The sequence below is a fragment of the Mucilaginibacter sp. CAU 1740 genome, from assembly GCF_039839285.1.
Classification (GTDB): Bacteria; Bacteroidota; Bacteroidia; order Sphingobacteriales; family Sphingobacteriaceae; genus Mucilaginibacter.
In genome coordinates this window covers 346,029-461,371 of sequence record NZ_JBDOQS010000004.1, presented here as the reverse complement: position 1 = coordinate 461,371, position 115,343 = coordinate 346,029, and the positions used below count along the sequence as shown (strand labels likewise).

Sequence of the window (115,343 nt, the reverse complement as noted above, 5' to 3'; positions counted from 1 at the left end):
TCCATTTAGCCATACGGCCGCGCGATAGTTAATGCCTTTAAATATCAGCTGAAACCTGCGGCCTTTATCACCGGCAGGCACTCTAAATGTAGTGCGGTACCAGTACGGTTTTTTCCAGGGATTGGGATTATTAGGCAAGTAGCTGTATTGCTCCAGGTTGTATTCTTTATTAAACTGATCGGAGGCATCAGGGATCAGCATGTTATTTAATCCCTGGTAAGGATCGGGATAGATATGATTCGCTACCAATCCCGTTAATACCGTTGAAGGTACTTTAACCGGGAACCAATAAACCGGCGAATGATAGTTTGTTCCCGACAATTCAGTGCCAGAAGCACTAATTAGGGAAGAAGATTGCAAATCGAAATTAACGAGTTTAACCTGTTTCACTGCGCCCGCCTGTGCCTGCGCCGAAGCAGGTAAAAGGCATGCCGCCAAAACACTTAAAACCGAATAAATACTTTTTTTCATTGAGTATATGGATAAATAGGTTCGGTAAAACTACTTAACCTACAGCCAGATACAGATGTACTTATTTATCAATTTATTGTACAAATGAAACGTTTTACTACTGTCTGAATCAGAATTTACAGGATTTTAGAATTTACAGAATGAATAATTAAAATATGTTGTCATCCTGAGCGGTAGCGAAGGATCCTCCAATTCTTGCGCTCGTTTGTAACGAGCGCTTAAGCTGGGTTTGCGTTTATAACGCAAACCGCGCGATACAATCGCGAAACCATGTTAAGCGCTCGTTACAAACGAGCGCAAGATTATGATACAAGTTTTACTTATTGACCGTTTTATTCCTCAACAAAATAACCGGCTCATACATATCCCAATCAGGTTTATAATCCTTTTGGTTCATCAAGCCCTGCGCACCTACCGAAAAATTGCCCAGAACAATATCCGTATCCCCATCGCCATCAATATCATTAGCCTCCATCGAGATCCATCGACCTAATTTATTAACGGGCACCTCGTGTACCTTAAATTTGCCGGGGCTTAGCTGTTCATGGTAGGTAAACCCCTCGGTTGGGTGATATTTATAATCGGGGAAGAACGCTATCACGGCCAAATCAAGGTCGCCGTCTTTATCAAAATCCGTGGCGATGGCTTTTGAGCAGCCGTTGATATGGTAAAAGTAAGTTTGCTTAAACTTCCAATCGCCTTGATTGGTGAAAATGTAAACGCCATGGTATGGCTTGAATATGGGCGAGTAATCATTATTATCACCACAAGTGTACAGAATATCTAACTTGCCATCATGATTAAAATCAACCAACTGAAAACTGCTTGAACCGTACACCGGCGGAAAACGCATGATATTTTTGGTGATAAAACCTCCTTTTTTATCATTCAAAAACAGCCAGATCCCTTCATCGCCTTGGGCAAAAAGACAGGCTATATCTGGCCAGCCATCGCCATTATAATCGCCGGTATACACTATTTCAGGGCCGGGGATACCGCGGATTATTTTTCGTTTAAAATTATGGTTGGGCTGTTGCTCAATCAAAAACAAGCCTCCCCTATCCCGACCAAAGCCGCAGGTTACATAATCCATCAGGCCATCTTTATTAAAATCGGCGGCGGTGCTTTTCACCGGTCGTGGCAGGCTATCTTCTAATAGCGTGGTGTCTTTCTTATTTAGGTTGATGTGTACCAATGAGCCTTTCAACTCATCGTTTGGAGGTAGTATGCCTATACAGGTAATAACCGCGGCGTTAGGTTCAGTATCTGTTTGATAAAAAGAGGCATCGGTAATGGGCGAGTGAAAAGTTTTGATCAGGGTTGGCATTAGATCGCTATCCCAGCGGTAAAGTTTATTGCCGGCGTCTCCGGTATAAAAATGCTTATCAATAGGATTAAAAGTAACCATGGTCGTCATGGCTTCGCCGTTTTTGGTATCAACTTTAGTAGGGCGTCTCACACTAAATATAGCTGAATCAATTACCGCGTTTGGTTTTGGGATGATCAGTTTTTTAGGCGATGCATACCTGTAATAAACAACTATTTTATTCCAATCGGCTAATGAGAGTTCGGCATTTGGCCCGGCTATATACTGATCCATAAACGAACGAAGCCCCAGCTTACGGCCCATGGCGGGCAAGATATATTTATTCCAGGTAGCGCTATCCAGCAATGATGCATCCGGAGCTTCGTGGCAGCGGCCACAATGAAGTACGGCCACCTTTTTTGCACCGGCCAAAAGTTCTTCGTCGGAAGGTTCGTTATCACCACAGCCGGCAAGGATAGTTGCTATGGTAAAGATCAGCCCGCTTATCAGCAGCCATAAATCACGTTGCTTTACCCTTCCTCCTACCCTCATTTGCAATTGCGGTTATGCCTACTTTTTAATATGATTTTCAAGAACTACCAGCGGCAGGTGCTTATCCCAATTAGGCTTAAAACCATCCTGAAACATAAACCCATCGGCATAGTTACCCAAAACCAAGTCGGGTTTGCCATCCTTGTTCAGGTCGGTCATTTCCATGCACATCCAGTGCCCGTATTGACTAATTGGTACGGCATGCGGTTTAAAGCTGAATGGCTTATCCTGCTCAAAGTAAATAAACTCTTCGGCAGGGGTGCTTTTCATATCAGCAAAAAAGGCTATGGTGGCAATATCAAGGTCGCCATCCCCATCAAAATCTGCCGCTATGGCTTTGGTGCAGCCATTTACAGGGTAAAACCAGCGTTGCTTGAAGTTCCAATCGCCTGTGTTGGTAAAAATGTATAAGCCGTGGTAAGGCTTCAAGATCCGCGAATCGCGGTAGTTATAGCCGCAGGTTAATACCAGATCAAGCTTACCATCATAGTCAATATCGGTTAACTGAAAACTACTGCAACCATACACCGGTGGAAAACGGAGAAGGTTACGGGTGGTGAAACCACCTTTTTTATCATTAAGCAACAGCCATAAGCCTTCGTCGCCGCTGCCGGTTAGTAACATTACATCGGGCCAGCCATCTTTATTAAAATCGCCAACCTCTGTTTGAACCGATCCTGGTTTACTATAAATAGTTTGCTTATCGTAAGTATGATCTTTATTTTGCTGAAGCAGGTACACGCCGCCTTTAAATTTACCCTGACCGCAAACTATTACATCAGCTAAACCATCCTTGTTAAAATCGGCGGTAGTGGTATTTACCGGGCGGGGCAGATCGGAAGCAATGTAAGTTTGATCCTGGTTGATATGAGCAGCATCAAGGTTTACTTTAACAACTTTACCATTCGGAAAATCTATAGGTGCCATCCGGCCTATGCAGGCAAAAAAGCCTACATTATTACCCGTACTGTCTTTACCAAAGCTAACACCTACAGCCGCCGACGGTAATTTAGCCAGCGAATCCATTTTCAGGTTGCTATCCCAGGCATTCAATTTCTCGTCTACCGCGTCGGCACTGTACATACGGCCTGTAGCCGGATTGGTAGCAACCAGTGTAGTGAACGCAGTGTAGCTAACCGGGGCTGGTTTGCGCAAGGTAAACCCAGCCCAATCATCCACAAGCGGCACAGGTTTTTTAGCTGGCAACAGCGTATCGGGCGCGGCTTTTTTATAGTACGCAATAATGGCGTTCCATTCCTCTATAGTGGCGCCCGCGGTATCCAGTGGGTTATTTTTAAAGTACGATGAACCGCCGTAGGTTGAAATATGCAGCAGCGGTGCCATATTGGCCAGCGTATGATTTAACCAAACATCTTTTGGCAAAGCATCAACAGGTACAAGGGCATGGCAGCTGGTACATTTTAGCTGTACCAGGTTTTTACCGTCAACCATTACATCGCCGGTAAGTTTGTATGGCGTATAGGCAGGTTTACTTTTGCAGCTGTTTAAGAATGTTAAGCCTACCAGTGTTGCAGAAGATAAAAAAAGGCATGATATGGTTAAAACACTTTTTTTTAATCCCATGTAAATAATTAGCGTGTTAGTTTTTAAGTCGTAATTTTTTCCAGATATACTCGCCTACCTGTCGGCCCTGAACTGCGCCCTGATCAACACTATTTTTAAAGTGGATACCTCCATAAAACCTGCTTACTGAAGTTTCGTCGGCAGCCTTTAAAAACGAATCGAAATGGCGTTGCATGCCTATGTAGCGTAAGTCACTGGTATCCTGGTAAGCAAAGTTATCGCCAAACAAATGGGTAAGCACCACTGCCGAAGCTCCGCTGATATCGCTATGCCCGCTCGGATACTCGGGGAACGGTGGGGTTTGCAGCATGGGCAACCAATCATGATCAATTTTATCATTGATGATAGTTACCGGACGGATATAGTTGGTTTCGTATTTCACCTGCCAGCCACAAATAAAGGCGTCGAAAAGCGCTATCGAAGTAAGGGCGTAGGCCTGGGCGGTTTTCACCTCGTCGGCATGGGTTTGCTTACAGGCTATAGCCGTAATGCCTATCCAGTGGCCGCCGGGCGTAATTTTTTTATTGGCAAACATCATGTGCCCGTTATGCTCTATCACAAAAGGATTATCATCCCAAAATTTGGCGATAGTTTTTTGTTCGGGGGTGATGTTTTTGCTTTGGTTATAAACCTCAAGTGTTTGCTTAAAATACTGACTGTTTTTATCCTCACTAAAAGCAGGCGGCGGCGGCAGGGGGAACATGGTTGAGGTATCAACCGCGAAGGTGTGCATAGTGCCCCAGCAAAATTCAACACCATCCAGATAATCGGGCGGGGTTGGGTGCCAGTTACCCGGGTTATCGTTACCTAAAAACCTCGGCTTGCCGCGGGTTTGCGGGTAGTTATCAACCATCGCCCTTTTTAATATGTACTTGCCTATCTTTTCGCCAAAAGCCATTGAACGGGCGTAAGTCGAATCGTCGAGGTTATCTTTATACATGGCGTACACTTTAGCCTCGTACTTTTTAAGCGAATCGATAGAGAAAGTAACCTTGTGCGCTACTGTAAAAAAAGCATTAGTGGCGGCAAGCGTATAGTTATATTTCAACCCTTTTTCGGGTACTGGTGGTTTGCCAAAAGCTTTAAGCTGCGCCGTGATCGAATTATATTCAGGATGCTCGTACCGCAACGCCTCGTAAGCGGCCAGCGTGGTATAACCATAAATACGACTGGCAACCGGCGGCGTAAACACATCATAAATAATTACCTGCGTAAGCTGGTCAACGTTGTTGTGAATCACGTCTACATCCTTTATCAGCGGTACTTTTTTCGGTTTAGTGCCACAGCCTACTAAAAGAGCGAAACCGGCAAGGGCTATAAGTATCTTAAAGCATCTCATTTATAACAGTTTAATTAATTGGAACGGTACGTTGATGACCATAGCTATCAGTTACAGTTACCGATGCCATATTACTTTCAATATTAAAGAATCTGCCCGATTGCGACAAGAACGAATTACCATTATAAAACTCCTGTTTAGCGGTTTTTCCATTCTTGTATTTTATAGTGGCAAACACATCAAGCGGCTGTAAGCTAACGGTTTTAACAGGTCTTTTCAGTTCAAATAGCTTCATGGCCTCCCTGTTTTGGGTAGCCGCCAGCAAGTAGTTGCCCGTTGCGCCCTTTAGTTTTACCAATGCCTTGCCATCACCCGGAATATAAATACCGCTTTGCATAATGCTTTGTGGTTTAAAACCGCCTTTGCCATCGCCTTTTAGTAACAAGCCGTTAAAGGCATCGTACCTGCCGGTTGCCACTTCGGTGCCGTAGTCGTTACCATTCATGGCTACATCCAGGTTACCATCGCCATCAAAGTCATCAACGGTAATGCCGCATAGTTCAGACATCTGGGCTTCTATCGGTAAAGGCAGCGCGGTAAATTTGCCACCGCCATCATTGCGCAAATAAACCGATTGCAGGTAATTTACCTTTAACCTGATAGCCCCTTCGCGCATTTTTGGGGTTATCACCGAATCCATAGTTGCTGTCGCGAATGAGCGATAGTTTTGGAACCGGGTACGCATGCTGATCATCTGTTTAACTACATCATCCCTGCCATAAGCCGGAAACTCCTGCATCTTTCCTTCTTTATCTTTCAGGAAAACAGATGGGAAGGCATCATAGCTACCATTGTTATCAAAATCCTTAGCGGTGATGTATATCGGGTATTGATCCGTAGCTTTATAAAATGTATTCAACCCGGTGTTACCAACAATGTAGTCGGTATCTCCATCATGATCAAAATCGCCTGCGGCAATGGTGTTCCACCAGCCCAGTTTATTTTCAACGCCGGTGCCGGCGGTAACGTTTTTAAATGTGCCGTGATTGTTTTTCAGAAAGGTGATCGGCATCCACTCGCCGGTTAAGATCAGATCGGGCCAGCCGTCGTTATCAAAATCGGTAAAGGTGGCATCGCAAACCAGGCCAATATTATTCAGTTCTTTTGCTGCCGATGCTGATATATCGGTAAATTTGATCACCCCGTTTTTGCTATCGTTACGCAAAATAAAGCTTGATACCGGTTTCGGATAATTCCATGGATCAACACGACCAGATACAAACAGGTCCATTTTACCATCCTTGTTAATATCGGCGGCTTTTACACACAGTTTACTGGTTAGATTTTTAGGCAAGGCATCTGGCTGTAATTTAAAGTTTCCTTTACCATCGTTTACATAAAGCCTATCCTGGTAATTGGTTGATCCCGGTTCGCTTTCGTTACCTCCGCTTGCTACGTACAGGTCAAGATCTCCATCGCCATCGGCATCAAATAATAGCATACCCTCATCCTTAACCTGTACCGGCGATACCATATGGGCCATATCGGTAGTATTTGCAGGCGTTGCTATTTTAACCGGTGGTACCAGATCGCGCTGGGTAAATTTCCCATTGGCTTGCTGCAATAAAAGCTGAGCGGGATATTTTGTTGTACCGCTAACAACCATATCGTCAAAACCATTACCATCAACATCACCTACGGCCACAGCCGGTGTATATTGTGACAATTTATGCGGGATCATTTTTTGAACGTTGAAATCGATATAATCCTCTTCACGGTGTTTATAAGTGATACCTGCCGATTGAGTTACATCTTTAAAAAGCGCAGTGCCATCTATTGATGGATGATGGTTATTATAATCAACATGCGCATCGCTTATTTTAACCTGGAGAGTTTGGTTGGTTTTAACGTTTGTAAGCACCTGCTTTTTGCCATTATCCCAACGGATAACTACCGAATCGAGCTTGCTTATATTGCCCAAACCAAAATGTGCTATATTTTGTATGGTTGATAAGTAACCACGATAAGGCGTATTTTCATAATACTGGCGCTTACCATGATCGTAATAGATATCAACAAAGGCACCCAAACCGTTTATGTTTTTTGGCCCGCCGTGAAATTGTACATGTAAATAATTGTTACTTGTGATAGAGGCTTTACGCGCGGTATTTTTGTAGATGAAAGCCTCATCGTTGATATTGTTGATCACCATATCCATGCTGCCATCGTTATCCAGATCGGCATAGGCGCAACCGTTGGAAAATGATGGTACACCCAGTCCCCAGGTTTTGGTTACATCTTCAAACTGCAAACCATTGGTATTACGGAAAGCATAATTCGGGATCTTAACGATGGGGATCTGCTCCAGTACCTGTTGCGTTGAAGCTACAGAATAAGCCATCTGCCTGAAGGTTATAAAATCATGATCGGTAACATCGCGTGGGTAACCATTGGTAATTACCAGATCGCGATAGCCGTCGTTATCAAAATCAGTCATCATAGGTCCCCAGCTCCAATCCGTTTGGCCTACTCCGCTTAAAAACGCGGCATCGCTAAACGATGGATCGCCGATGGAATCATTACCGGCCACACGCGGACCGTTATTAATTTGCAGGGTATTACGGGTGTATTGATACTGGTACTTATAGCGGTCGAAATTTTGGAAGATCTGGTAGTTGTTTGGCGGCATAAACATCTTTTTGCGGTAGTTATCCTCGGGGTTCATGTCAACCTCAAAAACATCGGCAAGCCCATCGTTATTTACATCCTCAATATCCTGCCCCATCGAACTGAATGCTGTGTGCTTAAAATACTCCTGCACCTTATCAGTAAAAGTGCCGTTGCCGTTGTTAATGTATAGTATGTTATCAGTTAAAAAATCGTTGGTAACATAAATGTCTTTCCAGCCATCGCGGTTAATATCCACAATGGTGGCGGCGTGGCCGTACCCTTCGGTACCTATGCCTGCCTGTTTTGATACATTGGTGTAAACCGGGTGGTTTAGTTTGGCATCCCAATCGCAACGGTAAAGCTGCCCGGTACTGCGGTGGCTGCCATTGGTAATTATCGGCCTGAAGGTGCTTTGGTTATCGCCTGCTACAGCCTCGTTAACGGTGAGATACATATCCAGATCGCCATCGTTATCATAATCAAAAAACGAGGCCATAGTTGAGTGGAGTTTTACGTTGAGGCCGTACTCCTTAGCCATCTCTTTAAAACGAGGAACGCCATCTTTGCCTACACCCTGATTTACATATAAAAGGTTTGTCCGCTTAACCGAGTCATCCAGCAAGGTATAGCATACATAAAGGTCCATAAGGCCATCGTTATTAATATCAACAACCGCAACTCCCCTGCCCCAGCCGCCGCTGCCTTTTACTCCGGCTGCTTCGGTCACATCATCAAACTTCATATCGCCTTTGTTAAGGTATAACTTGTTTGATGTGGTATTGGCAACAAAGTATATATCCTGCAAGCCATCGTTGTTAAAATCGCCAATGCCTACCCCACCACCGTTGTACAAATTGAGCTTGGTAAGCGGGTTGATGGTATCGTTCTCAACAATGGTATTGTTAAAAGTAATGCCCGAATGCGACGAGGGGACCTGCTCAAACAGCGTAGTTTTTTTGCACGCCGTTAATGAAACCAGAAGCAGGCTTACAAAGGGTATTATATACTTCATTACAAATTATTAGGCTATAAAAAAGGTGGAGATAAATATCTCCACCTAAGTTAAATATTTAAAATCAGGGTTTTAATTAATAACCAGGATTTTGTTTAAGTTTTGAAGCACCTGTAGCACCCGAAAGATCGATCTGATTTTGCGGGATAGCATAGTACTCATTTTTGCCTTTGGTGAAATGAGCACCATTCAGTTGCGAGTTAACATTCACATCATAAGCAAAGAAGGCATTGATCTCTGTAGCCATACTGCCTGTACCCTGGTCCCAACGTTGCAAATCGAAGAAACGCTGACCTTCCATCGCCAGCTCTATTTTCCTTTCAAAATGGATGGCGGTACGGGCATAGTCTTTACCTTGAGTGGTAAATGTGCCAGTTGGGTACGGCTTAACCAAATAATTATCAGCCTTAGTTGTTTTATTAGTGTACTCAGATTTTGTCGCATCGTAATCGCTGCCTTTGTAAACCCACCATATAGGGTTTGCTGCACGGTTACGTACCATGTTCACATAATCTTCGGCTTTGGCAAGACTACCAACCTCAACTTCTGCTTCGGCTGCCATTAAAAGTACATCGCTCCAGCGCATTAAGTTAACGTTATTTGATGTAACCTCGTTAGCTGCCCAGTAGTTTTCAGTACTTGAGTTGGTACCTTTTTCACTTTGTGAATAAACGTTTTTCCGTGGGTTAAAAACACCATCCGTAGGGTCACGGATCCATTTTGGCTCTGGATTGCCCCAGTCAAGGTATGGGATACCAGGACGGCCAACAGTGATATCCAAACGTGGATCGACAGTACCTGTATATGGATCTGTTTTTCCGCTTACTTTTTTACCATCGTTAAATGTGGTAAGCAAAGGCAAACCGTCAGCACCTGTTTTAAATGAGTTACCTAACGATTGTGAAGGGTTAAACCAACCGCAGCATGCACCAGGACCGCCGTTGTAAGGGAAGTTCAACTCATCGCCGGTGTTACCGTTGTTACCGCCCGAGTTATCATTAACTGATGCCTGGGCCGCGAATACCGATTCAACACTGTTTTTTTGAGCCGAGTTAGGGCTAAAGTTTTTCTGCATGTTATCGTTCAGCGCAAACTTATCGCCGGTTGGCTTAATACCATTGGCAATCAGGTCATCAAACAACGTTTTTGCTTCTGAAAATTTATGCTGAAACATTTTGGCTTTTGCCAGGTATGCAACGGCTATCCATTTATTAGCACGGCCTTTGTTTGGCTGGGTAGCCGGGATATTATCAATACCTGCCTGCAGATCTTTTTCAATATCAGGCCAGATATCTTTATCATTTGGCTGGTTGCCATCGGTTACAGTTTCATCAACATAAGGGATCATGTTATACATTTTCTTAAGCTCGAAGTAGTAATATCCCCTTAAAAATTTGGCTTCGCCGGTAATCCTTTTAGCCTCAGGTGCAGAAATATCTTTAGCCAAAGGCAGGATCCGTAATACGTCATTTGCACGTACAACACCGCTAAAGCATAAAGTATATTTCGACTGGATATAAGGATTTGAAGTTGTGTAGGTAAAGTTACCTACCGGCAAGGCATCGTTACCACCATCTGATGGCTCCGAACCTTTGTAGGCGTCGCCGGCAGCCACGCTACCAAACAACCAGTTTGAACCGGCGGCATTAATACCACCACCTATACCACCTACACCATCCAACAATGAATAGGTACCGATAAGTAAACTTTCAACCCCTGCTTTGTTTGATAGCAGGTCCTGGTTTAAGCTTTGCAGAATCGGTCTGTCAAGTATATTTTTTCGACACGCGTATATGAGGCACACTGATAATACAACCAGTGGTACGATCAATTTTGCTTGTAATTTTTTCATAACTTTTATTTCTAAAATTTTTACGAATTAAAAAGTGGCACTAACACCAACGTTGTAAATTTTTTGATTAGCAGGGTAGTTACCAAAGTCAATACCGAAACTGGTATTATCACTCAAGTTAGATGGCTGAAGCTCAGGATCCAAACCGCTGTACTTGGTTATAGTAAACAGGTTGTTGGCCAGGAAATAAACGCGCAATCTTTTAATACCTAAGCTTTTTACTGTTGAATTTGGTATAGTATAGCCTAAAGTTAATGATTTTAGTCGTAAATAATTACCGTTTTCAACATACCATGAATTTGGCTCGCCTGTGTTATCGGCATTAGCTGTTCTTGTTAAAACAGGGATAGTTGCTTTTGAGTTATCAGCACCTGGTCTCCAAACTTTAGGGCCTAATATATCAGCACTTACGTTACCGGTAAATACTTGTGGGAAATAAGTCCAGTATTTAACGTAGTTAAAGATCTTAGCACCGAATGATCCGTAAAGGAACGCGTTCAGATCAAAGTTTTTGTAAGTCATATTAAGCGTAAAGCCTGTAGTAAATTTAGGGTTAGGATTGCCGATGAAAGTTTTATCGTTCACGTCAATTTTACCATCGCCATTTACGTCGGCATATTTAAATAAACCTGGTCTCGCGTTGCCATCAGTTGGAGAAGAGGCGATATCGGCAGCATCCCTGTATAAACCAATAACTTTATAACCGTAGAATGCACCTACCGGCTGACCTGGTTGCAAGCGTACAAAGTTTTGGATACGGGTTGAACCGCTACTGTTACGGTTTTGATATTTCAAACCGTTCAAATCAGTTACCTTATTATCATAGTGACTTAAGTTTAACGACAGATCATATTTAAGACCACCGTTTGATCCGCCGTGATAAGCCGCTGTAACCTCAAAGCCGGTGTTTACGATATTACCACCGTTAACATACGGAAGGTTTTCAACCGCAACAGGAGCAAGAGCGATAGAAGGATCGGTTGATACGAATAACAAGCCGGTAACAGATTTACGGAAATATTCGGCCGATAAATCTAACCTGTTGTTAAATAGAGTCGCATCAAAACCGATGTTTTTGATGATGTCGTTTTCCCATGAGGTGCTGATGTTACCTAACTGGTTACGATAAGTACCTGTAACTGTTTTATTACCAGTACCATCAATATCGTAGTTAGCATTGCCGTTTGATGGAATAAACAAAGTATAAGCATTGCTTAACCTGGTTTCAACACCATTTAATGAGCCCAACTTACCGTAGCTGGCACGGATCTTCAAATCATTTAACCAGCTGATATCTTTCATGAAAGATTCTTTAGAGATCCTCCAACCTAAACTTGCTGATGGGAAAGTACCCCAACGATAACCGCTTGCAAAGTATGATGAACCGTCACGACGGATAGTACCGCCAAGGATGTATTTATCATCAAAAGTGTAATCAGCTTTGGCAAAGTATGATAACAGGCCCGAATCAAACAACTGATCAACACCGTTGCTTGGCGCGTTAACACCGTTTGCAACAGTAACGTAGTTTGGCAGGAAAGTAAGGTTATAATTACCACCACCTGCACGGATACCGCGGCGATAAGTAGTAACAGCCTCAGAACCGGCTAAAATTTTAACGTTATGTTTGCCAAATTGCTGGTTGTAGTTTAAAGTATTGGTCCAGGTGTATTGGCTGTTATAACCTGCAACTTCGGTAAAACCGTTTGTTGAAGTGTTACCTTCCGAGTTTTCGTAAGCTGTAGGTGTAAAGTAATAGTAATAGTAGTTATCTACAGTACCACCAAATTGGGTGCGAATAGTGAAGTGTTTAAGGAAATCTGCTTCGGCAAAAATGTTACCTACTATATCCCAGTTGTTGTTACGGTTATTTTTGGTACGCTCCTGAACAGCAACCGGGTTGCTTGAGTTACCTAAACTACCAGACCTTGTACCGGCATAGTTACCTTTAATATCATATACCGGAATTACAGGTGGTTCGCGGTAAATGTATGATATAGCGTTACCTTCGTTTTGGTTATTGCTCAGGTTAGGACTTCTTTTGTAAAAGATATAAGCATTTTCGCCAACACGTACGTGGTCACCAAGCGCGAAAGTTGTATTTGCCCTTACCGAATACCTTTTAAAGTAAGTATCTATCAAAGTACCTTGTTGGTTAAAGTAGTTAACAGACATCAGGTAAGTTGATTTTTCGTTACCACCACTTGCTGTAATGTTATGGCTTTGGATAGGTGCCGGTTTAAACACTTCGTGAAACCAATCGGTACCTTGTTTATTTGCCATGGTAATATTGTTTGCACCTAACAGATCAACACCATTAGGACCAACACGCAATGGATCTAAAGGGTTACCGTTATTAGGGTTAAGGTTGTACCAATCAATAGTAGTACCTGGGTCACCTACGTGCGCACCTGCAGGGGTAAGAAAATCAGGGATGGTCCATTTACCGGTTTTTCCGGGGTCATATTGAGAGTTACCGTCGGCTAAAGGGCTTGTGCCGTCAGCTTTTGGGCTGTTTAAATATGATTCATAAATAGCCTGAACGTAAGTTTTAGAATAGGCAAGTTTAAAACCATCAGCCAAAGGTCTTTGAGTACCGTAGTAGGCATCATAAGTAATGGTTGCTGCACCGGTTTTACCTTTTTTGGTTGTTACCACAACTACACCGTTTGAACCACGCACACCGTATATTGAAGCGGCGCCGTCTTTCAAAACCTGGATAGATTCGATATCATTGGGGTTGATATCATTTAACGAACCCTGAACACCATCGATCATAACTAACGGTGCTGTGCTGAAGATAGATCCCACACCACGCACGTTAACAGTAGCACCACCACCCGGGTTACCCGAGTTGATAACGGTAACACCTGCAGCCTGGCCTTGCAGTAACGATGCAGTATTTGCTGCCGGTACTGTTTTTAAGCTGGCTACGTTAACAACGGCTACCGAACCTGTGATGTCTTTTTTACGCTGGGCGGTGTAACCTGTTACCACAACTTCGTTCAGCGTGCTGCTGCCCGATTGTAAGGTGATCCGCAGGTTAACATCGGCACCTACTTTAACTTCGGTACTTTGGTAGCCAATGTAGGTAACTACCAATGTGTTGCCCTGGCTTAGCGTTAAGGTAAATTCACCATTAACGTCAGTTACGGTGCCGGTACTGGTACCCTTGATGCGTACAGACGCACCAACGATGGGCAGTTTATCGTCGGAGCCGATAACTTTACCCTTGTACTTTGTTTGGGCTGTAACTACCAATGAAGATATCAGGCAGCATAGCAGCAAGCCCAAATACCTCCCTTTGAGGAGTAAACTTTTAAACATGAGATTGAGATTTAGTTGATTAATATATTTGATTAAGCTTTTTGGTCGATAATTGGCGGGTTATGTTTTAAGATAATAGTTTACGCACTTACAAAAAACCTGGTTATACGGGGCAGTTGTGAGATGAGCCCTGTTTAACAGATCTGTGTGAGATGAAGTGCCGGAAAGAAAAAAATGTAAAAGTTTTATCATGTAATCTTCTCTCGTGTAAATTTTAGTTTTTTACCGTTGTATCACATCTTCAGGTTGTTCGTTACCGAAAAACACTAAAAGTTAAAATGTTATAATAATATCAGAATTTGAACGCTTTCTGCTTTTACAGAAATTTATATTGGCTATGGAACTAATGTAAATAGTGTGTACTGTTTACACAAGTAAAAAAAGCAGATTTATAAATTAATTATTTATAGGCTCATTTGTCCGATAAAATCACAAATTGAAAACCTTTTGTTAAGATATTATTAACACACACGGCATTTTGTTAAAATTATCGTATTGCCAAAATGTTGCTATTATCAAACACCCGACATCAAAAAGTTTTTAAAACAATAAATCTTTATGTAACGAGGCTATTACACCACAATTTTAATTGGATTTTAATGTTGCGGGCGGGTGTGACAATAATTCATCAAAGTGTTAAAATATCATCATACCATACATATACCGTCAATACAACAATTAATATTATTGCATGATAATAACTGTTAACCAAACATTTAACTACATAATACTTTTTCAACAATAAATGTTCAATCAACATTTATTACAATCGATTTCAAAGCAGTAAATCGACGATTCAGGTTTTTTCGTTAAAATAAAGCGCCCCGGCAAAATGACTTGCCAGGGCGCTCTATTTTATTTTTTCTGTTAAAAAAATATCTTCCTCATTTTTAACAAAGTGCTAAAAATGTATTATACTCTTTTTAGTTTTATTTAGCCCACCAAACTGATGCATTATGGGTATTTGCCGAGCTTGTACCTATTTGCACTACAAACTCGCCTGGCTCCCAATCATACTTTAATTGGGTGTTATAAAACTTCAATTGCTCAGGGGTAATAGCAAAGCTGATCTTTTTTGATTCGCCTGGTTGCAGGTTAACTTTTTGATAGTTTTTTAACTCCTTTACCGAACGGCTGATGCTTGCAACAGGATCGCTGATGTATAACTGCACAACCTCTTCACCTGCATATTTACCTGTGTTGGTAAGCGTAACCGAAGCGGTTAAAGTTTCATTACCTTTTAGTTTGGTTTTGCTCAAACTAACATCACTATAACTAAAGGTAGTATAGCTCAAACCGTAACCGAATGGGTAAAGCGGATCGTTAGAGATATCCAGATAATTTGATTTGAATTTAGTAGGACCGCTGCTATATGGCCTGCCGGTATTTTTGTGGTTATAATAAATAGGTATCTGCCCTACGCTGCGTGGGAAGGTAGCGGTCAGTTTACCGGCCGGGTTATAATCGCCAAATAAAACATCGGCAATGGCATTACCTGCTTCTGAGCCTGGTGCCCAAACATCCAATATAGCGCTGGCGTTTTTATCTTCCCAGGTTAAAGTAAGCGGGCGACCGTTAAACAACACGATCACCATTGGTTTGCCCAATTTTGAAAGTTCTTTCAGCATGTTTTTCTGGCTCTCAGGAATATCGATATCCGAACGACTTGATGACTCGCCAGACATACTTTGCGATTCGCCAACTACAGCCACGATCACATCCGATTTTTTGGCAACATCAACGGCTTCCTGTAACAGCTGGTCGGCAGGTTTAGCATCAACAGAAACCATACCCGGACCAAAATTCAAACGTTTAATAAATTCAGCGTCTTCAGTAATATTGGCACCTTTAGCATAGTTAACGGCAACATTGTTACCCACTACGTTTTTGATACCTTCCATTACACTTACCGATTTTTCCCATTCGCCGGCAATAACCCAGGTGCCTAACATATCGCGGTGGTTATCGGCCAGTGGGCCAACCAATGCTATGCTGCCAGTTTTTTTCAAAGGCAGGGTTTGGTTATCATTTTTTAATAATACAAACGAGTGTTTGGTAATTTCCCTCGCAGCAGCGCGGTTAGCAGGCGATAATTCTTCTTTAGCCTCTTTATCGGCATCCATTGATTTATATGGATTTTCGAACAGGCCCAATTTGTATTTAGCCTCTAAAACACGCTGACAAGCAAGGTCAATTTCCTGTTGGGTTATTTTCTTTTGTGTAAGAGATTTTTTAAGCGTTTTAACAAAGCCTTCGCCTACCATATCCATATCCAAACCTGCTTTTAGTGCCAGGGCAGATACAGTTTGCAGATCGCCAAGACCGTGAGCGGTCATCTCGTTTACCGCAGTATAATCTGATACTACAAAACCTTTAAAGCCCCATTGTTTACGTAACAGATCGGTAAGTAACCATTGGTTACCTGTTGCAGGTACGCCATCAACCGTATTGAACGAACTCATGAAACTACCGGCACCGGCATCAACTGCAGCTTTGTAAGGTGGCAGGTAATCCTGGTACATTTTAATACGGCTCATATCAACCGTGTTGTATTCGCGACCGGCCTCTGCACCGCCATACAGCGCGAAGTGTTTTACGCAGGCCATCACCGCATCGGCATTTTTCATGCTTGCGCCCTGGTAACCTTGCACCATTGCTTTAGCTACTTGTGAACCATACCATGGGTCTTCACCCGAACCTTCAGAAATGCGGCCCCAGCGTGGGTCGCGGGCAATATCAACCATTGGAGAAAACACCCAGTTCAGGCCTTCGCCGGTTGCTTCTTTAGCTGCAATTTGTGCCGATTGTTTGATCAGGTTCATATCCCAGGTAGCCGATATCCCCAACGGTATTGGGAAAATAGTACGGTGACCGTGGATCACATCCAAACCAAAAATAAGCGGGATGTGCAGCCTTGAGTTTTTTACAGCGATATCCTGGATCTCGCGGGTTTGCTTAGTGCCCCAAACACCAAACACACCACCGATAGCTCCTTTTTTAATATTTTCTTCAACACCTTTATTTACTACCGAACCTGTTGTAGCCGCACCGATGGTTACTAAATTAAGCTGACCGATTTTCTCGTCGACCGTCATTTTGTTCATCAGGCTTTTTACATAGGCGCTCATCTTGGCGTCTTCAGTTTTATTTTGGGCCGATACCTTATTATAAGGCAACAGCACCACGCAAAGCGGCATAACGGCGACGGCCAGCCGGCTTGAAAAATACTTTTTCATTTTTTTTGTTTATTGGGTAGTAAATAATTGGTTAACAAATATGACTAATAATCAGGGCTTTTCAGCGCCTATGTAAATATTTCCGGTAAATTTTAAATGTCGAGATTACAGCTTTTTTCATAGTGTAATAAGTACACAATTGTAAATATTATAATTAAAAAATCAAACTTTATTTGTACAATAGCGCAAATGTTAAGCAAACAGCAACTTATTGAGTACAGCGAGGATGCCCGTAAAAACTACGTGAACCATATTTCTATTGATTGTGTGGTATTTGGTTTTCACGAGGGGCAAATGAAAGTGCTGCTATTAAAAACACACAACGAAGAGAAATGGTACCTGCCCGGTGGCTTTGTATTGAATGAAGAACCAATTGATACAGCAGCCCACCGCATTTTGCAGCAACGTACCGGTTTGGATGAGGTATTTTTACAGCAATTCCGTGTGTTTGGCGATCCCGATCGCTCGAAAGTGCATAATGATATGTATGTAGATATGCTGCCTAAAGATCAAAACTGGTTCTCTGGCCGTTTTATATCGATAGGTTATTATGCCCTGGTTGATTTTTTTGGCGTGATCCCCCACCCCGATCAATTTTCAGAACTATGCGCATGGCGTGATCTGGACGACATTCCCGAATTGGAACTTGACCACGAAAAAATTTACAAAAACGCTTTAGACACTTTACGTCTACAACTTAACTACCAGCCTATAGGATACAACCTGATGCCTAAAGAGTTCACCATGCCCGAACTGCAAAAGCTATACGAAACCATTTTAGGCAAAAAGCTGGACAGACGTAATTTTCAGCGCAGGATATTGGGCTTCGGCATCCTGAACCGATCGGAAGAACCACGCAAAGGCGGCGCACATAAGGCTCCTTATTTATATTCGTTTGATTTGGAGAATTATCAATATGCCTTGACTGAGGGGTTTAAGGGGGGATGGTAGACCCGTTCAAAAATGTCATTGCGAGCGCAGCGTGGCAACCGCATACTATACAGGGCGGCCACGCTTCCGTGCGATTGCTTCGTCGTGCCTCCTCGCAATGACATGCAGTATATTTTATAAACGGCTATACTCCAACTTCACCTGCACATTCAAATCCTCGTGCATGCTGGCAAACTGTTTAGGGTTGCGGGTAAAATCGGCATCGGTATCCATATAAATATTGGTGATCCTCGCCATTTCGGGGTGTTTATCTGTACCTATATTATAGGTAAGTCCTTCGCTGCTTTCTAACTGTTGTTTAAGTTCCAGGTATTGTTTACCTGTTATAATGATCATCTTCTCGGCTGTCATTGGTCTGGTTATTCTAAATGAAAAGCTGTTTGCAGATACAAAATTCCCGCTTACCGGCTTTCCATAATGGTTTGTTATATTTACTTCAAATATAACTCATATACATCCGCATAAATGATCAGGATAAAAAAATTACTGCCGGTATTTTTACTATTGGGCAGCACCGCCGCGTTGGCCCAGCAAACATTACCTATAGCCGTTAACCTGCAAACTACTTATACCAAAGGCACCCGCACACCATCGGGAGAGCCCGGCAAAAACTATTGGCAAAACACTGCCGACTATGCCATCAAAGTAAAATTCGACCCGAAAACCCGCCTGGTAAGTGGTACTGTGGGTGTCGACTATGTTAATAACAGCCCTAATAGTTTAAACAAAGTACAGTTTAAGCTTTATCCAAACCTTTACAAAAAAGGCGTATCCCAGCAATCAAACATATCACCTGCCGATCTTACAGATGGTGTGCATATTTCCGGTTTAAGCATTGATAACCAGGCACAGGATACCGCGAAACTCCATATAATGGGTACCAATATGGTTGTGCCTATTAAAGAAGGTATCGGCTCAAAACAAAAAAAGCATTTTGATATCACCTATTCATACACCCTAAACGAACATTCGCATATCCGTACCGGCCAAATAGATACCGGCGCGTTCTTTATAGCGTACTTTTTTCCGCGCGTAGCTGTTTACGATGATATTGACGGATGGAACACTTACCCATACACAGGTTCGCAGGAGTTTTATAATGATTTTTGCCATTTCAGCGCCGAGATCACTGTGCCCGGCGATTATAAAGTCTGGGCAACAGGCGACCTTAAAAACCCCACCGACGTTTATGATCCCCGCATTATTAAACGTATTGACGAAGCAGGCCTAAGCGATAAGGTTACCGACGTTATTACCGAAGAGGACATCAAAGCAGGTAACATCACCAAAAACGCACCGTCACACACGTGGAAATTTGAAGCCGATAGCGTTACCGATTTTGTATTCGCTACAAGCAACCATTATTTATGGAAAGCATCGAGCCTGGTGGTTGATCCTAAAACCAAACGCCGTACCCGTGTTGATGCCGTGTTTAACCCAAGCCATAAAGATTATTATGCCGTGGTTGACTATGCTCGCAAAACGGTAGAGGTAATGAGCTACAAATTCCCGAAATGGCCTTATCCATATCAGCACGAAACCGTTTTTGACGGCCTCGACCAAATGGAATACCCAATGATGGTTAATGATAACCCGTTGGAGGATAAAACCGATGCCATTACCCTAACCGATCATGAAATTTTCCATACCATGTTCCCTTTTTACATGGGTATCAACGAAACCAAATACGGTTGGATGGACGAAGGCTGGGCTACCATCGGCGAATGGCTGGTAAGCCCGGAGATTGACCATTCGATAGTTGACCCTTATGGCGTTGCTGCCGTTGAACAAACCGCTGGCCAGGAAGTTGATATGCCTATCATGACGCTTACCCCCGCCCTTATCGGCGCGGCAGGTTTTACCGATAGTTATCCAAAACCTGCTATGGCATATTTATATGTTAAAGATATGCTTGGCGATGAGCTGTTTACCAAAGCTCTGCATTATTACATAGCCCAATGGCACGGCAAACACCCCATGCCTTACGATTTCTTTTACTGCATGAACACCGGCTCGGGCCAAAACATGAACTGGTTTTGGAAAGCCTGGTTTTTTGATGGAGGCGTGACCGATCTGGGTATTGGTAAAGTAAGCAATACCGGCAGCAACTATAGCGTTGTGATTAATAAAGTAGGCAGCAAACCAATCCCAGTAAATCTTACAGTTTATTATACCGATGGCACTACGCAGCTTGTTCACAAAAGTATAGCAGTGTGGCAAGCTGGTAACACCTCAACTAAAGTTGATTTTGCAGCGAAGAAAGCAGTTAAAAAATTGATATTGGGTACAACTTACGATCCGGATAGCAATAAGAAGGACAATGTGTGGACAAGCGCTAACTAACAATAGCTAAAATTCCATTTTTATGCAGTTGAGCATGTCTGTATAATTCACGGGCGTGAAGACACGCCCCGCGGGATGGGGAGATATAAACAACTTCACTCTGCCGGGCGTGTCTTCACGCCCGGATGCCAGGAGCAAAGTTTGCGGTCGTGAAGACACGACCCGCCGGAGAAATAAACAAAAAAAGGGGAGCGATTTTGCTCCCCTTTTTTGTTCTCAATCTTGTTACAATTCAAAAAAAATTAAAATGTATATACATACGATCAAATTATGTAAATTTGGATAACGGATTCACCAGTTAACCTAAAATTTTCATTCATGGATTTTCTAAAAGCGATATATGACCATATAACTGGCTTTTTTGGCTTAGGTAATTTATATAACATCATTAAATCGGGCGATTATAGCAAGTTTTTATCATGGGATGGCGTTACGGCTGTTTTAGGGCCGATGCTGCCTGTGCTGCTTGTAGTTGAAATTATCCGCGGTGCTTTTTATAAAAAGTTTAAGGTTATCCATTATAAGATCTCATTTTGGACTTATGTGCTAAATGCTTTTATCGGCACCGTACTATCCATAGCAATGGTAACGCTTTGTATAGGCTTCTTTTCAAAGTTCGCTCTCTTCAAAACTACATTCACCTGGTACTGGTTTATCTACGGGTATATCATTTGGGAGTTCGCCCACTTTTGGTATCACTATTTGGCGCATAAAGTGCGGATATTATGGTGCCTGCATTCCACCCACCATGCGCCGGAGACTATGAACCTCTCAGTAACCTTCGCCCATTTCTTTTTAGAAGGCCCCTATGCCGATCTTATCCGTACCAGCATTTGTATTGTATTGGGTGTAAATCCACCTATGCTGTTCGTGATCATGTTTATAGATGGTTTCTGGGGATCGATGATCCATATTGGCGAAAATTTAATTGAAGATGGCCGGTTAGGTTTTCTGAATAAGATCTTACTTACGCCATCCCACCACCGGGTGCACCACGCGCGTAACCCACTGTACATGGATACCAACTTTTGCAATCTCCTGCCCATATGGGATAAAGTTTTCGGCACTTTTCAAAATGAGGACAGGAAAATTCCGATAGAATATGGCATTAGCCGCCCCATGGTTAAAAACAGTTTTCTGGATGCCTATTTTGGTGAGATCATCGCCTTAGCTAAAGATGTTGCCAGGGCACCAGGGATTAAAAACAAGTTGCTGTACATTGTAATGCCTCCGGGATGGAGCCATACTGGCGATCATAAAATGACTACGGTAGTTAAGAAAGCTTATTTTGAAAGTTTGGAGAGTAAGGAAGAAAGTTCAGCTAATAAAACGGCAAGGCAAAGCGAAAAAGAGCAATTAGCTTAATCACTAATCGTCATTGCGAGGAACGAAGCAATCCCCGACTTACAGAGAGGCTATGCAGGTTGCCCTGTACAGTTTGGGATTGCTTCGTTCCTCGCAATGACGAGATGGTAGAATTTATATAATTTTACGTCAATTCTCCAGCACCGCCCGCCTGCAATACTTATTCCTATAATCCTGCGGCGTTAAACCTGTTATCCGCTTAAATATCTTCCTGAAAGTTTTCAGATCGTTATACCCAACCTTATACATCAGCTCGCTGATATTGAAATTGGTTTTCTCCAGCCCTTTCTTCACCGATTCGATCTTTATCTTTTGAAGATACTCCATCGGTGTATTTTGCGTGGCGCTTTTAAACCTGCGGATAAAATTACGCTTGCTCATATTGGTTTGCCCGGCAATCTCCTCTACAGATATAGGCAGGTGATAATTATTTTCGATAAACAACTGCGACCGCCGGATCTCCTGATCTTCGTGCTGATATTGACCTTCAAATACCTGGAAATGCGCCTGGCTGGTACGGTCGATATCCAACGAGAACATTTTGCTGGCCCAGATGCCAACATCACGTCCGCAATATTTTTCGATAAGGTACAGCACAAGGTTCATGCTCGAGAAAGCGCCGCCGCTGGTATAAGTGCCATCCTTATCGGTGGTCACCATATCGGGCAGTATCTCAACCTTGGGGTATCTGCGTTTCATATCCTCAACGGCTACCCAATGTGTGGTGCAGGGTTTACCATCCAACACGCCTGCCTCGGCCAAAAAATAACTTCCGAAGCAAAGGCTGGCTACTTCAGCACCCTTCTCATACATCTGTTTTATAAAATCTATCAGTTTACGGTTCTTCCGCATCACCAGGTCGGGCGGGCCGTAAAAGGCCGGGGCAATTACCAGGTCGATATTACTGATCTCATCAATAGTTTTGAACCCGGTAAACTGTGCAGGGAAATAAAGCAGGTTGTTATTGATCTTTTCGCCTACCAGCATTACGCTAAAAGCTTCGGCTTTGCCGCTTTCAACCAAAAAACGGTTGGTGTGCCTCACCATATCCAATACGCCCGATATGGTTGAAAGATTGATGTCCTCGTGAATAAGCAGTGCTATTTCCTTCATTTGTATAAAACCAGGTTATATACAAATATATAAAAGCACCCGGCATCACAATGCCTTATCACCCACAAAAAACGTTTGACCGCCGTAAAAACCTATCGCTTAACCAATTTAATATTAGACGTTTAAACATTAACCCAAAATTTCGGCTATCTCTTCAAAGCCCTTTTCGCGGGCCAGATCGGCAGGGAGTTTGCCGCCTTCCATCCGGACAAAAACTTCTGCGCCGCTTTCAAGCAGCAGGATGATCAGATCGAGGTTGCCATTCTGCGCTGCGGAGTGTAAAGGGGTGGCACCGGCTTGTTGTACAACGTTTACTTTGGCACCGTTCTCTATCAGCATCCGGGCTATATCAGTGTAACTACCGGCAGCTGCCGAATGAATAGGAAAAACATTAAAACCATTGTTGGATTGCAGGTTAACATTAGCGCCTTTTAACACCAGGTACCGGGCAACATCAAAACGGCCAAAGTAACAGGCAAGGCCAAGCGCGGTAAAACCGTCTTCCGCATAATCATTAATAGCCTCGGGTTGGGTGTTTACCAGCAAGGCTACATCATCAAACTTACCGGCTGCAGCGGCTTCAAACAGGCTCAGATCTTTAATGTAATTGATCAATAAACCGGTAACCTCCGGCTTTTTATAATAGCACGAAAGCATCAGCGGCGATACACCCAAACTTGTTTTAGTTTTAACCAGCGATGGGTCGCGGCCAAGCAGGGTGTTGATACTATCCAGATCGGCCGAGGCAATGTATTCTTCCAGTCTTTCGATGCTCATTATGTAGTGGTAAGCGTTTTAAGCAACGCGGTTATCATTTTACTTTTTGTTAAAAATATTTTTAGTGTATAGGTATTTGATGTTTCCCAATTATACTAAAAATTTAAAATTATTGTTCAAACCTTCTTTAATCTATTAACTTTATATCACACCGGTCTGTAATTTTTAGTTGGCCGGAACGTCTTAATTATAAAATATTACCTGTTGTTACCACGAGGTTTACATGGGTAAAATTTTATGTAAGTTTGCAATAACGATTGTTACATCAGGATGCCGGCAAAAGGAAATCAGTTTAAATCAAATAGTTTTAGAGGAGAAAATCAGCCACGTGAAGGCGTAAAAGCTGAAAAAGGAAAGGTTACAAGCAAACGGTCATTTAAAATGCCAAGCTTTGACCTTGATGTGGAAAACAGCCGCGCCATCAAAATAGCAGGCCTGTTTTCGCTGTTGCTTTCGGTGTTTTTCCTCATCGCGTTTACATCATATTTGTTTACCTGGCAGGAGGACCAGAGCTACATCTCTAAAACAAACGGAGGTTGGCATAACCTGTCTACGGGCACTACCATTCACGAAATTTCGGACATTAATGATACTACTGTAAGGGCGCAAAACTGGCTCGGTAAACTTGGCGCGTTACTTTCAAACCAGTTTATTTATGAGTGGTTTGGCTTAGCATCCTTCCTGTTCATTTTTATATTTTTTGTGATCGGATACCGCCTGCTGTTTAAAGCGAGGTTGTTTTCTATCCGCAAAACTTTAGCTTACTCAATTTTCAGCATTGTATTTATATCGGTGTCTATCGCCTACCTACACTCATTTGTGATAGATTATCCTCATTATTTTGAAGGCGGCTTCGGCTTTTGGAGCAACCGCCTGCTTAGGGCACAAGTTGGCCCGGCTGGCACAGGTGGCGTGCTGATATTCTTAGCACTAACCGTATTGGTTATTGCCTATAATATCGATTTCAAGATCCCTAAACGTAAAAACCGTCCGGTTGCCGAAATGGAAGTTGACGAGATTGCACCAGAGCCCGTTGAGCTGATTGACGAAGATCCTTCAATGCCTCTGGAATGGCCTCGGGGAAATAATGCTATCCGCCAAACACACGTGAGCACTATCATGCCTGAACCAACTGTGCAAGAGCCGCTGCAACAGGAACCTTTCAGGCCCGATCCTTTAAGAAGGCCGCCTATGGAGCAAACTCCGGAATACCATGAGCCGGTTGTTTTGCGCCCCGAAAATACCATTAAGCACGAGCCTGAAGAAGAAGACGAGATCCCGCTTACTATCGACACCAATAGGCCATTACCTGAGCTAAGCGTTGAGCAAGCCGACAAAGCTGTACAAGATGACCTGCTAAGCAAATTTGGTGTTTACGACCATAAAATGGACCTGCTTGGCTATAAATTGCCTCACCTTGATCTGTTAGAAAACCATGGCTCAAACAAAATTTCGGTTAATGCCGAAGAGCTGGAAGCCAACAAAAACAAAATTGTTGAAACGCTGAACCATTATAATATTGAGATAGATAAGATCAAAGCCACCATTGGGCCAACGGTTACTTTGTATGAGATCATCCCTGCACCCGGCGTGCGGATCAGCAAGATCAAAAATCTGGAAGATGACATCGCTTTGAGCCTTGCCGCTTTAGGTATCCGTATTATTGCCCCTATGCCGGGCAAGGGTACTATCGGCATAGAGGTGCCAAATCAAAACCCCGAAATGGTTTCGATGCGCTCCATCCTATCTACCGAAAAATACCAGAACACTACCATGGATCTGCCCATAGCGTTAGGTAAAACCATATCCAACGAGGTATTTATTGCCGATTTGGCCAAAATGCCCCACTTGCTGGTTGCAGGTGCTACAGGTCAGGGTAAATCGGTTGGTATTAACGCTATCCTCGTATCCTTGCTTTACAAAAAGCACCCGGCCGAGCTGAAGTTTGTATTGGTGGATCCTAAAAAGGTGGAGTTAACGCTGTTCCGTAAGATAGAAAGGCACTTTCTTGCAAAACTACCTGATGATGGTGACGCGATCATTACGGATACAAAAAAGGTAGTAAACACCCTCAACTCGTTATGTATTGAGATGGACCAGCGTTACGACCTGCTGAAAGATGCCCAGGTACGTAACCTGAAAGAATATAACGCCAAGTTTGTTAACCGCAAAATAAGCGACCCGGAAAAACACCGCTACCTGCCATTCATTGTACTGGTGATTGACGAGTTTGCAGATTTGATGATGACCGCCGGTAAAGAGGTAGAAATGCCTATTGCCCGTATAGCTCAGCTTGCCCGTGCAGTGGGGATCCATTTGGTTATCGCTACGCAGCGTCCGTCGGTTAATATTATTACGGGTACTATTAAGGCCAACTTCCCGTCGAGGCTGGCATTCAGGGTGCTCTCAAAAATTGACTCACGTACTATATTGGATGCCGGTGGTGCTGATCAGCTGATCGGTCGCGGGGATATGTTATTCTCTACTGGTAGCGACCTCATCCGTTTGCAGTGCGCCTTTGTGGATACGCCGGAGGTGGAAGCGATATCTGATTTTATCGGTAACCAAAAAGGCTACCCATCTGCCATGTACCTGCCCGAATATGTTGGCGAAGGCGAGGCCAGCAGCAGTGCTAAAGAATACGATCCGGATGATCGCGACCCGATGTTTGAGGATGCCGCCCGATTGATTGTACTGCACCAACAGGGTTCAACCTCGCTTATCCAACGTAAAATGAAACTGGGTTACAATCGTGCAGGCCGTATCATCGATCAGTTGGAAGCCGCCGGTATTGTTGGCCCCTTTGAAGGCAGCAAAGCCCGTGATGTACTTTACCCTGACGAGTATAGCCTTGAGCGCTACCTCGAAACACTGCAAAAACCTGAATAAATTAAACCAACGCATATTTAATTACTCTAACCAATAACTATTAACACCAATAGTTGTTGACGAATAAAAACCGAATGAAAAAGATCATTTTATATACCATTTTAGCATTAAGTACAAGTACCGCGGCATTTGCCCAAAAAGATAGTCAGGCAAAAACCATATTGAGCCAGGTAAGTCAGAAATATAAATCGTATGATGTTATTAAAACCGATTTTACTTTTAGCCTCAACAACCAGCAGGCCGGTATTAAAGAAACACAAAACGGCACACTGATATCAAAAGCCAAAAGCGGCAAATACCGTGTAAGTCTGTACAACTCAGCTGCCAAACCCGAAATTGATAAAGAGATCATGAGCGATGGCAAAACCCAGTGGACTTACCTTAAAAAAGATAAAGAAGTACAGGTTGGCGAGGTAGAAAAAGGCGGCGACGGCTTAGGCAATCCTGCCCAAATTTTTACCATGTACGAGAAAGGTTTTAAATACCTGTACACCGGCGAGCAAAAAATTGCAGGCAAAACTTACCAAAACATTGAGCTTACCCCCGAGGATGAGAAGAAATCAATCTTCAAGGTAAAGCTGACCATCGATAAGGAAAAGAAACAGATCTATAGCGCCTTGTTGTTTGATAAAAACGGCAACCGTTATACCTATACTGTTCGCACCTTTACCCCTAACGTTCCTGCTCCTGATGCTACTTTTACATGGGATGCTAAAGGACATCCGGGTGTTGAAGTGGTGGATTTAAGGTAAACTTAGATGTGAGACGTGAGATTTGAGATATTGTTAGCCGGGATTTTTCCCGGCTTTTTTGTTTATAGCCGAACTATCATATTTCTCAAACTCGTCATTATAAGGTACGAAGCAATCGCGAACTACACAGAGCGGCTCTGCTTCCGTGCGATTGCTTCGTACCTCGTAATGACGTTGTTTTATATTCTTTTATTTGGATTACCTTCTAACTCTTCAATCTTCCTCATCACAGGACCTACTCTTTCCTCAACCGATGTATCGCCCTCAATAACCAGCACCTGCGTTTTCAGATTTTTGATCCAGTTGCGATGCGAATACAAACTGCGACTATTGGTTATCAGTTCATCATAGCCCCGCGCCCAATCAATAAACTCATGATAAAGCCTGTTACGCTCCCTATCGGTATGGATAATATCGCCATAACGCTCTAACTCCCGGTCCTTTAATCGTTGCAGCCTTACATCCTGCGGGATATATAAAAATACCGACAGATCAAACTGCCAGTTATTGTTCCAGTTGATAACAGAACCGCCCACAATCCAATTATCCAAACCTGCTATAGCCTCGTTGATCATGCTATTCCGTTTTTCAGCATCGCGTCTTACTGTAAAGGGAGGATCAGATTTTTCCCAGAAATAATGATCGCTATCAAAATAGGGATAACCGAGCTTTTCGGCAAGGGCATTGCCCAGGGTTGTTACACCCGAACCGGAAGCACCGAAGATATTGATGTGCATGGGATAGATATTTGGCCGGGCAAATAAACAAAAATAATTTACTCAATACGCTGAGTAAAATTACTCAGGGCATTGAGTAAATAGAAATCGGGCTTGATTTCATTGGTCGTAATGTCCATCCGACAAACTCGACTCTGCAAAGTCAATGATATCTTTTTCTTTCAATTCTATCAACTTAGCTTGAACTAAACGATAATCAAGTGCCGCTGGTACATCCATAGCAAGATAGGTTTTACCCATTCCCTCCCAGTTACATCCTAATTGTTCAAATATCTTACCCACATCTTTAATGTCTGCCTCCTTGTCTATTAAAACTACATGAATAGTCGAATGTCCGGAATACTCCCTTGTTTCCCTATAGGTTAACATTTGCTCGTCTGCATCATATTCTGCAAACACAATATCATTTGATGCTATAAGAGGGAGATAAAATGGGATATTTTCAAGTCTGTATAATCCTTCGTCTTCATTAATAATAGTTGCCCACATCGTTTCAACTGTTATTTCTTCAAGAATAGTACTGTATAACCGGAATAGTATTTTCTTATAATCGCTATCTGCCATAAACAAAACTACTCATTTCCCACTTTACCTCTCCGCTCCATCACCTCTCGCCAGGTAGTTAAAATAAAACCTTTCTGTTTCAGGTAAGCCTTAAACCGAGGATCCATCATGGCCAGCAGATCGCCTTTGCGTTTCTGCCCCTCGTTGCAGATATTTTTAAACTGAGATGAAGCGTTGGTACAATGCATCAGCACCATGGTTAAGCCCGGCGAAAAGCGATCAAAGTTTTCGATGTAATGATCAGTGTACCATTTTTGCAGTTCTTTGTCGTTTGCTTTTTCAATATCAGGCATTATCCAATCGTAGCTCGAGTTATCCAGATCATCCAGTACGGGTAAGCCGCCTTTCCAGGCTATATCGCCCATTTCTTTGGCCTTAGCCAATTCAGGAGGATCGGGTATAGTTATACCCTCGGTATATTTACCATCCTTTTTTAGTTGGGCTATAGTAGCATTTTTAGCTTCGGCTTTATAAAACAGGTCATCTCCACCGGGAATCATCACGGGGATTTTCTTTTCAATACCTAGATTAATATATTTTTCAAGATAAGATGGCTTGGCAAACAATGTACCCATGTGCGAATCGAGGTGGGTTGGGGTAAAGCCCATAGCTAAAGCCCTATCTAATTGGGCGCGAATTTCCTTGTCTACTTCATCAGCCGAAGCTTTAAAATATACACCTACCACCGTTGGCCAAAGTGCTCCTTCTTTATCCACCAATCCGGGTACGGCAGCTTTACCGGCCACCGGCCCCCAGCGGTAATTTTCCCACTCCGAGTTTAACGTAAGGTGCAGTCCGGCATCCATCCCCGGATGTTTATCCATGTAATGCTTAAAATCGGCCACCCAGGGGCATGGCATCATTACGCTGGTTGAGGTAGCTACGCCATTACCGATAGCCATTTCGGCCCCCTCATTACTCTCGTGCGACATTCCCGCATCATCAACATGAATAATAACTACCCTTGCACCTTTTGGCCAGCCAAGCTTTTCGGCATAGGTTTTAGTTTGTTGGGCATTGAGGACAACGCTTAAAATAATACCGGAGGCGGTAAGCAGTAAGTTCTTCATAGATAAAACTTTAGCATATAAAAGGTTATTAAAATTAGATAATTAATTACCAAATGTGACACGTAAATGCCAATTTCAACTATTAAATAGCCTCGTTTTTACTATTTTTGAAATTAATGCTTTCCGCAACCAACCATACACTCGAGAAACTGGAAATGCTGTTAAAAACGGCAGGTTACAAGGTGCGTTATGAAAAAGGAAATTTCAAAACAGGGGCCTGCCTGCTGCAAAGCAGTAAAATGATAGTAGTGAACCGTTTCTCAAACCTTGAAAGCAAAATTCTTGCTTTGGTTGAGTTATTGCGCGATCTTGAAGTTGACTACAAACTACTGGACGATAAACAGATAGCTTTTTTACAGGAAATTAAACAAACCAAACTGCAGCTGTGACTATAACATTTTTAGGAACCGGAACATCGCAGGGGGTACCTGTTATAGCTTGTAATTGCGAGGTATGTTTATCAACCGATAAGCGGGATAAAAGGCTCCGCAGTTCAATTTTGGTTGAGGCTGAAGATAAAACCATCGTTATTGATTCGGGTCCCGATTTCAGGTACCAGATGTTGCGGGCAAATGTGCAACACCTTGATGCCATAGTTTTTACCCACGAACATAAAGATCATATTGCCGGCATGGATGATATCCGCGCGTTTAACTACAAGCAAAACGTACCCATGGATATTTATGCCGATGACCGTGTGCAAAAAGCCCTGGCACGTGAGTTTCCTTATGTTTTTGATGGTACGGGCTACCCCGGCATCCCGCAGGTAAAAGTACATAACGTAGGGCTTGAGCCATTCAACATTGGTAGTATAGGCATTACCCCTATCGAGGTATTTCATTACCGCCTGCCCATAAAGGGTTACCGCATAAAGGATTTTACGTATGTAACTGATGCCAAAACCATACAGCCTGCTGAAAAAGAGAAAATAAAAGGGAGCCGCATATTGGTTATTAACGCCCTGCAAAAAGAAACGCATATTTCGCATTTTACCTTAGATGAGGCTATCGCTTTTGCTAATGATATAGGTGCCGAAATCACCTACTTTACGCACATTAGTCATAAACTGGGTAAGCATGCCGATGTATCGAAAGAATTGCCGCCCGGTATTGAACTGGCTTATGATGGCCTTAAACTTGAAATTTAACAATCCATATTAGCAGTTAAATCCGTACCTTAATCAAAATAGCCTATTATTTATGGAATACCTTGTTTACGTTAGCACCGCGAAAAAAACAATGGAGGATGCTGATTTGCTGGAGCTTCTTACCCAATCGCGTGAGCGAAATCTTCAACATAACATTACAGGCATATTACTATACAGTGAAGGCACATTTATGCAGGTTTTAGAGGGCGAAAAAGATGATGTTTATAAAATTTACGCTTCTATCGAACGGGATTTGAGGCATCGCAACATTATTAAATTAGTTACCGGCTTAGCAGATAAACGCGTATTTCCAAACTGGTCGATGGCTTTTTCATCTGTTAATGCCGAAACACTTGAAATGATAGAGGGCTATTTTAATTCCGCAAAAAACAGCTTTGAGCTTGATAAAAAACACGCTACCGTTATCATGCTGAAAACCTTTATCGATGCTAATAAGCTTTCGATATCTTTTTAAAACCCACCTATAGTTCGATAAAGCTCACTCTGTCTAAAGTTGCGCGGTATTGGTTCAGATGCCCTTTATCTTTTATATCAACTATACCGCGAATAGTAACCGGTTGGTTCTTGATCTGCGTAAACTGCCCGTTATTGTAAGTAAACAGTCCGATGTGGGTTCCAGCAATATAAAGCGGGCAATCCTGACTAAAATCTATCCAAAGGGCATTTTGATTAGAGTGATCGGCAAACAGTTTGCCATTGTATAACGCCGATTGCTCAAAACCCTCCTGGTACTTCCCCGAAACTTCGATGTATTGGTGCTGATATTTTTCGATGTGGCTGATCAATTCGGTAAAAGAAACCTTTTTGTAATTGATGCCGATATTGCAATCGCTTTGGAAGGCTTGTTTATGTTTACTACAGGATACAAACAGCAATGGCCAAACATAAGCCAATACCTTTCCGTATTTTTTGATTCCTGCAGCAGCCATTTAAATTAGTTTGGAAGCTTAAGATACTCAAAATAGCTGTAAATAAATTGTATAACGGATATTTTACGGAGTGGGGCGAGCTATGAGAACTGTACAACCATGTCATTGCGAGCGATAGCGTGGCAATCGCACGGAAGCAAAGCCGCCCTATATAGCATGCGATTGCTTCGTCGTTCTTTCTCGCAATGACATTTTTTTACCTTACCCTAAAAATCTACTTATTCAACTCCCGCAATTCATTCCTGATAAAAATACCAGCCGGTGTAAGGTTAGCCTCCGTCCAGCCGCCATAAGCAGGTGCATCTTGCTTCAGTAACGCCGTGGTTTCGTGTTTATCGGTAATGTTCCAGTTTGTCCAGCTTAGTTTGTTGGTTTCAGCCCATTTAAGCCAGGTTTGTGTTTTCTGTAAGTCAAATACGCCATCGCCGCTGGCTTCGCCTACGCCCCACTCGGTAATGATTAGCGGCAAGCCCATGGCTATAGCCTTATCTGCTTTAGCGCGCAGGCCTTCCTGGTGGTACGGGTCGCTGGCATAAAAGTGGAAGGAGTAGGCAATGTTTTCAAAACCTTTTACCGGATCGGCAGCGGCTATATCAACATCCTGATCCCAGTGCGGGCTGCCTACCACTATCAGGTTATCTTTATCGTATTTACGGATGATAGGGATGATCTGCAAAGCGTAATCCTTAACTGTTTTCCACTCTACCTTTTCAGGCTCGTTCCAGATCTCATATATTACGTTGGGCACGCCTGCATACTTTTTAGCCATCTGCTTAAAAAAATTCTTCGCCTGGTTTACATGCTCATTCGAGTGGTGATCGTGCCAATCTATCAGTACGTAGATGCCATCGCGGATAGCTTCATCAATAACTTTCGTCATCAATTCGGTTTGCTCATCAGGTTGTTGCAGATAGCCGCCATCGGGCTGTACCCCCATCGCCGCGCGGATAATAGATACTTTAAAATCATCGGCTATCCAACTTACCACACCTGGGTTATAATATTTGCGTCCCTGCCATAACGACCATGAGAAACTAAGCCCCCGTAGTTGCGGTGCTATGCCTTGCTGGTTCACAATTTTGCCATTGGCTACCTTAAGTTTGCCATTAACAGCAACGGGCGTCTGCGCTTTCAGCACCCCTCCTATCATCATCGCCGCTACCAGCATCAACAGGTTTTTCATATCTTATTTTTAATTAACACGACAGCAATTTATGCCCGCCACATTGCTAATATATCACTATGTAAAAATCCGATTAGATTATGATAAAATCAGCTAAAGTTTACCTCCATTTGTTATTGGCCTAATGTGGTTTTCATAGCTTCGCATTTTATTTATCCCGAGATGAAAAAGTACGTTTATTTGATCGTATGCCTGTTAATGGCAAATGCCACATTTGCGCAGGATACCACCCAAAAAGTTATCCCCGGCAGAAAAAACAGCATCGCTCAGCAAAAAAAGCCCTATGTTATTTTAATTTCTGCCGATGGCTTCAGGTACGATTATGCTAAAAAATATAACGCCCAACATTTACTCGCCCTAAGCGGCGAAGGTGTGCAAGCCGAATCAATGATCCCTTCATATCCCTCGGTAACCTTCCCCAACCACTACGCTTTGGTAAGCGGGCTATACCCATCACACTCCGGATTGGTAAACAACGTTTTTTACGACCGGGTGCGGGGCGATAGCTACTCGATGGGTGATAAGCAAAAAGTAAAGGACAGCAGCTGGTATTTCGGCACACCACTTTGGGTATTAGCCGAACAGCAAAAAATGATTTCGGCAAGTTTTTACTGGGTAGCTTCGGAGGCTGCCATTCAAAGCATCAACCCAACATATTATTACAATTACAACGAGAAAATAGCTATTCATGACCGCATTAGCGCTGTAGTGAACTGGCTCAAACTTCCCGAAGAAAAACGCCCGCATTTCATTACTTTTTACTTTCCGCAGGTTGACCATGCCGGGCATGTGTTTAGTCCGGATGCACCTGAAACCGAACATGAGGTTCATTTTGTTGATTCGGCAGTGAACGAGTTGAACAAGGCGGTTAAAGCAACCGGGCTTGATGTTAATTTTATTTTTGTGGCCGATCATGGCATGACCAAGGTTGATCGTGATCACCCTATCAGCATCCCCGCCGCTATTGACACCAACAAATTCAAAATATCCGGCGATGGTATTTTGGTTGAGTTGTATGCCAAGGATAAATCAGCTATACAACCGGCTTACGAACAATTAAAAGCCGAAGCAAAAGATTATGATGTGTACCTGAAAACCAATATGCCTGCCAACCTGCACTACAGCGCAACCGACGATTGGCATAACCGCATAGGCGATATTTTACTGATACCGCACTACCCTAAAGTATTTAACCTATGGAACAAAAAAACCATTAATATGGGCTGGCATGGCTACGATCCATATAAAGTTAAAGACATGCACGCCACATTTTTAGCTTGGGGACCGGCATTTAAACCGCATACTCAAATCCCTGCTTTTAAAAATGTTGACGTTTTTAATTTAGTAAACCGGATATTAGGCCTCAAATACAGCGGTAAAACCGATGGCACAGATGAACTGGCCAATAAAGTACTTCGCTAAAACAACATCGATATGAAAAAAATATTTGGATTGATACTGATTGGCTTACTGCCTTTAATGCTGCATGCTCAAAACCCAGCGGTGGTAAAGCAGCAAGCTAACGCTATGGCCCAAAGCATGATTAAAGGCGATTATAAAACCATAGTTAATTACACTTATCCTAAAGCTGTACAGCTGGCTGGTGGTAAAGAAAAAATGATAAACCTGATAGCCACCGGTGTACAGCAAATGAAAAATGCAAGCATTACGTTTGAAAGCGTTACCGTTGGCGATCCCGGTAAATTTTATAAAGCCGGTAACGAAATTCACTGCCTGCTGCCCGAAAACCTGATAATGAGCAGCCCTAAAGGCCGCCTTGCCATGCACAGCCACCTGTTGGCCGTTAGCAGTGATGGCGGTAAAAACTGGTCGTTTTTGGATATGAACAATTCGAGCACAGACAAGGTAAGGCAGTTGATTCCCAACTTTAACCCTGAACTAAAAATACCCGCCGCCACTACCGAGCCCTTACAATAACATCGAGATTTGGTTGGTAGGTTTATCCCTGTCAATAAACTGTGGGCGCATCAACTGCGTACCCAGGGTGGCGTTCAGCTTTTCGGTAACATAATCCGCCAATTCGGGCGAGTAGCGTTCATCGTGCTGGTGCATAAAAAACCATACCGATTGCAGGCCTTGCTCTTTCCAATTGGCAATGCGTTCAACCCATTCATCAACACGGGCGTAATCTGTAGGGTGCAGACTGTTGCCTACAAAACGGATAAAAGCATGTGGCGTTGGCAATGCCATATGCACCACATCGCGGCGGCCACTGGCATCAGTAATGATGGAGCCTATATTTAAATCACGGAAAAGGTTAAAAACTCTATCGCGGTTTTCGGCAACCGAAAACCATTCCTTATGGCGTAGCTCTACAAATACAGGAATATCTTTTGGCAGCTGTTCCAGGTAGTCTTTTAACTCAGGAAAACTTTTAGGCGTATAATTATCGCTCAACTGCAAAAACAGCGGACCAAGCTTATCGCCGAAGGCCAAAACACCTTCGTAGTAAGTAGTAGTGATGTCTTCCGCGTTTTTTAACCTGCGGATATGGCTAATGCTTTGAGAAAATTTGGGGCAAAATTTAAAAGCGGGATTACTATCGGCCTTGGCTTTCCATTTACCAATGGTATCCGGCCCATAAACATTATAAAAAGTGGCGTTAAGCTCAATACAATCAAAATGCTTTACGTACTCATCTAAAAAATTAGCGTCTTTAGTTTTAGGCGGATAAATTTTGCCTACCCATTCTTTACGTCCCCATTTAGCACAGCCAACGTGCACCTGTAAAGCACCGGTGCCTTTCGCGGCGGCAAGGGTTTCGATTGTAATTTGAGGATCGGGCGGAAGGGTAAAATCAACGCCTGCTAATTCTTCATCGGTAACGCGGCCAAATTCCATAATGGTTTATTTTGGCGAAAGATAGGAAAATGTCTTAATCAGAATTTAGATATTTTTTGATATAAACCAAAACGTCATTGCGAGGTACGAAGCAATCGCACGTTAGCAAAGCAGCTCTGTATAGTTCGCGATTGCTTCGTACCTCGCAATGACGTATGGAAATATCAACCTACAAAAACATCCCTCCCGAAGCTTCGATACGCTGCGCGGTTATCCAGCGGGCATCTTCAGTACACAGGAATGCGATTACTCCGCCAATATCATCAGGCAAGCCGATCCTGCCTAAAGCGGTTGATTTTGAGAGTATCTCATCCAAACCGGGATGCCCTTCAAGCGCTGCTTTGGTAAAATCTGTACGGATAATGCCTGGTGCTATCACATTGGCAGCTATGCCCCGGCCGCCCAATTCTTTTGCCAGGTATTTGGTGAATACTTCGATAGCGCCTTTCATTGATGCGTAAGCCGCGTAACCCGGAGTAGAGAAACGGGCCAAACCGGTCGACAGGTTGATGATCCTACCGCCATCGGCAATTACAGGCAAACTTTTTTGGGTTAAAAAGTAAACGCCTTTAAAGTGAACGTTAAAGAGGTTATCAAAATCTTCTTCGGTGGTTTGAGCAAATGGTGACGCGGCATCGATACCGGCATTGTTCACCAAAAAATCGAAGGTATCAGCGTCGAACTTCTCTTTTAGTGTTGTTTTAAGGTTGCCGATAAAAGCATCAAAAGTTGATACGATGCCCGTATCCAGTTGCAATGCAGCAGCTTTTTGTCCGACCGATTCGATTTCGGTAACAACAGCTTCTGCTTCTTCTTTTTTGCTGCGATAGGTAATTATAACGTCGAAACCTTTTTTGGCAATGTGCAGGGCGGCGCTTTTGCCAAGGCCGCGGCTACCGCCGGTAACTAATGCAATTTTATTTGTTTTCATTATGTTCTGTTTTAATGTTTTAACAATACAAAGTTGCTATAGTTAGCAGGAAAAATTATGGTGACTACTTCAGATTAAATGGTAATCATTTCAGTTTTTTAAGACGCGAAGTGGGTTAAGCAGGCTAACGCTTTTTCGTGGTGGGTTTGGGATAGGCTCGCAAAGACGCTAAGACGCAAAGTTTTTTGTGGAAACCGGATTTAACCGCAGCAGATGAGTAAACGCACAAAGGCGCTAAGTTTTTCTTATCAATAGTTGTAAAATAAAGACTATATGCAGCAAGCCTATAAAACTATTCACTTAAAAATCTTTGCGTCTTAGCGCCTTTGCGTGCCTAAAATCTCAAATCTTTTCTTTTGCGTTCGTTACAAACAAGTGCAAAATGATTAACCATTAGCAGAATGCACCAGAGGTGCAAAAGCTTTGTAGCTATCAAATAAGTAATTTTTTGTGTGCCAGAGGTACACAACTCTCCGCCATATCCGTTTAATTTCGACCCGGACTACTAACCAAAGGCTTATCAAAAGCAATTTATCACCCTCAAAATCAATTCAAAACAAATAAAAATCAAAATAAACTACTAAAACTATAGGAATTATATAATTTACTCTTATATTTGCATTGTCAATAACGACAGAGCGTTCTTTGTATTGACTTATCAAGAAAGACTGAGGGAAAGGCCCAAAGACGTCTTAGCAACCTGTGCATCCGCAAAATGCAAAAGGTGCTAATTCCTGCTCCTGTGCAAAACGAGGAGAGAGATAATTAATATCTGCCCCACTACCGATCTGATTAAGTGATCATTACAGTTTTCAAGTCGCGTGACCGAGAGGATAGGTGGGGGTCCGCATTACCCTATACGGCAGTTCGAATCTGCCCGCGACATCAAATTTCCCAAACACAATTTCTCGTTATTAATGACCATAGATTTATACTACCAGGATAAACTATATCATGTTATAAGGCCCTTCTATTTAAACATCGGGCTTGCTAAAGCAAAAAGTAAATCCCTATATTTAACCGTGCTTACCTACGCATAACTGTTAAAACCGGTTTAAATCATCGCGATTGCTTTATGAAGATCTTCAACATTGTTTGGGTTGTACTTTTTATCATTTTTGCAGGCCTGCAATATAACGATCCCGATCCTTACCTCTGGATGCCCATTTATCTGTACTGCGCGTGGTTTTGTTACCTCGCCACAAAAAAGGAGTTTTTCCCCATTGGTTATGCTTTTGGTATTGTTGTTTTTGCGGGATATGCCGGCTACAAAATTTTTGACAGCAACGGCTTGATCGATTGGTTTGAAGTTCACCATGCCGAAAGCCTTGTACAAACCATGAAAGCCGAAAAGCCCTGGGTTGAAGAGGTTCGCGAGTTTTTTGGCTTGTTGATCTGTATAGCCGTTTTAGGCGCTAACTGGGTATATGGGGTAAAGGAAAGTAAAAAGTTGGTTGCGATAAAATCTAAAAAGAACAGCAAAAAAACTACAAGTAGGTGATTCCCGTAAAACTATCTTCGTAGTAATAAAAAGGCTCAAAATTATCGTCGGCAAGTTCGCAGCTTACCTGCATGCTGTTAAATATCACATCACCAAAAATATTGGCCACTGCCGAATCCGCGGCATCAAAACCGGTGGCTATTTTAACAAAGCCGTTAAGCGGTACCAGTTGAGTAGCATCAAACAGCACCCATTTTCCATCTAAATAAGCTTCGAAACAGGCATGGAAATCGGCAGGGTAAAGTTGATAGGCGTAGCCTGTAAAATAGCGTGCCGGTATAGTAAGCGCCCTGCAAAGGGCTATCCCTAAATGCGCGAAATCCCTGCACACCCCGGCTTGTTCGGTAACGGTGTTAAACGCCGATGTTTGCGAAGTGGTAGAGCCGCTAAGGTATTGCACATTCTTATTGATCCAACCGGTTAAGGTAAGCACCTGCTGAAATGGGTTGGTAATATGGCCGAACATATTATGCGCCATCCGGTACAACTTGTCCGATTCGCAATACCTGCTGGGATTTAGGTAGGGCAACACCGAACTATCAAGTGCCGATACCTGGGTTTCGGTAGCGTAGCTAAAATCATTGATCTCATAATAGTTATCAACAGTAGCCCGGTAGGTTGCCCTAACGTTAGGCGTATATTCGGTAACGCCAAACTTAACCAATCGCTTTTCGCCTTGCGGCGATTGAAACTCACTGCACGGGATATACGGCTCTAACAAAAACTCCTCGTCAACTACGGTTTGGCCCGGTGTGTTAAGCGCATGGATATTGAGTATTAACGTGCCTTCGGCTTGTACAATATATTCCAGCTCACTAAACACATTAAATTTCATCTTTATATTTTTGCTTTTTGTTAATTGAAAAGAGAGCTATTTAAGCTCATAAAAAACACACTTGCCCACCACCCTATTTTCCCATTGCCGGGTTTAAACAATGGTTAAAGATTCTATTTTTATAGCTGTAAGCCAACAATGCTAAATCTATTTAAATTATCGCACATTATTGATAAAACCATAACAAACTATATTTTTCTATAACATTTCTCTATATTGCCACACCTTTTTAACCTGTATAGCAATGAGTTACAAGCAAACCCTGCTTTTATTGTGCCTATTTACGGTGAATATTGTTTTCGCGCAAAAACCGAAACCCGTGGCTGTTATTTTTGATACAGACATCGCCGGCGATTATGATGATGTTGGTGCCATGGCCCTGCTACATGCTTTTGCCGATAAAGGCGAGGCAAAAATTTTGGCTACCATATCAAGCAACGCTTTTGAAACCACCGCGCCAACCATCAGCGTAATTAACACTTATTTTGGCAGACCAGAGATCCCCATCGGCATAACTAAAAAAGATAAGCCCAATAAAGATTGCGCTCAACAATGGGCGCAGGCAATCATTGCAAAATATCCCCACAACATTAAATCAAACACCCAGGCTATCGAAGCTGTTTCCCTTTACCGAAAAATACTGGCCACACAACCCGACACAAGCGTTACCATCATTTCGGTAGGCTTTTTCACTAACCTGGCCGATCTGCTGGCCTCCCCTGCCGATAAATATAGTAAGCTAAGCGGTATACAACTTGTAAAAAAGAAGGTAAAGAAGCTCGTTTCGATGGCGGCGGGTATAGGCCCCGATGGTAAAACTTTTAGCGAGTACAATGTAAATGTCGACGCGGCATCATCGCAAAAAGTGTTCAGCAACTGGCCTACCCCGGTTATATTAAGCGGTTTTGAAATTGGGGAGAAAATACTGACAGGTATAACGCTCATCAACAATCAATCGATACAAAACAGCCCCGTAAAAGATGCTTTTAAAATTGCTTTAACCAAAGATAAAAATACCGTAGGTCGAAACAGCTGGGATGAAACCGCAGTACTAACTGCTATACGTGGGCCCAAGCCCTACTTTAGCTATCGCAAGCTAAATATGCACATAAAAGACGACGGTACAGATTTAGTGATACCCGGTGAACGTTTTTTATATCTGCAGTTTGTGCGGCAACCCGATGAAATTGCGAAGGCTATTGAAAGCCTTATGATGCATCTCCCCAATAAAAAGCCTTAAATAAACCTATAAAAATACCCACTGGTTGGTATATGTTATTTTATTAAATGATCGCACTTTAGATTGATTTTTAAGTTATGAGCAGATTTATCCAGATCCAGGAATCCATTTTTGTTGAAAAGTGCATCATTTGTGGCGCGCGCCCTGTTATTGAACAAAAAGCGGGAAAATTTATTGTACGTTGCAAAACAAGCGACAGCCATTATCAAACCAAACCAGGGCTGGTTGATATTGACAACTGGAACAAACATAACCACAAACCAGATAGCGACAGCGACAATGTCCGTCACCTGAAGCAGGGCTAAAGCTTTGTTATTTAAACAAAACCGTCACCACATAACCGATACCTTCTTTTATGTAAGTTCCCCAGCCGGCCATAGCACCTGCGTTGGGCAGCAGATCTTCGGCCGAGAACGAGAAATTACGGGTTGAAAAATTGCAGAAGCGACAGCCATTATCAAACCAAACCAGGGCTGTTGATATTGACAATTGGAACAAACATAACCACAAACCAGATAGCGACAGCGACAATGTCCGTCACCTGAAGCAGGGCTAAAGCTTTGTTATTTAAACAAAACCGTCACCACATAACCGATACCTTCTTTTATGTAAGTTCCCCAGCCGGCCATAGCACCTGCGTTGGGCAGCAGATCTTCGGCCGAGAATGAGAAATTGCGGGTTGAAAAATTACAGGGATAAGCAATTACATCGATGCCCTGCTTTTTGAATATCATCATGGAGCGGCGCATATGGAAAGCGGATGTTACCAGCAAGTAAGGGCCTTTTAATTTTTGTGTTTGCAATAGCTGTTTGGTAAAGGCCGCGTTTTCTATCGTATTGCGCGATTTGTTTTCTATCAGCAAACAACTATCCGGCACTTGTAGGTCTTTATACTGCTCCTTTGTCCAATCTGCCTCTCTATAGGCCGAAGGCATCAGCAAGCCGTTACCACCTGTTAGCAGCAGCTTATCAACCCTACCCATTCGCTGTAAGCGTAGCCCCTGGATAAATCTATCGGCGGCCATATTAAAAAAGCCTCCGCCACGGCCATCGTCCGAACTGAAACCACCCAATACAATAGCACAACTGTATTTTTTATTAGGCTGTATATTAGTATCCCGGATATCCCAGGCCCAGCTAACTGCATTGATAAGCACCGAGTTGGAAAAAATATAAAGTAATAGGATGCCCCAAAGCAAAAATTTTTTCTTCCGTTTAACGTTCTTTGAAAATAGCGCTATCAGCAAAAAGGCAAATACCCACAAAAGCAGGTTCATTAAAAACGATAACACTTTTGAAAATATAAAAAACATAGCGGGCAGTTAGGTGCCTCAAATATAGAAGCTTTTGCTAACGATAGTAACAAACTGGCATTATCATTGTCATATAACCAAACAAAAGAAAAAAGAAACATCATGGGATTTATAAAAACCATTGCCATTGGCGCAGCTGTTGCTTACGGTATTAATTACGTAACCAAAAAAGGACCGGACGGTAAATCGATAGTCGATAACCTGGTTGATAACGCCCCGGATTGGGCCGACCGTGCGAAAAAATACGGCGAGCTTACTTTAGAGCAAATTGCCGTTCGCGCGCAAAACTTCAGGGATAATACAAGGGGATAAACATTCCCGATATATATGCACAACATTCTCTTTTTTGGCGATAGCCTCACGGCAGGCTATGGCCTAAAAGATGCCAAATCACAATCATTACCTGCACTTATTCAGCAAAAGCTGGATGGGGAGGGGCTTGCTTATCATGTAATAAACGGAGGCGTTAGCGGTGATACCACATCGGGCGGATTATATCGGCTTGACTATTGGATCAACAGACCGACAGCCATTTTTGTGCTGGAACTCGGGATTAACGATATCATCAGGGGCATTCCTCCCCAAACTACTGCCAATAATTTACAAACGATAATTGACCGGGTAAAACAAAAGCACCCTCATGTAAAGATAGCTGTGATGGGTATGGAGATCCCTGATTTTATTCCGGGTACATTTGCCGCCCAGTTTAAAGCCATCTTCCGCAAAATTGCCGAGGCTAATAACCTGGCCTTTTTACCTTTTTATTTGCAGGGGGTAGCAGGTGTGGCGCATCTTAATTTACCTGATAGGTTACATCCTAACGCTGAAGGGTATAAGGTTATAGCTGAAAATGTTTGGCCGGTGATAAAGGGTTTATTATAGAATAAAAACATGTCATTGCGAGCGATAGCGTGGCAATCGCTTGCTATACAGAGTCGCCCTGCTTCCGTGCGATTGCCACGTCGCACCTTCGCTCTACCCTGGCAGGCTCCTCGCAATGACATATCAGAATATTACAGACCAAGATCTTTCATCAACCATTGCTCCCTATAATGCTTTGGCGTAACGCCTTGAAAACGCTTAAAAAACTTAGTGAAATTTGACGGATCGAAAGTAAGTCGGGTAGCAATTTCGGCCACGCTTGTTTTATTTTCCTGGAGCAGGGCTTTGGCTATTTCCATAATTTTCTCTTCGAAAAAATAACAGGGATGCTGCCCGGTGGTGAGTTTAATGGTATTGCTAAGGTGTGTTGGATGGATGTGCATCGCCTCGGCAAAATCGCGGATCTCGAACATATCCAGCACACGGTTATTCATCACATCATCCAAATGTTTATCAATCGCCTTTAAATAATCGGCAGTGATCTCGTGCTGGCGGGCCAGGATCTTTTTCGGAATGGTGAGCGTTGCTTCCATAACACAAAATTAACTAAACAAATCGGGCTTATACAATGGTGCCACCCGCTTTTTGGAGGCCTGCTCATAAGCATAACCCAGTTTAATGATCTCGCCCTCGCGGTAAGCCGTACTAAAAAACGACAGGCCTACCGGCAGCCCATGTGCCAAACCCATAGGCACTGTAATATGCGGATAGCCCGCCATAGCTGCCGGACCAGAAAAGCCGAAGCCATTATCATAATCGCCATTTACCAAATCGATACATACGGCCGGGCCGTTGGTTGTGCCTATGATAGCATCCAGCTTATACCTGGTCAGTATATCGTCTATAACTTTACGGGTACCCTCATTGGTCTGCTTAACAGCATCAAGGTATTCTTTACTGTTCAGATCTCCTTTGGCCTGCGCCAGTTCCATGGTTTCCTGTTTAAAAAAGGGCATGGCTTTGGCTTCGTTTTGTTTGTTGAAGGCAATCACATCGGCCAATGATTTTATTTTGCTGTTAGCATTGGCGAAATACTGGTTAAGGCCATCTTTAAACTCATACAGCAACACATTAAATTCGTTTTTGCCGATATCTTTCATTTCATGGTAAACTTGTACTTCTACTACTTCGGCACCCTGCTTTTTTATTGTTTCGATAGCTTCTTTTAATAAAGCCACAACTGCAGGGTTACCTTCCAATGCGCCTTTCTCTACACCGAGGCGTTTCCCTTTCAGCCCGTTAACATCTAAAAATTTTGTATAATCGGCTTCAACCTTGCCTTTACTGGTTAATGTAGCCAAATCGGCAGTATCAATACCGGTAAGCAGTCCAAGTAGTATAGCTGCATCCTTAACCGTGCGTGCCATTGGGCCGGCGGTATCCTGAGTTTTGGAGATCGGGATAATCCCCGAACGGCTCCACAACCCTACTGTTGGTTTGATACCAACCAATCCATTTACAGAGGATGGCGACACGATAGAGCCATCTGTTTCGGTACCAATACCTATCACACACAAATTAGCTGCAACCGCCGTACCTGTCCCAGCGCTCGAACCGCTTGGGTTTCTATCTAAAATATAAGGATTTTTGGTTTGCCCTCCCCTGCTGCTCCAGGCACTGGTTGAATGTGTGGAGCGGAAGTTTGCCCACTCGCTTAAATTCGTTTTGCCTAATATTACCGCGCCTGCTTCACGCAGTTTATGCACAATAAATGCATCCTGTTTGGCAAAATTATCGGCCAGGGCCAATGAACCTGCCGTAGTGTGCATATTATCGCCTGTATTGATATTATCTTTTATTAATACCGGGATACCATGCAAAGGGCCACGAACTTTTCCTTTTTCACGTTCCTTATCCATAGCATCGGCCATGTTCAGGGCATCTTTATTTAGTTCGATGACCGAATTTAGCATAATGCCTTTTTTATCTATCTGATCTATGCGTTTTAGGTACAGCTCGGTAATGAGGCGTGAAGTAAACTGCTTAGCCTGCATTTTTTGTTGCAGATCGGTTATCGTTGCTTCGCTTAGCTCAAATATATCATCCTTAGCGTTGGCGACAGCCGTACTGTCCGGATTTTGATTTTCGGGCGATGGCTGGTTGCATGACGCGGCTACAAGCGTTGATATGGTTAACCCGGCTAACGAACCTGTTTTCAAGAAATTTCTTCTGTGCATAAACGTTTAAAATAAAAGGCATTACAAGTAACAAAATATTTAACTGTTTTGGAAACGCAAAGCTTCAGTGCGGTTAATTGTTACAATGTGGAGGATCTGCTTTCTCGCAAAGACGCAAAGGCGCTAAAGTTTTTAGGCGTGGAAAATTTGAGGTTTTAGGCACGCAAAGGCGCTAAGACGCAAAGATTTTTTAAGTGAATAGCTTTGTAAGCTTACCACATGCAAACCTTAATATACAACTCTGTATAAAAAACCTTTGCGTCTTAGCGCCTTTGCGTGCTTAATCTCTGCGATATTCGATCTACAGCTATCTAAAAAACCTTTGCGTGCTTAAAACTTACTTTGATATCATCCCCGATATCACATTAATACTCAAAGCCACAATAGCGGTATTAAATGCGAAAGAAATTAACCCATGCATCCAGGCCAGCCGACGGATAGAGCGTGAGGAGATCTCCACATCAGATACCTGGAAGGTCATACCTATAACGAAGGAGAAATATACAAAATCGAGGTAATCCGGTTCTTTCATATCACCCGGAAAATCGAGGCCGCCCAGGGGTTTAGTTTTGCTATCGTTATCCGGATCGGTAGTGTAATACATATGGGCATACCTTAAAGTAAAAATGGTATGCACCAGCCACCACGATACAATTACTGAAGCCATAGCCAATAAAACGCGGGCGGTTACTACAGCATCCGACTGATTTTTGGTGGAAATTAACAGGAACACTATCGCCAGCAAACTCATCAGCGAGGATACTATTACAAATAAAAATATCAGTGTACGACTTGAATCCTCAATGCTGGCTATCCTGCGGATCTCGGCAGGATTGGCGGTAAGTATAATGATCCAATCCATAATAATGATGGATAAACCAAACGCCAGCCAGGTTGTAAGGGCTACCGTCGGTGCCGAAAAATGCGCCCAGCTAAAAAATAACGTTACAGCAGCCGCGCCCAAAGAAATAAGCAGGCGGTAATGGGCATCAAGACTGAAAAATACTTTTTTGTTCGTTTTGGTTTTGGAAGGCATATCAATTCATCTACACCCTAAATATGAATATGTTTGGTGTAGATTGAATGAAGATACAAAACTTTAATCTTCTTCGTCGATGATCCAGGCTACGCGGCCAACCTGTCCGTCATCTAATTGAACTTTTATTCCACGCGAGTGGTATGCGGCACTGGTGAGCAGGCGTTTTACAAAACCGCGGGTTAGGGTACCTGTGCGCTGGTCTTTTTTTAGGATGATGTCAACCTCAAGGCCGGGGTATATATCGCTTCTGTTTTGTCCGTTCATGTTTTTTGGGATTACACCGATTGAAGGTTGATTACACCGATTTTTTCTACGTCGTGATACTCTCCAACTCGTCATTGCGAGGTACGAAGTAATCGCGAGCTATACAGGGCGGATTTGCATAGCCGCCCGGCTTCCGTGCGATTGCTTCGTACCTTATAATGACGATGGTTTTATATTATCGCTATTCAACCAAACCTTTTACAGCCTGATCAACTTTCCCAAAATCAAAGTTACCAATCAGCTTGTCAAACGCTTCAGCAATCTGCTCGTTACCTAAATTACCGATACTACCCTCGTGAGTATGGTTCACTGTTTTATCTGGGTTAAAGTTTCCGGCTTCAATAGCTAAACCTACTTGCTTGTAAGCATCACGGAATGGAGTCCCACTAAGTGTTAAACGGTTAACTTCTTCAACGCTGAATAAGTAAGCGTATTTGGCATCATCCAGAATATCGGTTTTTACTGTGATATTTTGCAGCATGAAAGTTGCCATTTGCAGGCAGTGTTTCAAATCAGCAAAGGCAGGGAACAGCAGTTCTTTTAATAGTTGAAGCTCGCGGTGATAGCCTGATGGCAGGTTGGTGGTCATCATGGCTACGTCGGTTGGCAGGGCTTGCAGGCGGTTACATTTGCCGCGCATAATTTCCCAAACATCCGGGTTCTTTTTATGCGGCATGATGCTGCTACCTGTTGTTAGCGCATCAGGGTAGCTTACAAATGAGAAGTTCTGGCTCAGGTACAGCGTTTGATCCATAGCCATTTTAGCCAACGTTGCAGCTACTGTGGAGATGGCCTGCGCAATGATACGCTCGGTTTTACCACGGCCCATTTGGGCGTAAACCACATTATAGTTAAGGTTATCAAAACCTAAAAGCTCGGTAGTTAAAGTACGGTTAAGCGGGAACGATGAGCCATAACCAGCCGCCGAACCCAATGGATTTTTATTGGTTATGCGGTAAGCGGCCAAAACCAGTTCCAGGTCATCAACCAAACTTTCGGCATAGGCACCAAACCACAGGCCGAAAGATGATGGCATGGCTACCTGCAGGTGTGTATAACCAGGAAGCAGAACATCTTTATGTTTGTCGCTAAGTTCAATCAATAAGCGAAACAGGGTTTCGGTGCTTTCAACCAATTCCTGCAACTGACTGCGGAAAAACAACTTTAAGTCAACCAAAACCTGGTCGTTACGGGAGCGGCCGCTATGAATTTTTTTGCCGGCATCGCCAATGCGTTGGGTGAGCAGCAGCTCAACCTGCGAGTGCACGTCTTCTACATGCTCATCAATTTTGAAACCGCCTTTAGCAATATCGGCATAAATATTTTTGAGTTCGCCTTGAACAAGTTCCAGATCGGCGGTATCCATCAAGCCTACGCTTTGCAGCATGCGGGTATGTGCTAATGATCCTAAAACATCAAAAGCGGCCATTTGCTCATCAAATTCGCGATCGCGGCCAACAGTAAAATTCTCAACCAGTTCGTTAACGTTGGTAGTTTTTTGCCATAACTTGCTCATGCTGCAAATGTATAAATTATCTGATTTGTCTGAACCGGGATTTGGGGGGATTTAGGGGATCTGCAGGATTTTGTCTGAACCAAGATTTGGGGAGATTTTTTGTCTTAACTCGAATTTATGGAATTTAGAAATTGACAGAATGCTAAGCAAATCCTATAAATCACCTAAATCCCCCCAAATCCCGGTTCAGACAAATTCGGTGCAATCAAAAAAATCCCGGTTAAGACAGTTCAGGATGCCAATCCCAACCCATCCTGTTAACATTGTTAATTGTGACAACATATTACAGCCTTTGGCCAATATTTTATAAACCGCTATCTTAACCCACATGAAACATCCTTTATGTAAGCTATCGCTTTGCATCATTCTGCTATTTTGTTTTTTTTCAACTACCTGGGGCCAAACGCCTGCGGCAACCGGTTTAAAGTGCGAGTACCTAAATAGGCCGATTGGTATCGATGCCGTGCATCCCCGCCTAACATGGTTAATGAATGATAAAGCACAGGGCGCTGCCCAAACCGCTTACCAACTTTTTGTGGGGACTGATTCTACTGGGATAGCGGGAGGTAAAGGCAATATGCTATCTACAACCAAAATCGCTTCATCAAACAACCTGGCTATTTATAATGGTCAGCCGTTAAAACCTTTTACCAAATATTACTGGAAGGTCCAGATCTGGGACAACGCCGGTAAAAAGCTCGCGCCATCTGCTGTAAGCAGCTTTGAAACGGGCATGATGGGTATGCAAAACTGGCAGGGATCGTGGATAAGCGATAACAAAGGTATCGCCGTTAACCCTGCACCATATTTCCGCAGTATATTTAAAGTTGGCAAAACTATTCGCTCGGCGAGGGCTTATATCGCAGTGGCAGGTTTGTACGAACTTTATTTGAATGGCAAAAAAATTGGCAATCACCGCCTGGACCCGATGTACACCCGGTTCGATAGGCGTACGCTTTATGTTTCGTATGATGTTACTTCGCAGCTACAAAGCGGCAAAAACGCTGTTGGCGTATTATTAGGTAACGGCTGGTATAATCACCAGAGCACCGCGGTTTGGTATTTTCACCAGGCTCCGTGGCGCGGTCGCCCGGCTTTTTGTATGGATCTTCGCATCACTTATACCGATGGCTCGGTTGAAACCGTAAAATCGGGCACCGATTGGAAAACCTCACTCAGCCCAGTTGTTTTCAATAGTATTTACACGGCAGAGCATTACGATGGCCGCTTAGAACAGGCTGGCTGGAATACTGCCAATTTTGACGATAGCAAGTGGAAACCGGTAATTAACCGCTCGGCCCCATCTATGAATATTGTTTCGCAGGCCATGCAGCCTATCCGCGCGGTTGATACCATCAGCACCAAAAGCATTACTAAACTCGACAGTGATGTTTGGGTGTTTGATATGGGACGAAATATCTCGGGGGTAAGCCAGATCACCGTTAAAGGCGATTCGGGCACGGTGATCCGCCTGAAGCATGCCGAAAGATTGAATAAAAACGGCCATGTAGATCAATCTAATATCGATCTGCACTATCGCCCAACTGATGATAAGGATCCCTTCCAAACCGATATTTTTATTTTAGGTGGCCGTGGCGAAGAAACATTTTCTCCTCGGTTTAATTACAAAGGATTTCAATACATAGAGGTAAGCAGCAGCAAACCCATCACCATTGGTAAAGAAAACATCAAAGCGTTTTTTATGCATAGCGATGTGGAGCCTATCGGTACAGTTAAAGCCTCTAACGAAACAATTAACCAGATCTGGACGGCCACCAACAATAGCTACCTAAGCAACCTGTTCGGCTACCCTACCGATTGCCCTCAGCGTGAAAAAAATGGCTGGACAGGCGACGCCCACATTGCCAGCGAAACCGGTTTGTATAACTTCGACGGGATTACGGTTTATGAAAAATGGCTGGCCGATCATCGCGACGAGCAACAGCCTAACGGCGTGCTACCATCTATCATCCCAACCGGCGGCTGGGGCTACGAATGGGGCAACGGACCGGATTGGACAAGTACCATCGCCATTATCCCCTACAACATTTATTTATTCTATGGCGATAGCAAACTGCTGGCCGACAGCTACAACGCCATCGAAAAATATGTAAACCATATTGATGAACTATATCCAACCGGCCTAACCACCTGGGGCCTGGGCGATTGGGTGCCTGTAAAATCAGTTTCGCCGGTTGAGCTTACCTCTTCAGTTTATTACTACGCCGATGCCAGCATCCTGGCTAAAGCAGCTAAAATATTAGGCAAACAAGCTGATTATATAAAATACTCGGCCTTGGCTAACAAAATTAAAAATGCCATCAACACCAAATATTTGGATCCTGCTACAGGCATTTATGGCAAGGGTTTACAAACAGAGTTAAGCGTACCTCTTTATTGGGGCGTTACTCCCGATAATATCAAAGCCAAAGTAGCCGACAATCTGGCCAAACGTGTAGCTGCCGATAATTTCCACCTGGATGTGGGAATATTGGGTGCTAAGGCTATTTTGAGCGCTTTGAGCGATAACGGTCATTCGGATGTTGCTTACCGGATAGCCTCGCAGGAAACTTACCCATCATGGGGTTGGTGGATGGTAAACGGCGCTACTACACTTTATGAAAACTGGCAAATAGATGCTAAATCAGATATATCGCTTAACCACATCATGTTTGGCGAAATTGGGGCGTGGCTATACAAAGGCGTCGCCGGTATCCACCCAGATCCGGAACATCCGGGCTTCAAAAATGTAGTGCTACAACCACACTTCGTTCCCGGCTTAAATGGGTTTACCGCTACACACAAAGGACCGTATGGCAACATTGTTTCATCATGGCAACGGAATGGCGATGCGGTGACTTACAAAGTAACTGTACCGGCAAACTCAACGGCAAGTATTAGCTTCCCTGCAGGAAAAGTTTCGCTTAATGGCAAAGCTATTAACAACCCTGCGCTGTATAAAGTAAATGCAGGCAGCTATGTATTCGAAGTAAAATAATACCGCTTTAAATGCCATAACATTTTCATATTTTAATATTCCGTCATATCAAATGACCATTTACTGACAGGCCGGGGCAACCCGGCCTGTTTTTGTATATAAATTTGCCAAACCTTATTTACACATGTTACCACCATGTTCAGAAGAATACTTGCTATCGCGTTTTTAATATTTACGGCCAAATTTGCAGCCGCCACTACTCCTATCGACGAACCATGGGCTTTAAGCACAAATAAAGATGGTATTAAAGTTTATACCCGCCATATCGCCGATTCGAAGATCAAAGCCATTAAGGTTGAATGTACTTTCAATGCTACCGCGGCACAACTGGTAGCTGTGCTGATGGATATTAAAACCTGCAGCGAGTGGGTTTATCATACCAAATCTGCCACAGTTATTAAAGAAGTTTCCCCTTCAGATATTTATTACTACTCGGAAGTAAACATACCATGGCCGGTGCATAACCGCGATTTTGTGGCTCATTTAAAAGTTACGCAGGATCCTAAAACCAAAATTGTAACCATAGATGCGCCTGTGATATCAAACATGATACCTGCAAAAGATGGTATTGTAAGGGTTGAAAACTCGACAGGTAGATGGGTTATCACCCCGGTTGATAGCAGCCATGTGAGTATTGTTTATACGCTACATCTTGATCCCGGCGGCTCGGTACCTGCCTGGCTTATTAATATGTTTGCCGCTCAAGGACCTACCGAAAGTTTTATAGGATTAAAAAAACAACTTACCAAACCTGCTTATAAGGATGTGAAGTTGGATTATATACAAAATTAAATAATCCAGCAATCTTTTTCCCGCTCGTCATTGCAAGGTACGAAGCAATCCCCGATTAGCAGAGTGGCTATACAAATTCGTCCTGTATAGTTGGGGATTGCTTCGTTCCTCGCAATGACAAGTTTAAAATGGGTGTCATGCTGAGCCTGTCGAAGCATGGTGGGTGGGGCCTCTGCGCGCTACTCTTCGACAAGCTCAGAGTGACCGGCCCGCCCGCAAATGTCATATCTCCTTCAGAAGCCTCGGCTTTTACTCACTCGCAATGACGTTTATTGTTAGTTGAATAAACTTCTTGATATATCCCGCCTCTGCCTCCCTCATTCCTGCAAATAAACGTCAACATTTTGCAAATAAAATTGAAAACTGTTAAGCTGCTTAGCTGTACTTTCGATGTTTAGTGTATAACCGTAAAACCGGGTACAGGATACCAAAGGATGGTTGTGCTGATTATAAACGCTATTATTGCTTTAACCAATAAAGTAAACGTGTAAACGATGAGAGTTGCCTTGTTTGTTCCTTGTTATGTAGATCAGTTTTATCCGCAGGCGGCCATTGCCACCCTCGAGTTATTGGAGAAACTGGGCTGCGAAGTGCACTACCCTAAAAATCAAACCTGCTGCGGGCAGCCTATGGCCAATTCGGGCTACGAGCATTTAACCGGTGGCTGCAATAGTTTATTTGTAGATAATTTTTCGGAGTACGATTATATCGTTTGTCCGTCGGGCAGTTGTACCCTGCACATTAAAGAGCATTTACATGCCGAGGGTAAGGAAGATCAGGCTACCGGCATCCGCAAAAAAGTATATGAACTTACCGAGTTTCTGGTTGATATTTTAAGAGTGAAACAACTTGCTGCAAGCTTCCCTTACAAAGTTGGCTTACACCAAAGCTGCCACGGGCTGCGAGGTTTGCGCATAGCCCAGATGAGCGAACTGGTTGCCGAACCTTTCAGCAAACCGGCACAATTATTAAGCTATGTAAAAGGACTGGAACTGGTGCCGCTGAACAGGCAGGACGATTGCTGCGGCTTTGGCGGTACATTTTGCGTTGTTGAGGAAGCGGTTTCGGCCAAGATGGGTAAAGACCGGGTGGCCGATCATACATCTCATAGGGCGCAATATATTACCTCGGCCGATTTGTCTTGCTTGATGCATATGGAGGGGATCCTGCGCCGCCAAAACAGCGATGTTAAAGTAATTCACGTAGCCGAAATTTTAAACAACAGCCTGTAATGAGTACCGCTACCGATAAACATCACCCGCAATTAGCCGCCGACTTTAACCGCGACGAACCACGTGTAAACTGGCACGACGAAACCCTGTGGTGGGTACGCGCCAAACGCGATATTGCAGCACACAAACTGCCCGAATGGGAGCTGCTGCGCGAAACGGCATCGCAAATAAAACTGAACGTACTCTCAAATCTGAGCGCCTACCTGGAGCAGTTTGAGGCCAACGCCACTAAAAACGGCGTAATCGTGCATTGGGCACAGGATGCTGCCGAACATAACCAGATAGTTTACAGCCTGCTCGAGCAGCGCGGCATCAGCAAAATGGTAAAAAGCAAATCGATGCTTACCGAAGAGTGCCACCTGAACGAATACCTGAAAGAGCAGGGCATTGATGTGATTGACTCCGATTTGGGCGAACGGATTGTACAGCTGGCCAACGAACCGCCAAGCCATATCGTACTCCCCTGCATCCACAAAAAAAAGGAAGAGATAGGCGATATTTTTCATGAGCATTTAGGTTCGGCCAAAGGTGAGTCGGATCCGAAAATATTAACCGAAACTGCCCGTCAGCATTTGCGCGAAGTATTTTTAACCCGCCGTGCGGCGCTTACCGGTGTTAACTTCGCTATTGCCGAAACAGGTGAGTTTGTGATCTGTACCAATGAGGGTAATGCGGATATGGGCGCGCACCTGGCCGAGATCCACATCGCATCGATGGGTATAGAAAAGATCATCCCCAAAAGGAAGCACCTCGGTGTGTTTTTGCGTTTGCTTACGCGAAGCGCTACCGGGCAGCCAATTACCACTTATTCGAGCCATTTTAGTAAGCCGCAGGATGGCAGCGAAATTCATATTGTTATTGTTGATAATGGACGTAGCATACAGTTGGGCCGCGAGGAATTTCGCAATTCGCTGAAATGTATCCGTTGTGGGGCTTGTATGAATACTTGTCCGGTTTACCGTAAAAGCGGCGGGCATAGCTACCATACGGCCATTGCCGGGCCAATTGGCTCGATACTCGCTCCTAACCTCGACATGAAAAAATATGCCGATCTGCCTTTTGCTTCTACCTTATGCGGATCGTGCAGTAACGTATGCCCGGTTAAAATAGATATTCACGATCAGTTGTATAAATGGCGTCAGGTGATTGTTAAGTCTGGCTATACACCCACTGCCAAAAGTATGGCCATGAAGGCTATGGCAATAACCTTAGCCTCACCAACTCTGTACAGGATGGGCGGCAAAACAGGTCGGTTGGTATTTAAATACGCCCCGTTTGCCGTAAACAATAAGTTTAACCCCTGGTACAATCAACGCGAAATGCCTAAAGCGCCCGAGCAATCGTTTGGCGAATGGTACGCTAAAAGGAAAGGAGCAAAAAACTGATGAGTCGTGAAAAAATATTAGCCGCTGTAAAATTTAACCAGCCCGGGGCTAATCCGCTACCCGATATGGAAGTGCTGAACGCGCTTACCGATATTAAAACCGATTTGATAAGCAAATACAAAACGGTTGCTACAGCAGGCGGAACTTTTGTGCATGAAGTAAGTGACTTCAATGGAATAAAGGTGATCCTTAAAAACGATTTTAAGCCCGAGGTAAAGATCATATCGGCCCTTGATGAACTGAGCGATTACATTTACACCGATACCGTAAAGTTTGAAGATGGCCATAGTTTTGCCGATGTAGAACTAACCATACTCCGCACCAACCTCGGCGTTGCCGAAAACGGTGCGCTTTGGCTTACCGAAAAGCAAATGGGTAGCCGGGTATTGCCTTTTATTGCCCAACATTTGGCGGTAGTGATTGGCAAAGATGATTTTGTACCTACCATGGCACAGGCTTACGAGGTTATTGGCGATGCTGATTACGGGTATGGTTCATTTATTTCCGGGCCATCAAAAACGGCTGATATTGAGCAATCGTTGGTTATTGGGGCGCATGGGCCGAGGAGTTTATCGGTATTTATACTTTCTTGATATAATTTCCACTCAACGTCATTGCGAGGTACGAAGCAATCGCGAACTATGCAGAGCCGCTCTGTAAGTCGGGGATTGCTTCGTACCTCGCAATGACGTTTTCTTTATCCACTTTATTTCTCTTTAAAAATCAACATTTTATAACAATGACAAAGCCATGATAAAAAATAATACCAATCGGTATATTTTTGTTCTATCAAAATAAAACAACACACAATAACATGAAAACTTCACAAAACACCATATTAATTACCGGCGGGAGTGCTGGTATTGGTTTCGAAATTGCTAAACAACTTTCAGCAAAAAACAACCATGTGATCATCATCGGCAGGAACCAGGAACGTTTGGATAAAGCCGCTGCTCAATTACAAAATGTAACCGCCATTAAAGCCGACGTATCAAACGTGGCAGAGATCGACGCTTTGGTTACCAAACTTCAGAACGATTTCCCGCAATTAAATGTGGTGATCAACAACGCGGGCGCTGTACAATTAAATAATTTAATAAGCGGCGATATTTTTGAAAAAGCCCAGGCCGAAATGTTTACCAACTATCTTGCTATAGTAAAGCTTAACGAAAAACTACTGCCATCACTTCAGCAACAGCCCGAAGCCGCAATTGTAAACGTATCATCAATAGTAGCATTTGCCCCAAGCATTAGCTTAGCTACTTATGCTGCTACCAAAGCCGCTTTACATACCTACAGCCGCGCTTTGCGTTTAGCTTTAAAAGATACCAGCGTTAAAGTATTTGAACTGATGCCGCCGTTGGTTAATACCGAATTTTCGGCCGAGATAGGTGGCGCGGAAAGAGGTATCCCAGCTTCGCAGGTTGCTGATGAATTTATCGCCTCGTTTGAAACCGATAATTACGAGATCAGGGTTGCAGGTACCGAACAGTTTTACCGCTTATACCTGTCAGATCCGGAAGCTGCTTTAAACAGGATTAACTCTATCGAATAATCCATCCTGTAAACCTCTCTAAAGACAACAACATGAAAACTTCAGAAAATACCGTATTGATTACAGGCGGAAGCGCAGGTATCGGTTTCGAAATAGCTAAACAACTCTCTGCAAAAAACAACCATGTAATTATCATTGGTCGCAACCAGGAACGTTTGGATAAAGCCGCTGCTCAATTACAAAACGTAACCGCCATTAAAGCCGATATCTCAAACGGCGATGATGTTGATGCCTTAACAGCCCGCATCGTTAAAGATTTCCCCAAGTTAAACGTGGTGATCAACAACGCCGGGGCTGCCGGACTTAACAACCTGCTTACTACGCCCAACGTTTTTGAAAAGGCCCAGGAAGAAATGTTTACCAACTACATTTCGGTTATCCGCCTAAACGAAAAACTGCTGCCTGTTTTACAGCAACAACCAGAAGCAGCTATTGTAAACGTATCATCGATAGTGGCATTCCTGCCGGGCAAACAAACCGCCACTTACTCGGCTACTAAAGCCGCTTTGCACTCGTACACCATTTCGTTAAGGGCTGCTTTAGAAGGCACCAACGTTAAAGTATTTGAATTGATGCCACCATTGGTTAATACCGAGTTTTCGGCAGAGATAGGTGGACACAACGGGATCCCCGCCTCGCAGGTTGCGGATGAATTTGTTGCCGGTTTCGAGACCGATAACTTGGAGATCCGTGTAGCCGGTACGGAACAATTTTACCACCTGTTTTTATCAAATCCAGCCGAAGCGCTTAAAGCTTTACACCAGAGATAATTCTCTGGCTTTATTTTTTTCACCCTAAAAAATACCTATTGGTATTTTTTAGGGTGATTATTAACCTCACACTTCATACTCCAATGAAAAAAAGCATCCTCATCATTACCGTTATAGCCGCCGCTATTATGGAACTGATAGACACCTCCATAGTAAATGTAGCCCTTTCGCACATGAGCGGTAACCTCGGCGCCACCCTCGAAGATACCTCCTGGGTGATCACCGCCTACGCCATAGCCAATATCATCGTTATTCCCATGACCAGCTTTTTAACAACAAAGCTTGGCCGGCGTAATTACTATATCGGTTCTATCATTGCTTTCACCTTTTTCTCGGCCATGTGTGGATTCGCATCAAACATCTGGACGTTGGTAGCTTTCAGGTTTTTACAAGGCATTGGCGGTGGGGCGCTTTTATCAGTTTCGCAGGCTATTGTGTTTGAGGTTTATGGTAAAGAGCGTGTAGGTATAGCCAGCGCGCTATTTGGTGTAGGTGTATTTTTAGGCCCAACTATCGGCCCTACCCTTGGAGGTTTCATTACCGAAAACTACAGCTGGCCATGGATCTTTTACATCAACATCCCTATCGGCATCGCCGTAACCGTATCAAGCTTACTGCTGGTTACCGAACCGGAGATCAAGGCCAAAGCGAAAAGTGTTGACTGGTGGGGGATTTTGCTCCTGATTATAGGCATCGGCTCGCTCCAAACTGTACTGGAACGTGGCGAAACCGACGATTGGTTTGCGGCGGGATACATCATTGTGTTAACCATTGTGGCTATCATCAGTTTGAGTACTTTCATTTGGTGGGAGCTAACTACGTCTAATCCGGTTATTGATTTAAGAGTATTAAAAAGTAAATCACTTGCCGTAGCGGCTATACTAACTTTCGTAACCGGCTTCGGGCTGTTTACTTCTGTATTCCTAACACCAGTATTGGCGCAAAGGGTATTGTTATTTCCACCTACCATAACCGGTCTTATTTTGTTGCCTGGCGCGGCTTTAGCTATAGTTGGCTTATTGTTTTCGGCAACTTTATTAAAAAAGGGAGTTTCGCCGCTTTACATTATTACTGCGGGCTTTATCATTTTTATGGTGTTCGCCTGGCAAATGTCGCACATGAATTTGGAGGCAGCTCCCGGCGATTTGGTCGGGCCACTTATTTACAGGGCTGTGGGTATCGCGTTGTTGACCGTGCCTCTTACAGCCTTGGCGGTATCTGGCCTCGAACCTAAAGATGTACCGCAAGGTTCGGCTTTAAATAATATGATGAGGCAATTGGGCGGTTCATTTGGTATCGCGGTGATCAATACCTATGTGGCCAAACGCTTCGGTTTACACCGTAACGATTTGCTGAGCAACATCACCGCTTATAATGATCAGGCAACCGCACGATTAAACAAGCTTACCAATTACTTTGGCAGCCGTGGTCTTTCAAACTTCGATGCGCATAAAAAAGCAATTGCCGTAATCGACAGCACCATCAACAGGCAATCCTTTTTATTGAGCTATCTGGATGCTTACCTGTTTACCGGCCTGATATTTTTATTAGCGATGCCTTTGCTATTCCTCGTTATCAACCGAAAAAAACAAGCCGGACCGGTAGTTATTGTAAGCGATCATTAAAAACCAAATACCAGTTGGTATATTTGTATTATGGAAAACGAATTATCAAAAGCCGAGCGTACCCGTCGATTCATAATCGAGCGTACCTCATCTGTTTTTAATAAAAAAGGCTATGCCGGTACTTCCATGTCTGATTTAACCGAGGCTACCGGGCTTACCAAGGGAAGCATTTACGGTAACTTTAAAAATAAAGAGGAAGTAGCCGCCGAGGTGTTTGAATACAACTCGGGCAAAGTACGCAAGCAGATCCTTGAGCGCATTGCACGGGCAACCTCCTATCACGATAAATTATTGGTTTACGCCCAGGTGTACCACAGCTTTACCAGCGGTGAGTTTATTCCCGGGGGATGCCCTATATTAAATACCGCCGTTGACGCGGATGATACCAACCCGATGTTGAAGGATAAGGCCGCCAAAGCTGTTATCCGCTGGAAAAACGGAATCGAAAACCTGATCAAGGCGGGGATCGAAACTGGCGAGTTAAAACCGGATATCAATTCTACAACAACAGCCTTAAGCATGATAGCGCTGATTGAAGGCGGGATCATGATTGCTAAAGTGACCGATTCGCCCGCAAACCTGGATGTTGTTTTAGGTTCAGTCCATCAACTTGTAGATAGTTTAAAACTGTAAATCAACACCTTGCAATTAGAGCCACAGGTTGTTATTTGATTGTTACAATAATTGGACATACCTTTGAAAACAAAAGAAACGTTCCCAGCGTTATCTGCTTTACCAATTATTATTTATGTCGAAAAAGATATTGATCCTTGATGATAGCGAGGATATTTTGGAAGTGATGAAAGATGCCCTTGAAATGGAGGGTTATGAAGTTGAGGTACTAAACTACACCGACGACATATGCAAGGCGGCCCTATCAGCAAAAGCCGATCTTGTGATATTGGATTACATATTGTTTGGTATAAACGGCGGCGAGTTATGCCACTTTCTAAAAACCACACCTGCTACGGCACATATCCCGGTGGTAATGGTATCGGCCTACCCACGCGTACTGGAGTCGTTAGGTAATTATGGTTCGGATGTTTTTATCGCCAAGCCTTTTAACCTGAGCGATATTATCGACGCCGTGAACCATTGCTTTTTGGGCGCGGGAGATGATGTGGCGCACATGGCGTAAGCCTAAAAATTAATTAGTTATTAAAGGAAAACGGAATTTCCGCCTCGTCATTGCGAGGTACGAAGCAATCCCCGATTTGCAGGGTCGCTCTGTATAGTTCGGGATTGCTTCGTGCCTCGCAATGACGATAGTTTGAGATACTTTTCTCTACCTAAACAAATCAAAACTATACTGCGCCATGCTCCAAAACTCATCGAGCGCTATAATGCGGGGTTTAAAAAAGGAGATCAACGCGGGCCAATCCTGCTGATTAAATACACTTATATTGGGCAGGGTTTTGATAATGCGGCTTACTGTTTTACCGTACTCGTCGGTAGTGTGCAACTCCCATTCCCACTCCTCATTAAGCTGGCTATTTAGGATATTTTTCAACTCTATAAACTGATCAAACATCAGGTGCTGGATATCGGCATCGGGATGACTCATTTCAATAGCTATAAAAGCCGACTTTTTATCAGCCTCCATTTTAAAGTAAAGATGCTTAATGCCTGTTTTATAGTTTACCCAATTAATTTTCAATCCATCGGCAGATAGCTGGGGCTTAAGATATTGCCCAAACGCTGTCCAAAATGCTTGCTTAAGTTGAGTTGCCTGTTCTTTTGAATACAAGTTCGCTTTTTTTGATAGATGGCAAAAGTAAAGCTTTTTAAATAAATGCATGTTAAGCCAAGGGAGATCGCTTTTATAAAAGGAGGCACCTACGGAGCCAAAACCGTCTTGTTATTATAGCTACAAACATGGTACTCCTACGGAGTTTTATATAGTTCAATCCCAACTCCGTAGGAGTACCATGTTTGTAGAAAACAGTAAAAAAAATTTGGCTCCGTAGGTGCCTCCTTTTATAAAAGTGATTTCTTTACTGTCAAACCAATCTTAAGCAATAAACTATATCTTTACCAAACACCGCAATCAAAATTATGCCAAGCTACCAGGTAAACTGCATCGATAAACCCAAAGCATCAAGCACTGTTGAACAAATAACCCATATCGGTTATTACGAATCGTTAGACAGGCCCCGTGTGGTGATCTCTGTTGCCGAAGCTATCAATCGTATCGAGGCCAACAACCAGGCTTTTTATGTAAGTACCGAAAGGGGCAAAACGTATCTCACTGTAATAAAACCTGAAGACGGCGGCAAAAAACACCTAAAATCATTAACAGATAAAGCAGGCACTGACAACCTGCTAACGTTAGAAGAGGTTTAAAAACTCTACCTAAATTTCCTGATTGCTGCTCTGTTTATTGAGCCACACGCCAAAGTAATTTTGAGCCACACACCAAACCTTGCTGTTTATTTTAAACCGACCTTTGTTTTGTTGTAAAGCCAAAAGCTTTTCAGCTTAAAGTTTAAAACAATGGATAAGAAAGTAATATTAATAACCGGCGCCTCTGCCGGAATAGGTAAAGCATTTGCCGAAGAATTATTGAAAGATGGACACACCGTTTATGGTGCAGCCCGCCGTGTTGATAAAATGAATGCCATTGCCAAACAAGGTGTTAAAGTGTTGGCGATGGATGTAACCGATGAGGAAACGATGTTGCAAGGCATAGATACCATCATCAAAGCCGAAGGCAGGATCGATGTACTGATCAACAACGCCGGTTTTGGTTTAATGGGAGCCATTGAAGATACACCACTGAGCGACGCCCGTTACCAACTGGAAGTAAACCTGTTTGGCGTAGCGAGGCTCACACAGCTGGTATTACCGCATATGCGTAAGCAGCGTTCGGGCACTGTTATCAATATATCCAGTATTGGCGGCAAATTTTCGATGGCGCTTGGCGGCTGGTACCATGCCAGCAAATTTGCCCTGGAGGCCATGAGTGATGCCTTGCGCAACGAGATTAAACCATTCGGCATTAATGTAGTAGTAATTGAACCGGGCGGCATTCAATCTGAATGGGGCGGCATAGCGGTTGATAACCTGCTAAAAGCTTCGGGCGATGGCCCTTATGCGCCAATAGCTAAAAAATTTGCCACCGCGTTTACTCAAAGCATCGGAGCTAAACTTCCCGGACCAATGGTTATTGTTAACCTTGTGCGCAAAGCTATCGCTGCTAAAAAACCTAAAACCCGTTATCATGGCGGCCACATGGCGGGTTTAGCGCTCTTTATGCGTTGGCTGCTTCCTGATAATACTTTTGATAAGATGATGAGCAGCCAGTTAAAATAAGTTAAGTTATATTAGCGAATGGAAGATAAAAGCCATATCATGTTTAGCAATTTGCTGTACTCTTGCGCCGCCGATAAACAGCGGGGCAATGAGCAGTTTGTGCACGAGCATGTTTTTGGTTATATCATGACCGGCGAAGTACACTCCTTTAACCGCAATGGGGCGCATATTTTTAAGGAAGGCATGATCGGGTTGATACGTCGCAATCAACTTATAAAATCGGTAAAAGTGCCCAGACCAGGCGGCGATTTCAGATCTATCAACATATTTTTAGAGCAGGATTTTTTACGCCGGTATGCTGCCGAAAATAAACTGCCCGCTGAACCCCGCTACACCGGCGATCCGATCATAGAGCTTACCGGCGATCCGTTTATTAAAGGTTACTTTGATTCCCTCCTGCCCTATTTTGATAATACAGCACAAATGAACCCGGCCCTGGCCGAACTAAAAACCCGCGAAGCGGTAGAACTGTTACTTAGGGCCAATCCTCAATTAAAAAACCTGCTGTTTGATTTTAGCGAGCCGCATAAAATTAACCTTGAGGCTTACATGAACCAGCATTACATGTACAACGTATCAACCAGTCAGTTTGCACGCCTCACCGGCCGCAGCCTGGCCGGTTTTAAGCGCGATTTTGAAAAAGTGTTCAGCATGCCACCGGGTAAGTGGCTGCAGCAAAAGCGTCTTCAGGAAGCATATTACCAGATCCATGAAAAAGGCCGCAAACCTTCTGATGTTTACCTGGATGTTGGCTTTGAAAACCTTTCGCACTTTTCGTATTCTTTTAAGAAAACGTTTGGGGTGGCACCGTCGGCATTGTGATTTACATCTTTCAACGTCATTGCGAGGAACGAAGCAATCGCGAACTATACAGGGCCGCCCTGCTTATGTGCGATTGCTTCGTTCCTCGCAATGACGTCGTTGAGTTTACAAATCGCCTTAATGATCTATTTCTTATCAATCACATACGAACTCAACTTTTTCACCTTCCCATCCTCCAGTTCATAAAAATCGGCATAAAACATCTCAAACACTTTTTCATCCTTACCCTTACATTTTACAAGGCCATCCACAGCTGCGGTATCACCCTCAACAATAATATGATCGCGGGTTGATGACACCATCTTTATTTCATCCATACCGCCCAAAAACTGCTCAACTTCGGCCTTGCCGTTCATGATGGTGATCCCGGTACCGGTCATACTCCATACTACATCATTAGCAAAAAGGCTTAGTATCTTTTCAACGTTGTTGTTATCAAAAGCTTCGATAACCTGTGTTACAATCTCTTTGGTTGTCATAATTCATCGGTTTTGTTGATATAAAGTTAGGTGGATAAAATGCTCATCACAGGGTGCAAAAACGACAATATAGGGGTGGTTTAATACTATTTGACATTGATGTATTTTATTACTAAGATTGTGGTACTTAAACCATCTAAATCGCATGAATACTAAACAATCGGATAACATAATTCCAGCCACTTTTGTAAAAACAACTACTATAATACATTTGGCCCTTGTAATGGGACAAGTTTTATTTGCCGCAACCACATTATTAAATTCCAAAAACAGGGTACAACCTCAAAGTGACGATCTGTTTAAATATATGGCACCTGCTTTAGCATTATCAGGTTTTGTTATCGGTCACTTTTTGTTCCTGAAATTCCTTGGGAATATTAAACGAGATAGTCCATTGAAAACTAAATTAGCTGCTTATCAATCGGCAACTATTGTTAGGCTTGCCCTACTCGAAGGCCCATCGTTATTTGCCATTGTTTGTTTTATGCTTACGCGGAATATGATGTTTATTGGTATTTCGGGGGCTATTATTTTATATTTTATTTATCTGCGCCCAACAAGGCAAAAAGTAGAAGATGACTTGGCTTTGGATTATAATGAAAAGGCAGAGTTAAATTAATAAGCTAATCTATCGCTCCTGTTAAATAAAACAGGCTAAAAATTCACACACGTTTTTTGCGGATTAGCGAATTACACGGATATTCTAAGTCATAGTAATTTAGTATTCGTGTAATTCGCTTAATTGTAAAAAGCAGGAAAGTTAATTCGTGTAAAAATTCTTTTCCTCTCTATTTCGCTTTGTAGGGTATTTTGATAAAATTAGCGACATTAGCAAATAGCTCATCCAACCCATGTATCCCGAACTCATCAACCATATTAAACGATATGTGCAATTATCTCCGGCTGATGAGGAATTGATCTGCAGCCATTTTGAGCTAAAGAAATTCAAAAAGAAAGAGCTTCTGTTAGAGCCGGGAAAACTATGCGCCGGTAATTATTTTGTGCTCAAAGGCCTGGTTCGGCAATACTTTGTAAATAATAAATTGAATGAGCAGATCATCCAATTTGGCCTCGAAACCTGGTGGATAGCCGATCAGGACAGCCTGTTGAACCACTGCCCGGCTACCACTTACATCCAAACCATAGAAGCATCCGAACTATTACTGCTTACCGAAAAAAACCGGGTAGCATTATTTGAAGCCGTGCCACAAATGGAAGCCTATTTCCGGGTAATGATGCAAAAGGCCTTTATTGCTGCCCAGCGCCGTATTGGCTATATTTTTAATATGAATGATGAGGAGCGCTACCGACACTTTACAGAACTGTTTCCGGCATTTGTTCAACGCATCCCACAGTATATGCTTGCTTCCTATTTGGGCTTCACCCCACAATTTTTAAGCAGGTTGCGGGCCAAAAAAATTTGATTTTCTTAAACTCAGTTCATTTTTTGAGGGCATGTTTATCCCCAACTTTGTATCAACAAACAAGATAAAAACATGAGCCGTTTAAAAATGAACACTGCCGAACCGGCAGCATACAGAGCGATGATCGCCTTAGAAAAATACGTTGAAAGCACTAATTTAACCACCCGTCATAAAGACCTCATCAAGATCCGTGCTTCACAAATTAATGGTTGTGCATTTTGCGTGGATATGCATACTGCTGATGCCCGCAAAGCCGGCGAAACCGAACGCCGCATTTACAACATCAGCGTTTGGCACGAAGCCCCATTTTTTGATGAGCAGGAACGCGCAATATTGGCCCTTACCGAAGAGGTAACACTAATTACCGGTCGCGTATCTGATGAAACCTACAAAAAAGCCGCCGAATTATTCGACGAGACTTACCTGGCCCAGATAATTATGGCCATCATCACCATAAACGCATGGAACCGCATAGGTGTAACTACCCAATTGCAGCCGCCGCTTAATTAAGCCTTTTAGTTTCTTCAGTTGTTTTGATTTTACAAAGCCGCCCGTACAGTTGGGCGACTTTGTTATTTTAAAGTTCACGCAAAGGCGCGGAGACGCAAAGCTTTGATGCTCCTCCTTTGCATTTGTGTGATAATAATTTTAGCGACTAAATCCCGTTACGGAATAGTTATTGATAGCTGTAAACACATTATAACCTAAAATAACATACCTATGGCAACAGAAGCAGGTGCATCTATTGGCAATGCCAATGATATAGTGCTTTCATTTATAAAAGCATTAAACGACGAAGATTTTGCAGCAGCCCGTAAATTTGCGGCCGACGACCTAAAATTTATAGGCGTATTAGGCGAACGCGACGGTGCCGAAGCCTATTTTACCGATATGGAACGCATGAAACTGAAATATGACATCAAGCGTGTATTTAGTGATGGCGATGATGTGAGTATATTTTATGATATTGATATGGGCGGCAAAACCATATTCAGCAGTGGATGGTACCACGTTGTAGATGGGAAGATCAATTCAATCAGGGTGATATTTGATCCGAGGCCGTTGTTGTAGAGCAAAGCATTTATAAAAAGACGTCATTGCGAGGCACGAAGCAATCGCGAACTATACAGAGCGGATTTGCTTACGTGCGATTGCTTCGTGCCTCGCAATGACGTTTATCGATATTAATTATTTCCCCACCCAATTATCCGTACGGAACGGCGAAGCCGGTAACCCCGCACCATTGTACAAAGTACTAACCGGGTTATTAGCCCAGGCATAGCGTACCGCAGTTGGATTAGCTACATCCGGACTGCTTACAATAACCTTATCTCCTTTAATAACGGCGGTAGCCCAATGAAATTTCATATCCTCGCCGGCAATGGCAAAACCCTGTAAGGTGTCGCCACCCTGTACTTTCAAACCACCATCGGTATTGTTAAAGCTTAACTCAATGTTATCTCCGTTAATTTTAAACGATTTATACATTGGGCCAGAGTATGGCTGCGATTTATGGTAAGTTTTATCCAACGCAGCTAATGCTAACCTGCGGCCAACTTCCTGTTTGTTTTTAGGGTGGATATTGTCCGCGTCGCCCAGATCAACAGCTACGGCCATACCTGTATTTGGCAATTGCAATGCCTGGGTTTGTGCTTCACGCAGTTCAGCCCATGACGATCGGATAGGATCCGCTTCGCGTTTTTGCCAGTTGGCTAACTGTACAAAGTAGAATGGAAAATTGCCTTCGCCCCAGATGTTGCGCCAGCCTTTTATCATTCCATCAAACAGTTCCCTGTATTGACCTGGTCTGCCCGCGTTTGCTTCGCCCTGGTACCAGATAGCTCCGCGGATAGCCATTGGTGTAAGCGGGTTGATCATGGCATTATATAATACCCCTAATTGGTTTGGATTATTAGCTACCGGCATAGCTGGCAGGCTTTTCATGTTGAAACCTATGTGGTAATTCCAATCGCCTGTTAAAGGTATATTCTCGCCGGTTGTCGATACCAATTCCATTTTATCAACACCGTACAAACCGCCGCCGCCACCGCTGTCAAATACACGCACGGTTATCACAGCTTCGCCGGCTTTTACTTTTGCCGCCGGGATGGTGTAATTGCGCGATTGCAGAAAGCCTTCTGTAGCGCCTATTTTTTCACCATTAAAATACGTGATCTCGTTATCGTCAATTTTACCAAGGCTTATCTTTACGTCCTGCCCTGCCCATGATGCCGGAATGGTTACTTTTTTGCGGAACCATACTACACCATCAAAATCGCCAAGGGCGCTTTTTTCAAAAAATAGTGGCAACACCATATTTTTCCAGCCTGCAGTATCCGGGTTGAAGGCGATGTTGTTATTGGATCCCCAATCGGCAGCGTTGGCTTGTTTGTTCCAGGCATCCATTCTTTCGGCAAAGGTTAGCTGGCTTTCGGTTTTGGCGCGCTGTTGCTGTTCCCTGATCTGTGTACTGAAATTTGGGTTCCCGCTTAAAGTATTTTCATCGCTCCAGGCCTCAATCATGGTGCCGCCCCAGTTTGTGCTAACCAGGCCGATAGGCACCCCGGTTTGTTTGCTTACTTCTCTCGCGAAGAAATACGCTACCGACGAAAACTCACCAATAGTTTGCGGCGAACATATCATCCAGCCATTGTTCGCTATTTTAATATCTGTTTTAGGTATTAAGCTGATAGCCTGCGAAACCTGCAATAAACGGATCTGCTGATAATTGGCATTGGCTATCTCTTCTTTGTAATTATTCACCTGTCCCCAACCGGCCACGGGCATTTCCATGTTTGATTGGCCCGAGCAGATCCACACATCGCCTATGATCACATTGTTTAAAACCACCGGTTCGCTGCCATCTGTTATGGTAAGGCTATAAGGGCCGCCGTATGATGGGGTTTTGATCTTTACCTTCCAATTGCCCGAGGCGTCGGCCTGTACAGTATAGGTTTTATTATTCCACGATGAGGTAACGCTTACCGTTTTACCGGCATCGGCAGTGCCCCATACACCTGCCATGGTTTTTTGTTGCAACATCATGTTATCGCTAAATAAACCAGGCAATACCACTTTGGCAAACGCGCCGGTATTGAGCAGTAAACCGCAAAAAATAGCGGCCGAAAGTTTTTTAAAGTTCATTAATATAGGCTTTGTTAAAATTTGGTTTAAGTACAATTTGGTTTGGGTCTAAGTTAAGTGCTGCGGCCCGTATTTTAAAAATGTTTTCCAGACATTTAAAAACGCGGCCATTCCAAACTTAAGCGCACCCAATTTCAGTAAATTATATCAAATTTGTATGCACATTTTGTAACAATATAAAATCATCAATAAATAAAAGCTGCTTCAGCATCACCTAAAACACGTTAAGCAAGAACAATATCTACATAATGTTTAACTCGTTTTTAAAACATTACTTATTTAATGTAACTACATAAATAACATTTAGCTTATATTTACCTTAATCAACCTTAACAAAGTGAAATTATCAATCGATCATAAAAGCCCGATACCCTTACATATCCAGGCCGAACAACTACTGCGCGAGCTGATAAAAGATCCGGCCTACCAGGGCGGCAAACTACTCCCTAACGAAGTTGAACTGGCCAAAAAGCTGGCTATTTCGCGCACTACCCTGCGCCAGGCCATTAACAAATTGGTTTATGATGAATTGCTGGTGCGCAAAAAAGGCTTCGGCACTAAAGTGGCCAGCTCCAAGATCAGCTCGAAGGCCATGAACTGGTTGAGTTTTTCGCAAGAGATGAAGGCCAGGGGCATCACCATTAAAAACTATGAACTTCATGTAAGCTGGGTTTTGCCTGATGAGCATGTGGCAAGTTTTTTTGAAATAAGCACCGAAAAAAAGATCGTAAAAATGGAGCGCCTGCGCGGCAGTGCCGATGAGCCATTTGTATATTTCATCTCCTACTTTCACCCCCGGATAGGCCTTACCGGTGAAGAGGATTTTAAACGCCCCCTGTATGAAATGCTGGAAGAGGAACACCTTACCATCGCCAACCTATCTAAAGAAGAAATAAGTGCGCTTAAAGCCGATAAGTTTGTAGCCAGCAAACTCGAAATTGAAACAGGCAGCCCCGTATTGTTCCGTAAGCGATTTGTGTACGATCAGGGCGACAGACCAATGGAATATAATATCGGTTTTTATAAAGCCGAAAGTTTTGTTTACTCGGTTGAAAGCCGGAGGGTTTAGGGCTTGTTAATAACCTTAAGTTTAAAGTTCCCCTCTTGAGAGGGGGCGCGATAGAAAGGAGCGTGAGCAGGGGTGTGTTATACAAGCGATAGGCACTTCCGCAGTAACACACCCCTCCGCCCCTCTCAAGAGGGGAATCGCACAGGCCCGCCCTTTTTTTAAGAGTTACCCTTTTTCTACTTATGCCGTGTTATCTCACTTCGCCAACGGTTCGCTTTGAATAAGCCTCAGCACATTTAACAACACCGGGTTATGGTCGTCAGTACGCCAGTTAATGTATAGATCGGTTTCAAAAGGCAGCTGGATAAATCTTAATCCCGGACTTTCATGGTACATATATGAATCGGGCAGGATAGCCACGCCAAGCCCCTTCCTTACCAACGCGATAATGGTTGATCCAAACTCAGAATGCAGGTAAACATCCGGCACCACATCCAACGACCGGAACATACCATGGATGATATCGCTATAACTACTACCCTCATCCTTAATAGGCAATATAAATTTTTGCGTCACAAGGCTTTCTTTGCTGAGATCATCAACCGAGCGGTAAGGATGGTTTTCGGGAACCACAATGGCTAAATGATCGGTATAAATTTTTACCGATGCTATGCCATGAACGGTATTCATATCCCTGGTGATCACCATATCAATTTTGTAACTGTTCAAAAATTCGTATTGGTCGTTATACCTTACTTGTACCAATTCAATTTGTAGGTTAGGATATTGGGCAGCTATCCGGGCCACAATTTCCGGCATCAGGGAGGCCGAGATAGAATCGGGATGGGCTATGCGGATGGTTCCGCTTTCGCCCAAATGGATCTGTCGGGCAAACTGGTGCATGTATTCCAGTTCGTTCAGTTCCTTTTCCCATTTCTCTTTCAAAAATTTCCCGGCCGATGTAAGCTTTACGTTCCGCTTGTTACGCTCAAATAGCTGAACGCCCAATTCATTCTCGAGCGATTGGATCTGCCTGCTCAATGCCGACTGGGTGATGTTCATTTTCCCGGCGGTATTCCAAAAATGTAACTCTTTGGCTAAGGCTAAAAAATACCTGATCTGTTGTAAATCCATTAATGCAATATATGCATCAATAAATAATAAAATAGCATTTTTAGGCATTTCTCATTTTGATAAATTTGAGGCATGGAAAATTTCAGCATCAGCAAAATCACTGTTGATCAGGTTGCTAAGCTTCGGCAAATAAGCACACAAACTTTTACCGAAACCTTTGCCGCGGTTAACACGGAAGAGGATATGGCTCAATACGTTGCCGAAAGTTTATCTGTTGATAAACTAACCGCCGAAGTGAGCAATGAACTATCGCAATTTTATTTCGCGGTGATAGCTGGTGAAATTGTTGGCTACCTGAAACTGAACCTCGGCACAGCCCAAACAGAATTAAAAGAAAACACCGGGCTTGAAATTGAACGGATCTACGTATTAAAAGAATTTCATGGCAAACAGGTTGGTCAGCTATTATATAATAAGGCGATTGATGTAGCCAACGAGATCAATGCCGAATATGTATGGCTTGGTGTATGGGAAAAGAATTTCAGAGCGATGAGGTTTTATGAAAAAAATGGCTTTGTTGCTTTCGATAAGCACCCTTTTTGGTTAGGAACTGATGAGCAGATCGATATCATGATGAAGAAAGTTTTACTACCGGAAAATACATCAGCCGATGATAAGCTATTATCGAAGCCAACAACAACGTAACGATCAGAATAGTCATCCAAACAAAAGCGCGGGATAGTGCGATTCCCTCCCCTGGGAGGGTGTAGGGAGGGGTTTCATTACCATGCACATAAATCAAGGCGTACAAACCCCTCCCTCCCACTTCACAATCTACCACCCCCTCCCAAGGGAATTAAAAAATGAGGCATCAACAATTAAAACAATGGAGAAAAAGAAAATATTCCTTATCCTGCTCATATTAGGCACCGCATTTTGGGGCATCTCATTTTCGGTTACTAAATTGGCCATCGGCCATAGCTCATCATCTACCTTTTTGTTCTATCGCTTTTCGGCAGCTACGATGGTGCTTTCGGTGATATTTTTCAAAAGGATAAAAGCGCTTAGCCTGAAGGCAATAAAAACAGGTGTTGAGCTTGCAATCCCGCTTACCGCCGGGATCTATTTACAAACCCTCGGCATTAAATACAGTTCGGCATCGCAATGCGCGTTTGTGGCCGGGATGTGCGTGGTTATTATACCGATGATGAAGATCCTGTTCTACAGGTCATTTCCACCACTAAAGGTATGGATAGCTGCCGCGATAGCACTCGCCGGGCTATTTATTATCTCGATAAAAAACGATTTCACCGTAAACATAGGCGATTTATATACCATTGCCGGATCATTCGCTTTTGCCTTTTATCTTATTAAAGTGGAGAAACATTCTGGCAGGGAAGACATTGTATCAACCGTGGTACCCATGTTTGCAGCCTGCGCGTTGATCACTTTTTGCCTCGCCCTTACAGATAGCAACGCCAACTGGATGCCACAAAATAATGAATTTTGGATAGGGATAGTATTTTGCTCGTTGTTTTCAACAGCCTACATGTACACCATATCAAACGTGGCCCAACGCTATATCAGCGCCGAAAGGGTATCCATCATTTATCTGTTTGAGCCGGTATTTGGGGCCATAGCCGCCTTCTTTATTTTGGGTGAGGAATTATCATGGCGATTGGTATTGGGCGGTAGCCTGATCTTTGGGGCAATGCTTATTTCGGAATTGAAGTATCCGCGCTGGTCGCTTTTTAAAAAACAATGCCTGATCATCTGGTCGGGCATTGTTTTTAAATTGATGGTCTGTCACTTTTCCATCGCGGTTTCTATTTGTTTGATCAGTACCTCCCTTTTCATAGGGTAACCAGCCTTAGATTGCTCATAGCCGCCATCTTTATTAATAACGATATAAGTAGGAAAACCATTTGAATTAACTTTGGTCATAACATCTTTTGTAAGATTTGTATTAGCAAGGATCTGTGTGCCATCTAAACCAAGGTATACGATAAAATCCTTCCATTTCTTTTCATTGTCGATATCATAGTTGGCAACGTAGAAAAAGATAACGTCTTTACCTTTAAAATGACTTTTTAAAGCCTCGGCGTTTTTAGTTATTTCTTCCCTGCAAGGCCCGCACCAGGTACCCCACATATCTATCAGTGCTGTTTTGCCTTTAGCCAACGCGAGTACCTCGCTAAATGTATTGAGTTTGGTTCCGTTATCGGTTAGAAATACGGCGCTTTCATTAACCGGGCGATTCTGCTTAAGAGCCACCTGGTCAATACTGCTTTTAAACTTATCAACATACTTACTGTTAGGAAACTGCTGTTTAAAGCGTTCGAATATAGAGATGAGATTAGATGGATTATTGGTATAGAGCGCTTCATTCAACAAAGCAGCGTAAGCAAAACAAGCGGCTTCGCCATGAAAAGATTTATTGATTATTTTTTCAGTTAACAGATTACTATTATCATCCAAAAATGATTTTCTACCGGCAACCGTATCCGCTCCATACCATTGTTTAAAAAACTCTACGGGCTGTTCGCTGCTCATAACCCATAGCCTTTCTTTTTCGCGTAATAAAAAATCCCTGATCAGGTCGCGATAGTTGGCAGCGTCCATGGCAGCGTCATTATCCAAAGGCGCGGTTTTAAACAAGCTATCAGTAATACGCTGCCATTTTGCATAGTTGCTTTTATATGCCTTTTCAACCCGGAATTTGTTATCTTCTTTAAAGTTATAAAATTGATACGCTGCAAAATAATTAAGATCGTGCTGCTTGCTTTTTATAAAAGCCGGACTTGGCTTAAACGTGGATATATAATTATTCAATATATTTTTTGAAGCATGGTATTCTTTGTTGATTGCTGCAATAACCCTATCCGGAATAGTATCTCCATAAAATGGGTCCGGATTAAATTTCAAAATATCGGCAAACATAGGCTGGCTGTTTTCACTGCCTTTGCCTGTAACTGTTATGCCATAATTTCTCGACTTGAAATCCGCTTTAAATGAAATATCATCTCCAGGCGAAAGAAATATATCATGATCTATTATTTGATAAGGCTGAATATCTGAACTTTGAATACGTAAGGTTATAAACTGCGGCTTATCTATATTAACCACAATCACCGCCGGTTTTTCCTTATCCAAATTGATCAGATAATCTTCTTTCTTTAAAAAATCGAGACCAAGCACATCATTTTGCCAAAAATAGTAAGCCTTAGCACTGGTAGTGTTCTTAACTTTTACATGAATTTTTGCGGTTTGAGCAACAACGTTATATGCCGATAAACATACAGCAAACAAGGATACTAACAAGGTTTTCATAAGGTACGCGGTTTATAAAATGAAGATAGGTGTTAATATTAAAAGCAACATTCAATTTAACACGTTTTAACGTTTATAGCAATAGTTACCAATAGTAGCAAACAATGGCATAATTTTGTAAATACAATATACAGGTTACAGCATTTTTATATCTTTGCCCCATCTGCTTCCGTAGTTCAATGGATAGAATTATGGTTTCCGGTACCATCGATATGAGTTCGAATCTCGTCGGGAGCACAAAAAAAGGATAGTCCGGTTGGGCTATCCTTTTTTGTTTTTAGTTATTGAGTTCCGCATACTTTTTCCTAAACGCCGTCGGGTTCTCTCCTTTATATTTCTTAAAGATCCTGTTCAGGTGGCTTTCATCGGTAAAGCCAAACTCATACGCTATTTCGCCCATCCGCTTATCTGTGTATTGCAACCTCGTTTCTATCAGTTTTATTTTATAGCCGGTGATGTATTGCTGCAAGCTTTCGCCGGTGGTTTTCTTGAAATACTCGCTGATGTAATTTGGCGAGAGGTTAAAACACGAGGCCATATGTTCGACACGTAAACGCTCGGGCTGGTAAATGTTTTCGTGGATATAGTTAAGCAGCGGCAAGGTAGTGGCCGAAGGCTGTTTAATTATATCGGCACGTTGCTGCAGGGTAATATTACGGGCCGCTATGGTAATGATGGCGTTCATCACCTGCTCCAGCACCTGGTTATGTTGCGGGTATAGGTTTGAAGTTTCCCTGATCAGCGCCTCTACCATTGCCCGCACCAGTGGTTTATCCGTTACCGTTTTCAGGATGCAGCCGGGCAGGTGATTGTGATTATGGAAGATGAATTCCATCTTTTTAACCCATTGGTCGCTTTGGGTTTTGAGATAGCTATCCGTAAAGTGGATAAAATAAAAGCGGGTAAGGTCATGCACCTCAAAACCATGCTTATCCTCCGGGAAGATCAAAAAAAACTTATTGGCGGTGTATGGCAATTCATGTTCGTTAATGATCTGCACGCCTGTGCCCTCCAACGTAAAAACCATCTCAAAAAAAGTATTACGGTGTGGTTTAGCTGTATAGCTATCGGTTTCAAGCAGTTCAAGCTCGTAAGGGCGATAAAGGTTTTTGATCTCCATACCCGTAAAGTTACATATGATACCCGGAAATGTACAAAGCCAACGCCCCGATAATACGGAACTTTGACATATCAAAACAAACAACGACATGAACACTACATCATTTTTAATTTTAAGGCTTACCATAGGCGCCAGTATGTTTGGCCACGGCCTTGTTCGCTTACCAAAATTGGCCATGTTTAGTAACTGGATGGTAGGCACTTTTGAAAAATCAATACTCCCTAAAGCCATGGTAACCCCATTTAGTTACCTGTTGCCCATTGCCGAGTTTACTATAGGTTTATTACTAATCTCGGGCTTATTCACCAAACCAGCTCTTATTGGCGGCGGCGTGGTGATGATGATACTGATATTCGGTAGCTGTATGATCGAGAACTGGGAGATCCTGCCATCACAATTAATTCACGCCGCTTTCTTTGCTGTACTGCTTCAGTTTGCGGCTAACAATACATACGCTTTAGATAACCTTTTCCTAAAAAAATAATACCATGAGCTCACGAAGAGAATTTATGAAACAGGGCGGCCTGCTGGGTTTGGCCGGTTTGGTGGGCAGTAGCTTAACAGCGTCTGCTCAGGAAAATAAAACCACTAACAATAATAACACCTCAAAATGGGCCGATGGTTCGAGGTTGGTGGTATCGGTATCAATGCAGTTTGAGGCTGGCGGTCAGCCGGACAATGCCGAAAGTCCTTTTCCACAAAATATGCAAAAAGGCTTTATTGATTTGCCGGGCGCAACCTGGTTTCAGTACGGCTACAAAGAAGGCATCCCCCGTATGTTGGATAACTGGGATAAGCTGGGCATCAAAGTAACCTCGCACATGGTAGGTTCGGCAGTGCTTAAAAACCCAGCGTTGGCTAAAGAAATTGTAGACCGCGGTCACGAGGCCGCCGCTCACGGCATGAACTGGGCTACAGAATACACCATGCCCTACGAACAGGAAAAACAGTTTATAAAAGATGGTGCCGACGCCATTAAAAAAGTAACCGGTTTTACCCCGGTAGGCTACAATGCCAACTGGCTGCGCCGAGGCGAAAACACATTAAAAATATTACAGGAGCTGGGCTTTGTTTATCACATCGATGATTTGAGCCGCGACGAGCCGTTTATCATCCCGGTAAACCAAAAAGATTTTGTAGTGGTACCCTACACCATCCGCAATAATGATATTGTACTGATAGAGGGTAAAAACTTCTCTACAGATCAGTTCCTATCACAAGTAAAAATGGATTTCGACCAGCTGTATGTCGAGGCCGAATTTAAACGCCGCCAGATGTCAATCAGCTTTCACGATAGGATCGGCGGTACACCGCAAATGGTTAAAGCCGCTACCGAGCTGATCAAATACATTCAACAACATAAAGGCGTAAGCTTTAAACGGAAGGATGAGATTGCCAGAATGGCAATAGCAGATAAGACTACGATAAGGGAGAGTTGAGGTAGGGATGCAAGTTCTTTTAAGGCATCAGACCAGCAGCGACACAGCATAAAAACATGTCATTGCGAGGAACGAAGCAATCGCACGCTATACAGAGTCGCCCTGTAAAGCGTGCGATTGCCACGTCGCGCCAACGCACTTTCCCACGCAGCTCCTCGCAATGACATATTTTTTTCAAATTATCTTCTTCTTTCTAATTCTCCTTCATCCCCGGATACTGATCAAAAAGCGCTTTCAACTTCTGCGCTATTTCGGGATATTCTTTGATCACGTTGGTGCGTTCGCTTGGATCGTAAGCAAGGTTAAACAACTCGGTTTGGGCAGGCAGCGGCGAACCGGCTACTCCGCCAACATTGTTATTAGCTTTTACTTCACGATATTTCCAATCGCCCTGGCGTACGGCCTCGCAAACGCTGTTGTTATAGTAGTAAATTGGGCGGTGCCATGGGTGCTTAGGTGCTTTGCCTGTTAGTACATCGGCAATTGATTGTCCGTCAAGCGTGCGACCTTTTGGCAGCGGGGCACCTGTCCATTTAGCCAGGGTAGGCAAAACATCAAGGTTGCTCATCATGCTGGTAATGCTTGCGCCAACTGGAGTATGGTTTTTCCAGTAAACGATGAACGGCTCGCGCACACCACCTTCGTACGATAAACCTTTGCTACCACGGAAAACACCTGCAGTACCGGCATCCCAATGTTTGGTGGCATTATCGCCCAGCATCCGGTTAGGGAAATCTATCCATGGGCCGTTATCGCTCGAGAACATAAAGATGGTATTATCGGCAAGGCCTTGTTTTTCCAACTCGGCCCAAACTTCGCTAAGGCTTTCATCCAGTTGTTCAACTACATCACCCAAATGGCCGCCATCGCTGCGGTTTTTATTTTTTTTAGGTGACGCGAAAGCAACTGGCAAATGCGGCATGTTGTGGGCAAGATAAAGGAAGAAAGGCTTATCGCTCCCCTTCTGCTTTTTGATATAACTGATGGCTTCGCGCTTGTAAAGATCAACCAGCGACGAATCGGCAGGTTTCAGAATCTCAGGCTTATGGTTACGGAACACTTTAATAGTAGTATCGGTTTGAACATAAGGCGCGCGATAATCATGGCTGTACAACAAGCCATAGTACGAATCGAATCCCTGCGCCATAGGATGATTATAGGCGGCATGATCGCCAAGGTGCCATTTACCTATCATGGCGGTTTTGTAGCCAGCTTGTTTCAGCATTTCGGCGATTGTAACTTCCTGATCGGGGATACCCAATGACGATCCGGGACCAATAGGGTAAGGCAAGTTCATTCTTGATGCATAGCGACCGGTAAGCAATGATGCCCGCGATGGCGTACAGGTTGGACTGCTTACTACATAATTGGTTGCACGCACCCCTTTCTGAGCCATTTTATCCAGAAATGGCGTGCGGATAACAGGGTTGCCGTAGCAGCTTAGGTCGGAGTAGCCCATATCATCGGCCAATACAAAAATGATATTGGGAAGTTGCTTTTTTTGTGCCGATGAATAATTGCATATCGACATAAAGGCCAATAAAAACAGGCCTTTAAAGGTTTGTTTGGTTAGATACTTCATTACCGGGTGAAGATAATACATCATATAAAAGCATAACCAAAGTAATTTATCTTTTACAAAAGCTTACAACTTAAGTTAGGGCTAAGAAAAATGGATTTTATATAATAGAATAAAAATGTCATTTCGATAGAGCGGCGGGGGAGGCGCGAGGGGGCGAAAGAGAAATCTTGTACGCCCTGCTAAGCGGCTTTGCATTCGTTAAAGCAAGGCGTACAAGATTTCTCCTCCCCCCGGCACACAATGCTCTACAGGTTCGTCGAAATGACAACGGTTTTTATTATTCCTAACTCACGTTAACCGCTACTTATCGGCATGCCGTAGCATCTCCCGGTGCTCTTTGCCCCATTTAATCATCTCCAAAATAATATTGCCAAAACTGCGGCAATACTCGGTAGATTCATATTCTATCAGCACCGGCGAAGTAGGCGTAACAGTACGCTTAACAAGCTTATTCATCTCCATTGATTTTAGCTCGCGCGATAACATGCGCGTGGTGATGCCGGGGATACTGCGCTCAATTTCCCGAAAACGTCTGTTCCCGTTACATATTGAATTGATGATAGGCAGTGTCCATTTTCCGCCGATGACGTACATGGTATCTTGTAGCGCCTGCCGCTCATCGGCATGATTACGTTGGTGTGACGTTATTGGTGCATCCATACTGATATACTCTGTGTAACTGGTTACAAAATTATACCATTCGCATTATAATTTTGCATCATCAAAATAAAAACAATGTCAAAAACAATTTTTATAACCGGAACCAGTAGCGGCCTGGGCAAATTAACCGCCAAACATTTCGCGCAACAAGGCTGGAACGTAGCCGCAACCATGCGCTCGCCCGAAAAGGAAACAGAACTTACCCAATACCCCAAAATTAAAATTTTCAAGCTGGATGTAACCAACCTTGAGCAGGTTAAAACTGCTACAGAACAGGCTATAGCTACATTCGGGAAAATTGATGTAGTGGTAAACAATGCCGGCATGGGAACTTATGGTGCTTTGGAACTTGCTAAAGAAGAAGATATCGACTGGCAATTCGCGGTAAATACCCGTGGGCCTATCAATATCATCAGGGCTTTTTTGCCGCACTTCAGGCAAAACAATGGCGGGATGTTTATCAACATCAGTTCGTTTATGGGGATCACTACAGCGGTACCTTTAGGCTCATTGTACAACATGTCGAAATTCGCGTTAGAGGGCTTAACAGAGGGGCTTTACTATGAACTTAAACCCCTCAACATCCACTTAAGGCTGATTGAGCAAGGCGGATCAAAAGGCAACAACTTTGTTGATAGCGTAGTATGGAACCAAGACCCGGACATAACCGAGTATAACGAACTTACTAACAAACTGAAAAACCTGATGGGCGGACGCGATGAATCGCAGCTTGACGACCCAATGATGATCGTAAATGCTATCGATGACCTGGCAACAGGTAAAAGCGATCAGTTCCGCACCGTGTTGGGCGATATGGGAAATATGTTGATGAATATGCGCAATACGATGCCTATTGAGGAATACATGGAGAAGATGACGGCATTTTTTTAAAGAACCTTGATTTTTAGGATTAGAGGATTTGCATGATAGTTAAGTGTCTATTTCCTCCGATAAAACCAATATATCCTCCACGTTATTGCGAGGTCCGAAGCAATCGCACGGAAGCCGGGCGGTTATGCAAATCCGCTCTGCATAGTTCACGATCGCTTCGTACCTCGCAATGACGACCTTGTTAGTTGAGCTTCCTAACAAAACAACTTGAGCTTTTTAACAAAACGCCCGCTACCTTATCAGCCTAACTTTGTATCATCAAAACAAATAAAAAAGAGATGAAAAAAGTATGGTTTATAACAGGTAGCGCCCGCGGATTAGGTCGCTCACTTACCGAAGCGGTTTTAGCAACCGGTGATCATGTAGCCGCTACTGCCCGCAACCCCGAACAATTAAAAGATCTGGCCGATAAATACCCGGGCCAGGTTTATCCTATAAAATTAGATGTTACCGATTACACAGCAGTACACAAAGCAGTAGCCGATACAGTAGCGCATTTTGGTAAAATTGATGTATTGGTTAATAATGCAGGTTTCGGCATCATTGGTGCAGCCGAAGCCTTTACCGATGAGCAGGTTCGCAGCCAGCTGGAAACAAATTTGTATGCCCCTATTGAGATAACCCGCGCGGTATTGCCTTATATGCGCAAACAACGTTCGGGCCGCATTTTACAGATCAGTTCGGTTGGTGGCCGTATTGGCAATGCCGGTTTGAGTATGTACCAGGCCGCTAAATTTGGTTTGAGCGGTTTTACCGAAGCTTTATCAAAAGAAGTAAAACCGTTAGGCATATTAGTTACAAGTGTTGAGCCGGGCGGTTTCCGTACCGATTGGGCAGGCGATTCGATGAGTTACGCGCCAAAGGTTGAAGGATACGAGCAAACTGTTGATGCCCGTGCCGATTTTATGTCGACCGGTAAATTTGTCCCGGTGGGTGATCCATATAAGGCGGCCAAAGTTATGGTTGAGTTGGTTGAAAACCCCGAGCCACCAATGCACCTGATATTAGGCAGCGAGGCCGCCGCCTTATTAACCCTTGCTGATGAAGCCCGCAAGGCCGAGTTTGAAAAATGGCTGCCGGTTACTAAATCGACAGACCATGATGAGGCTGGCGATTTTATGAATACGGCATATGGTAAGGCGATAGCGGCCCAGAAAGCTTAACTCCCCCCTTCCCCTACGCTGTCGTGTCTTCACGACAGCGAACTCGCCACCTGGCTATCCCTATCTTAGGGCATGCAAGCGGGCGTGAAGACACGCCCTTCAGGAATCGAGGATCAAGTTAAGCCCTACCCACGCTGTCGTGTCTCCACGACAGCGAACTCGCCCACTTTCTTATCCCCACCCAACGACATGCAAGTGGACGTGAGGACACGTCCGCCGGGGATAGAAAAGAAGGTCAAACTTGCGAAGTTTTAAAAACTTCGCAAGTTTTTACATGTATTACTAAATTTGATCAATATGCCAACGCCAAAAACATCACCACGTATAGTTTATTCCTGCTACTCGGAAGTTAGTCGCGCGGGCGAGCAGTTTATTGCCGACCATATATTTGGCTACATCCTCTCCGGCGATTCGGAGCTATATGTTAATGGCAAAAACTATTACTTTAAACAAGGCGATTACCGTTTTTTAAAACGCAACGAGCTGGCCAAATTTGCCAAACATCCACCACAAGGCGGCGAGTTTAAAACCATCACCATTGGCATGGACCAGGATACGCTTAAAGCCATGAGTTCCGAACTGGATCTGCAGGCCGACGGCCATTACACCGGCGACAGCGCCCTGTTTTTAAAACCGAATGCCCTGTTCAGCAATTATATTCAATCGCTGAGCCCCTACATGGATAAAACCGTCGATGAGATCAACCCGGCACTCACCCGCCACAAGGTTAAAGAAGCGGTAATGATTTTACTGGAAACCAATCCTGAATTAAAAAACGTATTGTTTGATTTTAGCGAACCCGGCAAAATAGATCTCGAGGCCTTCATGACCAAAAACTACAAGTTTAATGTTGATATCAACCGCTTTGCCTATTTAACCGGCCGCAGCCTGGCAACCTTTAAGCGAGATTTTGAACGAATCTTCAACACCTCACCTAACCGCTGGATCCAAACCCAACGATTAAAAGATGCTTATTACCTGCTGAAAGAAAAAGGAGAAAAAGTATCGGATGTGTATATGGATGTGGGCTTTAAAGACCTCTCCCACTTTTCATTCGCCTTTAAAAAAGCTTATGGGGTAGCGCCTTCGGCGGTTTAGCCGCCGAGAGGCAGGAGATCAAGAGTTAAGAATCAAGACATAAAAAAGCCAGGAAAAAGATAGAATATCTAATCTTCTTCCTGGCTTTCATATTAATAAGTCTCAATTCTAACTTCTTGAATCTTGACTCTTGATTTCTTGTCTCTCGCCCTTAAACGTTAAACCTAAAGTGCATAATGTCGCCATCCTGCACAATGTAGGTTTTACCCTCAACGCCAAGCTTGCCGTTTTCTTTAATGGTAGCTTCGTTACCGTTAAATTTCACAAAGTCGTCGTATTTAATAACCTCGGCACGGATAAAACCTTTTTCAAAATCGGTGTGGATCACACCTGCAGCTTGCGGCGCGGTGAAACCTTCCGTAATTGTCCATGCACGTACTTCCTGCACACCTGCGGTAAAGTAAGTGGCAAGGTTCAATAAGCGGTAAGCCGCTTTGATCAGTTTATTAACGCCCGATTCAGTTAAACCCAAATCATCCAAAAACATCTGGCGCTCTTCGTAAGTTTCCAGTTGCGAAATTTCAGATTCTATCTGGGCTGAAATGATCAGTACTTCGGCATTCTCTTCTTTTACAACTTCTTTTACTTTTTCAACATAAGCGTTGCCGGTATTTACCGAAGCTTCATCAACGTTACAAACGTAAAGTACCGGTTTGGCGGTTAACAACCAAAGGTCGGCTACGTATTCTTTATCCTCTTCTTCAACAGGGGCGGTACGGGCCGATTTGCCCGAAAGCATGTGATTTTTGTAAACGGTTAAAACATCAAAGGTTTTTTTAGCCTCTTTGTCGCCACCGGTTTTAGCCATCTTTTCAACCTTCTGAATCTTTTTCTCGATAGATTCCAAGTCCTTCAGTTGCAATTCAGTATCGATGATCTCTTTATCACGGATCGGATCAACCGAGCCATCTACGTGGATCACATTATCATTATCAAAACAACGTAGTACGTGAATAATAGCGTTGGTAGCGCGGATGTTACCTAAAAACTGGTTACCCAAGCCCTCGCCTTTGCTGGCACCTTTAACCAAGCCGGCAATATCAACAATCTCGATAGTGTTGGGCACTATGCTTTTAGGGTTAACTATTTCGGTAAGTTTGGTTAAGCGCTCATCAGGCACGGTTATTACGCCTACGTTTGGCTCAATAGTACAAAACGGAAAGTTAGCCGCCTGTGCCTTAGCGTTTGATAAGCAATTAAAAAGTGTTGATTTACCTACGTTTGGCAAACCTACTATCCCACATTGTAAACCCATTTTTGTGTATTTAGTTGATTGTGTGAATGGTTGATTGAGTTGATTAGGTTTTATTTTTTTATAAACTAATCAACCATTTAACCTAATAAACCACTCACTTTAAAAAGCGCAAAGATAACAGAAAATTTTGCCTTATAATTTGAAAAAATAAACGACTTTTGCGCACGAAAAAAGAAGCTAAAAATATTTTAACACCGATGTAAAAAAGGAGGGCCTATATATGGAAGAAATGGTTGAGCAAGTAGAATTGTTGCTGGAAAAACAAGACGACACCCAATTACAGGAATATTTGAACAACCTCAACATATCGGATGTTGAAGAACTGATTGGAGAACTTCCTGAACATGGCCCCAAATTCATCGAAACCCTATCGCTTAACCGCTCGGTTAACGTATTCCGGATCCTTGATTTCCCGGTGCAGGAACGCATCATCAAAAAACTTTCGGCCCAAAAGCTTGAGGACCTTGTTAACGAACTCCCTCCCGACGACCGTACCGCACTTTTCAGCGAATTACATGGCGATGCTGTTCAAAAACTAATCCAGAAACTCTCGCGCGAAAACCGCGAAGAAGCCCTGAAGCTTTTAGGTTACGAAGAAGAGAGCATAGGTCGGTTGATGACACCCGATTATATTGCGGTAAAACGCAACTGGGACGTAAGCCGCGTACTATCCCACATCCGCAGGTATGGTAAAAACTCCGAGACTATTGATGTGATCTATGTGATTGACGAGCAAGGGGTACTGCTTGATGATATCCGGATAAGGGAGATACTTTTGGTAAAACCCGAAACCAAGGTAAGCGAACTGATGGACGGTCGCCTGATCTCGCTTAGCGCGAATGATCCGCAGGAAGAAGCCATCAACGTATTCAGGATGAATAACCGCACTGCCCTGCCCGTGGTTGACGCAAGCGACGTTTTGCTGGGCATTGTAACGGTAGATGACATCCTTTGGATAGCTAATGAAGAATATACTGAAGACATCCAGCGCATTGGTGGTACCGAAGCCTTAGATGAACCATACCTTGACATCAACCTTTTTAAGCTGGTAAAAAAACGTGTAGGCTGGCTTATCATTTTGTTTTTAGGCGAGATGCTTACCGCTACAGCCATGGGCTATTTTGGTGATGAAATATCAAAAGTGGTAGTACTGGCCTATTTTATCCCCCTTATCATCTCGAGTGGTGGTAATAGTGGATCACAAGCTTCTACACTTATCATCCAGGCCATGGCCCTTGGCGAGGTTACCCTTGCCGATTGGTGGCGGGTTATGCGTCGGGAACTCCTTTCGGGATTAATGCTCGGTATTTGTTTAGGCTTGATAGGCTTTATACGCATAGCTGCCTGGAGCATGTTTAGCACCATTTATGGCCCACATTGGTTGCTGGTAGGCCTTACCGTTGGTACTTCGCTTATTGGTATTGTTTTATGGGGATCACTATCTGGTTCGATGTTGCCTTTGCTGCTTAAAAAGCTTGGTGCCGACCCTGCCACTTCATCAGCACCGTTCGTAGCAACTTTGGTTGACGTCACCGGCCTCATCATTTATTTTACCATTGCCGTTATATTTATGCGCGGGATACTTTTATAAAATCCACGGCACATCCCATAAAAAAGCCCTGCTATCATAACAATAGCAGGGCTTTATATTTTTAGTTTAGTGTTGTTTATTATAAATTTTCGAAAGTGAAATCCTCATCGGCCGAAGCACGGGCAATCTCCGGGTTTTCGCTGTACTCGTAACGTTTTTCAACTACTTCCTGGTTCGATTTGATATAGTCGATAGTGTCTTTCAAACCTTCGGCAAATTTTTCGAAATCCTCTTTATATAAAAAGATCTTGTGCTTTACAAACACCCCATCTTCCAAACGTTTTTTGCTTTCTGTAATCGTAACATAGTAATCGTTTGAACGGGTTGCTTTTACATCAAAAAAATAAGTCCGCTTCCCAGCCCTCACCTTCTTTGAATAAACCTCTTCGCGCTCTCTATTGTCAAAATCTCCCATATATATTTACCTGTAATTAGTTTTGGTTGGCATAAATATAAATAAAATTTCAAAGTGCAAGTATTTTATTCGTTTTTATTGAAGTTTTTGAAACAAAAGTGTCATTTTTTTGTAGAGACGGGCATAGTTATGCCTTACGCGTCCTGCTCCTCTTCCAGCAACTGCTTTTCATAAAGCTCAAAGTAGGTACCTTTAAGCTGCATCAAATATTCGTGATTGCCCTGCTCAACTATCTCGCCGTTATCCATTACCAATATCTTGTCAGCATTTTTTATGGTAGATATGCGGTGCGCTATGATCATACTGGTTTTACCCTGCATCACACGGCCAAGGTTATTCAATATCTCCTCTTCTGTACGGGTATCAACTGCAGATAGACAATCATCAAATATCAATATCTGCGGGTGTTTAAATATGGCCCTTGCAATAGATACACGTTGCTTTTGGCCGCCTGAAAGGGTTACACCACGTTCGCCTATCAAAGTAGTAAAACCTTGCTCCAGTTCAATGATGTTATTATATACCGCGGCATCCTTAGCGGCCTGCTCAACCACGGGCATATCCAACACATCGGCACTAAAGGCAATGTTATTAGCAATGGTATCCGAAAACAAGAAAACCTCCTGAGGTACAAAACCTATCTGCGAACGGTAGTTTTCCAGATGGAGCGAAGTTACCGGGCGGTAGTCTATCATCACCTGCCCATCGGTGGTATCATACATCCGCATTACCAGGTTGGCGATTGTTGATTTCCCTGAACCTGTACGGCCGATAACGGCCAGCATCTGCCCCGGCTCTACCGTAAACGATACATTTTTTAATGCTTCGATCCCGGTATCCGGATAGGTAAACGATACATTCTCGAACCTGATATGCCCGCTTAGCTGATGCTTTTCGCCAGTCGGGGAAGTGATCTCAGGCTCGGTATGTAAAAACTCGTTAATACGTTTTTGCGATGCAGCGGCGCGTTGCACCAGTGAGGTTACCCAGCCCAACGAGATCACCGGGAATGAGAGCATATTGAGGTAAACAATAAACTCGGCAATGTTACCTGCTGTGATGTTACCTTTAATCACTTCTACCCCACCTACATAAACGGTGATAACATTGGCCAACCCTACAAGAAATAACATGGTTGGGAAAAACATGGCCTGCACCTTGGCCAGAGCCATCGAGTGTACTTTATAATCCTCGCTCTCTTTGGCAAAGTTATCCCGCACATAAGCTTCCCGCACGTACGATTTGATCACCCGAATACCAGAAAAATTTTCCTGAACAAAGCTGGATAAGCCCGAAAGCCGCTCCTGGATCTGCTCGCTGCGGTGATTTATTACATTGTTAACATAGTAGATAACCCCTGCAAGGATTGGCAGCGGCAATACCGAAAATATGGCCAGCTGCACATTAACCGTAAGCATGGCATAGATCACCATAATAAAAAGCACCACGGTATTAATGGAGTACATGATACCCGGCCCAAGGTACATGCGCACCCGGCTTACATCCTCTGTTACCCGGTTCATCAAATCGCCGGTGTTGTGGCGGCGGTAAAAGGCAAGGGAAAGTTTTTGGTAGTGGCTATAGATCTCGTTTTTCAGATCGTACTCGATATGGCGCGACATCAGGATGATGGTTTGCCTCATAAAAAACAAGAACAAGCCCCTAAGCAGTGCCAGCACCAATACTAACGTACCAAACAGCAATAAACTGGAACCGAAAATATCATAAATAAAACTCTGCCTGTTAAAGCCCGCGAATAGCTGGTAGGCCCCGATATTTTCTGTAACCAGATCAAAAGCTACTCGGATAACCTGCGCCGGCAGTACGCCAAACACGTTCGAGATAATTACAAACAGCACACCAGGTATTAAGCGCCAGCGGTATTTGGAAAAGAATTTATTGAGGTACGCGAGGTCTTTCATTTATTGTAAGTCCGAAGTCGCAAGTATAAAGTCGCAAGTCGTCCGGTAATCAAAAGTATTAAAATTTGGGCAGAGTGATTAAGGGGAAAAGTCGGGAGGATGTAAGAATGTTACAATGACGGTGGGTGTGAAATTAGTGAAAAAGATGGGTGTTCAACTTTTGAAGGTGTAAACACTTACACTTTTTCACAACATTGAACACCATTAACAATCAACAAGTTACAATTTTATAAAAATCATTTTCTATCAACTTGAACATACCAATATTGATAATCAATATCTTACGATTTTTAATTATAAAACATTGAACACCCGTTTTTCAAAAATTGAACACTGACAAGGTGATGTCAGTAAAAGGCCTAAAAAACGATCAATAGTAAGTTTCGGTTGAGGCCACTAATGAGAGCAATTCCAGTTCTGGCTCCACTTCCAATCCACTTGCATGGAGTTCATCGGCAAATTTCTTGAACGATTCGAGGCTGGTTAGCACTTCGTGTGCTTCCTCACTTTCGCATTGATCAAAGTGCATAAAAGTTTTACCATCGGGTAGCAGCCAGGCACCGTATTTAATGCCGGGATGATTTAGCGTTTTTAGTTCGGCTACTACAGCAGCTATGTTTTGTTGGTTTATAGGGGCGTATTGGGCCGTGGTGGTGTATTGTACGCGGATCACTTTCATAATGCAGGTTTTTATTTTAAAGATAGAAATTCAAGGAGTATTATTTGTAATGAGACTATCGTATGCGATAAGTAAACCAAAATGAAACGTTACCCATCAAGCAAACAAATGCACCCCACGTCAAAAAACATGTACATTTTGACAACGCCCCAAAGCAATGAATTTATTTATTTGCGGTAGCACCAAATAACCAATTCATTTACCCAATCTACTTCTCCGGCCAACATAGCCGCTTATAAATCACACCCCAAACATGATGTTTTTTAAAAAATTAACCGCATGCGCATTCCTGTCGCTGGCGATGTCACAACAGCTATCAGCCCAGGCAAAACCAATCGAACTGGTTTCGCCAAATGGCGGGTTAAAAGTATCTATCAGCTTAACCGATAAAATATATTACTCTATAACCGGTAATAACCAGGCACTATTAACCAACAACCATTTAGCCCTCACCCTGCCCGATGGCACACTTGGCCAAAACCCCAAACTAATAACTGCCAAAACAACCAAAGTTAGCGGAACAATTAAACCATACGTTTCGCTCAAATTCGCTACCGTAGCCAATAACTACAACGATCTGTTGCTAAGTTTTAAAGGAAATTACAAGGTTGAGTTCCGCGCTTTTGACGATGGTATTGCCTATCGTTTTATAACCAATAAAAAGGGAGATGTAGAAGTGTTGAATGAAGATTTCACAGTCAATTTCCCAGCCGACTACCTGCTTCACATCCAGGCCAGCGACGGCTTTAAAACCGCCTACGAAGAGCCTTACAAGCACCAGGAAGCATCTACATGGAAACCAACGGATAAAATGGCCAACCTGCCTGCTTTAATTGATACCAAAAAGCAATACAAAATACTGATCAGCGAATCAGACCTGTCTGATTATCCCGGCCTCTTCCTTAAAAGCACGGGTAATAATGGTATGGAAGGCGCTTTTCCCAAAGTCCCGCTGGAGGCTGAACCGGATGGCGACCGAGACCAAAAGATCTTAAAATCGGCCGATTATATTGCTAAAACCAGCGGAACCCGCAATTTCCCCTGGAGGTATTTCGTGATCGCTAAAGATGATAAGCAACTGATAGAAAACACAATGACCTTGAAGCTGGCAGCTCCAAGCCAAATCGCCAACCCAACCTGGATAAAACCGGGCCAGGCAAGTTGGGAATGGTGGAACGACGCCAGCCCTTACGGCCCGGATGTAAATTTTGTGGCAGGTTACAACCTGGATACCTACAAGTATTACATCGACTTCGCCTCGAAATACGGCATCAAATACATTGTGATGGATGAAGGCTGGGCTAAAACCACCACCGACCCTTACACACCAAACCCAAAGGTTGATGTGCAGGAATTGATAAGGTATGGCAAAACAAAAAACGTAAGCATTATTCTTTGGCTTACCTGGTTAACGGTTCACAACAATATGGGGCTTTTCAAAACTTTTCATGATTGGGGCATAAAAGGTGTTAAAATCGATTTCATGAACCGCAGCGACCAATGGATGGTAAACTATTATGAAAATGTAATTAAGGAGGCAGCTAAGAACGAGATCTTTGTAGATTTTCATGGCGCGTTCAAACCTTCGGGACTGGAATATAAGTACCCTAACCTACTTTCGTACGAGGGTGTACGGGGATTGGAACAAATGGGCGGCTGTACGCCCGATAACAGCGTTTACCTGCCATTTATCCGCAACGCGGTTGGTCCGATGGATTTTACACCCGGTGCCATGATCAATATGCAGCCCGAAGTAAACAGGGCTGCACGGCCAAACGCTTCGGGCGTGGGCACAAGGGCGTACCAGCTTGCACTATATGTTGTTTTTGAAAGCGGCGTACAAATGCTGGCCGATAACCCAACCCTTTACTACCGCAGCCCGGATTGTACAGAATTTATCACCAGCGTACCCACTACCTGGGACGAAACCAAAGCCCTGGCGGCCGAAGCCGGTGAGCTGGCCGTAGTTGCCAAGCGCAAAGGCACACGATGGTTTGTTGGCGCAATTACCAACGGTAAAGAAACTACAAGGAGCGTTGAGCTCAACTTCGACTTTTTAGAAAAAGGAAAAACCTACACCATGACTTATTTTGAAGATGGTATCAACGCAGGAAGGCAAGCTATGGATTATCGCCAAAAAAGCATGCAGGTTAAAGCGGGAGATAAAATCACCATTAAAATGGTGCGGAATGGCGGCTGGGCGGCTGTGTTAAAATAACAAACTTCTATCAAATAATACCGATCCCAGGATGTGACATACATCCGGGATCGGTATTTTACATCAAATCAGACGCTTTTTTCGTCAAACCTTATTTCACAACGGTAGCCTCCAACTCCACCTTCAAAGTTTCAAAAAGGCTTTTCACTTCCAATAACGTAAGCGCCTGCTTTACGCCGTGCTTAGCCACCCAATCCTGAAAAATATTAAAATGCGGCCATAGTTCGGCGGTCGATGTGGTGTAGATATTTAACCTAACAATCCCTTTGGGTTCATAACCTGCTTTGCTGATCACTTTCTCCAGGTTTTCGAGGGCTTTAATTAATTGTGTTTTCATATCGGCATCGCTTGATATGCCATCATCGCTTATGGCCGTTTGGCCGGATATGTATAATGTGCTTTCTACATTTTTTGCTTCAACAGCTTGTGCATAGCTGCGTTGATCCTGCCATTGCCAGGGGTTAATGATCCGTTTTTCCATTTTACCTTTCTTTTGATTTTGCGCCAACGCTGGCACAGTTATTATTAATAGTACTGTTAAAACTTTTGCTGCTTTTTTCATGGTCGCGACGTAAAAAATTGACACAGCAAAGTTTGCAATAGCACCTGGAATGCACTGTTGACCTACCTCACGATTATAAAGTGAGGTACATCACAATTCATCAATATAACCGGCTGAGGGTTTCGCGGGATACGCCAAGGTAAGCGGCTACTAAACTTTTGGGGATCCGCTGAATAAGAGAGGGGTATTGTTTAATTAACTGTTCGTAACGCTCGCGCGCGTTTGATGTTAGGGAGGATATGATACGGCGTTGTGACGCGATGAACCCAAAGTTGGCTTTTTCGAGAAAGAACAGTTCCATTTTTTGCAGCCCGGCGCAAAGTGCCCGATAGTCATGAAGCGAGAAGCATAACACCTCGGTATCTTCAAGACACTCTAACGACATGGTGGCTTTTGATCCGGTATAAAAAGCATAAAAATCGCTTTCCCACCAATCCTCCATCGCAAAGGAAACAATGTGTTCTTTCCCGGTATCATCGGTGTAAACCAGTTTCAAAAGGCCAGAGAGCACAAAGTAATGATACTTTACCGGTTCGCCTACCTGGATCAGAAATTGGTGTTTTTTATACTTCTTAAAGGTAAAATGGTTGCAGACAAAGGCAAACTCATCGTCGCTAAGCGGCACTATTTTTTCTATATGTTCGCGTAGCAGGTGCATTGAAATCGTGACGCTTGATTGTGCAAAGTTAAGGTATCAACCATAAATTTATTTGATTAGTTTTATGGTTATAATAAGAAACCTTATCATGAGGTCAGGAATAAAAACCATTCTTAAAAAAAAGATTATTGGCATCCTACTGCCTTCAATCATTTCAATAACTGCCTGTAGTCACAAAAAGACAGAAGTGCAAACAACAAACACACAAAAACAACTTGCAGAAGGGCCCACTCCGTACGCAAGGTTAGTTAATAACGAAAAGGAACGAACCCGCCTTTGGAGAGCAGCCATAGATAGCGGCGACTGTAACGCTTATAACAAAATTGCCATTGCATACCTGATGACTTATAAAGAAGTAGATCTTTATTATTATTCATTAATTATGGCCAACAAGTATCATTGCCCCGAAGCCTATCGCAATATGAATGCAATTTTAACCCATGAGGCGTCTGCCGGGGATATAGTAATGCTGAGTAATGACGCCGACACCAAAAACCTGGCTAACTATTATCTTTTCAAAGCCATGGAATTAGGTTCAGAACAAGCCAGGAACGATATCGAGTTAGAGTTTGGGAAAGGAAAACATCTACCCAATTCATCATTCTTTTTAAAGAAAATAATGGCTCATTAAGAAGTCGTTATTTATTGATCAAAGCTTAAGCATTAACCGGATATGCACCATCACTTAACTTTGCATTAAATGAAATACTTAAGATATATAATACTATTAGCGCTGTTTATCGGGATGGTTTTATGGCTTAACAAACATAACGATGAAGACATCGCTAAATCAGAAAAACTATTACATAACGGCATAAAGTTTAGCGGTGAAGTGATAAATACAAAAGTTTCCAACAACCACGCTTTCGGTATTATTTACCTGAAACTAAAAAGCACAAACACTACTAAGTTTATCAAATCTGCACCCAAAGCCGAGTTCCCTTACAGGATCAACGGCGATAAGGCCGAACTTTACACTACTATTGGTGATGGCCTTGCTCCGGGAGATAGCATATCCGTTATTTCGGACAGTGTAAGAGCTATTTTTTATCAGCTAAAAAGCAGACAGAAATATGAGAGTTTTATTGAAGTGATTAAAGATCCATTCAACATTGAATTTATAAATGACAACAACTTTATAAAGGTGCCGAACAGATAAACTTTATCTACCTCGTTAACTCCCCATCACCATACTCAACCACAATCCCTTCCGCAAACACTTCGTCATAATTACCCTCTGCGTATTTTTCAGCTACTTTAAGCAATACCTCGTCGGTAACATCTACCCCACCCCTATTTTTCCGGTTAATTTTGATCATATCAATAGTATAAATAGGTCCCCAGGGAAAGCCCCACCAACCAAATAGTAGCGAAAGTGTGTTGTAATGTTTTTTAAATTTAGCTTGAGATTCGCCCACTCTTATTAAATGGGGTGGTGATATTAAGCGGTAGGTAAATGCTATTACAGATATGCAGTAGCCATATATCACTATTTTACCGCCGTTATCAATACATTGGTAAAATTCATTGATAGTAATTCCGTTTGTGTTTTTTATGGTATAGGTTTTCATTGTTGTATTACATATCTAATATACTGATATAATGCAATTCAGCATAGAATTATTAACATGGCCTCAATCAGACAATGAAATGGGTGGCAAAAACTCAGCAATTAAAAAGTAATTGTACATCTCATCTGATAACTGAAAAAGATCTTTAACCATCGATACATGCTCTAAATTAAACTGTTCACTATCATACTCATGAAAATAATTATAATCACAGTAATCGAAGCTTCCGTCTTCTTTATAATTAAATCGACAGTAATCTCCCTCATTACTACCCAGGTACTCTCCTAAATATTTAATTGTTTCCTTATAGTCCGGAGTTCCGGTTTCAATATCTATTCCTTGCACGCAAACAGTATGATCGTGGCTATCCTTCAAAATCTTCGATTTGTTATTAAGTAAATTATCCACGTAACCTTTTCGCATTGATATCATATAATTACCGTACTGCTCGTTTCGCAGTATCCCATATCCCACCCCATATCCGGATAAAATAGCCTTGGCTTCTTCTTCCGTTTCATTGAGCTCAAGATAATATTCAATTTTGGCAAGCTCATAATCAACGTACAGTTCTTTCTTTTTTACAACTCCATTTAAGCTGTAAACTTTTTCATACCAATCATTAACCATAGCTTGCTGCTCGGTTATCTCCTGCCCTAAACTGGTATATGTTATATCCATGGTAAATTCTACTGAAGTAATTTTGCACCTATTATTTATAGCAAAATAATAAATTAATATCCTAACATAAATCACAGATTGCTTATTTACTATTCACCCGTATCTTTACTTTGCCGTAACTAAAAAAACCCCTACTTTTGTGCGGCCTTAAAAACAATATTATTTTGCCGAAACAAATGCCAGAGCAACATCTACCGGAATCTATATTTAATCAGCTTGATGCCTTTGGGCACAAAAAGGTTGTTTTTTGCTCCGACCCGGATACCAACCTGAAAGCTATCATCGCTATTCATGATACTACCCTTGGCCCTGCCTTTGGCGGTGTGCGTATGTGGGCTTACCGTACCGAAGGTGAAGCGTTAGGCGATGTTTTGCGTTTGGCTAAAAGCATGACTTATAAAGCAGCCATCGCCGGTTTAAATTTAGGCGGCGGCTACTCGGTGATCATCGGCGATTCGCGCCAGGATAAAACAGAGGCTTTGTTGCGCAAGTTCGGCAGGTTTGTAAAAAACCTTAACGGCGAATTTATAGCGGCCGAAGACGTGGGTACCAACCCGCGCGACATGGAGTACATTAAAATGGAAACCAACCATGTTACCGGCGCTCCAGAAAATATTGGCGGCAGCGGCGATCCATCGCCAATCACAGCTCTCGGCGTATTGATGGGCATCAAAGCCTGCACCCGCGAAATGTATGGCAGCGATAGCCTTACCGGCAAATCGGTAATTGTACAGGGCATTGGCCACGTAGGCGAAAACCTGGTGCGTTTGCTGCGAGACGAAAACGTAAAAGTTTACGCCAGCGATATCAACGAAGAGCGCGTTATCCAGATCTCGAAAAAATATGGCGCGCAACCGGTATCAAACAACAGCATTTTTGATATTGATGCCGATATTTATGCCCCTTGCGCTATGGGTGGCACAGTTAACAGCCAAACCATTGATAAATTAAAATGTGGCATTATAGCAGGCTCGGCAAATAACCAGTTGTTAGATGAAACCCTGCACGGACAAATGTTGGTTGATAAAGGCATCCTGTTTGCACCCGATTACGTAATTAACGCGGGCGGCATCATTACCGGTTATTCGGAGTTGATGAATTTTAACAAAAAACGTACTTTACAGCTTACCGAAAACATTTACGAGGCCACGCGCAACGTATTAAAACTTTCGAAAGCCGAAAACATTTCAACTATTAACGCGGCCAACAAAATTGCCGAAAAACGTATTGAAGACATTAGAAAAGTAAAATCATCGTATTAATACAATTAATTAGTTTATATCACCGTTTGCTATGAGGCAAACCAAATCGTTCTTACAAAAATGTTAAACAGAAGGCACCTAAGGGTAAAAGTATTACAGGCACTGTACGCGTATCATCAATCGGATACGAAAGATGTTAAACTTTTCGAAAAAAACATGCTCCACAGCATCGACCAGGTTTATGAAATGTATATCTGGATGCTATCGCTTATTGGCGAGGTAGTGAGTTTTTCGGAAAACGACGCACAGGAACGCGCCAACAAACACTTGCCCACCGCCGATGACCTGAACCCTAATCTTAAAATTATCACCAACAGGTTTATTGTTAGCCTTAATGATAATAAAGAGTACATCCAGGCAAAGAAAAAGTACAAAGTAGATTGGAATTTTGAGCCGGAACTGGCTAAAACCCTTTTCATCAGCCTTCGCAACTCGACCGAGTATGCCGAATACCTGGCAAAAACAGACGATACCCTGCAAACCGATAAGGATATCATCAAATTCATTTTCAAAAAAGTGATCCTGAAATCATCATTAGCCGAACAGGTTTTTGAGGATATGTTCATTTTTTGGCCGGTTGATAAAGATGTGCTACAAGCATTGATCGCCAAAACTTTCAAAAACTTTTCGCACGATGATTACAAGCTTAACAACCTGGCCGAAATTACCGGTAACTGGGTTGAAGACCGTGATTTTGTAGTAAACCTGTTTCAGCAAGGCGTAAGGTACGATGCCGCCTACCAGGAACTGATTGCCGCCAAAACCCAAAACTGGGAGCCTGAGCGTATTGCTATGATGGATACCTTGTTAATGAAAATGGCTATTACCGAGTTCATTAACTTCAACTCGATACCGGTTAAGGTTACTATTAATGAGTACCTGGAAATCTCGAAAGAGTTCAGCACACCTAAAAGTAATTCATTTATAAACGGTATCTTGGACAAGATTTTGATTGAGCTTAAAGCCGAAAATAAGATCAAAAAAATTGGCCGTGGCCTTATAGAATAATATCAGAAAATGAAAAAACTGTTTTTAAGTTTAGTAGCAGCAGGCTTATTATTATCAGCTTGCAACGGAGCAGGAAGTGGCAGCAAAGCCGATAGTGCAGCAACAGCCCAGGCCGATAGCAGCGCCAAAGCAGCAAACGCCCCGGTAGTAAAATTTGAAAAAGAAAGCCATGATTTTGGCAAAATTACCGAAGGCGATACCACGCATTACGATTTCAAATTTACCAACACCGGTAAATCTCCATTGATCATTACCAACGCCCGTGCTACCTGCGGTTGTACTACACCTGTGTGGCCTAAGGCCCCGGTTAAACCCGGCGAAACCGCTGTTATAGGTGTTACCTTTAACAGTGCCGGCAAAAGCGGCTTACAGGATAAACAAATTACAGTTACAGCCAATACTATCCCTGCCGAAACTATGGTACACCTGATAGGCGAGGTTTTAAAGAAGAAATAATTAATTTAAAAATGATAGCTACTATTTTATTACAAGCCAGCGGCGGCGGCTTATTTGGCAACAGCAGCCTGGGATCGTTATTACCGATGGTGTTGATCATCATCGTGTTTTACTTTTTCATGATCCGTCCGCAGGTTAAAAAACAAAAAGACCAGAAAAAATACGTTGAAGAGCTTAAAAAAGGCGATCGCGTAATTACTACAGCAGGTATCCATGGCCGTATCATCGACCTTAACGATACTACTTTTTTGGTTGAAGTTGAAAACGGAAAAATTCGCTTTGATAAATCGGCTATTTCACTTGAGGCTTCAAAAGCGTTGAACACCCCGGCGGTTGAGAAAAAAGCTTAATTAAGGCGAAAGGGAAAAGGTTAAAGGCGAAAGGTAGAAACCTAAGCTTAAACCTCACCTCTCAAAACGAATAAAAAAGGACGAAAGGTTAAAGGAAAAGGAATACACGCAAGTGCCAAACCTTTCACCTTTAACCTTTCGCCTTTAACTTAAAAAATATGGCAATAATAAAATTATCGGCAACAGAACGCAGGCGATTATCCGTGTTTTTCACCTGCTTGTCGCTGGCTGTTATTGCCTGGATCTTTACAACCCTGTCAGATCCTATCCCCTACACCGTACGCGAGGTTTTAACGTTTAAAAACGCCCCGCAAAAACGCGCGTTTCATTCATTGCAGCCCGATACTGTTGATGTTACCATTAAAGGTACAGGCTGGCAAATGCTGTTTTCAAAAATGAACGGCGATGGCAAACCTATCACCGTTGATCTGCATACCCTCGAGAACCGCAATTACGTGGTTCTGAGCACCCAGCTAAAACAAATTAACGCGGGTAAGGAAGGTGTCAGTCAGATTCTGGCTATCGATCCGGATACCCTGTATTTTGATTTTAGTAACCGGCTGGTGAAAAAAGTACCGGTACAATTGGTAAGCGGTGTTAGCTATCAAAAACAGTTTGCCATATCGGGGAATATTACCGTAAGGCCTGCCTATGTTACCGTAAGTGGCCCGGCAGAACGCCTGAAAGAGATCACCTCGTGGAAAACAGATTCGCTTAAATTATCAGGTATAAACGAAACGGTTAATACCCGGGTAAACCTGTCGCCAAGTAATGAGGGCAACCTGAGTGTTTACCCCAAATCGGTACAGGCCATTATCCCGGTTGATGAGTTTACCGAAAAAACGCTCGATATCCCGGTAAAGCTGATCAATAATAACTACGCGGATGTAAAAGTGTTCCCTCAAAAAATAAAGGTAACTTTTACTACATCCTTAAACCGCTACCCGGATATGGACGAAGACCTTTTTGAGGCCGTTGCCGATCTGGACCTTTGGCGCGATAAAGGGTACACGATGTTGCCGGTAAAACTGATCCGCGTTCCCCCGTTTTGTAAAATAGTAAAGGTTGAACCCGCCAATATCGATTTCATCATCAAAAAATAATAATGCTTAAAGTAGGTTTAACAGGCAACATAGGCAGCGGCAAAACTACCATAGCCAAAGTATTTGAATTGCTGGGCATCCCCGTTTTTTATGCTGATGACGAAGCAAAAAAGGTTATGGTTGCCGATGAAGTGCTGATTGCAGGCATTAAACAAACCTTTGGTAACGAGGCGTATTTTGATGATGGCAGCCTGAACCGTAAATACATCTCCAACATTGTTTTCAACAATAAAACCGAGCTGGAAAAGCTGAACGCATTGGTACACCCTGCCGTATTCAGGGCTTTTGAACGCTTTGATGAGCAGCATCATGATGCCCCTTATGTGATCCGCGAGGCGGCAATCCTTTTTGAAAGCGGATCGTACAAGATGTGCGACAGGGCAATCATGATCACCGCCCCCATCGAAACCCGCATTAACCGGGTAATGCTGCGCGATCATTTAACCCGCGCCGATGTTGAAAGCCGCGAGGCCCGCCAGATGCCCCAGGATAAAAAAGTAAAACTGGCTAACGACTTAATTATAAATGATGGTAAACAGCTGGTAATACCGCAAATATTGCGCTTACATGAGCTTTACCTATCACTCGCCCAGCACTAATGATACTCGACGATTTTGTTTCCTTTGATGAAAAGGGCCTGTACTGCAAGTACGGCAATTTTCACCTCGACCCACAACAACCCGCTCAAACGGCCATCATATCCCACGCCCATGCCGATCATGCCGTAAGCGGCAATAACAACGTTTACTGTACCCGCGCCACGGCCAGCATTATGCAACTGAGGTATGACCGTACAGCGGCCAAAGTTTTTAATATAGTCGAGTTTAACAAACCATTTGTAGTAGGCGGCGTAACCATAACTTTGGTACCAGCCGGCCACATGCTTGGCTCTGCACAAATACTGATGGAATACCAGGGTACCCGCTACCTGTACACCGGCGATTACAAGCTACAACCCGATGCCACCTGCGAGCCTATTGAATGGGTTACCGCCGATGTGCTGATCACCGAAAGTACCTTTGCCGATCCTAATGTGATCCATCCTGATCCCGTTGCCGAGATCAAAAAGATAAACGATATAAAAACCAATATTTTGTTGGGGGCTTATGCGCTGGGCAAAAGTCAGCGGTTAATTAACCTCATAACCGAACATGCCCCGCAGAAAAAAATCCTGGTGCATCATAAAATAATGCCTATCAACGCTATTTATGAAAAGATGGGTTTCTCGCCGGGCAAGTACCAGATTTACGGCCGTAAACTGATGAAAGTGCAGGACGAGTTTGTGTACATTGTTCCGCCGTTTACTTTTGATAGCTATATCAGGGCCACAGGCGTAAAGCGGCTATTTGCCTCGGGCTGGAAAAACTTACAGGTTAATAACCAGGATACCTTGTTTATATCCGATCATGTGGATTGGAACGATATCCTGCAAACCATTACCAATACCAAACCCAAACAGGTTTGGACACTTCACGGTAAGGGCGAACGTTTAAAAGCTCATCTAAAAGATGATATCTTTGTAAAAATACTGAACTGATGTTGCAGGAAGGTACCGATTACTATATTAACGAGGATGGCAATTTTGTTTTCACCAAAGAATATCACCTAAAGCGGGGCTATTGCTGTAAAAACAAATGCCTGCACTGCCCCTGGAATTATGGTAAGGCTAAATTAACCGGAAATGCCACAGATACAGACGACAGCGATAAATAAATCGATGTTAAATTAAAAATAATTAAACATATTTGTATCCCACTCATTACTACTATTATGCGGATAGAAGACGAAATACAAAGTACCAATTTTGAAGACAACTACCACAAAGTAGCCATTAACGTGGCCTACACGCAAGGTTGGCTGGCTAATTATTTTCGTTGCCACTTTGAAAAACATAATATCACCCAACAGCAATTCAATATCCTGAGGATACTGCGCGGCCAATACCCAAAACCGGCCACCATCAATTTGCTCAAAGAAAGAATGATCGATAAAATGTCTGACGCGTCGCGCATTGTTGATCGCCTGGTTCAGAAAGGCCTGGTATCCCGCTGCACCAACAATAAAGACCGCCGCGCGGTAGATATCCGCATTAGCGATGAAGGTTTGGCTACACTTTCAAAAATGGATAGCGAGTTTAAAACTAAAGAGATATTAAGCCAAAACCTCAGCGAAGATGAAGCCGCTACACTGAGTGATCTATTGGACAAAATGCGGGGATAGGTTTTTGTTTTGAGGCGAAAGGGAAAAGGTTAAAGGCGAAAGGGAAACAAACATTTATAAATCACGTCATTGCGAGGTACGAAGCAATCGCGAACTTTGCAGGGCGGATTTGCTTCCGGGCGATTGCTTCGTTCCTCGCAATGACGTGGTGATAATCAGGTGGAAAAATACTATCCCTTAAACACCGCCACTTCATCCTTCAATATCGCCAACACCTCAGGCCTTACATTACCAAAGAAAGATACCCCCATAGCGCCATTTTTCAATGCCACCTGGATCCCCGTACGGATCTCCTCGTCATTCTTAAAATCGGATAAGTACAAACCCGCATACAGCGGGAATTTACCGGCAAGGAAGTGTACACCCTCGGCTACGGCATCGCCTATCCAGCTTACGCCTTCTTTGTAAAAACCGTGATAGATCATGGGGCAAATGCCATCCATTTTCCAGTTAGTCCAGTCCTGGCGTACGTTACGGCGGGCAACTTCGGGAGTCGGGAATACGGCCGCGGTTATTTGTTTTTTATGCTGATGGGCTACGGCCGAGATTCCATTAACCACACGGGTAATATTATTGTACCTGAATAAGCGCCATGAAAGGCTTGCTTCTGGGTACTGGATCTGGTCGAGATCTAAGTTGTATTGCTCTTTAAATTTGGCTTTGCAAACTTCGCAATAGCAATAATCATATTCGGGCAGTTCCTTGGTTTGCTCAATTTTGTATTTATCCCAAAGGTTTACGGGCAGCACCACATCGCAATAACGCACATAATCCAGGTGGATACCATCTATATAATCTTTAGCTAAAATATCCTCAACGGTTTTGGTGAGATACTCCTGCACCTCGGGGCGCGACGGGCAAAGCCAGCGGTAATATTGCACATAAGGCGGTTTATCGGCACATGATTCGCCTTTGCGGTTTTTGCTATACCATTCCGGTTTTTCGCTCACCAATTCGGCACGGTTAAAGGTCCACATCCAGCGGTGGGCTTCCAGTCCTTTGGCTTTCGCGGCGCGGAAGTGGCGCTCGCTGTCGGCCTCAAAAAACACACCCGTTATCCCCGATTCTTTGAAAGCCGTGTACCGGGTTGATAGTTCATCGTCGGTATCTTTTGGGTTAGGGTTTATCCATACCCAGTTTTTCATGGCCTTTTTCTTGTTGCCTTTAGCAATTTCAACAGCGGCGTTGCTTATCAGTGGCAACTGCGCTGCCACACCGGCCAACAAACCGGCTTTCAAAAATTCGCGTTTATTCATTTTAGTTTAGGGATTAGCTGTTGCTGTACCAGGCCGTCCTGGTTAATGGTGTAGGTTGCCTTGGTTTTGCTATCGGTAACAAAAGCCGTAAACTGGTGCGGGGTAGCTTCCAGCTTTAGCTCGTTGTTGTTACCGGTAACCATCACCTTTTTATCGATACCTAATTTACTTAGCGAGGTGGCATATTCATGATGCTCCCTTTGCCACTCTTTTTGTTTGTAGTAAATGAGCCAGAGGGATTTCTTTTGCTCTTCGGCATAAGGCATCTCAAAGGTTACGTCATCAGCCTCGTGATCGCTAAAGAGCAGGTAGCCCCAACGCTCGGGAAAGTGCATGGCAATAAGCCCCTGGTTACTCCATACCCAGTTATGCTCGGGCAGGTCACGACTTGTTGAATCCTTTAACTTTACATACTTACCGTTAACAACTTTGGTATCATATTCCACGCGCGAAAAGTTGATGCGCCATAAGGTACCATGCTTAATTCGCACTTTGCTAAAACCATCGTGCAGGGCTTTAAAGGGGATAGCCATTTCAACCGTCCAGCCCTTATCAGTATCTGAAGTATTATTAAGCGTTCCCAACACTTTCACTGCCGACCGCAATCCGTGGGTATCCCAACCGGGAACAGCAGCGCCACCATTACGATAGGCACGGGTTAAAAACAGATCGAAAATAGTGTTGAGGGCATTTACCTCTATCTCGTAATAATTATGAGTATTGTTTGCAGGGTCGATAAAGATCTCGAAATCATTATCCCCATAAACTACATCATCACGATGGGTAAGATATGCCCACACGTGAGGATCGTACAAACGTGCAGCTACGTACAGGCAGCTATCGTCCCAAAGCATTTTCACGTTGGTTTGCAACGGAGGTTTGGGTTTCAGCTCTCCCTCAATATCCTGAAAATCGGCACTCCATTTGGCTTGCTGCCACACGGTATCCTCAACATCGCCATCAATTACAGGCGGATGTTTTACATGCCTTACCACATAATTATTGGGTACTGTGAAAAAATTGGGAAAGGCGCTAAATGCATCCTGGGCCTTTACCAACCCCGGCGACACCAATAAAAAAACTGTTAAAGCTAATTGAATAGAACGGCGGAGGTTGGTAAAGCCTAACCTCATTTGCTGCCCAGCTCTAAAATGTAATCAAACTCTTCGCGTTTCATCCCCATTACTGATAAACGTCCCTGTCTTACCAGGCCGATATCCTGCAATTTCGGGTCAGCTTTAATTTGTTCGAGGGTTACCGGGGTTTTCAATGTTTCAACCGGCGACAGGTCCACAACTACCCAGTTGGTATCATCGGTAGTGGGGTCCTGGTAGGCTTCTTTAACTACTTTGGCCACGCCTACTATCTCCTTGCCCTCGTTACTGTGGTAAAACAACACTAAGTCGCCTTCCTGCATAGCGCGCAGGTTGTTGCGGGCCTGGTAGTTGCGCACACCATCCCAAAAAGTACGACCATCCTTATTAAATTTTTCCCAGCTATATTTAAAGGGCTCACTCTTAACTAACCAATGCTGCATGTAAACGTTGTAATTTTAATGTAGCGTAAAAATGTAAAAAAGCAGCCACAAACAGAAATAGCCACAACCTATACGAGTGATTGTTACATTAAAATTATGGCTTGCAGTGGTAATGTAGGGGGAGAGTAAAACATATGCGGGCAACAACATGGCAAAAAAATAAGGCCTCCCCACAATCGCTGCTCGGAGGCCTCTCCTAAAACCTATTATTTATTTTTGTTTGACTACCTCTAAAATAACGGTTTAGCTAATGGTTTTAAACCAATTACTAAAACTGTGAAGCAAATTGTATAATGATTGATTAATGTTTACACATATTACGCTCAAATTAATTAAATATTATTAACCGATTATCAAAGCTATACCGGCAGTTTGCAACCCCATAACTGCATTACCAACAGTGTATTATTTTGAAATGCAACAACTATTATTGTATTTTCGCGTAAAAAGCCTAATCCGTTTATCATAAACTTAAACCGTGAACAAAAAAATCATTTATTACCTGCCGATATTATTACTCTTATCCGGCACTGTGTGTTACGCTCAAAAAATTAAATCAGAAGACATTTCTTACTTTGTTAATAGGTTGCCAGCTGCTTCGTTAGATAGATCAGTAAAAAATTACCAGGTTACCGTTGAAGCCGCCTACGAGGCCCGGAACCAGGAAGCACTTAAAGCTTACGAAAAAGAAAAACGCGATGCACTGCAAAAATACAATGCCGAAATGGCTGCCTACCCTGCTTTGGTAAAAACAGCCGAAGATAATTACGCAAAAGAACTTGCCGAGTACAACAAAAAATCATTAGGGAAAAAAATCCTCGAAAAATCGTTAGACGGAGGCCAGAAACCGGTTAAACAACTTCCCGTTCATCCATACCTGGCAATGGTTGATAGGCCTGCGCTGCAAAGCTCATACGATTATAGCGCGCTCGCCAATACCTATATCAACCTGGAAGGATATCAAAACGATCCGCAGCATGCCTTAAAAATAGCCGTGGTACTGTATGGCTTTGATCATACAGCGCCACGCACTATGGACGAGCAATCGAGCACGGTGAGCCTTGGCGGCAGCAATAACGGTGTAGGTAAATCAACCTATTACCATACCGAGTTTTCATACCGCCACCCCATGACGGTGAAGGTTGCCACTCCTGATGGCAAGGAAATTATGAACGTTACCCCGCCCGAGCTTAACAGCTATAAAATTTATAAAAGCGCGGCAACAGACAGGGCTACCAGGATAAACAGCGAACTGCTTATTAAAACATCCGAAGAAAAGGTACTGCAGGAAAACCTCAAGTTCATTAACAATATGCTTAATGACCAATTTGGCTACTCGAAAGTAAAAAGGATGGCGACGCTGTACTATATAAAAAATGGTGACGAAGCTTATGCCGATCTTACCACGGCATTTAACGAAGCATCATCCGGGCTATTGATGATGCAGCAAGACCCAACAGGAGGTAAAACACATCTTGATAAAGCCTGCAGCTTATGGAAAACAGCACTCGATCAGGCAGATATCAGCAATAAAAAAGCCCGCATTAATAAAGATATTGCTATAGCTGTTTCGTTTGATTTACTTGAGAGTTACTATGCATCGGGCAACGCAACGGCCGGGCAATCGGTTTTAGATAAATTGAATACCTATAGCCTTTCATCATCCGAACGCAAAACCAAGTACGATTACGATGTACTTTTTGCCGAACTAAAAACACGTTCCACAAACTAATTAATTATAAATGAAGAATTTTATTACAGCGTGCTGCCTTTTGGCAGTTGCGAGTATGAGTGCCCACGCGCAGGTAACGGTAACCACCGGGGCTAATACCCAACCTTTTAAGCTCGAAAAAAAACAGCCATCCTTTAACGCTTTCAGTAATGCCAGCGCCGATTACTTTTTTATAAAAAGGGTGCAAAACTTCGAAAACATCAATACCATGATAGTTGCCGATAAAAGCGGCAGCATAAAAACGCTAAAAGACATCAGGATTGAACGTGGCACTTTTACTGATAATGCAGATGTAAAAACCATTATAGTAACGGCCAGCAAAACAGGTGCATTTATTGAACGCCGCACCAAAAGCGCAAATAAAAGTTCATTAACCGTACGCACGGTAGATGATAACGGAAACGTAGGAACTGACGAACCCGTGGGAGATATCGATTTTACCAAATTCAGTAACCCCGGCGATTGGTATGTTGCCCTTACACCCGATAAAAAGCACGTGGCTATATTAGCGCAGCTTCCGCACGAAAAGAACACACCCGATCAGTTCAAATACTTTTTCCTGGATGAGAATTTCAAAGAGATCAGCAAAGGTCAGCTTAGTTTTTCGGGCGACACCAAAAAGATCCCGGTTTTTAATTTCCTGGCATCTGATAAAGGCGACCTGTATCTTATAGCCGAAGAGTTTGATAACTCATACAAATACCCGGTTGTTTATAAAGTGGCAGCCGGTGCCACCGGTACAAGTATCTACCAGGTTACAGCACCTGATCCCAGCCTCAGAAACTACAGCTACACAGCCAGTGTTAACAGCGCGGGCGATCTGATCCTTGCTGGTTACACCCAACAAAAAAGAACCTTTTCGGCAGGGGATGTTGCCACCATGGGTACCTGGCTTTTCAACTCATCAAAACCTACCCAGGTTAAAACTTTTCCGTTCGATAAGCCGATCATCACACTTACTGCCCGTAATATTGTTTATAATGGCGATACCTTTTTCCTGGTAGGCGAACAGTATAAGGAGGATAAAGAAGCAAGTAGCATGGCAGCCATGCAAAGAGCGCCGTTTGACGAAAATTTCACCTATACACATGGTGATATCCAGGTTACTGCCTTTAGTAATGACGGTGCAAAAAAGTTTGATATTACAGTGAGTCGTAATAAGTGGACCGCAAGCAATTTCGACGAAAGCCTGATGGTGGCGTCGGGCACTATCAACAATAAACTTGCTTTAGTATTTAACGATCAGTATGGCAAATATTTTAACGATTACCGTGAAATTAAAAATTATAAATTACCGGTAGCTGTATTAATCAATAATGACGGCCTTATGGATGCCCCGGCTAATTTTGTTAAAGAGTTAAACTCAAGAAGTTCATATTACACCTTATACCCGCAATTTTTTAACGCCAATAATGGCCGCGTTACAGTATTAATGGGGACTAACGAGGGGATAAAAACCGAGATCTTTAAATAATATTTAAATGCACACATCGGGCATGGTTATTCTATTTGAAATGATCATGCCCGATTTTTTTAACACCAACCGCTTACTGACTGGCAGTTAACAGCATTGGCAAAGGTTTCACTTTCCGCGCCTCTACTTCATTCATTAAATCAACACACGTGTACACAGCCATACCCTGGTCGGTATCGAGGTGGTACCTGAGCGATACTTTCACCTTGTTCGAATCCCAATCGTAAATATCCAGGTAATCATTAGGCTTAGCGGTGAAGGTGCCGTACCACTGCAAAAATCTGCGTAAAACAAGGTAGCCCTCTTTGCGATTAAAGAAAACATAAATGTTTACGAGCTTATTTTTATAGGTACGTAAGCAAACGTGGTTAATATTTAAACCACCTTCAACTTTCAACCCGTTTTCGATATGATATTCATAAGTTACACAGCTATCTGCATCTGGTTTTCCATTTTCGCCATCTATGTATGATAGGTCCTGCGATTGGCTTAGCGTAAGATACGAACCCAAGCGAAACCCACCGATACCGTTGGCTTGTTTAAGATAAGCTAACGAACCAGGCTTTAGTGTTTGTGAAAAACTCACCAATGGAAAGCATAGCACCATAACCGTTATCACTAACGTGTTATAGCTTAACAGCGATGTAAATTTAGGTTTCATCTGGAACTAATTAGGTTTACAATCACGAAAAGAAAAACGGTGTTCCGTGTACTTCTTTTCAGATATTAAATTCTAATTGACCAAATAATCACCTGATTATCAATATCAAACCTTTAACTGTATAATAAATTGACCGTAACCCGAGAAATAAATCACATTTATTCACAGTTATTGAACACATTTCACACTACCTTAACAGGTAACTTTTCAGCTTGCTTTGTAGCTGATTAGCCTGCTCGATCATTTCCTTATCTTCAATATATTGTTCGATGTTTACATCAGGCCCAATCAAGTGTGCTTTAAAAACATCTTTAAAGCATGAATAACTGAGGGCAAAGTTCCATTTGTTTTTAAGCTGATCGAACACAGGCTTATCGTGCTCCTTCAACATCGAGTAATTGATCACCACGAAGTTTTCGGCCGGAAGCTTTTCAATGCAGGCTAAAATATCATGATTGTAGGTTATCCAAATCTTTAAATACTCGGCAGCGTTGGCTTTGTAAAATTTGCTGATCCGTTTGGGTTTGCGCAGATAGGTCCACACCAAGCGGTGCGCCAGTTTGCGCCCCATATATTTATTGTCGATACGTTTAAACTCACGCCTCAAAAGCGAACTCACTACCGATTGATAATCGCGCAGGATAACAAGGTAGCAGGCACCGGGCAGCAGTTCTTTATAAACGTTTAGGAACAGGCAGGTACGAGGGTCTTTCCAGGCCCATTGGTCATACAGCCGCTCTTTAACCCTGATAATGCTTTGTAGTTTGGCCTTCTCGTAGGGGGTAAAATTATCAATATGCTCAATGGTGAGGCCTGATGTGGGCAGGTTATGATCGGCCAGGATCTCCTCGTGCATTTTTAAAAACTCAATATCTTCAAAATCCCCTTCCGCATGGCCATGATTTCCGGTGGCCAGTTGTTCGCCCGTTTGCAGGCCGCATTTAGTTAACCAATGGGTAATAAGCGAAGTGCCGGAACTGTGCATCCCGGCAATAATAAGTACTCTTTTTTGCATAAACTTACGTTAAGCCAGTCCCAAAAACTTAGGAATAGCTTGGTACTTTGCTTGCCTGCTTTTTAACAGGTTGCAGGTTGTTGATGATATGATATAGCAATGAAGATGTACACTGCTGGATGGTATTATTACAGGTATCGATATATAGGTCTGGGTTAACAGGCACATCAAACCTGTCATTAACCCCTGTTAAATTATTCAGCTTATCCGGGTGGCCATCGGGCAGTAAGGCACGTTTGTACAGGCCTTTGGTATCACGATCAATCAGTTTATTTACAGGGCAATCAACGTGCACAATATTTACATCATCGTACTTCTCGGCCAGTTCCTGGCGGATCTCATCGTAAGGGTTTATAGCGCTCACGATAGTAACAATACCCTGCGCGCTGAAACGACTGGCCACAAAACCTAACCTACGGATATTCTCGTTCCTGTCTTCCTTGCTAAAACCCAGGTCACGGCAGAGGGCCGCGCGGTATTCATCACCATCAACAATTTCGGCTTTGATGTTGAGGTCTTTTAGTTCGGATGCAACACTTTTGGCTAAGGTTGATTTTCCGGCTCCCGATAATCCACAAAATAAAAGTATCATGACAATGTTTTTAGGTGGTTTAAACAATTTGTTGATTAGCGTTGTAATTGCTTACAATGGTGAACTTAGGGAATTAAAGGCCGAACATTTTTGTTACATTGTAAATAATCAATTACAAGTGAGGCAGTTAAAAACAGGTCAGGAAATAAAACAGCCGTAAGGGTATTGCAAAAGGCTTTTTGGGCAAGAGCGAGGCTATACGGTCAAACCCTAAGCAACGCTACAGTTAACGAAATTGTTACGGTAAAAATCATCCTAACGCGGCGCTTGCGGACTATTATCTTTTATAATTAACTTCACCCCATAAACTAAACCAGTTTTCACAAATGAGCGAACTTAAAATTACCGGCGGGGGATATATAGGCAATGCTAACGCAACGTGGCCCTTAGCAACGTTAAAAGTTACTGCTGATATACTATCAATAAACCTGGGATTTGCCGGGCAGGTATTTTTTAATGCCGAAGATATCACCTCCATCCAACCGTCATCAGGGCTTTCCCGCGGTGGTATCAGGATAATACACACCGTAAATGCTTATCCTCAAAAAGTTGTTTTTACAACCAGTACATCATACCAAAGCATTATTGAGGATATAAAAGCGACAGGTTTTTTCAGTAAGGAGGTTGTCCATGATCAAACAACCTGGCACCGGGTAAAAAAATTACAACAGCAGGGGCGCTTTCCTTTTAAAACAGCCGCCATTATCGTATTCCTGCTCGGCTGGAATGTGCCTATTTTGTTGGGAGTTTTTAATAGCAATATTGAAGGCTTTCTTACCAACGCACCGATATCACTATCCTTTGCTATAGCGTTCATCCTGTTAACCTTATTTGTTGAACCCTTTAGGATATTGGTATTAAAGGAAGACCGGGATATAAAAGACCTTCGAAAAACGCTTTATTTTATATTGCTTATCGTTTCGGTGATATTTGTATTTTCATTTGGATTTAGAAACCTTCCGCCTGTTCATCATTGATCTGCAACAACCGGCAGGTCATCTTCTTCAGGTTCAGGGTCATTTTTAGCCGGAATAAAAAGTAGCACCAAGGCAGTTATCTGCACCACATCGATCAAAATAGCCATTAACCCTGCAGATAAATTATATTTAATAGTAGATGGTAAACTGATAACATCCGGGATTATCGTAGCTATCAATAAAACCAACAACACCCACTTAGGCCATTTGTGCCCCGCCCTTATAAACATGGCCAAAAACATCAAAATGCCTAAAATGACACACATGGCTATCACCGTTGGGGCCTCCCCCTGCGTACTGCCAATTAAATAATAATAAGCTAGCGACAGCACCGCCGATGCCCTGATCAGATTAGAAGCCCAGGTGTTTTTTGTGTGAGTTGTTAGGGTCATAATGATTAGGCGATATTAAGGATATTTTCGCGAATGCTTGTTATTTGTTATCTTAGATGCTGCAAACTTAAACTTGTCATGAAAAAACTGGCATTATTTTTTTCATTATTTTTAATTGCCGCGTGCAAAAAAAATGACACGCCGGTTGTTACACCAGATGCCCCGCCAGTAGTTGTTAATGCTAAAAAACACAAAGTAACTTTTACCGTATCGGGCTTTACAAAAGCTGGCACCCCTGTTAATTCGGCCATTCGTGCCAATGCACTAAAACCAAACGTAATAGTATTGCCAGCCGACGATAAATATTACCCCAAGATAATGTACGCGGTTTACGATAGCACGGGCACCCAGGTAAGCCGTTTGGAAGAAAACCTATCACCCGATGATATGGACAAGTTATTCAGGATAGAGAAAAATTCGAGAACAGAAATAAGTAACGTTGTACCGTTCGGCACTGTAACCGATTCATTAAAAGCAGGTAACTACACCGTTGTAATTATGGCCGGTACACAAAGGGGAGGATTAAATAACCCGATGGAGTTTTGGAAAATCCCTTTGGCCAACAATTTGTATCCCGAACTTCCCCTTTCAGAAGCAAAGTTCTACCCGTCAAATGATCACAATCCTTTTTTTACATTGATGGACGATGCCTTTATCTATAAAGCAGCCTTAAAGGTGTCAGCAACCAATATAGAACAAACTGTAGCACCAGAACAGACAGTTGGAAAGGTATCAATAACTATACAGGATGTTATTCCTGGTCTGGCTTCCTATTTGAGAATTTCTATCGACAATGAATTATATACTTACAATATAAGTAAAGCTGAAGCGGAGGTAACAAGAACCGATTTGGCATCAAATAATTACGGTGTATATGATCATAGGGGTGAAACCAATCATACGTTTTCTTTCAACGTTTTGAATACCCAAACTCCATTTACACTAAAAATAGAGAGTTATCAGAATTATGATAAGATATTTACCAGAACAATTCCCAACGTGCGCGTAAATAAAGGGCAAACCACCCAAATCTCCACCAAATTATTTAGCACTAATTAAATTATCATGAAAAAGCTGACTTTACTTTTTTCCCTGTTAATAGCTATTTGCTCGTGCAAAAACAATGCTCCGGTTACACCAGCCCCTGCGGTTGTTAAAGATGAGCAAGCTAAAAAATATAAAGTAACTTTTACTGTTGATGGTTTTACTAAAAGCAGTACTCCGGTTAATTCATCCTTGCATACTAATGCACTAAAACCAAATGTGCAAATATTTGCTGGCGACGATAAATATTATCCCAAAATCATGTATGCGGTTTATGACAGTACAGGTGCTCAGGTAAGCCGGCTGGAAGAAAACCTGTCGCCGGATGATATGGATAAGTTATTTAGAATTGATAAAAATTCGAGAAAGGAAATAAATAATTCCGCATCCTTTGGCACCATTACCGATTCGTTAAAAGCAGGTAACTACACTATCGTAATTATGGCAGGCACACAAAGAGGTGGTTTAAATAACCCAATGGAATTTTGGAAAACTCCTCTCAACTACCTTTACCCCGATCTACCTCTTTCAGAAGCAAAATACTATCCTTCAAATGATCACAATCCTTACTTTACATTAATGGACGATGCATTTATCTATAAAGCAGCCTTAAAGGTATCGTCAACAAATATAGAAAAAACCATAGTACCCGAACAGATAGTTGGAAATGTATCAATAATTATTGAAGATGCTATTCCAGCTTCGGCTACCTACCTGCGAATTTATATTGACAATGAATTGTATGCTTACAATATAAATAAAGCTCAGGCAGAAGAAACCAGAACTGACCTGGCATCAAATAAATTTGTTTATGATCATATCGGCGAAACCAATCATGCCGTTTCATTTAAGGTATTAAATACCCAAACTCCATTTACAATAAAAATAGAAAGTTATGATCGTTTAGATAAGTTTTTTACCAGAACAATCCCCAACGTGCGTGTAAATAAGGGGCAAACCGTGCAAATAGCCACTAAACTATATAGCAACTAGGAATAGCTTAATGTAATATCTTAAACATCAACTCCTTCATCAACTCGCCATGCGGCGCGTTCGATTCAACGCCTTTGCTTTTCAGATCGTACTCGCGCAGGTAGCTGATAACCTGGAATATTTTGCCAAGCGGATAATTACGAGCCGCCTGTTCATAATCTTTGATAAAGTACGGGTTCACTCCCATCTCTTTAGCGAGGTTTTGCGGGGTTTTATCTTTTACGTAATGATACACCAGCACCTTGCTGAAAAAGTTGTTCAGGTTGCCTAATACCAGCACTATGGGGTTTGATTTGGGATTGGCTTCAAAGTAATTAACAATCTGGTTAACCTTATAAGCATCCTTTTTGGTGAGGGCTGTTTGCAGCTCAAACACGTTATATTCTTTACTGATGCCAATGTTATCCTGGATATGCTTCAAGGTAATTTCCTGCCCGGCACTCACATTCAGCATCAGTTTTTCAAGCTCATTGGCAACTTTAGATAAATCGTTACCTAAATATTCGGCTATCATGGCCGATGCCTGCTGGTTCATTTTGTAACCCTTTTCGCTCACATAACCTTCAACCCAGCCCGGAATTTTATTATCATACAAAGTAGCCGACTCAAAAATAAGTCCCTTCTTTTCTATCGCCTTATATGTTTTTTTACGCTTATCAAACTTGCCGTATTTATAGCAAAAAACAAGGATGGTGCTGGGCAGCGGATTTTCGAGATAGCTTAATACCGGGTCGATGCTTTTTTTGTTATCATCTTCCTTGCCCCACTTCATATCCTGGGCCTCTTTTACCAGTACTACCTGGTAATCGGCCATCATGGGGTAGCGCTTGGCGGCGTTAAGCACCGTCATGATATCGGTATCCTTGCCGTAAACCACCGTTTGGTTAAAACCACGCTCGTGCTCGGGCAGCAGTTTATGCTCCACGTAGTTGCTAATCAGGTCGATAAAATAAGGTTCATCACCATGCAGCAAGTACAGGGGTTTAAATTTACGGTTCTTAAGGTCTTTGAGTATCTCGGGCGCGGTCATATCTTCTGAAGTCAAAAGTACTAAGTCGAAAGTCAAAAGTGGAATGTATTTTTATTTAGGGGGATGCTAACGCGGATATTCTTTATTTTTGCCACTCAACTAAAATTTCCGAATCAAGACTTCGGACTTTAAACTTCATACTTACAAAAATGCTCCAGCCCCTTAATCTCCCGCCCTACCCTTTTAAAATAAGCGATGATCAAGGTACGCTGACCCTGTTTGATGAGATCCGCAAAAAAACCATCATCATTACCCCCGAAGAGTGGGTACGCCAGCATTTTGTACAATACCTCATCAGGCAAAAAAACTATCCCCGTTCGCTTATTAAACTGGAAGGTGGATTAAAACTCAATACCCTGCAAAAACGCACAGATATCGTAGTTTTTAACCCTGAGGGGCAACGGATATTAATGGTGGAATGCAAGGCGCCATCGGTTACTATCGATCAAAAAACGTTTGATCAGATTGCCAGGTATAATATGGTGCATAAGGTATCACTACTGGCTGTGAGTAATGGATTGCAGCATTATTACTGCGCTATTGATCATGAAAATTGTACTTATAGATTTATTGAGGAGTTGCCGGGGTATGTGAAGGGGTAATAAAAGTGAGCGGGATTGTGCGATTCCCTCCCCTGGGAGGGTGTAGGGAGGGGTTTCTCCGCCATACATATTCATTAGAATAGCGTATAAACCCCTCCCTGCCATTACTCAATCCAGCCGCCCCCCTCCCGAGGGAGGGAATTAAAAAATCCCATTCATATTAGTTCCCCCCCCAATAAAATGTTATGATAACAGTTATCAAATCCTTACTTTAGGCATTCATAACCTCATCAATTATAACATTTACGCATGAACACCTATCTTAAGGCAAAAACCCTGCTTTTGGCTGCAACTTTATACGGATGCGCCGCTTTTGCACAAGAAGCCAAACTTCCCACCCGCTGGACAAACGATGCCATAAAAGCAGAAACCCCGCTATCCGAATATCCACGCCCGCAATTGGAACGTGCCGATTGGCTTTGCCTTAATGGCAAATGGGATTACATAGGTGGAAAGAATGTTCTGAATGCCCTCAACCCGGAAAAACCTGCAACTTTTGAGGGCAAGGCAGATAAGATCCAGGTGCCTTACTGCCCCGAATCGATATTATCGGGCATACAGCGTAAACAGGAGATCAATATGTGGTATCGCCGCAATATTGAGATCCCGTCTAAGTGGCAAGGCAAACAGGTTATTATCCATTTTGGCGCGGTTGATCATGATGCTACCGTTTTTGTTAATGGCAAAAAAGCGGGTACGCACTCGGGGGGGTATGATTCTTTTAGCTTTAATATTACGCCTTATCTTAAAAAAGGCAGCAATACCATCATCGTGGCCGCTAAAGATCCTAATGATGGCAAAACACCATCGGGCAAAAACGCACCACGGGGCGATTATACTTTTTCATCGGGCATTTGGCAAACCGTTTGGTTGGAGCCGGTGAGCAAATCGTATATCAAAAATATTCGTCTGTTGCCCGATGTTGAGGGCAAACGTTTAAAAGTTTGGGTGAATGCCGAAGGCAAAGGTAAGATCAAAGCTGTTGCGCTTAACAATGGGAAAGAAGTTTCGCAGGTTGACGCTGTTGGTGGTACGTATTTTTATATGCCGATAAATGATCCAAAACTTTGGACACCAGATTCGCCGTTTTTGTACGATCTGAAACTTACCCTTTACAATGCCGATGGCAGCGAGGCTGATGAAGTAAAAAGCTATTTCGGCATGAGGGATATAAAGCTGGGTAAGCTGGATGGCGTGATCCGCCCGCTGATTAATGGCAAATTCATTATGCAATTAGGCCTGCTTGACCAGGGCTACTGGCCCGATGGCGTTTTAACAGCCCCTACCGAAGAAGCCCTGAAATTTGATATTGAATACACCAAAAAGGCGGGTTATAACCTGATCCGCAAGCACATGAAAACCGAGCCTCAACGTTTTTATTATTGGGCCGATAAAATGGGCTTGCTGGTTTGGCAGGATATGCCGGCCATCTGGTACCAAAATGAGGATACCACCCAAAATCGTAAAGTGTACCGCCAGGAACTGAAAGCTATAATGGATGATCATTACAATTCGCCATCAATCATTACCTGGGTGCCATTTAACGAAAACTGGGGTGCTTTTGATGTTAAAAACATCACCAATTGGGTTAAACAATACGATCCATCGCGCCTGGTTAACGGCAACTCGGGCTTTAACAATAACCCCGGTTATCAAAAAGCCTACGGTGATCCGGGCAATGGCGATTATGTGGATACCCATATTTACGTTGGCCCCTATGGCGCATCCGTACCCGATAAAACCAGGGCAGCCTCGTTAGGCGAGTTTGGTGGCGTAGGCCTTTTTGTACGCAACCACATGTGGCCGATTGAAAACAATGCCTACGATTATGAACCAACCCGTGCCCGCCTCACCGATCGCTACGTTTTCCTGCTTGATGAAGTAGAGCAACTCATGAAATACAAAGGCCTAAGCGTGGCTATCTACACACAAACTACCGATGTGGAGCATGAGGTAAATGGAGTATTAACTTATGATAGGGCTGTTGAGAAGATGGAGCTGGATAGAGTTAAAGAAGTTAATGAAGCGGTGATTAAGGCTGGGAACAAGTTGAATAAGTAAGGGGGAATTAGATTCAGGAGGTCAAGAATCAAGAGACAAGAAAAAAGTAACAAACCATGTCATTGCGAGTGAGTAGAAGCCGAGGCCTCTGAAGGAGATATGACATTTGCGGGCGGGCCGGTCACTCTGAGCTTGTCGAAGAGTAGCGCGCAGAGGCCCTACCCACCATGCTTCGACAGGCTCAGCATGACACCCATTTTAAACTTGTCATGGGTAGCGTAGCGTGGCAACCGCACGGAAGCCGAGGGGCTATGCAAATCCGCCCTGTGTAGTTCGCGATTGCTTCGTACCTCGCAATGACATTTTTTATAATTCCTACCTTAAAAATAAAATTAACCTGCCATAATATTTACAATTACAAACATCGAAACGGCCAATACCAACAGCCCAATAAAAAAGCCATTAATCAACCTCCTGTGAAGAGGTTTTTTATTCTCATTCGGCAAAAAAACTATCAATAGAAATATCGATACCGCTATTACAGCACTTATAATCAAAGCACGATCTATCAACGCACCAACCTGATCCATAATTTATAGCTATAATTTTAATGTAAACAACTGGTGCGGTAAAGCTATAACTTTCTTTAAATTATACTGAATTTAATGCAACCTGACTTACGCCAACCGCCCCGGCGCATGAGCATTCAATTTCTCCAGCAGTTCATCTGGCTTAAACGGCTTCGATACATAATCATTCATACCTGCCTCATAAACCTGGTCTTTAATATCAAACAGCGCGGAAGCCGTAAGGGCGATGATAGGGATCTGTGATTTGCGTGGATCGGCCATTTTACGGATCTCTTTCGAGGCGTCGAAACCGTTCATTACCGGCATTTGCAAATCCATCAGGATAATATCAAAATTACCGTATTGCATAAACTCAACCGCGCGTTCGCCGTTTTCGGCAATGGTTGGGGTGATGTTCCACTTGCCCAGCAGCTTTTTCATCAGCATCACGTTCACCATATTATCTTCGGCAATAAGGATCCTTAAGTTTGAAAGCGTGTTTTCAGGCGACTGTTTGGTCTGCGGAGCAACAACTACTTCAGGCAGGGCCTCGGTAGATACCGGGAACTCCATGCTAAACAAAAATTCCGAACCATAACCACGGGTGCTGTTCACCGTCATCTGTAAGCCTTGCAGTTCAAGCAGGCGTTTAACTATCGCCAGGCCTAAACCTGTGCCGCCATATTTACGGGTGGTAGCTAAAGATTCCTGTGTAAAAGGCTCGAAAATATTGTGCAGGTTATCGCTTTCGATACCTATACCGGTATCCCTTACAGAAAAATTTACCGTAACTGTATTGTGCCTGTCCTCTACGCAGGTCACTCTTACCCAGATATTGCCCGTTTCAGTAAATTTAATCGCGTTGCTTACCAGGTTAAAAATGATCTGGGTAATGCGGGTAGGGTCGCCAAAAAGCACTTTACTTC

Annotated in this window: 112 protein-coding genes, 1 tRNA gene and 1 riboswitch (2 of these 114 cut by a window edge); of the genes, 62 read left to right on the top strand and 51 right to left on the bottom strand. The window is 43.1% G+C overall.

The annotated features are described in order from the left end of the window. The 8 genes from AAFN85_RS12435 to bglX form a co-directional block, all read right to left on the bottom strand. A protein-coding gene (locus tag AAFN85_RS12435; RefSeq protein ID WP_347527634.1) for a sugar-binding domain-containing protein crosses the window boundary here: on the bottom strand, positions 1–471 show its beginning. The gene continues 2,325 nt to the left of window position 1, outside the view; only the first 471 of its 2,796 coding nucleotides appear in the window; its start codon is at positions 469–471; its stop codon lies off the left edge, out of view. A 316-nt stretch (positions 472–787) separates the two neighbouring features. Next, positions 788–2,329 (bottom strand): VCBS repeat-containing protein, encoded by a 1,542-nt coding sequence (locus AAFN85_RS12430; protein WP_347527633.1) that lies wholly within the window; start codon positions 2,327–2,329, stop codon positions 788–790. Positions 2,330–2,347: 18 nt separating this feature from the next. Then, entirely contained in the window at positions 2,348–3,913 is a 1,566-nt protein-coding gene (locus tag AAFN85_RS12425) for a VCBS repeat-containing protein (protein ID WP_347527632.1), read from the bottom strand. Positions 3,914–3,929: 16 nt separating this feature from the next. Beyond that, positions 3,930–5,252, bottom strand: coding sequence for a vanadium-dependent haloperoxidase (locus AAFN85_RS12420; RefSeq protein ID WP_347527631.1), 1,323 nt, complete (start codon positions 5,250–5,252; stop codon positions 3,930–3,932). A 10-nt stretch (positions 5,253–5,262) separates the two neighbouring features. Beyond that, positions 5,263–8,874 (bottom strand): VCBS repeat-containing protein, encoded by a 3,612-nt coding sequence (locus AAFN85_RS12415; RefSeq protein WP_347527629.1) that lies wholly within the window; start codon positions 8,872–8,874, stop codon positions 5,263–5,265. A 76-nt stretch (positions 8,875–8,950) separates the two neighbouring features. Then, positions 8,951–10,726, bottom strand: a complete 1,776-nt coding sequence (locus AAFN85_RS12410) for a RagB/SusD family nutrient uptake outer membrane protein (RefSeq protein ID WP_347527627.1) — start codon at positions 10,724–10,726, stop codon at positions 8,951–8,953. Between the two features lie 27 nt (positions 10,727–10,753). Continuing rightward, positions 10,754–14,053, bottom strand: coding sequence for a TonB-dependent receptor (locus AAFN85_RS12405; RefSeq protein WP_347527626.1), 3,300 nt, complete (start codon positions 14,051–14,053; stop codon positions 10,754–10,756). Positions 14,054–14,982: 929 nt separating this feature from the next. Further along, on the bottom strand, positions 14,983–17,289 hold the full coding sequence (gene bglX / locus AAFN85_RS12400; RefSeq protein WP_347527624.1) for a beta-glucosidase BglX: 2,307 nt from the start codon (positions 17,287–17,289) through the stop codon (positions 14,983–14,985). Between the two features lie 189 nt (positions 17,290–17,478). Between bglX and AAFN85_RS12395 the strand changes: the two genes are divergently transcribed. Continuing rightward, entirely contained in the window at positions 17,479–18,240 is a 762-nt protein-coding gene (locus AAFN85_RS12395) for an NUDIX domain-containing protein (RefSeq protein ID WP_347527623.1), read from the top strand. 114 nt (positions 18,241–18,354) lie between these two features. Here the strand turns inward: AAFN85_RS12395 and AAFN85_RS12390 are convergent, their stop codons facing one another. Then, positions 18,355–18,591, bottom strand: a complete 237-nt coding sequence (locus AAFN85_RS12390; RefSeq protein WP_347527622.1) for a hypothetical protein — start codon at positions 18,589–18,591, stop codon at positions 18,355–18,357. A gap of 114 nt (positions 18,592–18,705) precedes the next feature. On the opposite strand from AAFN85_RS12390, the gene AAFN85_RS12385 reads away from it, so the two are divergent. Together AAFN85_RS12385 and AAFN85_RS12380 are read left to right on the top strand one after the other, a co-directional pair. After that, positions 18,706–20,583 (top strand): M1 family metallopeptidase, encoded by a 1,878-nt coding sequence (locus AAFN85_RS12385; protein WP_347527620.1) that lies wholly within the window; start codon positions 18,706–18,708, stop codon positions 20,581–20,583. A gap of 318 nt (positions 20,584–20,901) precedes the next feature. Then, positions 20,902–21,948 carry a sterol desaturase family protein gene (locus AAFN85_RS12380; RefSeq protein WP_347527618.1) on the top strand — a complete coding sequence of 349 codons (1,047 nt, stop codon included), beginning with the start codon at positions 20,902–20,904 and terminating at the stop codon, positions 21,946–21,948. A 129-nt stretch (positions 21,949–22,077) separates the two neighbouring features. Here the strand turns inward: AAFN85_RS12380 and AAFN85_RS12375 are convergent, their stop codons facing one another. Then, positions 22,078–23,061: a helix-turn-helix domain-containing protein gene (locus AAFN85_RS12375; RefSeq protein ID WP_347527616.1), complete on the bottom strand. Its 984-nt coding sequence runs from the start codon at positions 23,059–23,061 to the stop codon at positions 22,078–22,080. A gap of 129 nt (positions 23,062–23,190) precedes the next feature. Then, complete coding sequence (locus tag AAFN85_RS12370) at positions 23,191–23,838, bottom strand: ankyrin repeat domain-containing protein (RefSeq protein ID WP_347527615.1); 648 nt, start codon at positions 23,836–23,838, stop codon at positions 23,191–23,193. A 270-nt stretch (positions 23,839–24,108) separates the two neighbouring features. On the opposite strand from AAFN85_RS12370, the gene AAFN85_RS12365 reads away from it, so the two are divergent. After that, on the top strand, positions 24,109–26,727 hold the full coding sequence (locus AAFN85_RS12365) for a DNA translocase FtsK 4TM domain-containing protein (RefSeq protein WP_347527613.1): 2,619 nt from the start codon (positions 24,109–24,111) through the stop codon (positions 26,725–26,727). A 74-nt stretch (positions 26,728–26,801) separates the two neighbouring features. Then, positions 26,802–27,479: an outer membrane lipoprotein carrier protein LolA gene (locus AAFN85_RS12360; RefSeq protein ID WP_347527611.1), complete on the top strand. Its 678-nt coding sequence runs from the start codon at positions 26,802–26,804 to the stop codon at positions 27,477–27,479. Between the two features lie 179 nt (positions 27,480–27,658). Here AAFN85_RS12360 and AAFN85_RS12355 read toward each other — a convergent pair whose 3' ends face one another. The 3 genes from AAFN85_RS12355 to AAFN85_RS12345 all read right to left on the bottom strand — a co-directional run bounded on the left by AAFN85_RS12355 (position 27,659) and on the right by AAFN85_RS12345 (position 29,850). Next, positions 27,659–28,216, bottom strand: a complete 558-nt coding sequence (locus tag AAFN85_RS12355; protein WP_347527610.1) for an AAA family ATPase — start codon at positions 28,214–28,216, stop codon at positions 27,659–27,661. Between the two features lie 99 nt (positions 28,217–28,315). Next, positions 28,316–28,780 carry a DUF4265 domain-containing protein gene (locus AAFN85_RS12350; RefSeq protein WP_347527609.1) on the bottom strand — a complete coding sequence of 155 codons (465 nt, stop codon included), beginning with the start codon at positions 28,778–28,780 and terminating at the stop codon, positions 28,316–28,318. Positions 28,781–28,788: 8 nt separating this feature from the next. Further along, the gene (locus tag AAFN85_RS12345) at positions 28,789–29,850 is read right to left on the bottom strand and encodes a polysaccharide deacetylase family protein (protein ID WP_347527607.1); all 1,062 of its coding nucleotides are present in this window, start codon (positions 29,848–29,850) and stop codon (positions 28,789–28,791) included. 116 nt (positions 29,851–29,966) lie between these two features. Here AAFN85_RS12345 and AAFN85_RS12340 point away from each other — a divergent pair, with 116 nt between their 5' ends. From AAFN85_RS12340 to AAFN85_RS12330, 3 genes are read left to right on the top strand one after another with little or no spacing between them, the layout of a single operon-like run. Further along, a complete protein-coding gene (locus AAFN85_RS12340) occupies positions 29,967–30,239 on the top strand; it encodes a hypothetical protein (protein WP_347527606.1) in 273 nt (90 codons plus the stop codon). Next, on the top strand, positions 30,236–30,997 hold the full coding sequence (locus AAFN85_RS12335) for an MBL fold metallo-hydrolase (RefSeq protein WP_347527605.1): 762 nt from the start codon (positions 30,236–30,238) through the stop codon (positions 30,995–30,997). Before AAFN85_RS12340 ends, AAFN85_RS12335 begins: the two co-directional genes overlap by 4 nt. 52 nt (positions 30,998–31,049) lie before the next feature. Then, positions 31,050–31,472, top strand: coding sequence for a BLUF domain-containing protein (locus tag AAFN85_RS12330; RefSeq protein ID WP_347527603.1), 423 nt, complete (start codon positions 31,050–31,052; stop codon positions 31,470–31,472). A gap of 7 nt (positions 31,473–31,479) precedes the next feature. On the opposite strand, the gene AAFN85_RS12325 is transcribed toward AAFN85_RS12330, so the two are convergent. Continuing rightward, on the bottom strand, positions 31,480–31,947 hold the full coding sequence (locus tag AAFN85_RS12325) for a hypothetical protein (RefSeq protein ID WP_347527601.1): 468 nt from the start codon (positions 31,945–31,947) through the stop codon (positions 31,480–31,482). A gap of 214 nt (positions 31,948–32,161) precedes the next feature. Continuing rightward, complete coding sequence (locus AAFN85_RS12320) at positions 32,162–33,130, bottom strand: glycoside hydrolase family 5 protein (RefSeq protein ID WP_347527600.1); 969 nt, start codon at positions 33,128–33,130, stop codon at positions 32,162–32,164. 162 nt (positions 33,131–33,292) lie between these two features. On the opposite strand from AAFN85_RS12320, the gene AAFN85_RS12315 reads away from it, so the two are divergent. Both AAFN85_RS12315 and AAFN85_RS12310 read left to right on the top strand, forming a co-directional pair. After that, the gene (locus AAFN85_RS12315) at positions 33,293–34,552 is read left to right on the top strand and encodes an ectonucleotide pyrophosphatase/phosphodiesterase (protein ID WP_347527599.1); all 1,260 of its coding nucleotides are present in this window, start codon (positions 33,293–33,295) and stop codon (positions 34,550–34,552) included. A gap of 12 nt (positions 34,553–34,564) precedes the next feature. Further along, positions 34,565–35,068, top strand: a complete 504-nt coding sequence (locus AAFN85_RS12310) for a hypothetical protein (protein WP_347527598.1) — start codon at positions 34,565–34,567, stop codon at positions 35,066–35,068. On the opposite strand, the gene AAFN85_RS12305 is transcribed toward AAFN85_RS12310, so the two are convergent. Both AAFN85_RS12305 and AAFN85_RS12300 read right to left on the bottom strand, forming a co-directional pair. Next, the gene (locus AAFN85_RS12305) at positions 35,060–35,992 is read right to left on the bottom strand and encodes a DUF72 domain-containing protein (RefSeq protein WP_347527597.1); all 933 of its coding nucleotides are present in this window, start codon (positions 35,990–35,992) and stop codon (positions 35,060–35,062) included. The genes AAFN85_RS12310 and AAFN85_RS12305 overlap by 9 nt on opposite strands. Positions 35,993–36,161: 169 nt before the next feature. Next, positions 36,162–36,923, bottom strand: coding sequence for an SDR family oxidoreductase (locus AAFN85_RS12300; protein ID WP_347527596.1), 762 nt, complete (start codon positions 36,921–36,923; stop codon positions 36,162–36,164). 652 nt (positions 36,924–37,575) lie between these two features. Continuing rightward, positions 37,576–37,691, top strand: a riboswitch (SAM riboswitch). A gap of 307 nt (positions 37,692–37,998) precedes the next feature. On the opposite strand from AAFN85_RS12300, the gene AAFN85_RS12295 reads away from it, so the two are divergent. Then, a complete protein-coding gene (locus AAFN85_RS12295; RefSeq protein WP_347527594.1) occupies positions 37,999–38,424 on the top strand; it encodes a transmembrane 220 family protein in 426 nt (141 codons plus the stop codon). Here the strand turns inward: AAFN85_RS12295 and AAFN85_RS12290 are convergent. Beyond that, positions 38,411–39,259 carry a transglutaminase family protein gene (locus tag AAFN85_RS12290; protein WP_347527593.1) on the bottom strand — a complete coding sequence of 283 codons (849 nt, stop codon included), beginning with the start codon at positions 39,257–39,259 and terminating at the stop codon, positions 38,411–38,413. The two genes, AAFN85_RS12295 and AAFN85_RS12290, sit on opposite strands and share 14 nt — an antisense overlap. Before the next feature lie 244 nt (positions 39,260–39,503). On the opposite strand from AAFN85_RS12290, the gene AAFN85_RS12285 reads away from it, so the two are divergent. Further along, entirely contained in the window at positions 39,504–40,499 is a 996-nt protein-coding gene (locus tag AAFN85_RS12285) for a nucleoside hydrolase (protein ID WP_347527591.1), read from the top strand. Positions 40,500–40,576: 77 nt separating this feature from the next. After that, the gene (locus AAFN85_RS12280) at positions 40,577–40,804 is read left to right on the top strand and encodes a hypothetical protein (RefSeq protein ID WP_347527590.1); all 228 of its coding nucleotides are present in this window, start codon (positions 40,577–40,579) and stop codon (positions 40,802–40,804) included. A gap of 7 nt (positions 40,805–40,811) precedes the next feature. Here AAFN85_RS12280 and AAFN85_RS12275 read toward each other — a convergent pair whose 3' ends face one another. Further along, on the bottom strand, positions 40,812–40,988 hold the full coding sequence (locus tag AAFN85_RS12275) for a hypothetical protein (RefSeq protein ID WP_347527588.1): 177 nt from the start codon (positions 40,986–40,988) through the stop codon (positions 40,812–40,814). Positions 40,989–41,062: 74 nt separating this feature from the next. Then, entirely contained in the window at positions 41,063–41,812 is a 750-nt protein-coding gene (locus AAFN85_RS12270; protein ID WP_347527587.1) for a YdcF family protein, read from the bottom strand. A gap of 102 nt (positions 41,813–41,914) precedes the next feature. On the opposite strand from AAFN85_RS12270, the gene AAFN85_RS12265 reads away from it, so the two are divergent. Together AAFN85_RS12265 and AAFN85_RS12260 are read left to right on the top strand one after the other, a co-directional pair. Continuing rightward, the gene (locus tag AAFN85_RS12265) at positions 41,915–42,124 is read left to right on the top strand and encodes a YtxH domain-containing protein (RefSeq protein ID WP_347527586.1); all 210 of its coding nucleotides are present in this window, start codon (positions 41,915–41,917) and stop codon (positions 42,122–42,124) included. Between the two features lie 15 nt (positions 42,125–42,139). Beyond that, complete coding sequence (locus AAFN85_RS12260; protein WP_347527585.1) at positions 42,140–42,694, top strand: arylesterase; 555 nt, start codon at positions 42,140–42,142, stop codon at positions 42,692–42,694. A 131-nt stretch (positions 42,695–42,825) separates the two neighbouring features. Here AAFN85_RS12260 and AAFN85_RS12255 read toward each other — a convergent pair whose 3' ends face one another. The 5 genes from AAFN85_RS12255 to argH form a co-directional block, all read right to left on the bottom strand. Beyond that, the gene (locus tag AAFN85_RS12255) at positions 42,826–43,227 is read right to left on the bottom strand and encodes an AraC family transcriptional regulator (protein ID WP_347527584.1); all 402 of its coding nucleotides are present in this window, start codon (positions 43,225–43,227) and stop codon (positions 42,826–42,828) included. 9 nt (positions 43,228–43,236) lie between these two features. Continuing rightward, positions 43,237–44,871: an amidase gene (locus AAFN85_RS12250; RefSeq protein WP_347527583.1), complete on the bottom strand. Its 1,635-nt coding sequence runs from the start codon at positions 44,869–44,871 to the stop codon at positions 43,237–43,239. A gap of 337 nt (positions 44,872–45,208) precedes the next feature. Further along, entirely contained in the window at positions 45,209–45,907 is a 699-nt protein-coding gene (locus AAFN85_RS12245) for a DUF1345 domain-containing protein (protein WP_347527582.1), read from the bottom strand. 63 nt (positions 45,908–45,970) lie between these two features. After that, positions 45,971–46,174, bottom strand: a complete 204-nt coding sequence (locus AAFN85_RS12240) for a YwbE family protein (protein WP_347527580.1) — start codon at positions 46,172–46,174, stop codon at positions 45,971–45,973. Positions 46,175–46,355: 181 nt separating this feature from the next. Then, on the bottom strand, positions 46,356–47,690 hold the full coding sequence (argH, locus tag AAFN85_RS12235; protein WP_347527579.1) for an argininosuccinate lyase: 1,335 nt from the start codon (positions 47,688–47,690) through the stop codon (positions 46,356–46,358). A 328-nt stretch (positions 47,691–48,018) separates the two neighbouring features. Here argH and AAFN85_RS12230 point away from each other — a divergent pair, with 328 nt between their 5' ends. The 10 genes from AAFN85_RS12230 to AAFN85_RS12185 all read left to right on the top strand — a co-directional run bounded on the left by AAFN85_RS12230 (position 48,019) and on the right by AAFN85_RS12185 (position 59,185). After that, positions 48,019–50,688 carry a family 78 glycoside hydrolase catalytic domain gene (locus AAFN85_RS12230; RefSeq protein WP_347527577.1) on the top strand — a complete coding sequence of 890 codons (2,670 nt, stop codon included), beginning with the start codon at positions 48,019–48,021 and terminating at the stop codon, positions 50,686–50,688. Positions 50,689–50,823: 135 nt separating this feature from the next. Further along, positions 50,824–51,480 (top strand): START domain-containing protein, encoded by a 657-nt coding sequence (locus AAFN85_RS12225; RefSeq protein ID WP_347527576.1) that lies wholly within the window; start codon positions 50,824–50,826, stop codon positions 51,478–51,480. A gap of 494 nt (positions 51,481–51,974) precedes the next feature. Then, positions 51,975–52,712 carry a (Fe-S)-binding protein gene (locus AAFN85_RS12220; RefSeq protein ID WP_347527575.1) on the top strand — a complete coding sequence of 246 codons (738 nt, stop codon included), beginning with the start codon at positions 51,975–51,977 and terminating at the stop codon, positions 52,710–52,712. Then, positions 52,712–54,097: a lactate utilization protein B gene (locus AAFN85_RS12215; protein WP_347527574.1), complete on the top strand. Its 1,386-nt coding sequence runs from the start codon at positions 52,712–52,714 to the stop codon at positions 54,095–54,097. Before AAFN85_RS12220 ends, AAFN85_RS12215 begins: the two co-directional genes overlap by 1 nt. Next, positions 54,097–54,690, top strand: coding sequence for an LUD domain-containing protein (locus AAFN85_RS12210; RefSeq protein WP_347527573.1), 594 nt, complete (start codon positions 54,097–54,099; stop codon positions 54,688–54,690). Before AAFN85_RS12215 ends, AAFN85_RS12210 begins: the two co-directional genes overlap by 1 nt. Positions 54,691–54,911: 221 nt before the next feature. Then, on the top strand, positions 54,912–55,652 hold the full coding sequence (locus tag AAFN85_RS12205; protein WP_347527572.1) for an SDR family NAD(P)-dependent oxidoreductase: 741 nt from the start codon (positions 54,912–54,914) through the stop codon (positions 55,650–55,652). 32 nt (positions 55,653–55,684) lie between these two features. Beyond that, positions 55,685–56,422 carry an SDR family NAD(P)-dependent oxidoreductase gene (locus AAFN85_RS12200; protein ID WP_347527571.1) on the top strand — a complete coding sequence of 246 codons (738 nt, stop codon included), beginning with the start codon at positions 55,685–55,687 and terminating at the stop codon, positions 56,420–56,422. An 83-nt stretch (positions 56,423–56,505) separates the two neighbouring features. Then, on the top strand, positions 56,506–58,047 hold the full coding sequence (locus AAFN85_RS12195; protein WP_347527570.1) for a DHA2 family efflux MFS transporter permease subunit: 1,542 nt from the start codon (positions 56,506–56,508) through the stop codon (positions 58,045–58,047). A gap of 30 nt (positions 58,048–58,077) precedes the next feature. Beyond that, positions 58,078–58,680 (top strand): TetR/AcrR family transcriptional regulator, encoded by a 603-nt coding sequence (locus tag AAFN85_RS12190; protein ID WP_347527569.1) that lies wholly within the window; start codon positions 58,078–58,080, stop codon positions 58,678–58,680. A gap of 115 nt (positions 58,681–58,795) precedes the next feature. Then, on the top strand, positions 58,796–59,185 hold the full coding sequence (locus AAFN85_RS12185) for a response regulator (protein ID WP_347527568.1): 390 nt from the start codon (positions 58,796–58,798) through the stop codon (positions 59,183–59,185). Positions 59,186–59,332: 147 nt separating this feature from the next. Here AAFN85_RS12185 and AAFN85_RS12180 read toward each other — a convergent pair whose 3' ends face one another. After that, positions 59,333–59,794 carry a DUF4268 domain-containing protein gene (locus AAFN85_RS12180; protein ID WP_347527567.1) on the bottom strand — a complete coding sequence of 154 codons (462 nt, stop codon included), beginning with the start codon at positions 59,792–59,794 and terminating at the stop codon, positions 59,333–59,335. 308 nt (positions 59,795–60,102) lie between these two features. On the opposite strand from AAFN85_RS12180, the gene AAFN85_RS12175 reads away from it, so the two are divergent. The 3 genes from AAFN85_RS12175 to AAFN85_RS12165 all read left to right on the top strand — a co-directional run bounded on the left by AAFN85_RS12175 (position 60,103) and on the right by AAFN85_RS12165 (position 62,181). Further along, positions 60,103–60,390 (top strand): DUF3892 domain-containing protein, encoded by a 288-nt coding sequence (locus tag AAFN85_RS12175; protein WP_347527566.1) that lies wholly within the window; start codon positions 60,103–60,105, stop codon positions 60,388–60,390. A gap of 150 nt (positions 60,391–60,540) precedes the next feature. Beyond that, positions 60,541–61,359, top strand: coding sequence for an oxidoreductase (locus AAFN85_RS12170; protein WP_347527565.1), 819 nt, complete (start codon positions 60,541–60,543; stop codon positions 61,357–61,359). 18 nt (positions 61,360–61,377) lie between these two features. Further along, positions 61,378–62,181 (top strand): AraC family transcriptional regulator, encoded by an 804-nt coding sequence (locus AAFN85_RS12165; RefSeq protein ID WP_347527564.1) that lies wholly within the window; start codon positions 61,378–61,380, stop codon positions 62,179–62,181. Between the two features lie 125 nt (positions 62,182–62,306). Here the strand turns inward: AAFN85_RS12165 and AAFN85_RS12160 are convergent, their stop codons facing one another. After that, on the bottom strand, positions 62,307–62,660 hold the full coding sequence (locus AAFN85_RS12160; protein WP_347527563.1) for a nuclear transport factor 2 family protein: 354 nt from the start codon (positions 62,658–62,660) through the stop codon (positions 62,307–62,309). A 145-nt stretch (positions 62,661–62,805) separates the two neighbouring features. Between AAFN85_RS12160 and AAFN85_RS12155 the strand changes: the two genes are divergently transcribed. From AAFN85_RS12155 to AAFN85_RS12140, 4 genes are all read left to right on the top strand, one after another. Continuing rightward, positions 62,806–63,279 carry a hypothetical protein gene (locus AAFN85_RS12155; RefSeq protein ID WP_347527561.1) on the top strand — a complete coding sequence of 158 codons (474 nt, stop codon included), beginning with the start codon at positions 62,806–62,808 and terminating at the stop codon, positions 63,277–63,279. Positions 63,280–63,511: 232 nt separating this feature from the next. Next, on the top strand, positions 63,512–64,084 hold the full coding sequence (locus tag AAFN85_RS12150) for a Crp/Fnr family transcriptional regulator (protein ID WP_347527560.1): 573 nt from the start codon (positions 63,512–63,514) through the stop codon (positions 64,082–64,084). A gap of 72 nt (positions 64,085–64,156) precedes the next feature. Beyond that, complete coding sequence (locus AAFN85_RS12145; RefSeq protein ID WP_347527559.1) at positions 64,157–64,594, top strand: carboxymuconolactone decarboxylase family protein; 438 nt, start codon at positions 64,157–64,159, stop codon at positions 64,592–64,594. Positions 64,595–64,804: 210 nt separating this feature from the next. Continuing rightward, a complete protein-coding gene (locus AAFN85_RS12140; protein WP_347527558.1) occupies positions 64,805–65,155 on the top strand; it encodes a nuclear transport factor 2 family protein in 351 nt (116 codons plus the stop codon). Positions 65,156–65,272: 117 nt separating this feature from the next. Here AAFN85_RS12140 and AAFN85_RS12135 read toward each other — a convergent pair whose 3' ends face one another. Further along, entirely contained in the window at positions 65,273–67,228 is a 1,956-nt protein-coding gene (locus AAFN85_RS12135) for a sialate O-acetylesterase (RefSeq protein ID WP_347527557.1), read from the bottom strand. A gap of 337 nt (positions 67,229–67,565) precedes the next feature. Between AAFN85_RS12135 and AAFN85_RS12130 the strand changes: the two genes are divergently transcribed. After that, the gene (locus tag AAFN85_RS12130) at positions 67,566–68,297 is read left to right on the top strand and encodes a GntR family transcriptional regulator (protein WP_347527556.1); all 732 of its coding nucleotides are present in this window, start codon (positions 67,566–67,568) and stop codon (positions 68,295–68,297) included. A 195-nt stretch (positions 68,298–68,492) separates the two neighbouring features. Here AAFN85_RS12130 and AAFN85_RS12125 read toward each other — a convergent pair whose 3' ends face one another. Beyond that, a complete protein-coding gene (locus tag AAFN85_RS12125; RefSeq protein WP_347527555.1) occupies positions 68,493–69,371 on the bottom strand; it encodes a LysR family transcriptional regulator in 879 nt (292 codons plus the stop codon). Positions 69,372–69,443: 72 nt separating this feature from the next. On the opposite strand from AAFN85_RS12125, the gene AAFN85_RS12120 reads away from it, so the two are divergent. Further along, a complete protein-coding gene (locus AAFN85_RS12120) occupies positions 69,444–70,016 on the top strand; it encodes a GNAT family N-acetyltransferase (protein ID WP_347527554.1) in 573 nt (190 codons plus the stop codon). Between the two features lie 181 nt (positions 70,017–70,197). Beyond that, complete coding sequence (locus AAFN85_RS12115) at positions 70,198–71,175, top strand: DMT family transporter (RefSeq protein WP_347527553.1); 978 nt, start codon at positions 70,198–70,200, stop codon at positions 71,173–71,175. Here AAFN85_RS12115 and AAFN85_RS12110 read toward each other — a convergent pair. After that, a complete protein-coding gene (locus tag AAFN85_RS12110) occupies positions 71,118–72,641 on the bottom strand; it encodes a TlpA disulfide reductase family protein (protein ID WP_347527552.1) in 1,524 nt (507 codons plus the stop codon). The two genes, AAFN85_RS12115 and AAFN85_RS12110, sit on opposite strands and share 58 nt — an antisense overlap. Positions 72,642–72,806: 165 nt before the next feature. Here AAFN85_RS12110 and AAFN85_RS12105 point away from each other — a divergent pair. Further along, a tRNA-Arg gene (locus tag AAFN85_RS12105) sits at positions 72,807–72,878 on the top strand. A 40-nt stretch (positions 72,879–72,918) separates the two neighbouring features. On the opposite strand, the gene AAFN85_RS12100 is transcribed toward AAFN85_RS12105, so the two are convergent. Next, a complete protein-coding gene (locus tag AAFN85_RS12100; protein WP_347527550.1) occupies positions 72,919–73,761 on the bottom strand; it encodes an AraC family transcriptional regulator in 843 nt (280 codons plus the stop codon). 88 nt (positions 73,762–73,849) lie between these two features. Between AAFN85_RS12100 and AAFN85_RS12095 the strand changes: the two genes are divergently transcribed. Together AAFN85_RS12095 and AAFN85_RS12090 are read left to right on the top strand one after the other, a co-directional pair. Then, complete coding sequence (locus AAFN85_RS12095; RefSeq protein WP_347527549.1) at positions 73,850–74,245, top strand: DoxX family membrane protein; 396 nt, start codon at positions 73,850–73,852, stop codon at positions 74,243–74,245. A 4-nt stretch (positions 74,246–74,249) separates the two neighbouring features. Further along, entirely contained in the window at positions 74,250–75,200 is a 951-nt protein-coding gene (locus AAFN85_RS12090; protein WP_347527548.1) for a polysaccharide deacetylase family protein, read from the top strand. A gap of 193 nt (positions 75,201–75,393) precedes the next feature. Here the strand turns inward: AAFN85_RS12090 and AAFN85_RS12085 are convergent, their stop codons facing one another. Both AAFN85_RS12085 and AAFN85_RS12080 read right to left on the bottom strand, forming a co-directional pair. Beyond that, a complete protein-coding gene (locus AAFN85_RS12085; protein ID WP_347527547.1) occupies positions 75,394–76,782 on the bottom strand; it encodes a sulfatase in 1,389 nt (462 codons plus the stop codon). A gap of 300 nt (positions 76,783–77,082) precedes the next feature. After that, positions 77,083–77,442, bottom strand: coding sequence for a helix-turn-helix domain-containing protein (locus tag AAFN85_RS12080; protein ID WP_347527546.1), 360 nt, complete (start codon positions 77,440–77,442; stop codon positions 77,083–77,085). 75 nt (positions 77,443–77,517) lie between these two features. Between AAFN85_RS12080 and AAFN85_RS12075 the strand changes: the two genes are divergently transcribed. The 3 genes from AAFN85_RS12075 to AAFN85_RS12065 all read left to right on the top strand — a co-directional run bounded on the left by AAFN85_RS12075 (position 77,518) and on the right by AAFN85_RS12065 (position 80,594). Further along, the gene (locus tag AAFN85_RS12075; RefSeq protein ID WP_347527545.1) at positions 77,518–78,333 is read left to right on the top strand and encodes an SDR family oxidoreductase; all 816 of its coding nucleotides are present in this window, start codon (positions 77,518–77,520) and stop codon (positions 78,331–78,333) included. 278 nt (positions 78,334–78,611) lie between these two features. After that, on the top strand, positions 78,612–79,496 hold the full coding sequence (locus tag AAFN85_RS12070) for an oxidoreductase (protein WP_347527543.1): 885 nt from the start codon (positions 78,612–78,614) through the stop codon (positions 79,494–79,496). A gap of 297 nt (positions 79,497–79,793) precedes the next feature. Next, positions 79,794–80,594 carry an AraC family transcriptional regulator gene (locus tag AAFN85_RS12065; RefSeq protein WP_347527542.1) on the top strand — a complete coding sequence of 267 codons (801 nt, stop codon included), beginning with the start codon at positions 79,794–79,796 and terminating at the stop codon, positions 80,592–80,594. A 151-nt stretch (positions 80,595–80,745) separates the two neighbouring features. Here the strand turns inward: AAFN85_RS12065 and ychF are convergent, their stop codons facing one another. After that, positions 80,746–81,849, bottom strand: a complete 1,104-nt coding sequence (ychF, locus tag AAFN85_RS12060) for a redox-regulated ATPase YchF (protein WP_347527541.1) — start codon at positions 81,847–81,849, stop codon at positions 80,746–80,748. Between the two features lie 220 nt (positions 81,850–82,069). Here ychF and mgtE point away from each other — a divergent pair, with 220 nt between their 5' ends. Beyond that, entirely contained in the window at positions 82,070–83,440 is a 1,371-nt protein-coding gene (gene mgtE, locus AAFN85_RS12055; protein WP_347527540.1) for a magnesium transporter, read from the top strand. Between the two features lie 79 nt (positions 83,441–83,519). Here the strand turns inward: mgtE and AAFN85_RS12050 are convergent, their stop codons facing one another. From AAFN85_RS12050 to AAFN85_RS12040, 3 genes are all read right to left on the bottom strand, one after another. Then, on the bottom strand, positions 83,520–83,855 hold the full coding sequence (locus tag AAFN85_RS12050) for a DUF3276 family protein (protein ID WP_347527539.1): 336 nt from the start codon (positions 83,853–83,855) through the stop codon (positions 83,520–83,522). A 134-nt stretch (positions 83,856–83,989) separates the two neighbouring features. Beyond that, positions 83,990–85,777, bottom strand: coding sequence for an ABC transporter ATP-binding protein (locus AAFN85_RS12045; protein WP_347527538.1), 1,788 nt, complete (start codon positions 85,775–85,777; stop codon positions 83,990–83,992). Positions 85,778–86,147: 370 nt separating this feature from the next. After that, positions 86,148–86,456, bottom strand: a complete 309-nt coding sequence (locus tag AAFN85_RS12040; RefSeq protein ID WP_347527536.1) for a hypothetical protein — start codon at positions 86,454–86,456, stop codon at positions 86,148–86,150. Between the two features lie 253 nt (positions 86,457–86,709). On the opposite strand from AAFN85_RS12040, the gene AAFN85_RS12035 reads away from it, so the two are divergent. After that, entirely contained in the window at positions 86,710–88,674 is a 1,965-nt protein-coding gene (locus tag AAFN85_RS12035; protein WP_347527535.1) for a glycoside hydrolase family 97 protein, read from the top strand. Positions 88,675–88,765: 91 nt separating this feature from the next. Here the strand turns inward: AAFN85_RS12035 and AAFN85_RS12030 are convergent, their stop codons facing one another. Next, entirely contained in the window at positions 88,766–89,236 is a 471-nt protein-coding gene (locus tag AAFN85_RS12030) for a RidA family protein (RefSeq protein ID WP_347527534.1), read from the bottom strand. A 100-nt stretch (positions 89,237–89,336) separates the two neighbouring features. Next, positions 89,337–89,894 (bottom strand): Crp/Fnr family transcriptional regulator, encoded by a 558-nt coding sequence (locus tag AAFN85_RS12025; protein WP_347527533.1) that lies wholly within the window; start codon positions 89,892–89,894, stop codon positions 89,337–89,339. An 88-nt stretch (positions 89,895–89,982) separates the two neighbouring features. Between AAFN85_RS12025 and AAFN85_RS12020 the strand changes: the two genes are divergently transcribed. Both AAFN85_RS12020 and AAFN85_RS12015 read left to right on the top strand, forming a co-directional pair. Next, on the top strand, positions 89,983–90,525 hold the full coding sequence (locus tag AAFN85_RS12020) for a hypothetical protein (protein ID WP_347527532.1): 543 nt from the start codon (positions 89,983–89,985) through the stop codon (positions 90,523–90,525). Between the two features lie 69 nt (positions 90,526–90,594). Continuing rightward, positions 90,595–91,053 carry a hypothetical protein gene (locus AAFN85_RS12015; protein ID WP_347527531.1) on the top strand — a complete coding sequence of 153 codons (459 nt, stop codon included), beginning with the start codon at positions 90,595–90,597 and terminating at the stop codon, positions 91,051–91,053. Positions 91,054–91,060: 7 nt separating this feature from the next. Here AAFN85_RS12015 and AAFN85_RS12010 read toward each other — a convergent pair whose 3' ends face one another. Continuing rightward, complete coding sequence (locus AAFN85_RS12010) at positions 91,061–91,465, bottom strand: hypothetical protein (RefSeq protein ID WP_347527530.1); 405 nt, start codon at positions 91,463–91,465, stop codon at positions 91,061–91,063. Between the two features lie 63 nt (positions 91,466–91,528). Beyond that, positions 91,529–92,143 (bottom strand): hypothetical protein, encoded by a 615-nt coding sequence (locus AAFN85_RS12005; RefSeq protein ID WP_347527529.1) that lies wholly within the window; start codon positions 92,141–92,143, stop codon positions 91,529–91,531. Positions 92,144–92,319: 176 nt separating this feature from the next. Between AAFN85_RS12005 and AAFN85_RS12000 the strand changes: the two genes are divergently transcribed. The 9 genes from AAFN85_RS12000 to AAFN85_RS11960 all read left to right on the top strand — a co-directional run bounded on the left by AAFN85_RS12000 (position 92,320) and on the right by AAFN85_RS11960 (position 98,542). Further along, complete coding sequence (locus AAFN85_RS12000) at positions 92,320–93,405, top strand: Glu/Leu/Phe/Val dehydrogenase (RefSeq protein WP_347527528.1); 1,086 nt, start codon at positions 92,320–92,322, stop codon at positions 93,403–93,405. Between the two features lie 60 nt (positions 93,406–93,465). Next, positions 93,466–94,413, top strand: coding sequence for a transcription antitermination protein NusB (locus tag AAFN85_RS11995; protein ID WP_347527527.1), 948 nt, complete (start codon positions 93,466–93,468; stop codon positions 94,411–94,413). Between the two features lie 9 nt (positions 94,414–94,422). Further along, on the top strand, positions 94,423–94,869 hold the full coding sequence (locus AAFN85_RS11990) for a DUF1573 domain-containing protein (protein ID WP_347527526.1): 447 nt from the start codon (positions 94,423–94,425) through the stop codon (positions 94,867–94,869). An 11-nt stretch (positions 94,870–94,880) separates the two neighbouring features. Further along, positions 94,881–95,219: a preprotein translocase subunit YajC gene (gene yajC, locus AAFN85_RS11985; RefSeq protein WP_347527524.1), complete on the top strand. Its 339-nt coding sequence runs from the start codon at positions 94,881–94,883 to the stop codon at positions 95,217–95,219. A 158-nt stretch (positions 95,220–95,377) separates the two neighbouring features. Continuing rightward, positions 95,378–96,322, top strand: a complete 945-nt coding sequence (locus tag AAFN85_RS11980) for a YbbR-like domain-containing protein (protein WP_347527522.1) — start codon at positions 95,378–95,380, stop codon at positions 96,320–96,322. A 2-nt stretch (positions 96,323–96,324) separates the two neighbouring features. Next, complete coding sequence (gene coaE, locus AAFN85_RS11975; RefSeq protein WP_347527521.1) at positions 96,325–96,921, top strand: dephospho-CoA kinase; 597 nt, start codon at positions 96,325–96,327, stop codon at positions 96,919–96,921. Next, complete coding sequence (locus AAFN85_RS11970; protein ID WP_347527520.1) at positions 96,921–97,859, top strand: MBL fold metallo-hydrolase; 939 nt, start codon at positions 96,921–96,923, stop codon at positions 97,857–97,859. Before coaE ends, AAFN85_RS11970 begins: the two co-directional genes overlap by 1 nt. Beyond that, positions 97,859–98,035, top strand: a complete 177-nt coding sequence (locus AAFN85_RS11965; RefSeq protein WP_347527518.1) for a DUF5522 domain-containing protein — start codon at positions 97,859–97,861, stop codon at positions 98,033–98,035. The genes AAFN85_RS11970 and AAFN85_RS11965 overlap by 1 nt, the downstream gene beginning before the upstream one ends. A gap of 57 nt (positions 98,036–98,092) precedes the next feature. After that, positions 98,093–98,542 carry a MarR family transcriptional regulator gene (locus AAFN85_RS11960; protein ID WP_347527517.1) on the top strand — a complete coding sequence of 150 codons (450 nt, stop codon included), beginning with the start codon at positions 98,093–98,095 and terminating at the stop codon, positions 98,540–98,542. 170 nt (positions 98,543–98,712) lie between these two features. Here AAFN85_RS11960 and AAFN85_RS11955 read toward each other — a convergent pair whose 3' ends face one another. The 3 genes from AAFN85_RS11955 to AAFN85_RS11945 are packed head-to-tail and all read right to left on the bottom strand — an operon-like array spanning position 98,713 to position 101,335. Beyond that, a complete protein-coding gene (locus AAFN85_RS11955; protein ID WP_347527516.1) occupies positions 98,713–99,798 on the bottom strand; it encodes a family 10 glycosylhydrolase in 1,086 nt (361 codons plus the stop codon). Next, a complete protein-coding gene (locus AAFN85_RS11950) occupies positions 99,795–100,931 on the bottom strand; it encodes a carbohydrate-binding family 9-like protein (RefSeq protein WP_347527515.1) in 1,137 nt (378 codons plus the stop codon). The genes AAFN85_RS11955 and AAFN85_RS11950 overlap by 4 nt, the downstream gene beginning before the upstream one ends. Then, the gene (locus tag AAFN85_RS11945; RefSeq protein ID WP_347527513.1) at positions 100,928–101,335 is read right to left on the bottom strand and encodes an EVE domain-containing protein; all 408 of its coding nucleotides are present in this window, start codon (positions 101,333–101,335) and stop codon (positions 100,928–100,930) included. The genes AAFN85_RS11950 and AAFN85_RS11945 overlap by 4 nt, the downstream gene beginning before the upstream one ends. A gap of 478 nt (positions 101,336–101,813) precedes the next feature. On the opposite strand from AAFN85_RS11945, the gene AAFN85_RS11940 reads away from it, so the two are divergent. Together AAFN85_RS11940 and AAFN85_RS11935 are read left to right on the top strand one after the other, a co-directional pair. Then, positions 101,814–103,067, top strand: a complete 1,254-nt coding sequence (locus AAFN85_RS11940) for a hypothetical protein (RefSeq protein ID WP_347527512.1) — start codon at positions 101,814–101,816, stop codon at positions 103,065–103,067. Positions 103,068–103,077: 10 nt separating this feature from the next. Further along, complete coding sequence (locus AAFN85_RS11935; protein ID WP_347527511.1) at positions 103,078–104,541, top strand: hypothetical protein; 1,464 nt, start codon at positions 103,078–103,080, stop codon at positions 104,539–104,541. Between the two features lie 73 nt (positions 104,542–104,614). Here AAFN85_RS11935 and AAFN85_RS11930 read toward each other — a convergent pair whose 3' ends face one another. The 3 genes from AAFN85_RS11930 to cysC all read right to left on the bottom strand — a co-directional run bounded on the left by AAFN85_RS11930 (position 104,615) and on the right by cysC (position 106,809). Next, positions 104,615–105,202, bottom strand: a complete 588-nt coding sequence (locus tag AAFN85_RS11930; RefSeq protein WP_347527510.1) for a hypothetical protein — start codon at positions 105,200–105,202, stop codon at positions 104,615–104,617. Between the two features lie 187 nt (positions 105,203–105,389). Beyond that, complete coding sequence (locus AAFN85_RS11925) at positions 105,390–106,217, bottom strand: hypothetical protein (protein ID WP_347527509.1); 828 nt, start codon at positions 106,215–106,217, stop codon at positions 105,390–105,392. Positions 106,218–106,245: 28 nt separating this feature from the next. After that, positions 106,246–106,809, bottom strand: coding sequence for an adenylyl-sulfate kinase (cysC, locus tag AAFN85_RS11920; protein ID WP_347527507.1), 564 nt, complete (start codon positions 106,807–106,809; stop codon positions 106,246–106,248). On the opposite strand from cysC, the gene AAFN85_RS11915 reads away from it, so the two are divergent. Together AAFN85_RS11915 and AAFN85_RS11910 are read left to right on the top strand one after the other, a co-directional pair. After that, positions 106,808–106,969 (top strand): hypothetical protein, encoded by a 162-nt coding sequence (locus AAFN85_RS11915; protein WP_347527506.1) that lies wholly within the window; start codon positions 106,808–106,810, stop codon positions 106,967–106,969. The two genes, cysC and AAFN85_RS11915, sit on opposite strands and share 2 nt — an antisense overlap. Before the next feature lie 166 nt (positions 106,970–107,135). Further along, positions 107,136–107,786: a hypothetical protein gene (locus AAFN85_RS11910; RefSeq protein WP_347527505.1), complete on the top strand. Its 651-nt coding sequence runs from the start codon at positions 107,136–107,138 to the stop codon at positions 107,784–107,786. Here AAFN85_RS11910 and AAFN85_RS11905 read toward each other — a convergent pair. Next, on the bottom strand, positions 107,780–108,178 hold the full coding sequence (locus tag AAFN85_RS11905; RefSeq protein WP_347527504.1) for a hypothetical protein: 399 nt from the start codon (positions 108,176–108,178) through the stop codon (positions 107,780–107,782). The genes AAFN85_RS11910 and AAFN85_RS11905 overlap by 7 nt on opposite strands. A gap of 78 nt (positions 108,179–108,256) precedes the next feature. Here AAFN85_RS11905 and AAFN85_RS11900 point away from each other — a divergent pair, with 78 nt between their 5' ends. Continuing rightward, on the top strand, positions 108,257–109,237 hold the full coding sequence (locus tag AAFN85_RS11900; RefSeq protein ID WP_347527503.1) for a hypothetical protein: 981 nt from the start codon (positions 108,257–108,259) through the stop codon (positions 109,235–109,237). Between the two features lie 6 nt (positions 109,238–109,243). After that, a complete protein-coding gene (locus tag AAFN85_RS11895) occupies positions 109,244–110,215 on the top strand; it encodes a hypothetical protein (RefSeq protein ID WP_347527502.1) in 972 nt (323 codons plus the stop codon). A 7-nt stretch (positions 110,216–110,222) separates the two neighbouring features. On the opposite strand, the gene holA is transcribed toward AAFN85_RS11895, so the two are convergent. After that, positions 110,223–111,245 carry a DNA polymerase III subunit delta gene (gene holA / locus AAFN85_RS11890; protein WP_347527642.1) on the bottom strand — a complete coding sequence of 341 codons (1,023 nt, stop codon included), beginning with the start codon at positions 111,243–111,245 and terminating at the stop codon, positions 110,223–110,225. A gap of 149 nt (positions 111,246–111,394) precedes the next feature. Here holA and AAFN85_RS11885 point away from each other — a divergent pair, with 149 nt between their 5' ends. Both AAFN85_RS11885 and AAFN85_RS11880 read left to right on the top strand, forming a co-directional pair. After that, a complete protein-coding gene (locus AAFN85_RS11885) occupies positions 111,395–111,847 on the top strand; it encodes a type I restriction enzyme HsdR N-terminal domain-containing protein (protein WP_347527501.1) in 453 nt (150 codons plus the stop codon). Between the two features lie 249 nt (positions 111,848–112,096). Then, on the top strand, positions 112,097–113,908 hold the full coding sequence (locus tag AAFN85_RS11880) for a sugar-binding domain-containing protein (RefSeq protein ID WP_347527500.1): 1,812 nt from the start codon (positions 112,097–112,099) through the stop codon (positions 113,906–113,908). A gap of 617 nt (positions 113,909–114,525) precedes the next feature. On the opposite strand, the gene AAFN85_RS11875 is transcribed toward AAFN85_RS11880, so the two are convergent. Then, on the bottom strand, positions 114,526–115,343 hold the 3' end of the coding sequence (locus tag AAFN85_RS11875; RefSeq protein WP_347527499.1) for an ATP-binding protein. It continues 991 nt past the right edge of the window; only the last 818 of its 1,809 coding nucleotides appear in the window; its start codon lies beyond the right edge, outside the window; it ends in the stop codon at positions 114,526–114,528.

Bases quoted from the DNA above. Each gene is read 5' to 3' on its own strand.
- AAFN85_RS12430 (WP_347527633.1), bottom strand. From the start codon at position 2,329: ATGAGGGTAGGAGGAAGGGTAAAGCAACGTGATTTATGGCTGCTGATA.
- AAFN85_RS12425 (WP_347527632.1), bottom strand. From the start codon at position 3,913: ATGGGATTAAAAAAAAGTGTTTTAACCATATCATGCCTTTTTTTATCT.
- AAFN85_RS12420 (WP_347527631.1), bottom strand. From the start codon at position 5,252: ATGAGATGCTTTAAGATACTTATAGCCCTTGCCGGTTTCGCTCTTTTA.
- AAFN85_RS12415 (WP_347527629.1), bottom strand. From the start codon at position 8,874: ATGAAGTATATAATACCCTTTGTAAGCCTGCTTCTGGTTTCATTAACG.
- AAFN85_RS12410 (WP_347527627.1), bottom strand. From the start codon at position 10,726: ATGAAAAAATTACAAGCAAAATTGATCGTACCACTGGTTGTATTATCA.
- AAFN85_RS12405 (WP_347527626.1), bottom strand. From the start codon at position 14,053: ATGTTTAAAAGTTTACTCCTCAAAGGGAGGTATTTGGGCTTGCTGCTA.
- bglX (WP_347527624.1), bottom strand. From the start codon at position 17,289: ATGAAAAAGTATTTTTCAAGCCGGCTGGCCGTCGCCGTTATGCCGCTT.
- AAFN85_RS12395 (WP_347527623.1), top strand. From the start codon at position 17,479: ATGTTAAGCAAACAGCAACTTATTGAGTACAGCGAGGATGCCCGTAAA.
- AAFN85_RS12390 (WP_347527622.1), bottom strand. From the start codon at position 18,591: ATGACAGCCGAGAAGATGATCATTATAACAGGTAAACAATACCTGGAA.
- AAFN85_RS12385 (WP_347527620.1), top strand. From the start codon at position 18,706: ATGATCAGGATAAAAAAATTACTGCCGGTATTTTTACTATTGGGCAGC.
- AAFN85_RS12380 (WP_347527618.1), top strand. From the start codon at position 20,902: ATGGATTTTCTAAAAGCGATATATGACCATATAACTGGCTTTTTTGGC.
- AAFN85_RS12375 (WP_347527616.1), bottom strand. From the start codon at position 23,061: ATGAAGGAAATAGCACTGCTTATTCACGAGGACATCAATCTTTCAACC.
- AAFN85_RS12370 (WP_347527615.1), bottom strand. From the start codon at position 23,838: ATGAGCATCGAAAGACTGGAAGAATACATTGCCTCGGCCGATCTGGAT.
- AAFN85_RS12365 (WP_347527613.1), top strand. From the start codon at position 24,109: ATGCCGGCAAAAGGAAATCAGTTTAAATCAAATAGTTTTAGAGGAGAA.
- AAFN85_RS12360 (WP_347527611.1), top strand. From the start codon at position 26,802: ATGAAAAAGATCATTTTATATACCATTTTAGCATTAAGTACAAGTACC.
- AAFN85_RS12355 (WP_347527610.1), bottom strand. From the start codon at position 28,216: ATGCACATCAATATCTTCGGTGCTTCCGGTTCGGGTGTAACAACCCTG.
- AAFN85_RS12350 (WP_347527609.1), bottom strand. From the start codon at position 28,780: ATGGCAGATAGCGATTATAAGAAAATACTATTCCGGTTATACAGTACT.
- AAFN85_RS12345 (WP_347527607.1), bottom strand. From the start codon at position 29,850: ATGAAGAACTTACTGCTTACCGCCTCCGGTATTATTTTAAGCGTTGTC.
- AAFN85_RS12340 (WP_347527606.1), top strand. From the start codon at position 29,967: ATGCTTTCCGCAACCAACCATACACTCGAGAAACTGGAAATGCTGTTA.
- AAFN85_RS12330 (WP_347527603.1), top strand. From the start codon at position 31,050: ATGGAATACCTTGTTTACGTTAGCACCGCGAAAAAAACAATGGAGGAT.
- AAFN85_RS12325 (WP_347527601.1), bottom strand. From the start codon at position 31,947: ATGGCTGCTGCAGGAATCAAAAAATACGGAAAGGTATTGGCTTATGTT.
- AAFN85_RS12320 (WP_347527600.1), bottom strand. From the start codon at position 33,130: ATGAAAAACCTGTTGATGCTGGTAGCGGCGATGATGATAGGAGGGGTG.
- AAFN85_RS12315 (WP_347527599.1), top strand. From the start codon at position 33,293: ATGAAAAAGTACGTTTATTTGATCGTATGCCTGTTAATGGCAAATGCC.
- AAFN85_RS12310 (WP_347527598.1), top strand. From the start codon at position 34,565: ATGAAAAAAATATTTGGATTGATACTGATTGGCTTACTGCCTTTAATG.
- AAFN85_RS12305 (WP_347527597.1), bottom strand. From the start codon at position 35,992: ATGGAATTTGGCCGCGTTACCGATGAAGAATTAGCAGGCGTTGATTTT.
- AAFN85_RS12300 (WP_347527596.1), bottom strand. From the start codon at position 36,923: ATGAAAACAAATAAAATTGCATTAGTTACCGGCGGTAGCCGCGGCCTT.
- AAFN85_RS12295 (WP_347527594.1), top strand. From the start codon at position 37,999: ATGAAGATCTTCAACATTGTTTGGGTTGTACTTTTTATCATTTTTGCA.
- AAFN85_RS12290 (WP_347527593.1), bottom strand. From the start codon at position 39,259: ATGAAATTTAATGTGTTTAGTGAGCTGGAATATATTGTACAAGCCGAA.
- AAFN85_RS12285 (WP_347527591.1), top strand. From the start codon at position 39,504: ATGAGTTACAAGCAAACCCTGCTTTTATTGTGCCTATTTACGGTGAAT.
- AAFN85_RS12280 (WP_347527590.1), top strand. From the start codon at position 40,577: ATGAGCAGATTTATCCAGATCCAGGAATCCATTTTTGTTGAAAAGTGC.
- AAFN85_RS12270 (WP_347527587.1), bottom strand. From the start codon at position 41,812: ATGTTTTTTATATTTTCAAAAGTGTTATCGTTTTTAATGAACCTGCTT.
- AAFN85_RS12265 (WP_347527586.1), top strand. From the start codon at position 41,915: ATGGGATTTATAAAAACCATTGCCATTGGCGCAGCTGTTGCTTACGGT.
- AAFN85_RS12260 (WP_347527585.1), top strand. From the start codon at position 42,140: ATGCACAACATTCTCTTTTTTGGCGATAGCCTCACGGCAGGCTATGGC.
- AAFN85_RS12255 (WP_347527584.1), bottom strand. From the start codon at position 43,227: ATGGAAGCAACGCTCACCATTCCGAAAAAGATCCTGGCCCGCCAGCAC.
- AAFN85_RS12250 (WP_347527583.1), bottom strand. From the start codon at position 44,871: ATGCACAGAAGAAATTTCTTGAAAACAGGTTCGTTAGCCGGGTTAACC.
- AAFN85_RS12245 (WP_347527582.1), bottom strand. From the start codon at position 45,907: ATGCCTTCCAAAACCAAAACGAACAAAAAAGTATTTTTCAGTCTTGAT.
- AAFN85_RS12240 (WP_347527580.1), bottom strand. From the start codon at position 46,174: ATGAACGGACAAAACAGAAGCGATATATACCCCGGCCTTGAGGTTGAC.
- argH (WP_347527579.1), bottom strand. From the start codon at position 47,690: ATGAGCAAGTTATGGCAAAAAACTACCAACGTTAACGAACTGGTTGAG.
- AAFN85_RS12230 (WP_347527577.1), top strand. From the start codon at position 48,019: ATGAAACATCCTTTATGTAAGCTATCGCTTTGCATCATTCTGCTATTT.
- AAFN85_RS12225 (WP_347527576.1), top strand. From the start codon at position 50,824: ATGTTCAGAAGAATACTTGCTATCGCGTTTTTAATATTTACGGCCAAA.
- AAFN85_RS12220 (WP_347527575.1), top strand. From the start codon at position 51,975: ATGAGAGTTGCCTTGTTTGTTCCTTGTTATGTAGATCAGTTTTATCCG.
- AAFN85_RS12215 (WP_347527574.1), top strand. From the start codon at position 52,712: ATGAGTACCGCTACCGATAAACATCACCCGCAATTAGCCGCCGACTTT.
- AAFN85_RS12210 (WP_347527573.1), top strand. From the start codon at position 54,097: ATGAGTCGTGAAAAAATATTAGCCGCTGTAAAATTTAACCAGCCCGGG.
- AAFN85_RS12205 (WP_347527572.1), top strand. From the start codon at position 54,912: ATGAAAACTTCACAAAACACCATATTAATTACCGGCGGGAGTGCTGGT.
- AAFN85_RS12200 (WP_347527571.1), top strand. From the start codon at position 55,685: ATGAAAACTTCAGAAAATACCGTATTGATTACAGGCGGAAGCGCAGGT.
- AAFN85_RS12195 (WP_347527570.1), top strand. From the start codon at position 56,506: ATGAAAAAAAGCATCCTCATCATTACCGTTATAGCCGCCGCTATTATG.
- AAFN85_RS12190 (WP_347527569.1), top strand. From the start codon at position 58,078: ATGGAAAACGAATTATCAAAAGCCGAGCGTACCCGTCGATTCATAATC.
- AAFN85_RS12185 (WP_347527568.1), top strand. From the start codon at position 58,796: ATGTCGAAAAAGATATTGATCCTTGATGATAGCGAGGATATTTTGGAA.
- AAFN85_RS12175 (WP_347527566.1), top strand. From the start codon at position 60,103: ATGCCAAGCTACCAGGTAAACTGCATCGATAAACCCAAAGCATCAAGC.
- AAFN85_RS12170 (WP_347527565.1), top strand. From the start codon at position 60,541: ATGGATAAGAAAGTAATATTAATAACCGGCGCCTCTGCCGGAATAGGT.
- AAFN85_RS12165 (WP_347527564.1), top strand. From the start codon at position 61,378: ATGGAAGATAAAAGCCATATCATGTTTAGCAATTTGCTGTACTCTTGC.
- AAFN85_RS12160 (WP_347527563.1), bottom strand. From the start codon at position 62,660: ATGACAACCAAAGAGATTGTAACACAGGTTATCGAAGCTTTTGATAAC.
- AAFN85_RS12155 (WP_347527561.1), top strand. From the start codon at position 62,806: ATGAATACTAAACAATCGGATAACATAATTCCAGCCACTTTTGTAAAA.
- AAFN85_RS12150 (WP_347527560.1), top strand. From the start codon at position 63,512: ATGTATCCCGAACTCATCAACCATATTAAACGATATGTGCAATTATCT.
- AAFN85_RS12145 (WP_347527559.1), top strand. From the start codon at position 64,157: ATGAGCCGTTTAAAAATGAACACTGCCGAACCGGCAGCATACAGAGCG.
- AAFN85_RS12140 (WP_347527558.1), top strand. From the start codon at position 64,805: ATGGCAACAGAAGCAGGTGCATCTATTGGCAATGCCAATGATATAGTG.
- AAFN85_RS12135 (WP_347527557.1), bottom strand. From the start codon at position 67,228: ATGAACTTTAAAAAACTTTCGGCCGCTATTTTTTGCGGTTTACTGCTC.
- AAFN85_RS12125 (WP_347527555.1), bottom strand. From the start codon at position 69,371: ATGGATTTACAACAGATCAGGTATTTTTTAGCCTTAGCCAAAGAGTTA.
- AAFN85_RS12120 (WP_347527554.1), top strand. From the start codon at position 69,444: ATGGAAAATTTCAGCATCAGCAAAATCACTGTTGATCAGGTTGCTAAG.
- AAFN85_RS12115 (WP_347527553.1), top strand. From the start codon at position 70,198: ATGGAGAAAAAGAAAATATTCCTTATCCTGCTCATATTAGGCACCGCA.
- AAFN85_RS12110 (WP_347527552.1), bottom strand. From the start codon at position 72,641: ATGAAAACCTTGTTAGTATCCTTGTTTGCTGTATGTTTATCGGCATAT.
- AAFN85_RS12100 (WP_347527550.1), bottom strand. From the start codon at position 73,761: ATGGAGATCAAAAACCTTTATCGCCCTTACGAGCTTGAACTGCTTGAA.
- AAFN85_RS12095 (WP_347527549.1), top strand. From the start codon at position 73,850: ATGAACACTACATCATTTTTAATTTTAAGGCTTACCATAGGCGCCAGT.
- AAFN85_RS12090 (WP_347527548.1), top strand. From the start codon at position 74,250: ATGAGCTCACGAAGAGAATTTATGAAACAGGGCGGCCTGCTGGGTTTG.
- AAFN85_RS12085 (WP_347527547.1), bottom strand. From the start codon at position 76,782: ATGAAGTATCTAACCAAACAAACCTTTAAAGGCCTGTTTTTATTGGCC.
- AAFN85_RS12080 (WP_347527546.1), bottom strand. From the start codon at position 77,442: ATGGATGCACCAATAACGTCACACCAACGTAATCATGCCGATGAGCGG.
- AAFN85_RS12075 (WP_347527545.1), top strand. From the start codon at position 77,518: ATGTCAAAAACAATTTTTATAACCGGAACCAGTAGCGGCCTGGGCAAA.
- AAFN85_RS12070 (WP_347527543.1), top strand. From the start codon at position 78,612: ATGAAAAAAGTATGGTTTATAACAGGTAGCGCCCGCGGATTAGGTCGC.
- AAFN85_RS12065 (WP_347527542.1), top strand. From the start codon at position 79,794: ATGCCAACGCCAAAAACATCACCACGTATAGTTTATTCCTGCTACTCG.
- ychF (WP_347527541.1), bottom strand. From the start codon at position 81,849: ATGGGTTTACAATGTGGGATAGTAGGTTTGCCAAACGTAGGTAAATCA.
- mgtE (WP_347527540.1), top strand. From the start codon at position 82,070: ATGGAAGAAATGGTTGAGCAAGTAGAATTGTTGCTGGAAAAACAAGAC.
- AAFN85_RS12050 (WP_347527539.1), bottom strand. From the start codon at position 83,855: ATGGGAGATTTTGACAATAGAGAGCGCGAAGAGGTTTATTCAAAGAAG.
- AAFN85_RS12045 (WP_347527538.1), bottom strand. From the start codon at position 85,777: ATGAAAGACCTCGCGTACCTCAATAAATTCTTTTCCAAATACCGCTGG.
- AAFN85_RS12040 (WP_347527536.1), bottom strand. From the start codon at position 86,456: ATGAAAGTGATCCGCGTACAATACACCACCACGGCCCAATACGCCCCT.
- AAFN85_RS12035 (WP_347527535.1), top strand. From the start codon at position 86,710: ATGATGTTTTTTAAAAAATTAACCGCATGCGCATTCCTGTCGCTGGCG.
- AAFN85_RS12030 (WP_347527534.1), bottom strand. From the start codon at position 89,236: ATGAAAAAAGCAGCAAAAGTTTTAACAGTACTATTAATAATAACTGTG.
- AAFN85_RS12025 (WP_347527533.1), bottom strand. From the start codon at position 89,894: ATGCACCTGCTACGCGAACATATAGAAAAAATAGTGCCGCTTAGCGAC.
- AAFN85_RS12020 (WP_347527532.1), top strand. From the start codon at position 89,983: ATGAGGTCAGGAATAAAAACCATTCTTAAAAAAAAGATTATTGGCATC.
- AAFN85_RS12015 (WP_347527531.1), top strand. From the start codon at position 90,595: ATGAAATACTTAAGATATATAATACTATTAGCGCTGTTTATCGGGATG.
- AAFN85_RS12010 (WP_347527530.1), bottom strand. From the start codon at position 91,465: ATGAAAACCTATACCATAAAAAACACAAACGGAATTACTATCAATGAA.
- AAFN85_RS12005 (WP_347527529.1), bottom strand. From the start codon at position 92,143: ATGGATATAACATATACCAGTTTAGGGCAGGAGATAACCGAGCAGCAA.
- AAFN85_RS12000 (WP_347527528.1), top strand. From the start codon at position 92,320: ATGCCAGAGCAACATCTACCGGAATCTATATTTAATCAGCTTGATGCC.
- AAFN85_RS11995 (WP_347527527.1), top strand. From the start codon at position 93,466: ATGTTAAACAGAAGGCACCTAAGGGTAAAAGTATTACAGGCACTGTAC.
- AAFN85_RS11990 (WP_347527526.1), top strand. From the start codon at position 94,423: ATGAAAAAACTGTTTTTAAGTTTAGTAGCAGCAGGCTTATTATTATCA.
- yajC (WP_347527524.1), top strand. From the start codon at position 94,881: ATGATAGCTACTATTTTATTACAAGCCAGCGGCGGCGGCTTATTTGGC.
- AAFN85_RS11980 (WP_347527522.1), top strand. From the start codon at position 95,378: ATGGCAATAATAAAATTATCGGCAACAGAACGCAGGCGATTATCCGTG.
- coaE (WP_347527521.1), top strand. From the start codon at position 96,325: ATGCTTAAAGTAGGTTTAACAGGCAACATAGGCAGCGGCAAAACTACC.
- AAFN85_RS11970 (WP_347527520.1), top strand. From the start codon at position 96,921: ATGATACTCGACGATTTTGTTTCCTTTGATGAAAAGGGCCTGTACTGC.
- AAFN85_RS11965 (WP_347527518.1), top strand. From the start codon at position 97,859: ATGTTGCAGGAAGGTACCGATTACTATATTAACGAGGATGGCAATTTT.
- AAFN85_RS11960 (WP_347527517.1), top strand. From the start codon at position 98,093: ATGCGGATAGAAGACGAAATACAAAGTACCAATTTTGAAGACAACTAC.
- AAFN85_RS11955 (WP_347527516.1), bottom strand. From the start codon at position 99,798: ATGAATAAACGCGAATTTTTGAAAGCCGGTTTGTTGGCCGGTGTGGCA.
- AAFN85_RS11950 (WP_347527515.1), bottom strand. From the start codon at position 100,931: ATGAGGTTAGGCTTTACCAACCTCCGCCGTTCTATTCAATTAGCTTTA.
- AAFN85_RS11945 (WP_347527513.1), bottom strand. From the start codon at position 101,335: ATGCAGCATTGGTTAGTTAAGAGTGAGCCCTTTAAATATAGCTGGGAA.
- AAFN85_RS11935 (WP_347527511.1), top strand. From the start codon at position 103,078: ATGAAGAATTTTATTACAGCGTGCTGCCTTTTGGCAGTTGCGAGTATG.
- AAFN85_RS11930 (WP_347527510.1), bottom strand. From the start codon at position 105,202: ATGAAACCTAAATTTACATCGCTGTTAAGCTATAACACGTTAGTGATA.
- AAFN85_RS11925 (WP_347527509.1), bottom strand. From the start codon at position 106,217: ATGCAAAAAAGAGTACTTATTATTGCCGGGATGCACAGTTCCGGCACT.
- AAFN85_RS11915 (WP_347527506.1), top strand. From the start codon at position 106,808: ATGACAATGTTTTTAGGTGGTTTAAACAATTTGTTGATTAGCGTTGTA.
- cysC (WP_347527507.1), bottom strand. From the start codon at position 106,809: ATGATACTTTTATTTTGTGGATTATCGGGAGCCGGAAAATCAACCTTA.
- AAFN85_RS11910 (WP_347527505.1), top strand. From the start codon at position 107,136: ATGAGCGAACTTAAAATTACCGGCGGGGGATATATAGGCAATGCTAAC.
- AAFN85_RS11905 (WP_347527504.1), bottom strand. From the start codon at position 108,178: ATGACCCTAACAACTCACACAAAAAACACCTGGGCTTCTAATCTGATC.
- AAFN85_RS11900 (WP_347527503.1), top strand. From the start codon at position 108,257: ATGAAAAAACTGGCATTATTTTTTTCATTATTTTTAATTGCCGCGTGC.
- AAFN85_RS11895 (WP_347527502.1), top strand. From the start codon at position 109,244: ATGAAAAAGCTGACTTTACTTTTTTCCCTGTTAATAGCTATTTGCTCG.
- holA (WP_347527642.1), bottom strand. From the start codon at position 111,245: ATGACCGCGCCCGAGATACTCAAAGACCTTAAGAACCGTAAATTTAAA.
- AAFN85_RS11885 (WP_347527501.1), top strand. From the start codon at position 111,395: ATGCTCCAGCCCCTTAATCTCCCGCCCTACCCTTTTAAAATAAGCGAT.
- AAFN85_RS11880 (WP_347527500.1), top strand. From the start codon at position 112,097: ATGAACACCTATCTTAAGGCAAAAACCCTGCTTTTGGCTGCAACTTTA.